This window comes from Lysinibacillus sp. CNPSo 3705, assembly GCF_028674935.1.
Classification (GTDB): Bacteria; Bacillota; Bacilli; order Bacillales_A; family Planococcaceae; genus Lysinibacillus.
In genome coordinates, this window is sequence record NZ_JAQZSD010000005.1 from 1 (window position 1) to 115,343 (window position 115,343).

The window sequence follows — 115,343 nt, forward strand, 5'->3', positions numbered from 1 at the left end:
TATTTTGAAATGCCTCTTGTTCGGCATGTGTATCTGACTTAATTGTGACAGAATATGTTTTACTTTTTGCACCTTCTTTATAACAGCCCTCTCTCATTGGACATACTTTGCATTTTTCAATGTCAAAATAATATGTCTGACTTTGACTCATACTCGTTCCTTTTTTACCCGTACGTGCTTTTGATTTGAAATCATCGGGGGCACCACCTGCACATTAGTTCTTTTATTATAAAGGAAAGCGTGACTAAAATAATAGTGTGATACATTGCGTTGTTTGGAGAAGCATCGCTCGCCCGCGGAAAGCGAGCGGAATGCTTCGGAAAACAACAGTAGAGTCACAGTGCCAAATGAAAAAAGCGAGGTATTTAACGATTTACTCGTTAAATACCTCGCGATGTGAGAAGATATAGACTTTTTCAGTGCCCTCCAAATGAGGAGGCTCTGCTTCTTTAATATGGCTATGAATTGTTTTGTATACTTGATAATTAATCGTTATAGACTTTTAAATATTCTTGTACCTTTGCACTGTCTGCCTCAAGCTTTAATCCGGTATTAACAAGTGGTGAAACAGTGGATACAGCAGGTTTTTTATTGCCTTGATAGTAATTAATAAATTCATCCTGATTAATAGAGTAAAGAATTGCTTTACGTAGGTCTACTGAATCTGATACAGCGCGACCAGATGTATTCAATTGTAGATATGATACGGCATTACTATCAGCAGTGTGTAACGTTAGTTTACTATCTGATTTGACAATGTCTAGCTTTGTCTCTGGTACTGACTGGAGAATATGAATTTCACCATTACGCAATGCTGATAAAGCACTATCGATATCAGCGATAAAACGAACATTAATTTTTGCAATCTTCGGTTCATATTCACTACCTACACGGTAAGCAGGATTTTTTACAAATTGTGCTTCATAATCATTTTTCTTCACAAGAATGTAAGGACCACTAGCATAAAGTTGGTTGTTGTATGTTGCTGTGCCTTCCGTTACTGTAGTTTGATCACCATAGGCGATATCCTTATCTGGATCATAGCTTGCTACATCATATGTGTTAATGCTTGTTACTTGTTTTTTAGAAACGATACCACCAGATTGGTGTGCTAAATAATTTAACACTTGTGGGAATGGTGTTGGTGTTGTAATTTTAACAACTTGGTATACGCCAGCTCCATTATTAACAGTTTTTTTATCTTTTGCTAATTGCGTTACGGAAGCAGGGAGGTGTTGAGATAATGCATCGAGCACAGACTGCTCAGAGCCCGCAACTTTTTTCTTTTGTAATTCTGCTAAGTCAGAAACGATTTCGACTGTTTCAATATTTTCGTGAAGACTATATGTGCGATGGTCTGGCACTGATTTGGGATTTTTTGCACGATTTAATGAGAATACAACATCTTCTGCTGAAACTAATTCACCTGTATCAACAGCGGCACCGTCTTTTACAGCAGCGAAGTTAATATCATCACGTAAAATGAAATAATATTCTTGGTTACCTTCAGCAATAGCATGATTGTAAGATAATGATCCATCAGAAACGACGTCGTCTGTATCTGTTAAGTTTACAAGTCGTACATACATATTCGTATTTAATGTATTAATAGAACCATCATTTCCTTTAATAGGATCAAGCGATGTTAACGAACTAATTGTTTGATGTAAAATCAATGGTTCAGTTGCATTTTTAGAAGCGTCATTGAATTCAATGCTTTCCCACACTTGCGCACGGGATTTTGGTAGATGTACTGTTTTTGGATTTACTAATTCAGAGTAAATTCCTTGATATTTATTTGAAATATATAACGGCGCAATATAAGCTTGATCGAATACTAAGCGCTGTTCTAATTCTTTATATTTTGCAGCAGCTTCATCACCTGTCAATGTACTCGCTTCCTCGATGAGTGCATCTAAGCTTGAATCAGATACAATACTATAGTCACCGCCCGTTTTAAATAAACCACGAACAGCATAATCAGGATTTCCTGTTACTGTTGTCCAGCTTGAAAGCGCTAAATCATAATTGCCAGCATCTTTTTGAGCTGAAAATGAACCATAATCAGGTTGAATATTTAGTTTAACGTCAAAGCCATTTTTAACTAGCTGATCACGAACAATATTCATATCTTCCTCAGAAGCGGCCATTCCTAAAACTTCAATTTCTTTTTTACCTTTGCCTTTTGAATCTTTACTACCTTCTACGTCAGTTTTTGTTTGTACGCAGCCTGCTAATGCTAATACTGTAATAAATAAGAAGACAAGTAATTTTTTCATGTAAGAACCTCCATTATTAATTTGATTTTGGATCTAAAGCATCTCGTAACCCATCTCCTAAGAAGTTAAAAGAGAGAACGAGAAGCATAATACAAAGACCTGGGAAAATAGCGACATAGGAATGTGTTTCCAGGTACGTACTACCAACCTTTAGAATATTGCCCCATTCAGGAATATGTGGCTCAATGCCAAGCCCTAAAAAACTTAAACTACTTGTTGAAATCACAGCACCGCCAATGGTTAATGTCGCTTTGACAATCATCGGGGCTAATGAGTTAGGAACAATATGCTTGAAAATGATTGCTGCATCAGATGCTCCTAACGCTCTGGCTGATTCCACGAATTCAAAATTAGAGAGCTGCATGACATTAGCGCGCATAGTACGAGCATATGTTGGAATTGCTCCAACACTTAGTGCGATAATTAAGTTAATGGTATTGGCACCAAATGCTGCGATAATAGCAATTGCTAGTAAAATTCCAGGAATGGCATATAAAATATCAAGACTTCGCATGATTATGTTGTCAGTTGCTCTTCCGTAATAACCTGAAAGTGCTCCAAGCGTACCGCCGATTAATGCAGGTATGATTGTTGAGAAAAGTCCGACAATAAGCGATATTTGTGCACCGAAAACAATACGAGAAAATAAATCACGTCCGTAATTATCGGTGCCTAGTGGATATTCTAACGAAGGTGTTTGTAACAATGCTCCGTAGTTATTTTCAATAGCGAAGTCATAGTCAAATGTCCAAGAACTTGTTACGGACAAAGAAAACATAAATACGATGAAAAATAACCCGAAGACGGCCATCGTATTGCGTGAAATCTTTCCTAAAATATTTTGCCATTTTTCAATTGTAGAAGGATTCGCCTTTCGAGCTTTTTGAATAAGGCTATACCCTAGCAATGTTGCAAATAGGTTGCCAGTCAAAGAGGCAATAAGTAGCAAAATACCAGGTAACAACATCCATTTTGGCGCAGCCTCGGAAGTCACAAATTTTGAACATAGAATTAACATCACGCTATAAAAGAGTGCAAGGAGTAAGAAAAGACCCATTGCTAGTAAAAACGTATCTGTTACGTACGGTTTAAATAAGTTCAGTGCTGAAATACTGATAATAAAAAGCTGAGTGATCAATGCATAAGCTGCAAAAGTATATTCAGCTGTCTTACTTTTTGATATAAGCAAAAAAGCAAAAGTTGTAGAAAAAATATTACCTGAAATGATTGTCAATAACAGTGGATAACCAAGTAATCGAGTGCTTTTTTGTATGCTACTATGGCTTGCTAAATCCTGTTTAATTCGTAAAGTTAGGAAACTAACATAAGCTGTGGTAATTGCATAAATGACGAAAAAGATCAAAACGATTGGTTGCCAGCTTTGACTAGAAAAATTATAGCTATAAGCTAGAAACAATAAAGAAAACAGTAAGGAAAAGACAAATGTAAAATGTGAATTGACATATTCCTGTGTAATCTTCAAAAGTAATTTGACATGTAAGCTGTTTTTCACAGGTGATCCCCCTTTAAGACTTCTTCATTTTCGAGCGAATGCGTGGATCGAAAAAGGCATACAAAATATCGATGAATAAATTAACAATCGAAATTGTAATAGCAATATAGACGACCCCACCAAGGATAGCTGGAATGTCCGGAATAAACTGCTTGTCAACAATATAGCTACCAATCCCACTAATATTGAAAACTTTTTCTGTAACAGATGCCCCACCTAACATCCCACCAAATAGAAGTCCAATCACTGTAATAATAGGAATCATGGCATTGCGAATAGCATGCTTTGAAATCACTTTAAATTCATTCAAGCCTTTAGCTCTCGCTGTAATAATGTAATCCTCATGTATCACCTCGAGCATACTAGATCTTGTCATACGGGCAATGGAAGCCGTAATGGATGTGCCTAAAACAATGACTGGCATTATTAAAGATAGCCAGTTTTGAGGATTATAAGTAGCAGGGAACCATTGTAGCTTTAATGCAAACGTTAAAATAAATAGCAGTCCTTGCCAAAAGCTTGGAATGGATAATCCAATCAAAGCAATAAACATAAATGTATAATCCACATATGAATTCGGACGAACAGCTGATATAATGCCGACCGGAATAGCAATAGCGATAGCCATAAAAAGTGATAGGATAGCTATTTCAAGTGTGACTGGAAATTTGTTGACAATACTATGTGTAATATTTTCTTTCCCTGCAAAGGAAGTACCTAAATCAAATGTGAATAGACCAGATAAAGCATTCCATAACTGAGATAAATATGGCAGATCCAAGCTATGAATATGATTAAAGTTAGTTATTTGCTCAGGCGTTGCCGTAACACCAAGTAAGTTTCTTGCTGGATCGAATGGTGACAAATACAAAATTGTAAAAACTAGTGTCGCGACCCCTACAATAACAATGAAACTTTGTAGTATTCGTTCAAAGACAAATTGCAGAAATGGATTCGCAAACAAGATAAGGACTACATAAAATAACACAGCCGGTATAAAAGTAAGAATCACAAAGTTTTTATTTTTAAGTTGCTGACTAAAAAATTGTAAATAGGATTGGTTTGTTAAACCATCTTTCAATAAATCTTGCTCTATTAACTGCTGAATTTTTTTTTGTGCTAATTTCGAAGCAGTTTCCTGTAATTGTTTTTCTGACAGACATTCATGAAAGAATTTTGCTTTGGCTAATTCTTGTTCAGCAAATTTAACTTGCCATTGTGTAAAGAAATCCTTTTCTTTGTAATACTGACTGCGTTGCACAAAAGCTTGACGGTATTGATGTGAATGTTTTCTTCTCCTATAGGATAAGTATGTAAAAGGGTGTACTAAAATACTTAAAAGAAAGAGTAGCGCATTGTAAAACTTGTGGTGTATGAGCTTTTGATAAACTGAAAAAAAGAATACATACTCCTTAGTTGAAGAATGACTTTTTGAAATATCCATGCATTTCCTCCAGACGTAAGTAAAATAATAGATTGTAAAACACATCAGCACACCATAGTTGCCAACTCATTTTTAGTAAGATTCTACTAAATGAATTGCAGGATGAGAGATTAAATATTATTATATTGTATAATTCCTATTGGTATTGTAAAGTATGGATTATACTCGTAATTAAGTCAATCACAAAAATTACAAAAGGATGGATTGAATGAGTGAAAAGCTTCTAGAAATCAGCAATCTTCGTGTATCTTTTATGACGGGAGAGACAGAATTTGAAGCCGTTAAAGGCGTTAATTTTCATGTAAATAAAGGTGAAACACTCGGAATTGTAGGTGAGTCAGGTAGTGGGAAAAGTGTAACGGCTCGTTCCATTATGCGGCTATTACCATCACCACCTTCTTATCTAAAATCAGGAAATATTTTGTTTAAAGGGCAAGAGATTACTTCATTGAGCGAAAAACAACTGGAGGCAATTCGTGGACAAGATATTAGTATGATTTTTCAAGATCCAATGACATCCACAAATCCAACTATTCGTATTGGTGAACAAGTGGCTGAAAGTTTAATAAAGCATCAGTCGATGTCCAAATCTGAGGCATATAAGCAAACAATAGAATTATTAAAGCTTGTAGGCATTCGAAATGCAGAAGAACGCTATAAACAATATCCGCATGAGTTTTCTGGAGGCATGCGCCAACGTGTTATGATTGCCATGGCACTGGCTTGCCGTCCGTCTTTACTAATCGCAGATGAACCGACTACAGCCCTTGATGTAACTATTCAAGCGCAAATTTTAAAATTAATGCGAGATATGCAAAAAAAGATGGGTACCTCCATCATATTAATTACACATGATTTAGGTGTTGTTGCTGGTATGTGCGATCGTATTATTGTTATGAAGGAAGGAGAGGTTGTTGAGCAAGGTACAACAGAGGCGATCTTTGAAAATGCTCAACATCCATATACTAAAAAACTATTGAATGCTTTACCAAAGCTCCATGAGAAGAAGCAGCCTAAAGCAATTGCAAATGTACAGCTTGGGATAGATAAAAATAAACCATTAATCGAAGTGACGCATCTTTCAAAGGAATTCGCATTAGGTCATGGGAAAAGGGTAAAGGCTGTCAATGATTTATCGTTCCATATATACCCAGGAGAAACATTAGGTTTAGTAGGCGAATCAGGCTCAGGAAAATCAACGACAGGCAGAACTATTTTACAGCTCCATCAGCCTACTAATGGAGAAGTCTTATATCAAGGTGTACCAATTACAAGACTAACGAAAAAACAGCTTAAAGCAATGCGTCGACATATGCAAATTATTTTCCAAGATCCATATTCCTCGTTAAATCCAAGAAAAAAAATAGTAGATATTATTGGGGAAGCTCTAGATATTCATAAACTAGTTAAAACGAATGAAGAACGTCAACAGCGTGTCGAGGAATTACTTGAACTTGTAGGCTTAAACAAAGAACATGCAATGCGTTATCCACATGAATTTTCAGGTGGACAACGACAACGTATTGGCATCGCAAGAGCTTTAGCAGTGGAGCCAAATTTTATTGTTTGTGATGAGCCACTTTCTGCACTTGATGTTTCTATTCAAAAGCAGATTGTAGACTTGTTAAAGGATTTACAGCAGCGTCTTGGATTGACTTACTTATTTATTGCGCATGATTTGTCTATGGTTAAACATATTAGCGATCGTGTAGCAGTTATGTATGGTGGGAAAATTGTAGAGCTTGCAGAAAGTGAGGAGCTGTACGCTAATCCTCTGCATCCATATACACAAGCTTTATTACACTCAATACCAATTCCAGATCCAGCGATAGAAAAGCAAAAATATATGGATACCGAAAATAAGGATATACAAACACACTATGAGATAGAAAATAGTCAGCTTGTTGAAGTATCTCCAAATCATTGGGTTGCTATTGCAACTACATAACTTGAATGTAGTAGCCTGTTATTTTACAATAGAAACATCGTGAAAACTTTAAGGAGTAAAGGATTCTTTTAGAAGCTTTCTTTGGGATGAATAGTTTGAGGACCTACTACATGAAAATGCAAGATATAAAAACGTTAATTACGAGTGGTACAAACATTCTTGCTTTTGATAGATACCAGCCCAAGATAAGTTATGCAATCCCGAATAGAACAAGTTGAACAAAAAACACATGTACACATTATAATTTAGTTAAATAGGGATTTTAGCCATATCTTGTTTAATTATATTTGTACGAAAGTGTACATATTAACTGATGTAGAACCAAGCGTGATTGTAAATATAGCTTAATTATATAGTTATTATGATCTTCGGTTATTGCAACTGAAGATTTTTTTATGAGTAGGGCATACTCTAATCACTATTGAAAAATTCTTCAGCAAATTTTATTTTGATAGTAGTGGACTATAATAGATTTAAATAAAGGATTAATAACTGTTAGAAAAGAGGTATAAAGATGAGTGACAAAGATATTAAGACGTTAATCACTAGCGGAACAATTATTTTGGCTGTTGTATTGTATTTAATTTTCAAATGAATTTTCTGGTCTTCAGTTTATAATTAACTGGGGATTTTTGATTTTATGAATAGGTAGGATGGGAAGGCAATGTTGAAACTTGTAAATAGCTGGAAGAAATCGGTGACAGAGGTATAAGGTTAGTTTATTACGGAAGTATTGTCTAACTTGAATTCTTAAAAAGGGGGTATAGGAAAATAAATAATATATTTTATCTTTAAGAAAGTAGGATATTGATTTGAAAAAATTCTTTTTAGCTTTGTTCTTTTCTACATTGCTTTTAAGTGCATGTACGGAAGAAACTAACACAGATATTATCAAAACTGAAGATATACAAGGAATTGTAGCTTCAACGAAGGAAACTGCTGAAAAGCATGATGTGAGTAAATTTGAAGAATACGAACTACAGGAAATAATCGATGGCGACACAATAAGAATAAAATATAAGGGTAGCTCAGAAAAAGTACGTTTTCTTCTTGTGGATACCCCTGAAACGAATCACGAAACGTTAGGGGAGCAACCTTATGGGCCAGAAGCTAAAGAATTTGTAAAGCAGCTACTAGCTGGTCAAGATAAGGTTTATTTAGAATTTGACGTTTCATATCGTGATAAATATAAAAGGTTACTAGCATATATTTATACTAAAGATGGTATTAGTGTCCAAGAGCAACTATTGAAAAATGGATTAGCTCGCGTGGCATATATTTATAATCCAAATACGAAGCATGTAGATTGGTTTAAATCTATTCAAAAAACTGCACAAAAGGCTGCTATTGGTATTTGGTCAGTTGAAGACTATGTAACGAATCGTGGATACGATAAAGATGTATATTATGCTGCAAGAAAAGAAGGAAAGCAGTCTAACATAAATGAGGAAAAATCGAATACTAATAACAACAAGGAAAGTTGTAAAATCAAAGGAAATATTAACTCCAAAGGCAACAAAATTTTTCATATGCCAGGGCAACGTGACTATGAGAATACAGTAGCAGAGGAGATGTTCTGTACGAAAGAAGAAGCAGAAGCTGCAGGGTTTATTCCTGCGAAGCAATAAATTAGTTTAATTATTTATAGTTATTTTTCAAAAATTAATTATAGAAAGTTTGTCACAAAAAAGTAGTTGTATAATTGTATATTTAAAAATAAAAAGCCTACACCTTTTTTTAAAGTGTAGACTTTTTATTTAGTTTTATACTCAATTACTCACAATTACTTTTTCCAGGGAATAATTTGTCCATCTCTTTTCCACAATTCATATTAATTATTGATAGTGTTGTTATAACTCCCCAGATATTAGATTTAACACCTAATTTAATTATTTTTTCTGCCGCTAATTTAAACTCCTTATCTGCTATTAGGTTCGCAATAGTACTAATAGCAGTTGTGAAACCATAATTATCTTTTAGACCTTTTTCAATACATTTATTTTGTGCTGCTGTATACTCCGCTTTTGGTCTCATCAAATGCCATCCACAAGCAACAGCTCTAGTTCCAATTTCCGGTTTTTCAGAGATGGCGATTTGATTTATCTTAACAAATAAACCCTCGTCCTCTAAAAATTGAATATACTCTTCATAATTATCATATTTTTTTAAGCTGTTTTCAAAAACAGCTCTGTCATAACCTAGGAAATAACCCTTTTCATTAGTAACTACACCTTTGTCAAAAATTAACTCTAAAGAATCTTCTATTAAAGCAAGTTCTTCAAGGTACTCATCATTTTCTTTTGCATTAGTGCTTTCAGTTAGTACTCCAAAGATAGGAAACAGAGCTAATACTAATACCATAAAAATTTTTAAAAACTGACTTCCAACTATTTTATTTTCCATATTATCCCTCCTTATGAATATAATACCGTTTATTTTTTTCCTTTCAAGGAATAATTTATTAAGAAGAAAAATCCAGATAAAAATAATGCAACAATAATTTTTATTAATAGACTTAAATTCGTTTGGATATTAAGAATAAGTAACAACATTAGAAAGAAAAAAATGGATGCCCAAAATACTCTATCTTTGATTATTTTGTTTATACTATTCATTTAAAATCACCTCAACATTAGTATAAAACCCATTATAACCCAATATATACCATAAATGTAATCTACATATTAATTTTGTAAAATTTTAAATAATTTCTGTTTCTTCTTGTATCAAAAAAGCCACAACTGGTTAGATGTGACCTCTCATTGCTTGTTTCCGACATACAGGCACACGCAATCTGTTTATTACTGTAAGACGTTTATTTTGCGTATTTCCGTACGCTTTTTGATATTACTATCATATTACGGATTTTCAATAGATTCAGTCCCTAGATAGTAAGGTACTATTTTAATACATTACTTAGATGATACTTTTTCAGCGTACTGCATCATACGCATAATGTTAGCGTGTTTCATTTTTATATAATTAGTATGATACAGTCACTCATTGTTCGTCTTGTCGAGTGGATTCCAACGATTAAGGATTTAATCAAACGTTTAGTCAATGATCCTTTATTTCGATTCGATTGCGGTTTTCTCGTTTCAGACGTGGTTCCGTCTGAAGCGTCCTATTCGCGTATGATCGACGTCATTAGTCAATCAGATGTACTCAATCACATGCAAGATACATTGATTCAAACGGCCTTTATAGAAGGATTCATTTGTGATGAGCATCTCGCTATAGATGCCACACATTTCGAATCACGCGATGCAGCGAAACCTTCGGAGAAAAAAGAACCTACACCACCCCAAAAACGTGGACGAAAATCAAAAGAAGAACGTGAGGATTGGCTTGCGAAACAAGCAGAAATCGAAGCCAATCAGTCGACTTATGAAAAAGAAATCAAGCATCAACTCGATACACCACTAGAACACTGTGGCAAGATGCGCCCATCGAACCGAATTGGGGTATCAAAAAACAGTGACGGCAAAAATACGTTTAGGTTTGGCTTTAAAGGGCATCTTGTAGTGACAATCAAGAGTCAATATATCGCCTCTCGCCTCAGGATATCTGTCGGATAGTAAAGCGACGATTCCTCTTTTAAAGAAAGTAGAAAACCTATTTCCAGGGCATTTTACGACCACCTATTTTGGATCCCGGGTATGATTTTGAACCCATTTACCGTCAATTACAAGAGTATCAAATGCGTGCAGTAATTCCCTATAAATCCGAGCGACGGAAGGAAGAGGCGAAGTGACGGAAAGAAGAGCCAGGGCGACGGAAAGTAGAGGCGAAGTGACGGAAAGAAATCCGAGCGATGGTAGGAAGAGTCGAAGCGACGGAAAGAAGAGCCAGAGCGATGGAATATCCGCAACGAAGGTAAGTATCTTGGATTTGATTAGTATTTCAGACCGACATGTGTACGTAAACACAGCTACTGTTACGACAGCTTCGATGAAAAGTACCGAACACTAAAATTCACAAGGCTAAAGGAATGTGCAACCTGTCCGTTACGTGATGATTCACTCTGTCAGAAGGTTTTCAAAATCAAGTGTAACAATGATTTACGGAAATTTACGTATCCAGCACGTGGCTCTGAACTATGGAAACAACTTTATAAGGAAAGTACCGCCGTAGAACGTGTGAATGCCTATTTAAAACAATATTTTCAGTTAAACAATGTCCGTCATAGAACAGGAAGAAAGGCCAAACTTCATTTCAACCTGGTGACGTTTATTTATAATGCCTGCAAATTAGCAGTGGATCGGCTAAATGCTTTATTACAATCAGAAACTCAAGCAGCATAATTTTAAAAAACGTAAGTTTTCTTAATAGGAGCAGTCTAAGCTCTTGAAAAATATGATTTATGAAATTGATTCATTTACGATTCGTTTCATAGTCTTCAACTGACCAAATACCAATAGCAGCCTTTTGCGCAGTTTTTTGCGATATTCCAGTTACTTTTTTATACTATCTACAAGGTAAAATTCACCAACCGAACATATTGAAAGTCTTGTCAACAGTTTCATCGATATTTTGGTTACATAACTGAAGTATTCTTCTGTTTAACTTTGAAGTTAAGTATTTTATACGTATTTATTGTTAATTTTACCAAATCTGTCCTGATAAGTTGTTATAATAGCTTTATTAGATTAATAAATCCGATATTTTTTTTGATAAATTATTTTATGAAATGAAGTAGAGGTGAATAGTAGTGAAGCAGGTGTTAGTCATTAAGAATGAACGGTCTTTAGCAAAGAAAATCGTAAGCGGCCTAAATCAAGAAGGCTATTTCATTTTAACACTTCACAATGAAAACAAAGGTTTAAATATAGTATATGAGCAAGATTGGGATATTATCATATTGGATTGGGATTCGTTAAGTGTACCTGGACCGGAAATTTGCAGACAAATACGGGTTGTTAAAACGACACCGATAATCATTGTGACTGGCAATGTGTCCAGCGAGGATTGCATAGCAGGATTACAAGCAGGAGCAGATGATTATATAAGAAAACCATTTGTGAAAGAAGAGTTAGTAGCGAGGATAAAAGTTATATTAAGAAGAGGGGACTGTATCCAGTCAAACGACACTGATTTCTTTCGGTTTAAAGATCTCCTCGTTGATTCATCCCGTAATATCGTGACAAAGGGTGGCGAAAATCTCCCGCTTACTAAACGCGAGTATGATTTACTTGTATTTTTAATCAAGAATAAAAATACAATATTAAGTCGTGAAATGCTTTTGAATCAGGTTTGGGGACATGACGTAGCAGTCAATCCAAATGTAGTGGATTTATATATTGGGTATTTAAGAAAAAAGATAAAGTGCGAGAAGAAAGACCGATATATTCATACAATTCATGGCCGGGGCTATTCAATCAACGAATAGTAAAAAGAAGATAATAGGTAAAGTACCGTTTGTCACAGCAATCAATATGACAAATAATTGAAAAAAAAACGAGTAAAACAGTTTCATCTAGTTTTACTCGTTTTTTTTGTGCTATAAAATCGATAATTCAACAGTTACTGGAGGATATTAAAGAGACGGAAACCATCAAAAGAATACTTCAGGTATTGCTTTTTGTATCCAATACTTAATGTGAAAAATTAACTTTATTTATTATCTTCCTTTTTTCACAAGATTTTCACAGAATTAAAGACTATACTGTTTCACAGAACGGTTAAATGAAAATGATTATCAATAGCAATTGAGAATTGGCTAGCAATTACTAGCCAATTCAATCTAGAGACTTCATCATTTTCAAAATAAATTACATCAAAAGGAGTATATGTATGAAGAAATCAATGTTTTTAAAACTTGTTGGTATTATGGCAGTTTTGACTTTGATGTTAGTAGCTTGTTCAGATTCAAGCAATAAATCTAATCAAGGGTCAAAGTCTAATGAAGATAATGGAAGTAAAGAAGTTGCTAAACCTGCAACAGTTGACATCACTGATGCCCACGGAACTGTTACTGTTCCTGTAAACCCAAAGAATGTAGTTGCTTTGGATAATAGAACTTTTGAAACTTTAGCTGATTGGAAAATTGAACTAGCAGCTGTTCCAAAGGATGTAATGCCTGCAGATTCACCATATGTAACTGATGAATCAGTTCAAAATATTGGAAATCACCGTGAACCAAATCTTGAAATTATAGCGGCTGCAAACCCTGAACTAGTAATCGTCGGTCAAAGATTTGCAGACTATTACGAAGAGATCAAAAAATTAGTGCCAAATGCAGTTGTTATTGATCTTAATGTAGATGTTTCTGAGGAAGCTGCTACACCTGGGGAAAACTTAGTAAATGGACTTAAAAATTCTACAATTGCTTTAGGGCAAATTTTCGATAAAAATGAAGAAGCTAAACAAGTGGTAGCTGATTTTGATAAAGTTATCGAAAATGCTAAATCTGCATATAATGGAAAAGATAAAGTGATGAGTGTTATCGTTGGTGGTGGGGATATTGGTTTTTCAGCTCCTCATTCTGGACGTGTATGGGGACCAATGTATGAAATTTTCGGTTGGGCACCAGCATTAGAAGTTGCCGATTCTACTTCCGATCATAAAGGTGATGAAGTTTCTGTTGAAGCTATTGCACAAAGTAATCCGGATTGGCTTTTCGTATTAGATCGTGATGCTGCAATATCTGGTGAAAAAGATGCAGTTCCTGCTCAGGATGTTATTGCTAACGCACCTGCTCTTCAAAAAACAACTGCTGTTTCTAAAAAACATATTATTTATGCACCTGCAGATACTTACACAAATGAATCAATTCAGACTTATATAGAGTTGTTTGAAAACCTTGCAAATACTTTAGCTAAGTAGTGTAAAGGAGTATAAAAAGTGCTGAAAAATGTAACTTCTAGGGTTGAGATAAATTCTCAACCCCAGTTTTATAACTACAATAAAATATGGACAAGACCTTTTATATTAGCGATGATAGTTGTTATTATTTTAGGCATTATATCACTGTTTACTGGCGTTTATGATATACGTGGACAAGAGGATGGAATGGAGATGTTTTTCATAACTCGTGTTCCGAGAACAGTTGCATTAATGCTTACTGGAGCTGCAATGGCAATGGCAGGACTCGTAATGCAACTGATCACGCAGAATCGTTTTGTTGAACCTACTACTACAGGGACTATTGAATGGTCAGGTTTAGGGCTGCTTTTTGTTTATTTATTATTTCCTGCCCCGACTTTAGTTTTAAGAATGACGGGTGCAATCATTTTTTCTTTTATAGGAACTATGATTTTCTTTTTATTTTTAAGAAGAGTAAAACTTCGTTCGTCGTTAATTGTCCCAATTATTGGATTGATGCTTGGAGCAGTCATTTCTGCAGTGTCCACTTTTTTGGGACTCTTTTTTCAAATGACACAAAGTATTGAAACTTGGTTTGTAGGTTCTTTTGCGCCTGTTCAGGTGGGAAGATATGAATATTTATGGCTAATTGTTATCGTTACTTTGTTTATTTTTCTTTATGCGAATAGATTGACTTTAGCTGGACTAGGAGAAGATGTCGCAACAAGCCTTGGCGTTAATTACAATCGGATTGTTCTTGTTGGGACTGCCCTTATTTCTCTTGCAGTTGGAATAGTTGCAGCTGTTATTGGAAACTTACCTTTCTTGGGCTTAATTGTCCCAAACATTGTTTCAATGTATAGAGGCGATGATCTTAGGAGTAATTTACCTTGGGTATGTTTGATAGGAATGGGGACTGTAACTGCCTGTGACATAATTTCTCGAACAATTATAATGCCTTTTGAAGTACCTGTTTCTTTAATACTTGGAACAGTGGGGTCAGTCGTGTTTATTACCATTTTATTGAGACAAAGAAAACCAAGGAGGCACCGATGAACACATTGGAAATCGATTCTAGCCTTCATAATAAAAATAGATCAGCTAGAGCTTTTCGTTCTAAGAAGGAAGAAAGACGTTATTGGATTTTGCTAATAACATTGATTGCTTTGGGGGTCCTTTCTTCATATGGACTTTTAGTTTATAACAATCCAGTTCCAGTCGATTCACCTTCTTTTATCCCAGTTGTTATGAGAAGGATAGTAGCTCTTATTGCAATGATCATTGCTGCAGTTTGTCAGAGCTTGTCGACGGTTGCTTTCCAAACGATTACGAATAATAGGATTATTACTCCTTCGCTTTTAGGTTTCGAAGCACTTTACTCAACAATTCATACAAGTACAATATTTTTCTTTGGTGCTAGTGCATTGATAAATTTTAGTGGGATTGGATCATTTTTATTTCAAGTTGTTGTGATGGTCTTGATGAGTTTGATTCTTTATGGATGGCTACTTTCTGGTAAATACGGGAATTTACAACTTATGCTTTTAGTTGGAATTATTATTGGCACTGGGCTAAATTCTGTGTCAACGTTCATGAGAAGATTACTTGCGCCTTCTGAATTTGATATTTTACAGGCAAGATTGTTTGGCTCTGTTAATAATGCGGATTCAGCCTATTTTCCGATTGTAATTCCAATGGTAATAATTGTAGCATTATTACTTCTTGCTTATGCTAAGAATCTAAATATATTGTCACTAGGAAAGGATGTTGCTACTTCGTTTGGAGTTAAATATCAATCTAGTGTAATTTATACGCTTGTATTAGTTGCTATTTTGATGTCCATTTCAACAGCTTTGATTGGACCGCTTACTTTCTATGGCTTTTTAGTAGCAACTTTGAGCTATCAGGCTGCTTCAACTTATGATCATAGATATATTTTTCCAATGGCTCTTGCTATAGGATTTTTGATATTAACGAGTGCATACTTTTTGATGTATCATGTATTCCATGCACAAGGTGTAGTTTCAGTTATTATCGAATTATTTGGTGGAATAATATTTTTAACTGTAGTTTTAAGGAAGAGGGCTTTATGATAAAAATTGATAATGTTAAAAAGTTCTATACTGATAAGGTAAAAATAGGACCTTTGGATATCGAAATACCAAAAGCGGGTTTTACTTCTTTAATTGGACCAAATGGTGCTGGAAAGTCTACGACACTGTTGATGATTGGAAGACTTTTGGATATGGAGGAAGGTCAAATTCAGGTGGCAAATATGGATATTTCCGGATCCAAATCAAAAGATTTAGCAAAAATTTTGACTATATTGCGGCAAGAAAATCATTTCGTAACGAGGCTTACTATTAGACAACTAGTTGGATTTGGACGTTTTCCTTATTCAAAGGGAAGATTAACTATAGAGGATGAGGTTATTATTTCTAAATATATCGATTTTTTAGACTTAACTGATTTAGAGAATAGATATTTAGATGAGCTTTCTGGTGGTCAAAGACAAAGGGCATATGTAGCGATGGTTTTGTGCCAAGAGACTGAATATGTACTTTTGGACGAGCCTCTAAATAACCTTGATGTTGCTCGTTCTGTTCAAATGATGGAGCATTTGAGACGTGCGGCTAATGAATTCGGAAGAACAATTTTGACTGTTATGCATGATATAAATTTTGCAGCCAAATATTCTGATAGAATATGTGCTATGAAAGATGGACAAATTGCCGCTTTTGGAACAGTAGAAGAGGTTATGGATTCGAAAATTTTGACAGATATTTTCGAAACAAAAATAGAAATTATCGAAGGTCCTTATGGGCCACTCGCTGTTTATTAGTTACGAAATTTTAATAAGAAGCATCTCAAAAAATGAGTATGCTAAAAAACAAATAGAAAATTAAATTATTTGCTGTAGCTTGCACAGATCATAGCAGCTACTCTAGTTGAAAGTTGCTGCCTGTATTTTACAGACAGCAACTTTTTCAAATGCCATTCTCTCGATAATGAATGGAAGTATGTCATAACGATGATCTTAATATACGCTGACGCTTTCAAGGAGTAATTTTAAAAAGGATTATAAAACTAAAATAACCTAATATTGACAATTGCTCGACCGTATAGTATCATTTTCATTCTTATTCGTTGCAAGAAAGGTGGATTGCCTGTGTTAATTGAAAGTGTAATAGACCACATATCAAGCCTTAAAGGGTATTCATCTATAAAAAAATCGAGAAAGGATACTCACCAGATAAAAAATACATAGTTACCGTTGGCCAAAATCAATACTTTATACGATTATCTGACATACAATATCACAAAAAACGAACTATCGAACTTTCATTGCTTCAAGCATTAGAAAAACACGGTGTACAAACACATAAAGCTATAGAATATACTTTATTGAGGATACCCTGCTGATGAATTCATTTCGAATCTTTCTGATGTGGAGCAATTTAATATAGGTCTTGCTGCCGGGAAAGAATTAAGAAAAATTCATCAACTACAGGCCCATGCGCCGCAAACGATACTCTGGGAAGAAGCCCAAAGAAAGAAATTCAGCTTTTATTTAAATAAATATAAAAAAGGTAGCTATCAACTGCCAAAAGAGCATAAAATACTAAACTTTATTGAAAACAATTTCCATATTCTTGAAGATCGACCTATAACCTTACTCCATGATGATTTTCATCTGGGCCATATCATCGTTTTAAATAACACATTTAATGGCGTAATTGATTTTAATGGCTATGATTTTGGTGACCCCTATCATGATTTTTATAATCTTTCTTTATTTAGCAGAAGACATAGTATCCCATTTTGTATTGGACAAATAAATGGTTATTTTACAGAATCTCCAGACGATACATTTTGGCGAATATATGCCCTTTATGCAGCGATGAATATCATCTCTACAATTGTGTGGACGAAAAGATATGATGAACAATCTTTTGATGATGCATTGCAAAGAATCCATCTCATTTTAGCAGATCATGATTATTTTAATTTGGATCAACCATTATGGTATAAGTCCATACCTATTGATAATGTTACTAGTTTATAAACGGTGATGTTTGCTATTGTGTATTATTATTTATTAAATTTAGTTCAGTTTTACTGAAGAAGGTTTTCGGATAGCTTTATAGAATTAAATTTTGGGGATGTAAAAGGGGGGAACGAAATGAGGGGGCCAATTGTTAATCTTAGTGATTATAATCTTAATTGGGAAAAAGAATTTGAATATGAGAAAAAAACAATTGTTGATGTTATAGGTGATAAAGTTGTGGGAATTGAACATATTGGAAGCACTTCTATAAAGGGATTGGAAGCGAAACCAATAATTGATATTATTTTGGGCGTGCAAGATTTAGATGAAGTATCCAACTTTGTTATTCCTCTTAGTGAAATTGAATATGAATATGTTCATAAACCTGAGTTTAAAGATAGAAGATTTTTTAGGAAGGGATTATGGGGACAGGGTACTTGTCATCTGCATATCTGTGAAATTAACAGCAGCGAGTGGATTGAAAAATTATTGTTTCGAGATTATCTTAGGTTACACCCCCATGTAGCTAAAGAGTATGCTTCATTAAAAAAAGAACTTGCTTCAAAATATAAGTACGATAGATCAATATATACAAAGAAGAAAGAACCGTTTATCAAAACTATTATAGAAATAGCTATGAAGGAACAGAAGAAAGGTTCCTGACAAACTTCTCAATATACGGGTCTATAACTGTGATACATAGAAATGTGTACGTCACCAAATTGTGAGGTTAGATGTGGGTGAGTAAGACTAGCTAATATGATATCAGAAGTGTTGATATGAGCGATAGAAAGCGAATAAAAGGAGATTGAAAAAACGATCTTTTAAAAAGTTAAATTTTGATGGGGAGGAAATTTGATGGATTACGTTTATCATATGATACCTAAAAAAATGACGGGTGAGGCTCTTATTTCCCTTAACGAGATAAAATTGATAGATCCCGAACTATATAAAACTTACTCAAAAAAGTATTCTGACCATCCAGAAAGATCAAGCTTATTCTTGAAAAGAATCCCTAAATTAAATTGTTTATGGAATGATGTGATTTTTTTATTACCACTTCACCCTTACTATGTTTACGAAGCATTACATTCTCTTGGAGTAAGTATAAAAAAAGATTTGATGTTTTATGAAATACCAACGGAAAGATTGATGAAAAATAAAAATGCTGTGTATTTCTATAATAAAGAGAATTATAGAGGTCCTGCTTCGGATATACCTGATGAAGAAATTCAAGTCATTGATATCATTTCATATCCAGAATGTTCAGCTTTACCATCAGACGCTTTAGCCTACTTCACAGAACAACATAAAAAGGGAGTAAACTTTGGGATGTTTGCACATATTCCTCATATTTTAAGTTTAGGAAACATTAATATTAAAGGTGTAAATATGATTAATTGGATTTCGGAGAAGATACTTGGGGTTATTTTAAACTTCGATATAAACGAATGGAAATGATATGGGATTCTTTTCATAACGAATGATAAGTACAATCAGCTTCTTCAACTAACAGAGTGCTTTATTTCAATAAGGAGTAGAGTCTTTTTACTTAAAAACTAATGACGAAGTTTAGTCGAATAAGAAGCATATATGGTGATATTTAAGTGAAAATATGGAGGGAATTATGAGCGATTCTATTAATTATAAAATATGGACTGTTTGTATGATTCAAAGTGAAGAGAAGGTGTTACTTCTGGATAGACAGCACGACAATTTTAAAGGATTTATCCCACCGGGTGGTAAAGTTGAGTTTCCTGAAAGTATTGTAGAGAGTGCTATCAGAGAAGTAAAAGAAGAAACTGGATTAGAAGTTAGAAACCTTACTTATAAAGGGCTTTATGAATATGTTAATCCAGTCGCTAAAGATAGATATATGATATTTAATTACATAACAAAGGATTTCGAGGGTGAACTCTTGGAAGATGCTCCAGAGGGGAAAGCTGTTTGGGTAGATATAGAAAGCGCTTATAAACTTCCCATGCAGACATCGATACGTAGAAGATTTCCTTTATTTTTTAAAGATGGAACATTTGAGATTCAAGTTGAATGGAACCACGAAGAAAATAAAGAAGGGAAAGTTACAATACGTAGCACATAAAAAAGTAAAAAATGACTTCCCACCAGATTTTATATGGACAAGTACGTTAAAAAGAGCACGCGAAACCGCCGAAACATTAGGAGCAGCTATTGGATGCCCAGTGCAATTGGAAGAAGAATTAATGGAGTTTAATAATGGTGTACAAGCTGGATTATCCTTTGAAGAAGCCAAAAAGTATCCAGAGCCAAAATTTTTTCATGACCGTTTTGAAAATGGAGAATCATTCATAGAATTTCGAATGAGGATTGAAACGATATTTTCTAAGATTGTGGCAAGAAATAAATATGAACGCATTGCGATTGTTGCTCATGGCGGGGTAATTAATAATATATTACGTTCTTTTTACCAAATGCCAATCAACATGGATTATTATTTTAAAATCGGAGATACAGGAATTAGTTTAATTGAACTTACTGATAAGGAAAAGATAATTCATTTTATAAATGATACGAATCATTTAGAGAATATATAGGATAACTTTCTTAATTGTTCAACTTTTTAAGAAAACACACTATTTAATAGAATCCCACCGTTAAATTTAAAACGGTGGGATTTTATAACGAAAATCAACGTCTACAGTATATTTTTAATCAACTTTTATTTCAACGCTATAGGAGGACATTTATTTGAGGACAGATATAGATAATTGGGAATCGATCACCGTAACAGAAATTTATAAGCTCTTTTCTAGTATTCCAATTAAATGGGGTATTGCAGGGGGATGGGCTTTAGATTTACATTTAGGCAAACAGTCAAGGGTACATGATGATATAGATGTAATAATACTTCGGGAGGAACAATTGACTGCCTATAATTATTTGTCAGGTGATTGGGTGTTATACAAAGCAGAGAATGGGAAACTTGTTCCTTGGCAAGAAGGCAAGTTTTTAAAAACGACAAATGATATCTGGGCTACTAAAAGCAGTAGTTCTCCATGGGCTTTTCAAATTATGTTAGTAGAAACAGAGCAACAATCCTGGATATACAGGAGAGAAAAATCTATTCGAAGAAGATTAGAGGAAATATTTTTAAGAACAGATGATGAGATACCTTATCTGAGACCCGAGATTCAACTCCTTTATAAAGGTGGTAGCTCAAAGATTAGAGAAAAAGATTTTAAAGATTTACAAACTATGCTGCCATATTTATTGCCTGAACAAAGGGATTGGTTAAAAACGTCTTTGAAAAGACAATTTCCAACTGGTCATTCGTGGCTTGATTATATATAAGTGTGAAATATTAAACGCTGAAATGTACAAAAATGCTTGTTTAACCAAGTACATTTTTGATTCCCTTTGTATATTACAACTATGGAGTGGTGAGCATGATAGCCTCGATCGGAAGCTAACCATTGATGTAGCATGCGAGTAGAGGCTCCGTGTCAAGTTGTAAATATTCACGAATTTGTATAGAAACGTAGTTAATCAGCGAATGTGTACATGATTATATGAGCAAAAATGTACATTGTTATTTTGACATTTACATTGAACCATACTCATTAGGGAACAAATCGCTAATTATACTCTGGCTGACCTTATAATACGCAGGGTGCTTTACTTGAAGACAGACCATTGAGCAGCTTGGACAGCTCTTTTTTTATTGTACTAACGGTGAAGATTAGTTGATATTTTAATATCCTTTTTTTAATAGTATTATGTAATGGTATAAATAAATATTTTTTAAGAGAATTAAAATTTTATTCAAAAAAAAGGATTTATCCTAAAAGGAGTGTTTTTATAAAAATATTAGGTTTATTTATAGGTATAGTACTTATCATAATAGGATTTTTTATAATTCCTATTGGCTTTATCCAATTAAAAGATGAATTAGGGGATTATAGTGATAAGCCAATTTATAAAAGAATTTTTGTTTATACTATTGAAATTTTTAGTTTCTTAAACCTTAGTAACTTCATTGGTTGGTTATTGGGTATAGGGTTTTTACTAGTTATTTCAGGTTTCTATTTTGTAATTTTATTTTTTTCTAAATTATAATACTATTTATGGAAATTAATTAGTAAAGGAAAGGAAAAGTTAAATCGTTTCCGCCCAAACATCTTAGAAGTGACGCTGGTGACATTACACTTTCAATCGCATAAATCACCACAACCGTAAACTACAATTAAAATAACAAAACCAATGACACAGATTGTAATAAAAATCATCCATACTTTCATTAGGGTAACTAAACAGCCTTTGCTATTTCTATAAATATAGAATCCTACGATATTCATCGTTAATACATATATTACAAATATTATTAATTTCACACTCAAATTTCTATCTCCTATTAATTAGAACCATACCCATGAATACCGTATATTTTATATATCTTACATGCAAAATTAATAGGATTCAATTTCTTATACTTATCGTAATGGTTCCATCCTTTAGTAACACCAGTAGCAAGGCTGGCTGGGACTTAGATCTCGAAAATAAGCGAAGTTATAATACTACTTGGGGATAATGGGGTTTACTGGTGATACGTTGTAGGAGGAGAAAAAATGAACCCAGTAGTTGTTATTGATGTAACTAAAGATAAAATAAAGTACAAGCTTTTAAGAGAATGGAAAGTCGTGTGTGGAAATTTTCTAATTATGCATAATCGTGAAGAGTTAGACAAGTTTATAGGATTTATAGGAGAGATTATGCCGAACAGGGAGTAGGCCAGTGTTGGTTTAGTTGAATATGGTTCTTTTAATTGGTGAATCTTTTTTATAAAAATTTCATACTTAGTTAGAACAATTGACACCATTTTAGTCATCGAATACTTCTTGAAGTGGGAGACTGCAACTGAATAAAAATAAATATCTATTGGATTACTGTTGACAATTCAATTGATAATGATTATCATTATCGTATAAAGAATATTCCTCGGCTACAATACAGTGTAGAGAGGATGAACTTTAGCTACTTTTCTCCAGAGGTTTGCTAGTTCATGATTACGAACCTGAAACCCCCCTTATATTTCAGGAACGTGAAAATTTCAGACGACTCACCTATGATAGGTAAGTCGTTTTTTTATGTACTTGAGCGGCTCGAAATCTAACAGATTTAAAAGACATAGATTGGTTATCAATTGAAGATTTAAGAATACTTAAAAGGGAGCAGTGGGCTCAAAGGTTTTAGCTAATGTTATTTTAATTTTTTTAAAATCTGAAAAACGTGACGCTTGTAATCAAACTACTTTTTTATCTAGATAAGTCTTCAAAAGTAATATCATAATGAGTTTGCTTCATTGCTTCATTAGAAAAAATCCATTTACTGATCCGTAAATGGATTTTTTCGTGCTTTCATAATGGACGTAATAAATGGGGCAAGCCCAAACAACTAAAACAGAAGTAGTGACCGACTAAGTGCAAGAGTGTTCGTGGTAACCTGAATCTGAAGGAAGCAGGCAGCAAATTTCAATTTCTATAATCATTGGGCTTGCAAAACATTCGCTCTTTGTATATATTGTATATAAAGTATATAAACAATATTCTAACTGGTTTGAATAACTTAATGAAAATGCACATGGGAGGAAAATGATATATGAAATGGAAACGTCTTATGCTCGCTGGATGGTCAACATTAGTTGCTAGTTTGTTCTTAGCGTCTCTTTCCGGTGAAGTTTCTGCACAGTTGTTCGACGCATCAAGATATTCTCAATATTTTATCCAAGGTCTTGTGATGAGCGGGCTAGTAGTGCCTATTATTTTGTATTTATATAAGCATGTTTATCGGATGATAGGAGTTAAACCTAAGGTGCCGGTATATTCTTGGAAAAGGCTAAATCACTTTATTACTGGGGTTCTCTTGGCAAGTGCACTGGCTTCATTGGGATTCATTATAGCCAGTCTTCAAGGGTGGATAGTCATTGAAGACTGGCATACACCTAATCAGTGGTTTGGTGCGCTACTAATCAATATTTTATTTGCTATTTTTTATGAAGCTTTGCCAGAGGAATTGGGATTGCGAGGTATGCTATATGATGTCTTACGTCATAGATTTGCCGCTTGGCTATCAGTATTATTTCAAACCTTACTCTTTGTATCTGTCTCTGTAGCGGTTACCCTGATTCAAGCGCTCGTTGGATTTACACCAGGAGTATCCATTAACATCTTTTATATCATATTAATTTTTTGCTTTGGAATTTGTTTGCAATTGCTCCGTTTGTGGACCGGAAGTCTCTGGACCTCGATTGGCTTTCACTTCACATACTTAGAAATCATGAGGTTTGCTATCTCTCCATATCAATATGGCGTACCACCAATCATAACCTACCACGAATCAGTGCCTGGAATCGGCCTCTTAATCTCTATTTGTATGATGATTATTGGGGGCATCATTGTATCACTCGTTATACTAGGTGCGAAGCGTTTTATATGGAAAAGTACATAATTTGAACCAAACGCTTCATAGATTAGTTGATTCAAATGTTTAATAATCGCAGCATAAAATAAAAAAGTCGATTCCATATTGTACTGGGAATCGACTTTTTAGTTGCATAGACTATTTTTTTTGGCTGAACGTCTAACTAAAGTGCAGAAGATATTTTGTTGTCTTTAATTCTATTCCTAAAATAGGAAACTCATTGTGTGCTTATTTTGCATCTTTTGTCCATTCTGAAACTTTATCTTCATTGTCTTTAATCCATTTTTTTGCGGCCTCTTTAGGATCAGCGCCTTTCATAATATCAAACATAACACTTTCAATATCTTCCGGAGTCCAGTGGAAGTTTTTAAGAACACTATACACGCCCGGATTATCTTCTTTCAATCCTTTACGTGCAAATGTCCCAATATATTCTTCGGCTCCGTATATACCTTTAGGATCGTCTAAATATTTTAAATCAAATGCGTTAAATTTCCAATGTGGAGACCAACCAGTAACGATGATTTCTTCTTTTTTCGCAATGGCTTGAGTAAGTGCTGCTGTCATTGCGCCTCCAGATGAGGTAACTACATTCCAGCCTTCAAGATTACTATATTCTTTATAAGCATTTTCCGTAGTTGCTGTCATATTTGCTCCTGGATCAATGCCAGTAATCGTTTTACCAGCTTCATCTGTTAAATCCTCGATAGAATTTACATCCATATAACTAGGAACAACTAAGCCAATTTTTGCACCTGAAAGGTTTTCTCCTAAATCTACTATTTTATCTTTGTACTTCTCAACTTGTGGGGCATGTGTTTGTGGTAACCAAGCTGACACCATACCGTCAACCTCTCCTTTTGCAAGAGCTTCCCACATAATTCCGTTATCTAGTGGTGTTAGTGTTACATCATATCCTAAATCCTCTAGAACTTGTCCTACTACGTTCGTAGAGGCAATTTCAGTATCCCACTCAACATAGGCTAAGTTCACTTCATTTTTTTCTTTATTTTTCGTGCCCTCACCATCTGAGCTACAAGCACTTAATACGAACATTAATGCTAAAGCCAATCCTATCTTCAAAAATTTACCGACTCTCATAAAATCTCCCTCTCTTTATTATAGGATGAGATATATTTAAATATTAACAAGTAACAACTTAAAGTTATCAGAAGGTTGTTACTTTTGTCAAATTGGCTTATTTTGTAAAATGAAAATCTTAAATGGAGATTCGAGATAGGGCAAGAAAAAAGTTCATGTTTAAGAGCCGTTGAATCTTTAATTTAAGGCTGTCGTAAGACTCACTTTAGATTTGAGAAAGGTAAATTCATTAATGTTTTAGTTGAACAGAAATTAAAAGACTTGAACGGAGATGATTTTTTCCATGAATACATCGGCTATTGTGCAAACACAAAATCTTACCAAAAAGTATGGATCTATCCATTTAGTAAATAAAGTAGATCTTTATGTTCAGGAAGGAGAGATTTATGGATTTTTGGGCCCGAATGGTGCTGGAAAAACAACAACGCTAAAAATGCTACTCGGACTCATTAAGCCTTCTGAAGCGACAATCCATATATTTGGGGAAAGTTTAAACAAACGTCGGTCATCCATTTTACAACGTACGGGATCCTTGATCGAATCTCCTATGTTAGAAATACAAAAAGCCATTGAAAATGTCAATGTCGTAATAGAGTCATCTAATCAGTCGAATGATATAGCAAAGAGCATTTCAAAAACTTTACAAGAAATACAGCATGTAGCAAAGTCATTCGTTGAAACCGTAAATAAGCACTCCGTTCAAAACATAGATGAACAAAAATTTTATTCCTTCATATCCTATGTGAGAATGGATTTTACGTTATTGAGGAGGAAAAGAATGCATTGGATAGCCATCATTCTTATTGGGATAGCTGCCAACTTAGATAATTTAGGAATTGGTCTCGCCTATGGTATTAAGCGAGTGAAAATACCCATATTATCCAATGCGGTAATTGCTCTAATTTCAATGATCGTCACATACGCTGCAGTAACAGCTGGAAGCGTAGTTATTAATTTTATCTCTCCGGATTTCGCAAATTTAATAGGGAGTCTTTTACTTTGTGCGATTGGGATATGGACTTTATTATCTAGTCGCTTTTCTAAACAAGGAATATTGGGAAATCCTGAAGTATTTGATGAGGATAAAAATTATATAATTTCAATTCGAGAAGCAATGACGCTCGGCTTTGTCTTATCAGCCAACTGTTTAGCAGGAGGAATAGCACTTGGGGCCAATGGTATTTCTGCGATATGGACAGTTATTTCTATCGGTGTCTTTTCGTTCATCACAGTAGGAGCTGGGGTTCATTTTGGAGTCTTACTGACAAAGACTTTTATTGGAAAACACTCAACCGCTATTTCAGGGTGGCTACTTATTCTTATAGCGATTATTGAAATAGTTTCTTAAATATACTAGCTGTCTAGTTGGGATGAATAAATAGAAAAGGGCATTTTAATTAAAAATATAGGAAATATCACATATTATTTACGTGATATTTCTTTTTTTGAAGGTAATTTGACATATTGAGGACGAATTTGGTTTCGTTATTGACATACACTGGCATAAACGATTATTCTTGGTAATGAGGGTATAAATGAGAATGATTTTCGTTTTCAATAAATTACTTTCAATTATTTTTCAGAGGAGGCGTACAACACATGAAGAAATTAATGATGTTCGTCATGCTTGCAACTTTCTTTGTTTGTAACTTTGCGTTACCACAAGCATCTGCTCAACTAGCTGACGGTACACATTCGATAAAATATCAGGTCAATAAACCTGAGAGCAACTCTGTATCCATTGCCAATGATTATTTTTTAAAACCAGCAAAGGTCACATTGAAAAATGGGACAGCTACTGTTCAAATTACATTAAAAAATAGTGCATGGATCACAAAATTCCAACCGCCTGGTGGAGCAACTGTAGTAAGCGAAGATAAAGCAGCAGATACTCGTACTGTACAATTTACAGTTAAAGATTTAACGAAACCTGTTATAACTTCTATGAAAATTGATATTGACGATATTAGTTATCACCATGAATACAGCGTTTCATTAGTATTTGATGCAGCAACTGGAGGAAGCACTACTACAGCATCTGATTCGAAAACTACTAATGCACCAACAAATTCTTCTGAAAGTCATGTGCCGAATCCACAAACAAGTGATGTTACACCGTATTTATTAATTGTGGCATTAGTTGGATCAGCATTTTTACTTTATAGAAAAAAAATACAAACAAAAACGGAGGGTCAATAATGGCTAAAAAACAACAATCACGTGCAACAAAAATAGTACTAGCTTCATTGCTAGCAGCATCGCTTTCAGCACCATCATTTGCATCTGCAAAGGTAGCTGAAGTAACGACTACAAATACTGAAGTAAAAGTAGGGGCAATTAAATCAGAAAATGTTGATACTGTAGTAGATTTCCACATCTTTAAGCCTGGTACAACAGAACCCCAACCTGCAATTAGCGCTCATCTTGTTACAACAGGCACAATCGTTGAGAAGGATGGAAAATTTGAGGCAAAATTAACGGTAGCAGCAAAATCTGCTCCAATGATCGCAGGTTTACAAACAAAGCAAGGTGATAAGTTAGTAGATGCTACTGAAGTTAAAAATGCAAATGGCACAATTACATACAGTTTCCCAGTTGTAGCTGGTGAAGTATTACAAGCGAAAATTCACGTTGTCGTAGCTTCAGCTAATATGGACAAGTGGTATGATTTTGATTTAAAAGTAGTAGAAAATACTACGGAAGAAAACAGTAAATCTGAAGAGATTAAAGAAGACGTTAAAGTAAATGAAGTGGCTGTCACTGTTTACAAAAACGGTACTTCTGAAGAATCTATTATGAAGCAATATATTCAACCAAAAGTAGGCGTATCAGTAGTAGATGGTAAAAACGTAGTTACTATGACATTCCCTCAAGGTCAATATGTTAAAGGATTCAAAGTGGAGGGAAAAGAAGCAACTTTAGTAAGTCAAGACGATACAACAAATACTAGTAAGTACTCATTTGAAGTGGCAGACTTAAAGAAACTTGTAAATGCTCAGCTACATATTGTTGTGAATGAGCCAGAAAAAGGCGTGAACTATGATTCAAACCATCAAGTACAATTTAGCTTTGCTGTCGAAGGCGCAGTGAAACCAGTAGTGAATCCGTTTAAAGATATTAGTAATGACGGTAATAAAGAGGCAATCTTAGCATTATACAGTAAGGGAATTGTTAAGGGGCAAGATAATTTTAAACCATATGACAATATTACACGCTCTCAATTTGCGTTAATGATTGCACGTTCATTAAACTTATCTTCTACAACAAATGCTGGCTTTAAAGATACAGCGAAACTTGATACAGAACGTGTACAAGCAATCAATGCCTTAGCTGAGGCTAGAATAGTCGTAAAGGCAGAGAACTTTAATCCAAATGGAACACTTACTCGACAACAAGCAGCAGTGATGATTTACCGTGCAGTAGCACATGTTGCAGGAAAAGAAATGAATTACGGTGATCCAAGCTTATCTTATTATGCTGATGGTGCAACTGTTACAAGTGAAGAAGCAAAAAAAGCCTTTGCGTTCCTATATGCAGGTAAAATCATGACTGGATCTGTAAATGCGAATGGCAAAACTGTTATTAATGCAAGCAGTCCATTAAAACGCACACAAATGGCAAAAATTTTAAATGGCTCATTACAATACATGAATAAATAGTACGGTTACAGCCACAGCCACTTCCTTTCTCACATATTTGAGGAAGGAAGTTACTGTGCTCTTAAAGAGTTTGGAGGAATTTACAAGTGATTAGCAATAGAAAAATAGTTCAAGTATTCGTTTTGAGTACTTTTTTACTGATGCTTTTCCCTCCGTGGCTTCAGGCAAAAGCTGAAGAATCTGTATTAGAAAATGGGAGCTACCAAGTTGAACTAAGTTTTTCATCTCTAGATGGAGGGAAAGACAATATTTTTAGCGAAATGGCGACGATTGATGTAAAGAACGGTCAATTTAGCTTAAATTTGGCTATAAAGAAGCCATTGCGTATAAGAGATTTACATATCGAACAGCAGGAAAATGAGCTTTCGTCAAACGTTCAGACTGAAAGTTTAGTTCAATTTGATGTCAAGGATTTACATCGGCCTCTTATCATTAAAGGTGAGGTAGCATTTTCATCCTCTGAGGAATATGTCCCTTTTTCCAAGGAGCTTCAATTACAGTTAACAACCCTTTCAACAATTGTGCAAAAGGATGAGGAAGTTATTCCAAAAAACGAAATTGACGACTCTATTTCACAAGAAATCTATGATAAGGAATGGTCAATGAATTACGTATTATTAGTAGATGGAAAAAACGAACAATCCATTATGAATACATATGTAAACCCTGTTGCAGAAATAAAAGAAAAAAACGGCAAATATTATGCTCACATGACAATTTTAAAATCTAATTGGATAACAGGCTTAACTGTAGATCAACAAGGAAAACAGGTAGAGCCGAAGTTTATTTCACTTGTAAACAATGCTAGAGTTGTTGAATTTGAAATTAATAATTTTGAAAAGCCAATACGAATGTGGGTTAAAGTTGATATACCTGAGATGTCTTATCATCATCAATATTTCGTAAATCTAAAATTTGATCAACAGCAAGTAGCGCAGTTTTTAAGCAAGCCCACTGTAATAGCACCCTCTACACAAGTAGCTAGTGAAGAGCAACCTGTTATTGTTAAAGAGAAAGTCAAAAAGGCACCAGTGGAAACACAACAGGAGCCTGTAAAGCCGACTCAGTTCTCACGGCCACTGCCATCATTCCAGTCAACTGTAACTGTGCCTAAGGAAGAGCGGTTAGCATTTGATCGTACACTTGACGCACCTATTGAAGATAAAGACGACGCCGAGAAAGCTGATGTTAAAGAGGAGACTATTGAAAAAGTTGCGAAGGATTCAAAAGTCGATCAGCAGCTTGCTCAGCTGAATATTGTGAAGATAGTGTTGCTAGTAGTAATTTGTATTTTATCGGGCTGGTCACTCGTTCGCCGTTTTAAAAATGCAAAAAAAGATGCGACTGAACAGAAATAAATAGGAGATGACTTTATGCAAAAGAATTGGAAATGTTGGTTGCTCATAATGGCGATGATGTCATTACTTTTGGTAGTCGTCGGCTGCAGTAATGGAAGTAAGCAAGAAAAGACAGAGACACCAACGGGAAAAGCACAGCCATCAACTGAAGCAACTGATGCGAATGAACATCGTATTATTGCAGGAACGGTTGTTATTGCAGATATTCTAGATAAGCTTGAGTTGGACGCTATAGCAGTGCCTGAAACAGAAAAAACATTAGCAAAACGTTTCGATAAACTGCCTACGATCGGTAATGCAATGGAGCCAGATATGGAGATTGTTAAATCATTAAATCCAACTGATGTGTTATCAGTTTCAACGTTAGAGTATGATTTACAAGATAAATTCGAGCAGTTAAAAATTCCGGTTAATTTTTTAAACTTTCAAAGTGTTGATGCCATGCTTTCCGAGATTAAAACACTTGGCGAACGCTATAATCGCGTAGAACAAGCCGAGAAGCTAGTGAATGGATTACAAAAAGGTATTGATGCTGTACAAACAGTTGCAAAGAACAAAGAGGGGCCTCGTGTATTAATCTTACTTGGTATTCCAGGAAGTTATTTAGTTGCAACTGAAAATTCCTATGCGGGAGACCTTGTGAAACGTGCGGGCGGTATTAATGTAATGGAAGGGCAGGACGCTGAATACTTATCTTCGAATACCGAGTACTTGCATAATAGTAACCCTGATATTATTTTACGACTATCACACGGTATGCCAGATGAAGTTGTAAAAATGTTTGATGAGGAATTTAAAACGAATGATATTTGGAAGCATTTTAACGCAGTGAAAAACGGCAAAGTATATGATTTGGAGGAAGAATTATTCGGTACTACAGCTTCTTTACAAGTGCCACAGGCTTTAGGACAGCTAATGGAAATCTTCTATCGTAAATAAAACAAGCAAAGCCTTGCTTTTCTATTATTTCTATTAAGCCTTATGCCGAGGCATAATTGGAGAAGTTGTGGATGTACATGTAACATGATGGAATTTGAAAAGAAAAAGGAAGTCCGGTATGACAAAAAAAATTGTAAGCTTTTCAATTGTAATTGTATTATTACTTGTCTCAGCAGTTTATGCCGCAACGACAGGTAGCATTAAAATGGGCTTTTTTGAATTTATAGGTGCAGTTTTTGATGAAGGAAATAGTCAAATGGAGGCAATCCGAGATTTACGGTTTCCACGAATCATTGTAGCGTTGTTTGCTGGTGCAGCACTTTCTGTTTCAGGGGTACTATTACAATCAGTTATGCGTAATCCATTAGCGGATGCCGGGGTTATTGGGATATCTTCAGGAGCGGCATTTGTCCAGCTCTTTATTATTTCCTTCTTTCCAGCATTATTTTTTATGACACCTATATTAGCATTTATGGGCGGGGCATTTGCCTGCGCACTCGTCTTTGCGTTGTCATGGAAGTCAGGCTTAAGTCCATTGAAACTTATTTTAGTCGGAATCGCTATTAATGCAATGTTCACTGGGTTAACAGAGGCTTTCATTAGTTTAGGCGGTTCATTGAATACTTCAGCTTCCAGCGTTGTAGGCTCAAACTTAACGATGCGTACGTGGAAGGACGTATCAACAATTGTTACTTATGGTACTGTCGGATTAATAGCCGCCTTTGCATTATATAGTTGGTGTAATCTCCTCGTATTACAAGACAAAACAGCAAAAAGTCTAGGCTTTCCTATAGCTCGGGCTCGTCTAGTAATAGCCGCTGTTGCGGTACTATTATCAGCTGTTTCTGTTGTTGTAGCAGGAGTTATCTCGTTCGTCGGTCTGTTAGTACCACATATTTCTCGTCGCATTGTTGGACACGATCATAAGGTGCTCATACCTTTTACAGCATTAGCTGGCGCTTTACTAATATTAGTGGCAGATACGATTGGTCGCACCATTGCTGTACCGCTTGAAATTCCAGCATCCACCATTATGGCGATTATCGGTGGACCATTTTTAATATTCCTATTACGAAAAGAGTGAGGAGACATGGAAATACAAGATATTATTGTATCGCATGATAATACCCGAAATCATTTAGACGGTGTGTCGACGATAATTCAAAAGGGCAATATCACAACGATTATCGGTCCAAATGGCTGTGGGAAATCAACATTATTAAATGTTATGTCCCGCAACAATATGCCCATATCGGGAAATGTATCGTTAGAAAGCAAGGATTTGGTGCACTACAAGCCAAAAGAATTTGCAAAAAAACTAGCAATTGTCTATCAACAAAATGATGTACCGAAGGATTTAACAGTAGAAAAGCTAGTGAGCTTTGGACGTCTACCACATCATTCAATGCTAAAAAGAAATCATGAGGAAGATGTCAAAGCTATTGAATGGGCACTTGCTTGCACAAATTTGTTGGAAAAACGAGAAAACAATTTAGAGGCTTTATCAGGTGGGGAACGTCAGCGAGTGTGGATTGCAATGGCTTTAGCACAGCAATCTGAAATTTTATGTTTGGATGAGCCGACAACCTATTTGGATATTTATTATCAAATTGAGTTATTGGAGCTTGTGAAGGCATTAAATAAGGAATATGGCTTAACAATTGTTATGGTGCATCACGATATCAATCAGGCGATTCGCTATAGCGATCAAATCATTTTGATGAAAGCTGGACAAATAATAGCCGAAGGGGCACCACGTAACGTCATTACAAGGGAAGTTATTAAAGAAGTCTATGGGGTCGAAGCCATTTTCAATGAGGATGAGCAGTTTGGATTTTACATGGTACCCCTGGCAATATAATTGGTGATACGATGAAAATATGGGCATCTAAGTTTTTAACATTTATATATTTAGCGATATTCTTATACTCAGGCTTTGCATTAGCCAAGTACTTATACACGTACTATGAGACTTCAAAATCATTGGAAGAAGTACAAACGATTTACCAATCAACATTGGCTTCTTTAGAAGATAAAGCAGATGAAATCTCATCAACACCATTTACAATCCGTCCACAATTCAATGATTTGCTAACGGTAAATAATAATATTGTTGGATGGATTTCTGCAGACGGGACAAAGCTCAATAATCCAATTTTACAAGCTGAAAATAATGATTTTTATTTAAATCATAATTATAAAGATCGAGAAAGTCGTGCAGGCAGTGTATTTATGGACTATCGTAATAATGTGCAAAATATAAACCAAAATACTATTTTATACGGCCATGCCATGAAGAATAGTACGATGTTTGGGAGTCTTAAAAATTACTTAAATCAGCAATATGCAAACGAGCATCCTATCATTTATTTAGATACACTGTATGAAGGTTATAACGTTGAAATTTTTGCAGCATATGAAACTACCATTGATTTTTATTATATTGAAACAGAGTTTAAGCGCAATGATATTTACTTAAAATTTTTAGACGACATTCAAGCACGCTCTTCAATCGAAATGAATGTAGAGCTTGGACCGGAAGACAAAATTCTTACACTATCCACTTGTAAGGATTCTGTCATGAGTGACGACTATCGTTTTGTCGTCCAAGGTAAATTAGTGAAACGCTGATAGATAAGGAATTTCCCCATTTCATTGGGAAGCTTCTTTTTTATTTAAAGAAAGTAGTTGGAGTAATTTTCTAAACGGAGAAATCGCTCAGGTAGTTTCTGAAAATGCCTCGGTCAAAAATTTTTAAAAATAACTTGACGTAAGTAAATTATTAATATATAGTAAGTTACAGAAAGTAATCAACTACTTTTCGTAACTACTGTTAACTAGTATGCAACAGAAGTAACTACAAATGTTTAATCGTAAACATAATTTAAGTAGTTACTTCATATTTTATAATATATCTCGAATTCGAGATAAAAACAACCCAATTGGAGGAATTTATAATGGCAAAATGGAACATTGATTTAGGACACTCAGCAATTAACTTTCAAGTAAAACACATGATGGTATCAAAAGTAAAAGGTGTATTCGATACTTATTCAGCGGATATTGAAGCGGCAGATCTTGCAGATTTAACAACAGCAAACATTAGCTTTACAATTGATCCAGCTAGCATCAATACACGTAGTGAAGATCGTGATAATCACTTAAAAGCAGCAGACTTCTTTGATACTGGAAAATATCCGACAATTACATTTAAATCTACAAACATTGCAAAAAAATCAAATGATGAATATGCGGTTACAGGTGATTTAACAATTAAAGACGTAACGAAATCAGTAACATTTGATACTGAATTTAATGGTAAAGGTACAAATCCATGGGGCCAAGAAGTTTATGGCTTTGAATCTACAACATCCATCAATCGTGAAGATTTTGGCTTAACTTGGAATGCAGCCTTGGAAACTGGCGGTGTTCTAGTTGGGAAAGACATCAAAATTACAGTTGAACTGGAAGTAAACCCAGCTTAATTTTGTAAAATGTGCTCGATTTCATATCGGGCACGTTTTTTTTATAATAAAACATTGCCAGAAAATAACATAACAAATAAGTTGCTTGCATAATTTTAGTAATTACTGCATATAAAACATCATATTGTTTTTGGGGGCGATGGGATGAATGTATTAGTGACAGGTGGTTATGGTTTTATTGGTAGTGCAGTGGCTAGGCGTTTTTTTCAAGAGGGTGCAAATGTTTATATTATTGATAATTTAAGTACCGGTCATTTACGCAATATCGACTTTGATCATAAATCTTATCTTTTGAATGTGGAAGATGAGGTTTGTGAGCATCTTTTTAAAGAAACATCATTTGATGTGGTCATTCATTGCGCAGCACAAACGAGTGTTCAAAAATCGGTGCAAGAGCCAGTGAAGGATGTTTTAACGAATATTGTAGGTCTTAGTCAGATGCTCTTCTTATCGTCAAAATATAAAGTAAAGCATTTCGTTTTTGCCTCGTCAGCAGCTGTTTATGGTGATAGTCACTATCCACCATTAGAAGAAACAGATGTTAGTGAGCCGATTTCGATGTATGGATTAAACAAAAGTATCGGTGAGACATACTGTGAAAAATGGCAAAGAGATTATCGTTTACCAACATTAATTTATAGATTTGCTAATGTATTCGGTCCAAGGCAATGTATGCGGGGGGAAATGGCGGTTATTCCTAGCATGTTAAAAAGCAGTATAGAAGGAAAACCCTTTACGATTTATGGGGATGGAGAACAAACACGAGATTTCATATATGTAGATGACATTGCGGATGCTATTTATGCTGGTGTACAGGCTAGATTACAAGGCATTTATAATGTATCAACGAATGAGGCATGGTCGATTCATCAAGTCATTTTATTATTACAGCATTTAAATCATCCTTTAGAAATTCAATATGCACCTGCGAGAGAGGGAGATATTGAGCATTCATTTTTAAATAACGCTAAGTTGGCAAAGGCGATAGGGTGGAGACCAAAAACTACTTTTGCGGAAGGCATAGAGCGTACATTGCAAGCTTTACAAAATGAAAAGATAGTGGAAATTTAATTAAATTATAAATAAGGTGATTTGAGTGGGGACTGGGTGACTCCATGGAGACCAGCAAAGCGGAAATCAACCCCACGTAGTGAATGAATTCATTATACCTGAAGATTTATCGGTACAACTTCAGTTTTTATTAATTATGGGTGACTTCCATTGGGGATGAGCTCAAAATATGTAGGTGATGATCAGTGTATTTTTTGACGATTTACCCTAAAAGGGAAATCGTCTTTTTATATTTTTAAGGAGACGGAAAGTAAGCGTTCATCAGTACATCGTATTATTGGTATTCGCGGAGTAATAGGTGATTTTTTACGCCTATAGTATAATTAAAGGAGTGCTATGGAATGGAACGGGGGCCTACAAATGCTAGTAGATTTTAGAGTGAAAAATTGTTTAAGTTATAAGGATGAAACCCTATTTTCAATGGTGGCGGGAAGCCGTATTCGAAAATTAAAGGAGACACATACGATGAAATGTGACTCATTTCACCTTGTAAAAAGTGCCTTTATTTTCGGACCAAATGGAAGTGGAAAATCAAACTTATTCACTGCAATTAAAATTTTACGATCTTTATTATTTAACTTTGAAAATCTTAATAATGTTAAACAACTTCGCTTGCCCTACCAGCCGTTTAAATTAGGAAGTCAGCAAGAACAACCGACAGAATTTATGATTTCGTTATTACTAGATGGGGTATTGTACGATTATGAGGTACAGTATAATGCATCACAGGTTCTTTATGAAGGTCTAACTAAAACAACAAAGTCTCTAAAAATGGAGCTTTTTAATAGACGATGGGATGGTACAGAATATTTGTATGAAGCTGTCAATGGTACTACGCTAGAATTGACAAAATATACGCGTGATAATACAGCTTTCTTATCGGTATTAAATGTCTTTAATGACCGAGATGCTACGAAAATATTTGATTGGTTTTTACATAAAGTACTATTTTTAGATGAAACAAATCGGTTATCAAGTCATCCACTTATTCGTAAACTTGAAGAGGAGCCCTTTAAGAAAGAGGTTATAAAGATACTAAAGATTGCCGACTTTTCTATTCAAGATGTGACGGCAAGACGGGTTGAGCGAAGAGAGAAAAATACTATTGGCTATGATTTTGACACTACAGAAGTTATACAAGAAGTGGATATCGATTTGCACTATTTATCGTTCGATGAAGTAGGCGCGCCGATCGGGACAGAAACGATCAATTGGACGATGGATTCAAAGGGGACGGTCCGTATGCTGCATTTAGCATGTGTCATGGTCGATGCATACAATAAAGGGAAGACAATCTTTATAGATGAATTTGACACAGCATTTCATGTGTCCATCTGCGAATTTTTAATGGCCATTATGAACAGCAAGCGTAATGTTACGAATCAATTTGTTGTCACAAGTCATGAAATTGATTTATTAGATCAGCCACTACGTTCCGACCAAATATGGTTTGTAAATAAAAGCTTTAAAAATGAATCCGAGTTATACTCCTTATTTGATTTTGCAGATTTACAGAAGAAACATGGGGATATTTCTTATGCTAAGCGTTACTTAAAAGGAGAATTTGGGGCTACACCGGTTATTAATGAATATTTATCAAATCAATATTTAACTTCTTTGGAGGGCTTATCCAAACAGCCGCCGAAATAGAGGAACTCAGTCTAAGAACGCCATCGTCCTGTGGCATTTATCTGCAATTATGCCAGGGTATAATTAATAGGAAGTGGAGGTATTTGAGCAGTGAGAGTGCGTCAACAAGGGAATCGAACACTGCGTAAAACAGTTTTAATTTATTGTGAAGGTGAAACCGAACGTATTTATTTTGAGCAAATGCGTATTTTAAAGCGCTCAAAAATGGTAAGTGTCAAAATAAAAAACGTCAAGCGTTCGGCTATTAAGCTAGCCCAGCATGCCTATCGAGATTCAAGCTACCAATATTTTGATGAGGTTTGGATTGTTTTTGATAAAGATGATCTAACTGACAAGCAATTAGAGGAAGTTAATGACTTTTGTGAAGAGAATAGTATTCATATTGCCTATTCAAATGAAGCATTTGAATTATGGCTATTGTTGCATTTTGAAGAAGTCGATCTATCTGAAAAGTATCCTCGTGCCGTATTAAATGACAAAATGGAGCAGCATCTTGGGGTAACACGTTATTTTCGTCATAAAGCAGATGAGTCAGTCATTGCACCGATCGCACTCCGACATGAGGTCGCTATTAAAAATTGCACGGATATGATGTCACTTCGTAAGACGGAAAGCCGTGACAATCCTTATTGCAATATACATGAAATGATAAAATACATATTTTAACTTCTTTCAGCAAAAAAAGTCGTTCTTTGTGCAAGCACAGACCGTAGCGAAAGCAAAGCGACAGCTACAATTATTTAAATAGTAGGTTTTCTATTACTAGTTAATGGAGAGCCTGCTTTTTTTATTTCTCGAAAGGGAGGGATAACAATTATTAAAAGTACGACATATATTAAGTTGATTGAAGGGGAACTTTTTTATGTTCCACGCAAACATGTAAATAAATTTTTTATATTTGGGAATAATATCAGAGGCCATGACAATTGAACTGTACATATGACGCGATTTTAAACCTATAAATGATTGAAAAGTGTATGTTGTATTCGTAATATTTCCAGACGATCTACCTTGCCTTTTCTTTCTAAAAAGACTACAATGAAATTAAGTTAATATACTAGGTTTGAGCGATTGAGAGACCATTAAAAACATATGTACATTTGTACATGTGCTTTTAATGGTCTCTTTTTTTCGCTTTAAATAAGGAGGAATTTCATTATGAGCACAGCTTCAGCAATACAACGTCAACAAACGATTGAAGAATTACAAAGTAAAGAATACGATTTATTGGTGATCGGTGGTGGAATTACAGGTTGTGGTATCGCACTTGATGCAATTGCTCGTGGTCTATCTGTAGCGTTAGTTGAAATGCAGGACTTCGCCGCTGGTACTTCTAGTCGTTCAACAAAATTAGTGCATGGTGGACTTCGTTATTTAAAACAATTTGAAATAAAAGAGGTTGCAGATTTAGGAAAAGAGCGTGCAATTGTTTATGAAAATGGACCGCATGTAACAACGCCTGTTTGGATGCTACTACCATTCCATAAAGGTGGCACATTCGGTAAATTCTCAACGAATATTGGCTTACGCGTCTATGATTTTTTAGCAGGGGTTAAACGTTCTGAGCGTCGATATATGTTAAATGCTGCAAAAACAATGGAAAAAGAACCTTTGGTCAAAGGTGAGGACTTACGCGGTGGTGGTGTATATGTAGAATATCGTACAGATGATGCACGTCTGACAGTCGAAGTTGCCAAAGCTGCCATTGAAAAAGGTGCTACACTCATTAACTATACAAAGGCAGAAAACTTTTTATACAATGACCAAAAGAAAATTGATGGTATTGTAGCACAAGATTTGATTGCCCATAACACGTTTAATATTCGCGCAAAAAAAGTTGTCAATGCTGCTGGTCCATGGGTAGATGAGGTTCGTAATATCGAAGGACAACAAAATGGTAAGCACTTAATTTTATCAAAAGGTGTGCACATCGTTTTTGATGAATCTAAATTCCCATTACGTCAAGCTGTCTATTTTGATACACCTGATGGTCGTATGGTGTTTGCGATTCCTCGAAATGGGAAAACGTATGTTGGAACGACAGATACATTTTACGAAGGTGATGCCCGTGAAATGAATATCCATCAAGAAGACCGTGATTATATTATGAAAGCAATTCATTATATGTTCCCAAAAGTTAACGTCACTGATTCAGATATCGAATCAAGCTGGGCAGGTGTTCGCCCATTAATTCATGAAGAAGGTAAAAATCCATCTGAAATTTCTCGTAAGGACGAAGTATGGGAATCTCAGTCAGGTCTTGTGACAATCGCTGGCGGTAAATTAACAGGTTATCGTAAAATGGCTGAAACAGTTTTAAATAAGATTGCACAAGATTTAGAACAACGATTTGGCATTGCATCAAAACCATGTTATACAAAGCAGATTCATATTTCCGGTGGAGATGTCGGAGGCTCTCAAAACTTACATGCCTTCGTGGCGAAACGCACAAAAATGGGTGTTGATATCGGATTATCAGAAGAGGAAGCAAAACATTTAGCGCATCATTACGGTTCTAATGTGGACACTGTTTTTGAATATGCTAAAGAACAGCATCCTGTTTTACCTCAAGGGTTATATGCTCAACTAATGTATGGTATCCATCATGAAATGGTTGTTCATCCAAACGACTTTATGATTCGTCGCACAGCCTATATGTTCTTTAATATCGCACTTGTTATACAATATAAAGATGCAGTATTAGATGAAATGGCAAAACAATTACATTGGTCTACTGAACAACGTACACAATATGAAAAAGATTTAAATTTAGAAATAACAAGAGCTACAACTGCATTATAATAAAAAGGAAGGTCGTCTTTATGGCGACCTGACTTTTTTAACTTCTTTAAGTGCTTGTCCAACACCCGCTTAAAAAAGTTAGCCTCTGGCGGATGTCGCAGAATCGGCTTTGTACAAGCAAAAACCGATTCCAAACGCAATTATGAGGCATAATTGATATAAAGGGGAAATCAAATGAATTTCAATAATCAACAAATTATTCCAGCTGCACGTACAGTTAAGCAATTTGATGAAATATTAAATAGTCGATTCGAATACATTGTGCTATTAGAAGTTCATATTAGTTTGCTTATGTCAATAAAGCGAGAGGCAGATCGTAACGGTAAAAAATTAATTATTCATGCAGACTTAATTCATGGCTTAAAAACGGATAACTTTGCAGCAGATTTTTTATGTAATGATATTCGTCCAGCAGGAATAATTTCCACTCGATCTAATATGTTAATAAAAGCAAAATCTCGTGGGATTATTGCCATTCAGCGCGTCTTTTTAATTGATACGATTGCACTAGAAAAAAGCTTTTCAATGATTGAATCAGCGAAGCCTGATTATATTGAATTATTACCAGGCATCATTCCTTCAATGATTTCAGAGGTACACCAGCGAACGAAAATTCCTGTTATTACAGGTGGACTAGTTCGCACTGTTGAAAGCATAGAGGAAGCGTTGTCAGCTGGAGCAGTAGCTATTACAACATCAAATAAGAACTTGTGGGAAAATTTCCAAAAATATTGTTGACTATGTATATTATTTTCTCTACAATGTACATAAGTTAAAAAGCGCGTGGTTAGGAAAAGGAACCCACATTTAATCATCTGCATTATAACGTGCAGTTTGTTTAAGTGTGGGTTTGTTTTTTTACTAAGTGCACTATTACAAAGGGGGCTTCTGTATGTCAACATTTACAGCTGAACTTGTCGGCACGATGATTCTTATTTTATTCGGTGGTGGCGTTGTTGCAGGTGTATCACTGCACAAATCGAAAGGCTTTGGCGGTGGATGGGTAGTGATTACCTTTGCTTGGGGTCTAGGTGTGGCTATGGCTGCATATGCTGTTGGTGGTATTAGCGGGGCTCATTTAAATCCTGCTTTAACAATCGCACTTGCTACAATTGGTAATTTCCCGTGGGAAGACGTACCTTCTTACATTGCTGCACAATTGATTGGTGCATTTTTCGGGGGGATACTCGTTTATTTTATGTATCTACCACATTGGAAAGGTACGAAAGATCCGGAAGCGAAACTGGCTGTATTCTCTACAATGCCTGCTATTAAACATCCATTATCCAATTTAATCTCTGAAATGATTGGTACGTTTATACTTGTTTTAGGCATTCTAGCATTGGGGACAAATTCAATTACGGATGGTTTAAATCCATTTCTAGTTGGTATGCTAATTGTAGTCATCGGGATGGCATTAGGCGGTCCTACTGGTTATGCAATTAATCCTGCACGTGACCTAGGCCCACGTATAGCTCACTTTTTCTTACCAATCCCAGGTAAACGTGACTCTGGATGGTCATATGCATGGATTCCAGTTGTAGGTCCAATTATCGGTGGTACTTTTGGTGCTCTATTCTTCCAACAAATTTTTGAGGGGAAAAATAGTATCACATTTTGGGTATTTGCTATTATTGTAGTTATTATTTTTATCAGTGCTCAAATGACAGTGAAAAATGTTAAAAGTGAAGAGTAAATTATTTATGCCTCGGCATAAATTTGTAGCTGTCGCTTCGCTTTCGCTACAGAAAAACATTTGCTGAAAGAAATTAAAAAATTATTGGAGGTATGTCCGATGTCAGAAAAAAAATATATTTTAGCTTTGGACCAAGGTACAACAAGCTCACGTGCTATTTTGTTTGATGAAAAAGGGAGCATTCTCCACGTTGCACAACAAGAATTCCCGCAATATTTCCCACAATCCGGATGGGTTGAACATCATGCAGAAGAAATTTGGTCTTCTATTCTTTCTTGTATCGCTACAGTGCTCTCTGCAAAAAATATTGAATCAAATCAAATTGCTGGGATCGGTATTACAAACCAACGCGAAACAACTGTTGTTTGGGATAAACATTCAGGGAAACCAATTTATAATGCGATTGTCTGGCAATCACGCCAAACGAACGCTATTTGTGAGGAATTGAAAGAAAACGGTTACAATGATTTATTCCGTGATAAAACTGGTTTATTAGTCGATGCATACTTCTCAGGTACAAAAGTAAAATGGATTTTAGACAATGTTGAAGGTGCTCGTGAAAAAGCAGAAGCAGGCGATTTATTATTCGGTACAATTGATACGTGGTTAATATGGAAGTTAACAGGTGGTAAAGTCCATGTTACAGATTATTCAAATGCTTCTCGTACGTTAATGTACAATATTTATGATTTAAAATGGGATGAAGAAATTTTAGACATATTAGGTGTTCCAGCTTCTATGCTTCCTGAGGTTCGTCCTTCTTCTGAGGTGTATGGATATACGGAGGAAGCGCTGTTCTTTGGTTCTGCTGTTCCAATTGCAGGGGCTGCGGGCGATCAACAAGCGGCTCTATTCGGTCAGGCCTGTTTTGAAGAAGGTATGGTTAAAAACACTTACGGTACGGGCTGCTTTATGTTGATGAATACTGGTGAAAAGGCAGTAAAATCAGAGAATGGCTTATTAACTACGCTTGCATGGGGCTTAAATGGTAAGGTTACTTACGCTTTAGAAGGAAGTATTTTCGTAGCTGGCTCTGCTATTCAATGGTTACGTGACGGCTTACGAATGTTCCGTTCTGCTTCAGAATCTGAACAATATGCTGCACGTGTAGAGTCGACTGACGGCGTTTATGTAGTTCCTGCATTCGTTGGTCTAGGTACACCTTATTGGGACTCAGATGTACGGGGTGCAGTTTTCGGTTTAACGCGCGGTACTTCTAAAGAACATTTTGTACGTGCAACATTAGAATCGTTAGCGTATCAAACTAAAGACGTACTTGGTGCAATGGAAGCGGATGCCAATATCCCACTAACGAAATTACGTGTAGATGGTGGTGCAGTCGCAAACAATTTCTTAATGCAATTCCAATCGGATTTATTAAACGTTCCTGTCGATCGTCCAGTTATTAATGAAACAACAGCTTTAGGTGCTGCGTATTTAGCAGGTTTAGCAGTTGGCTTCTGGAAATCACCAGATGAAATTAGTGAGTATTGGAATTTAGATCGTCAATTCACACCTAATATGGATGACTCACATCGTGAAGAAATCTATGCAGGCTGGAAAAAAGCTGTTGCAGCTGCTCAAGCATTTAAATAAACATATAGCTGAATAGTGATAAAAGAACCTTGATAGGCATTGAAGCGAAACCAGTTGTTAGACAAAAATCTAACTAGGGTCACTTTGCTTGCCAATCAAGGTTTTTAGGTCTGCACTTATATTTGCACTTACATATTTTGAAGATAGAACGAAGGTGAGATAAAAATAACAACAAATACATTACCGCAATTGCAATAGTATGTTTTGTCGTAAAGTAAGAAAAATTGAGTGTAGATTTGAAATAAAGCTAACGACGTATATAAAAAGCTTGTCTGAAAATCCTGAGTTGATATGCAGGATTTTTTCTTTTTCACAAGCGTGCCAGATTTTAAGAAGAGTATCAAAAAAATGTGTGGCTATCCGACTAGTGTTTACTGCGAAGTAAAGTTCAGAGTAAAGTGTTTTAACTAGTTATTGTGTGGTTCATTATGATTGTAATTTTAACAGTTCTTGACCCCTTTTGGTTCATCAATAAAAGTTGTGGATGACTTTTGGTAAAACGTCAACAACAAATGTTTTCTGTGCGAAAGCGAAGCGACAGCAACAAATGTTTTCTGTGCGAAAGCGAAGCGACAGCAACAAATGTTTTCTGTGCGAAAGCGAAGCGACAGCAACAAATGTTTTCTGCGCGAAAGCGAAGCGGCAGCAACAAATGTTTTCTGTGCGAAAGCGAAGCGACAGCAACAAAGCATCCATCGGAACGGAAATCAACTACACGTTTTGTGATGGTCCCTCCTTTTGTATGTATTTCATATATCTCCTAGTAATTAAATTGTAAAGTAAACTTGACACTTCAAGGTATGTAAAGTAAACTTTACTTATCAACAAATGTACAGTTCACTTTACATTTTTAAAGGAGGCTTTATGAAAAACAGAATTCGTGAATTACGAAAATCGAAGAAGATTACGCAGGAGGAATTGTCGAAACAAGTTGGAGTCTCACGACAATCGATCATTGCAATTGAATCAGGAAAATTCAATCCATCTATTGAGCTTGCCTATAACATATCAAAAGCTTTCAATTGCACGATTGAAGAAGTGTTTATTTTCGAAGAGGGGAGAATGTAATTATGGAAGTTTCTATCGGGGGTATTATTGGATTGTATGGAGGAATGATTTGTGGAATCCTTGGCTGGTGGTTTGGACGGAAAAAAGCTAGAGAAAACAGAGGTTTAGATGAGCTATACTATCATATATGGCAAAATGCAAAATCCTATTCATGGTATGTGACATTAGGAGCAATTTATGTTCTCTTTTCTTTAATCATGTTTGGGATTGAATTAAGCAACGCAATGGTTTTAGTTATCCTTCTTTTAACACACCTAGGGAGTTGGGGAATAATTGGGATTGTTTTGTCCATCAGTATGTCCAGTACAGTCACGTTGCAGCACTCCCGTGTGAAGCTTGGCATAATCGTCATTGTTACGTCTATTATTGTTTTTACGATTATCGCGATCATGACGATTAATTGGAAGTTTTTATTATTTAGTATACCACCTAATTTAATTGGACTTTTTACTGCACTTAAACCAATGGGAGAAGATTCCGAGTTAACTCCTTAGATGTGAAATAAAGTCGTACCTTTATACCCCTTTAGATATGGTTATCTAAAGGGGTATTTTTATAGTGCAAAGGAAAAGAACATCACAATTGAAAGATCGATTAGGAATTGTTGAGTGACAATAAAGTTGTTCTATGATTTTGGTGAAAAAATGAGTCATCTAGAAGCATTCGAATTTGGTCGTAAATTAAGAAAAAATTGAGAAAGTTTTCCTATAGCTAAGTCTTGAAGCATGTTTATTTCATAAAAACATATAGTGTATATTGAGAATTATCTAGTATTGGAATGAAAGGGGATTGCGTGGATAAATCTAAGTCGAATCAGCGCAAAAATTTGGAGGAGAATGCAAAGGATCAGCAGTTAGAGCAGTTTCGTGTCGATAATGAAGGGCAAAAGATGACGACGAATCAGGGACTAAAAGTTTCGAATGATGAAAATTCATTAAAGGCTGGAGTTCGTGGGCCAACAATTATGGAGGATTTTCATTTTCGAGAGAAAATAACGCATTTTGATCATGAACGTATTCCAGAGCGTGTTGTGCATGCGAGAGGCTTTGCGGCACATGGAGAGTTTGAGCTGTATGAATCGATGGGGGAATACACTAAAGCAAGCTTTTTACAGGACCCTAATAAGAAAACACCTGTATTTGTCAGATTTTCAACGGTAGTAGGAAGCTTAGGTTCGATGGATACTGCACGTGATGTTCGTGGTTTTGCGACGAAATTTTACACGGATGAGGGCAATTATGATCTAGTTGGTAATAATATACCGGTCTTTTTTATCCAGGATGCCATTAAGTTCCCTGATTTAATTCACGCGGTAAAGCCTGAACCTCACAATGAAATGCCACAAGCAGCTTCAGCTCACGATACGTTTTGGGATTTTGTAGCGAACAATCAAGAAATTGCGCATATGATTATGTGGCATATGTCTGATCGTGCAATACCTAGAAGTTTTCGAATGATGGAGGGCTTCGGTGTTCATGCTTTTCGTTTCGTCAATGATAAGGGAAAATCAAGGTTTGTAAAATTTCATTGGAAACCTGTGTTAGGTGTTCATTCACTCATTTGGGATGAAGCGCAAATCATTGCTGGTAAGGATCCGGATTTTCAACGACGTGATTTATGGGAATCCATTGAGATAGGTGATTATCCTGAATATGAGTTAGGTGTACAAATGCTTGAGCCAGAGGACGAATTTAAATTTGATTTTGACATTTTGGATGCAACAAAGCTGTGGCCTGAGGAAATGGTGCCAGTTAAAAAGATTGGAAAGATGACATTGAATCGTAATGTGGATAATGTTTTCGCTGAAACAGAGCAAGTCGCCTTCCACCCTGGGAATGTTGTGCCAGGCATAGATTTTACAAATGATCCACTTTTACAGGGGCGGCTATTTTCTTATTTAGATACACAGCTAATACGTCTAGGAGGGCCAAACTTTGCAGAAATCCCGATTAACAGACCCATTTGTCCATTTCATAACAATCAGCGCAATGGCTTTAGTCGTCAAACTATTAATTTAGGAAAAGTGAGCTACCATAAAAATTCCTTGGCCAATAATACACCATCAACTTCAACGGCAAAGGAAGGTGGCTTTGTCCATTATGAAGAAAAGGTTGAAGGACGCATCACACGAGCACGTAGTAAATCGTTTGATGATCATTTTTCACAGGCAAGGCTGTTTTGGAATAGTATGTCTCCCCCTGAAAAACAGCATATCATTGATGCCTTTAGTTTTGAGGTCGGGAAGGTGAAAAGTAAGTCCGTCCGCCAACAAGTAGTCGACATGTTTGTCCGTGTTGATAAAGCAATGGCAACGACTGTGGCCGATAATGTTGGTGTTAATCGTCCAAAAGGCGAGCAAATAAATGTCACGTTAGCATCACCTGCACTTAGTCAAGCTAATACTATAAAAATGCCCCAAACACTTAAGGTAGGCGTGCTAATAGGTGATGGATTTGATGCAAATGAAGTTGGCGAAATACTAAAATATTTAACTAGACAGGGCGTTCGATACAGTATTATTTCTGACAGATTAGGGGTTGTTACTAGTAGTGATGGTGTGCAATTAACAGCAAGTGATACATTTATTACTACGGATGCGGTCCTATTTGATTCGTTATATGTTGTAGGCGTAAGAGCAAAAAATCAAGCAAAGTTTAATTCTCATATTGTAAATTATATTAATGAAGCGTATAGACATTACAAACCGATTGGTATAGCTACATCAGGAACGACATTTTTTAATATGTCTAATGCCAATGTAGGGCCAGGAATTGTGTTAGCAACTGGCGACAAAGATTTCGCTAAAAAATTTGTCAAAGCAATAGCTCAACAACGCTTTTGGGAACGGAATATTTATTAACTTTACGTTGTTTCCGCGAAAAGGAAAATATTTGTGAAGCGGAGCAAATACCTGTAGGAAAAGAAGCAATACTTTCTCGCGTCAATGGCATTAGATTTTCTATGAAATATTTCATCTATCATGGTAAAAATGCTGATAATTAAAGTCTCTCATTGTTCTTAAAGAATAGTGAGAGATTTTTTAGTAATGGGTAGTTCAAATGTTACCTTTATTGGCTCCTTCTCCATATAGCTTGGTCATGAGATCGAGAGTTTTAAAGAAAGTAGGTAGACAAAATGTTTCTTTATTTACTATAAATTACATGGCGTTGCATTCGAATTTTGTAAATGCTATGGTGGTTAATGAGGTGAATTTTGTGGAAAAATTTGATATTGCAATTATTGGTGCAGGACCTGGGGGCTATATAGCAGCCATTCATGCAGCAAAAAGTGGCAAGAAGGTCGCTTTAGTAGAGCGCGATAAAGTAGGAGGAGCCTGCTATAATGTCGGCTGTATTCCTTCGAAAATATTGTTGGAGCATAGTAAGCTCATTCAAGAAATAAAACGTGGTTATGATTGGGGTATTGAAACATCTGTAGTAAATGTGAATTTTCCAAGATTGATGAAACGTAAGGATGCTATTATTGACGAGCTTTTAACGAATATTGAGAGCTATATTTTGAGCAATCAAATTACCTTTTATCGAGGAGAAGCGGCAGTATCTAATGATTTAATGGTAACAGTTGGTAATGAGATCTTTACTGCAACGGATATCATTTTAGCAACGGGAAGTAAACCATTTGTACCACCTTTTAAAGGTATAGAGGCTTCTTCCTACTATACAACGGATACCTTTTTCGATATGACAGAGCTACCAAAGCAGTTAACAATTATAGGCGGAGGCGTTATTGCAGTAGAAATGGCATTTAGTTTAGCACCGCTAGGAACAAAGGTGACGGTGCTGAATCATAGTGAAGATATTTTACAGACAGAAGAGCCAGATGCACGACCACTAATTCGTGAAAAGATGAAAAAGCTTAATATTGAGCTTGTGACAGATTTTCAATTTGAGCATTTTAATGGCAATGAAATTCATACATCTAAAGGCATTTATACATATGAAAATCTTTTGTTTGCAACGGGTCGACGCCCGAATACAAAAATAGCCCAGCAGCTAGGTTTAGCCTTCGAAGGTCGATTGATTGCTGTCAATGAGCATCTTGAAACAAGTCAGCCACATATTTATGCTATAGGTGACTTAGTTGGTGGTTTCCAGCTAGCTCATTCAGCGAGTGCAGAGGGAATTTATGTTGTCGACCATATTCTGGGGAATAAACCGGCACGAATTGATCAAGCTTTGATTCCTCGCTGTGTTTATACACATCCTGAAATTGCAACTTTTGGATTACTGGAAGAACAGGTTAACGAACCTTATAAGGTGACGAAAATGCCTTTACATACAAACTCTAAGGCATTAATGGAGGGAAATACAGTGGGCTTTATAAAGCTCATTGCGACGGAAAAAGAAGGACGCATTTTAGGAGCTTGTGTTGTTGCTGATGGGGCAACAGAAATGTTAAATGCTATTTTAGCTACTAAAAATGCTGGTGGTACGGCCCATACTCTTGCAAATATGATTTTCCCACATCCTACAGTGTCAGAGCATATAGGGGATGCTGCAAAGGCTATTTTTGATAAAGCCATTCACCAATAATGGTCTCAGAACTACCTTTTATTGAGCGACCAGAACCCATAACAATACTGTTTAGCCTTCTATTTATTATACAAATTATAATAAGCGTGATACAGGCTAATCATTATGTTTAATTTTGTTATAAATACCATTAAATAAAAAAACATATTGACTTTGTATATTATTATGTTAAATTAACTTTATAAGAATACTTGGTTTTAAAAAATGAGTTGACTGGACATCTAGAGGCTTCTATTTTACGAAACGGATTTTCTCCGAGCGTAAACATAGAAGCCTTTTTTTATCTTTATGTTGTGAATTTCTAACTTGGAGAGGATGGAATAGGAAATTAGGATTTGGCTTTCGTTTTTTGGAGAATGGTTACACTGTAAGAAACAGGTTACTTAGGCGCTACATTACGCCTATATGTAAAGACATTGCATTTTGTATAAGGACATTTAACTTTGTTAATAAGGAGTGGTTAATATGACAAAAGCAGTTATTATTAATGGCACTAATTCGAGAAATTCACGCGTAACGGCGATTCACGAAAAGGTAGAAAATCACTTGAAAGCACAGGGAATAGCGGTACACACAAATTATGTACATGAATTGCCTGCTGAGGATTTAATTAAGGCTAATTTTGCAAGTGAAGCCATCGTTTCAGAAAATAAACAAGTTGAAGAGGCAGATATTATCATACTTTTGACGCCAATTTATAAAGCTTCATATACAGGAATATTAAAAACATATTTAGATTTGCTACCGCAAAAAGCATTGCTTGGAAAGATTATTTTACCAATTGCTGTAGGTGGCTCTATTGGACATTTACTCGCTTTAGAATATGCATTAAAACCAGTTTTAGCTGTATTAGGAGCTACAACAATCGCACATTCTGTTTATATTGTTGATAAACAAATTATTCGATTAGAAGATGGGAGCTTTGCTATCGAGGAAGAAGCGATTAACCGTCTTGATGTACAATTAACACAATTTCAGCAAATTGTATCCATTTAAGTATGAAGTAGCTCAGTAACATAACATGAGGCACTTTCTTAGGGGCTCCGATGAGTTTTAATAAATGTCATCCCAAAATTTTAGGATTGAGCATGAAGTTCAAAAAATAGCGCATTATAGGAAATAACCTCCTATAACGCGCTATTTTTAATTAACTTCAGGTTCTTCATTTTTCTCACTCGGTGCTGTAGAGAGATATAAGAATGCCTCATCTTGCAATAGCAATAATTTTTCTTCACAAATACCGTGTGCTAATGGTCCAGAAAAAATAGACTCCCACCAAGTTCCTGTTGTTGTTGTCATTGTCTTAGCCCCCATTTCAATTTTTCGATATGTAGTTGTAAGTTTCCCAAAATTACAAAACCGTCTACACATTCCGTCCATTCAAGAAAGAGGAATTTTGATTGTCAATGTTGTATCGTATAGACAAAGATAGTTTGTTTCGAAATGAAAAAACTATGTACGCCATTTTAAAAAAAGAGGTGCTTTTATTATGAATTTTACGATACAAGATGTAGAAAATATGATTACAGAACAGCGTCAATTTTATTTTTCACGAGCAACGAAAAGTACAAAATTTCGAAAAGAGCAATTAATAAATCTGAAGAAAACGATTTTAAAATATGAAAAAGAAATTTTGAATGCTCTATATTTAGATTTACGTAAGAGTGAGTTTGAAGCATATGCAACAGAAATTGGCATTGTTTTAGATAGTATTTCTTATATGGTCAAGCATGTTGAAGAATGGATGAAACCTCAAGCTGTAAAAACACCGATACAATACCAGATGGGAAAAAGCTTTATTGTAAGAGAGCCATATGGAGTAACATTAATCATTGGTCCATTCAATTACCCATTCCAGCTTGTAATGGAGCCATTAATTGGAGCAATTGTTGGTGGTAATACGGCTATTGTAAAACCATCAGAAACATCTGTGCATACAGCAGCAATCGTTAAAAAAATAATTGAAGAAACGTTTAGTCCTTCCTATGTTCGGGTTGTAGAGGGAGAAAAAGAGGAAGTGACTGCACTTATTCATGCATCCTTTGACTATATATTTTTTACAGGGAGTGTGGCAGTCGGAAAAGTTGTTGCAAAGGCAGCGGCGGAACGCTTAACACCAATTGCCCTAGAGCTTGGTGGGAAAAGTCCCGCAATTGTAGATCAAACAGCCAATTTAGAAGTAGCGACGAAAAGAATCGCTTGGGGGAAATTTACAAATACTGGTCAAACCTGTGTGGCACCAGATTATGTTCTTGTCCATAAAGATGTCTATGACAAATTTATGAAAATATTGAAAGCAACGATTCGTTCCTTCTATGGTAAAAATGCATTAAAAAGCCCTGACTACGGTCGTATTGTAAATTTAAGACAATTTGATCGCTTGCAGCAAATTATCGTGGAAGAACGTGATGCAATTACATTTGGTGGTAGAACAGATCGTGATGATTTGTATATTGAGCCTACAATTATTGGTTATGTGAAATGGTCAAGTCCTTCGATGCAGGATGAACTATTTGGTCCGATTTTACCTGTGATGATGTATGATGATTTACCGCTGGCTATTCACCAGATTCGTCAGCTACCAAAGCCTTTAGCAGCTTATTTTTTCTCAGAGCATGAAAAAGCTACCCAGTACTTTTTAGAGGAATTACCATTTGGTGGAGGGTGTATTAATGATACGATTACACATGTAGGAAATTTACATTTGCCATTTGGCGGTGTCGGACCATCAGGGGTCAAAGCATATCACGGGAAGGCAAGCTTTGAAAACTTTACCCATCCAAAATCTATTTTAAAAAAATCATCGAAGGTAGAGACGAATGTTCTCTTTCCCCCATATAAACAAAAGGTTAAGCTTGTGCGAACTATCATGAAATAGTAAAAGGAGGTGTCGGACACTGACACCTCACTTTTTTGGACGCCCGAGAAATAGAGGAACTCAGTTTTAGAACCCTACGTCCTAGGGCAATTTATCTGTGCGAAAGCGAAGCGACAGCAACAAATGTTTTCTGTGCGAAAGCGAAGCGACAGCAACAAATTTTGTCGAGGCATAATTGATCAGCTCTCCAACGTATATTTCCCATTTCAGTTGTCGATAAATGCCGTTTTTTGATATGTTAGGTAAACTAAGGTGAAATATTAAAAATATATTAAAATGATAGCGTTTTCATTTTAAAAACGTTCTTACAGGCATTTTATTTATCGGTGAATAAGTAGTAAAATAAGTTCATTAGAATGTGGGGGTATTCATCTTGTCATTTTTTGTCGAATAAACAATAAATGATGAAATGAATGTAGAGATTGATTGGAGGACTATGAAATGTATGCAGAGGAATTGTTGAATGCATTACCTTTGAAAAAAATAATTGGAGTGCTACCTGACCAAGTAAGTGATATTGTCATTGATTCACGAAGTGTACAACCAAATAGTATGTTTGTTTGTATAAAAGGTTATACAGTAGATGGTCATGACTATGCACAGAAAGCTGTTGAAGGTGGCGCAACAATTGTTGTAACAGAACGAAAATTACCATTAGCAGAAAATATTGCACAAGTCATTGTAAAAGATACGGATCGTGCAGTTGGCTTGTTAGCTGCAAAGTTTTTTGACTATCCGTCGAAAGATATGACAATGATTGGCGTAACTGGGACAAACGGAAAAACATCAGTAACGGGTATTATTCAAAATATAATGCATGGTATGGGTGAGAAATCGGCATTATCAGGAACAATCGGCTTTAATTTAAATGGTATTTTATATGAATCTGCAAATACTACGAGCGATGCATTATCGACTCAACAAATGATATTCCGTGCAAAAATGGAAGGCTGCAGATTAATGACGATGGAGGTATCTTCACACGGTTTAGCACTTGGACGTCTAGCTGGGGTAGAATATGATATAGCTATTTTTACAAATCTTACACATGATCATCTTGATTTCCATGGTACGATGGAGGAATATGGCCATGCGAAGGGCTTAATGTTCTCTCAACTTGGACAAGACTTAGAAAAGAATAAATTTGTAGTGTTAAATGCCGATGATGCTTGGTCAGAGCGCTATGCAGCGATGACACCATTTCCTGTATGGACATATGGTTTGAAAAATGAAACAGCTGATTTCCGAGCTATTAACTGTGAGTATCATGATTTCATGACATCTTTTGATGTTGAAATGCCAGAGGGAATATACCATGTAAAAATGCATTTGCTCGGGGAATTTAATATCTACAATGTGCTTGCCGCTATGGTAGCTTTTTATGGCCGTGGTTATTCAATGGAAACAATCATTGAGCAAATCGAGCAATTGCCACCAGTGAAGGGCCGCATGGAGAAAGTTTGTTCAGATTTACCAGTGCAGATTTTTGTTGATTATGCACATACACCTGATGCCATTGAAAAGGCAATTTCTTCAGCTGAACCATATAAAAAAGGGAAGCTTATTTTCCTAGTTGGTACGGGTGGCAATCGTGATAAATCAAAACGTCCAGCAATGGCAGAAAAAGCATCAGCCGCTGATTACGTTATTTTAACGACAGATGACCCACGCTATGAGGACTATGATAGTATTACAGGTGATCTTGCTAAAGGGATGCTTCATGAAAATTATGCATGTATCGGAGACCGTGCTGAAGCGGTGCGTCATGCGATTGAGGTTGCTGAACCAGGAGATATGATTATTTTTGCTGGTAAAGGCCATGAAGATTATCAAATTATTGAGAATACGAAATATCCGCATAGTGATGCAGATATTGCAATAGAAGCTGGCCACTTAAAATTTGTATAATATATGATCTCCAATGAGGATGTTAGAGTGTACTTGATAGGGTGAACGAGAAAGCATGCAAAGATGCGGGAAGTTCACCATACTTAGAGAACCCTTTTAGTTCGTACTAAAGGGTTTTCTTTTTGGGTACTTTTGGTGAATGTCATAATGTAAGTAGATGAAAGAAAGGGTAGTATCGAAAATGTTTGAGGAAACTATACATTGTCCCTCGCCAAAATAAAAACCTCTTTTTTGGGGAAATCATGTAAAAAGGTTGTAAGTAAGGCAAGTCTTCTTTTATTATTATTAAGTATGAAAAAAGGAGAATAACGAGATGAATTCAAATTTAGAAAAAGATATATTATCGCGTCGAACTTTTGCCATTATTAGTCACCCTGATGCTGGGAAAACGACGATTACAGAAAAGCTTTTACTATTTGGTGGTGCGATTCGTGATGCCGGTACAGTAAAAGGAAAGAAAACAGGTAAGTTTGCAACATCTGACTGGATGGAAATTGAAAAACAACGTGGGATTTCTGTAACTTCTTCAGTAATGCAATTCGATTATAACGGCTCACGTGTTAATATTTTAGATACTCCGGGTCACCAAGATTTCTCGGAGGATACGTATCGTACTTTAATGGCAGTGGATAGTGCTGTCATGGTCGTAGATGCTGCCAAAGGTATTGAAGCACAAACTTTAAAGCTATTCAAAGTTTGTAAAATGCGAGGTATTCCAATTTTTACTTTTATCAATAAACTAGACCGTCAAGGGAAAGAGCCACTTGAGCTGATTGAAGAGCTTGAGGAGGTACTTGGCATTAATGCTTACCCAATGAACTGGCCAATCGGTATGGGTAAAGAGTTTTTAGGTATTTATGATCGTTATAATAAACGTATCGAGCAATTCCGTACTGAGGAAGAAGAACGTTTCTTACCAATTGATGATAATGGGGAACTTGCAGTTGAGCATCCTATGAAGGTGACTTCTTATTATTCACAAGCAATGGATGACATCATGTTGCTTGATGAAGCGGGGAATGAGTATTCTGAAGAAAAAATTCGTCGTGGTGAATTGACACCTGTTTTCTTTGGTTCTGCTTTAACAAATTTTGGTGTGCAAACATTCCTTGAAACATATTTACAATTTGCGCCAACACCACAGCCTCGAATTACTGAGGATGAACAATTTATTGATCCGGTTGATCATGAGGAGTTTTCGGGCTTCATTTTCAAAATTCAAGCAAACATGAATCCTGCACACCGTGACCGTATTGCCTTTGTGCGTATCGTATCAGGTAAATTTGAACGTGGTATGAACATGACTTTATCTCGTACAGGTAAATCATTCAAAGTGACACAATCTACACAATTCCTTGCTGACGACCGCGAAACAGTTGATGAAGCAGTTGCTGGTGATATTATCGGTTTATATGACACAGGCACTTATCAGATTGGTGACACAGTTGTAGGTGGTAAAAAGACATTCCAATTTGAAAAACTGCCACAGTTCACGCCAGAGCTATTTGTTCGTGTCACTGCGAAAAATGTTATGAAATCTAAGCAATTCCATAAAGGGATTTTACAATTAGTGCAAGAAGGCGCTATTCAATATTATAAAACGTTGCATACGGAAGAAGTTATTCTTGGAGCAGTTGGTCAATTACAATTTGAAGTTTTTGAGCATCGTATGAAAAACGAATATAATGTTGAAGTGAAGATGGAGCCAATTGGTTCGAAAATTGCAAGATGGATTGAAAACGAAGAGGATGTTAAAGAATCGATGTCTTCAGGTCGTTCAATGCTTGTAAAAGACCGTTTTGATAATCTTGTTTTCCTATTTGAAAATGAGTTTGCTATGCGTTGGTTCGCTGATAAAAACGAAGACATTAAACTGTATAGCCTTTTATAATGAAAAACACGAATCGACATGTTTTTATTAAAAGTCAAGTTATAAGCTGAAACTATTTTAAATAGTGAATTCTTATTTAATGTCACACATTATATGTATAGAAATTAAAAGGATAGAAAGAGCTGAAATAAATTCGCTCTATCTATCCTCTTTTTTACCACAAATGACTCTATTTACTACAACAACTAATTTGTTCGGTAATCAATCTAATGTTGCGGTAATTCAAAAGGAGCTTATATCAATTATTAAATGTAAATTAAAGGCTATTTTTTAAACCTCTAAGTAATAAAAGATATAGGTTATTTTCTAAAGGCTGTTTTCGAAAAGATTGTTGCTATTCAACTAACGGAGCAGTTTAGTTGAACAAGACAGCTCTTTACTGTAGATGTAAAATTAATGAAAAGTCAAAGGGGGATAACAAATGAATATGCAATTTTTAAGTTTTTCCGAAAGACCAATTAAAGGCACTGAACTTATGATGCTCTATAAAAATGCAGGTTGGTGGGCAGAAAGAAAAGAGAATGATATTGAAAATATGTTAAAAAAGGATATTTCAATTGGTGCGTGGATTGACGGTAACCTTATAGGATTCGCAAGAGCTGTTTCAGACGGTAAATTCAGGGCGTACATTGAAGATGTAGTTATACATAATGAATTTCAAAAAGCAGGATTAGGAACGACACTTGTATCAAAATTGTTGGACGAACTTTCTCATATTGATGTGATTAGCTTATTTTGTGGAGAAGAATTAATTCCGTTTTACGAGAAAAATAACTTTAAATTCAGTAAGTCTCAATATGTATTGCATAGAAAATGAAACACATCTTATTCAACTCCCATGAAAATAAAATCTCTGGCACTAAAAAAATCCATGCTAAAACAAACGCGACCTTTATATTCAAAAAAATGGTAGCGCCTAAAATAAAGATCTGGTTTAGTTTGTATTAGGAAGCATCCGTTTCAGTGATGGTCACATTGTAACCCAAACTTTCAAGTTTTCGAACAGAATATCGAATAATAGATTGTTCTTTTTGTTTATCAAAGTAGTCTTCGCCCAAGTCTACATACATTTCTTTCCGCGTTAAAAGGTAATAAGCAATACGTAAGATGGCATGAGCAACGGATATTCCAGCTCGTTTTTTACCCTTTCGAGTTGCAGTCCGTCTATATAATGCGCCTAGATAGGTTTTAGATCCTCTGACCGAATGAGCTGCTTCGATTAGAGCCGATTTCAAGTATTTATTGCCTTTTTTCATAGTAGAGGATTTCCTTTTTCCTGCACTTTCATTGTGTCCAGGTACTAGTCCTGCCCAAGAACAGAGATGTGCTGCACTTGGAAATTGCTTTTTTACATCAGTTCCGATTTCAGCTAGGATTTGTTCTGCCAATCAAGTGGCGATTCCAGGAATAGAATCCAATCTTTCGATATCTTCTTGGTGTGTAGAAAGTCGGCAAGCTGCTACTTCTTGATTTAACAATTCAATTTGTGCAGTCAGAAAATCAATATGAGTAAGAATGGTTTTAATCATTAGTCGTTGATGTGGTTGGATATAGCCACGAAGTGCGAGTTCAAGTTCTGCTTTTTTCTTTTTCATTGAACGTCTAGCGAAACCAGCCAGCTTTTCTGGATCATTTTCACCTTCGGCAATGGCACGAAGCATATCAAGAGAGGAAACTCCCATCACATCTGATACAACAGAACCAAGTTTAATATTCGCACCTTCGAGTACCTTTTGAATGCGGTTATGTTGTCTCGCACGTTCTTCAATCATACTCCGACGATATCGAACTAATTCTCGTAATTCACGTTGGGTGCGATCTGGAATGAAACTAGCTTTTAGTAATCCATGACGAAGTAACTTGGCAATCCATTCCGCATCTTTAACATCAGTCTTACGACCGGGAACCGCTTTGATATGTTGGGCATTCACAACTAAAAATTCGATATTCTCAGCCTCGAGTATGTTTACAATAGGCTTCCAAAATACACCTGTACTTTCCATAGCTACGTGCGTACAACCGTGTTCTTTAATCCAATCGATTAATTGCAATAAAAAAACCGTTTTAGTAGAAAAACTTTGAATCACTTTGCCTTCTGGTGTCATAATACATGCGGTAATCGAATCCTTATGAATATCCATACCACATGCACGTTCAATGATGACTTCCATTAGAAACATCCTTTCTACGGCCAATCAAATTAGAGGCTGGTGCAGCAACCTGAGTAGGATGAATCTCCCATGAGTGCTTCCCGTGAGGGAGCGACAGTCAGTGATACACCGTGGTCGTTGGAGTCAGACTAACGGAAGGGCTCAAGGCACCATAGTTTATCGACCTTCCTCTCCCAGCCGTAGTATACAATACCCGTTCTGAGTACATTTTCATCTTCTGTGGTGTAGCGCTGGTTTTTGCGCAACATGGATGGCTAACGGAGCAGAATAATTCAACAAAAATATGGTTTAATTTGGTAAAATATATATTTGGAGGGGAGGAATTTTATGAGTGTTGCAGCTATATATGATATTCATGGAAATCATTATGCTTTGGAAGCTGTTCTGAAAGAAATCGGTCAGACTAATATACAAAAGGTTGTAATTGGTGGTGATTTAGTTTGGGGTCCGCAACCAAGAGAAGTTATGGATACTTTAATGAAATATAAAGACAAATTCTTTTTTATAATGGGAAATGCGGACAGAGAAGTTGCGTTTCGTAATGGAGAAAAAAATGAATTACAGGATTTTGTAACAGAACTAAATAAATGGTGTGCAGAGCAATTAACAGATGAACAAATTGAATTTCTAAAAGACCTACCTAAAAGTCACAATTTGTATATAGATGGTTTAGGAGAAATATTATTTGTTCATGGCTCCCCTCGGAGTGACACAGAAGCGATTAGAATTGATACACCTGATGAAGAAGTGTTAGAAATGCTTCAAGATGTTAAAGAAAACATTATTGTTTGTGGACATACCCATATACAATTTAACCGTATAATTGGTAGCAAAAAAATAATTAATGCTGGTAGTGTTGGGCTACAAAGTCGAGCAAAAGGAGCTTGCTGGTTATTACTTGATAATGAAGTACATCTAAAAGTGACTAAATACAACTTTGAGAAAGCTGCTGAGGGAATTCTTCAAGGAGAATGTCCTTATAAAGAAGATTTTGCTGAACATATTTTAAATCCTCCCAATGTGGGACCTTAATATAAATTATTTATGTAACTTTTGTTCAGCTAACAGGTGCTTTTCTTGAAGATCATTGAGTTGCATATGCAGCTCTTTTTTCTTTATTCCATGAAAGAACTTAATCATCTTTCATTTTCTGTGGTGTAGCGCTGGTTTTTGCGCTACATGGATGGCTAACGGTGCAGTTTAGTTGAATAACGCTCATTTAATTAATCAAACTTTTTTATAAAAATCTCATACTTAGTTAGAAAGATTAACTCCATTTTGATCAATCTTTTTTCAAAATGGAGTTACTGATAAATAAAGGCTGAAGGTAATATTCATTGTAAAAAGTAAAAGAAAAATCAAGTCAGAAATAGAACTCTGACTTGATTGCAAATTTAAAAGTATAACCCCTTGCCTACGGGCTGAACAGTTTCTAGTACAGTGTCAGCCATTCTTTTATTAATTAGGGTTCTTATAATCCAAGCTGATAGATCTTGCGCAGCAAAGCAACCCGCAGCAGTCGAGATATTGCCTTCGTTTACGAAACTTTGTTCAATTACATCTACATTAAATTCTTTGAGCTGCTCCACTACGGATGGATATGTAGTAGCTTTTTTGCCAGTTAACAATTTTTTTGCTCCTAGTATTAGTGCACCGGAACACATAGAACCTATTAATTGTTTATTTGGATCTAGATGAATTTTATCAAGATATTGTTGATTTTTATATAAATCTTGGACACCCTTACCGCTAGAAACTATTACTGTGTCAGCAGAGGGGATTTCAGATATGTTTCCTGTCATTGGTATACGTAAGCCAGACATAGATACATGAGTTTTTTCTGTTCCTAATAGTTGGACTTCCCAATTCGAAATACCACCAACTAGTCGTACACGATTTAATAAGTCCCATGGTAAAAAAACATCTATATCAGTAAAGTTATCGAAACAGACTATTGCAATTTTCATTCCTTAACCCTCCGTTATTATAATATTAAAAACACCTATATTATAATCATTTCAGGGATACTTAGGAAGTTTAGGCCGTTTAAAAATTCAAAATTATTATATTTAACTGGTGTTTCACAGTACGGAGAAATATGCAGTAGCTTCTTCAAGAATCGTGCGCGATTGTTTAATAAGCGTAGCTGTTCTTCTTCAACTAACGGTGCAGTTTAGCAAAATAAAGATAGAAGGGGAATAAGTCTATTAAAACGAATTTTAATTATATAAGGGAGTGATGATATTGAAAAAAATTATTCTAATTTTGTCCTTAACCCTTTTATCAAATGGTTTATTAGGGTGTCAACAAAGCAGTGGAACGGAAAATAACAATGATAATATCTCAAAACAAAATGAAACTACCGAGAATGAGATAACGAATGAAAATTATGATATTGAAGGAATTGTTACCGAAGTTAGTAGTGAGAATAAAGGAGTATTATTAGACTTAACAGAGAAAGGAAACGAAAGAGCAGAACAAATGTGGTTTTTTTTGAATGAGAACACTAAAATTTCTAACAAAAATGAAGAAACTGTTCGTTTTGAGAACTTAAAGCCAAAAATTAAATTAAGAGCTAATCTTAGCAAATGCATTCAACCAGCAATACCACAATGCTCTGCAAAAGAAATTGTAATTTTAAATTAAACTCCCATGAAAGAACGAAATAATCTTTCATTTTCTGTGGTGTAGTGTTGATTGTACGCGACATGGATGGCTAACGGGGTGCTTTACTTAAAGATGGGATTCCACAGAGATCCCATCTTTTTCTTATTCAACAAACGGGGCAGGATAGTTGAAGTAAAATAACATTGAAAGCAGTAAAAATTTCATAAAGGTGGTCAATTGAATGGGCAAGATTATCTTGATACAGCATTGTCAGTCGGAGCATCATATTAATAATATGTCAGGTGGATGGACTGATACTCCTTTAACTGAATTTGGTAGAAAACAAGCAAAAACATTAGGCGGAAAATTAAAAGAATTGGTAGATAGTAATGATGATTATGTTCTGTATTCTTCTGACTTACTCAGAGCGTTACAAACAGCAGAAATAGTAGGTAGAGAATTAGGTTTAGATGTTATTAAAGATAAAAGTCTGCGTGAAATAAATACTGGTGTTGCGGCAGGAGAGACAAAGGATTGGGCAAGAGAAAATAGAAATCCAAGAACAAGAAATGGATTTGATTTAGATTATCAGGAATTTCAAGATGGTGAAAGCTGGCGAGAATTTTATAGTCGAGTTTGTAGTTGTATGGATAGGATATATGAATCTGAAAAGACCAAAAATCTAATGATTGTCACTCACGGAGGAACTTTAGGTTATATACTTGCTTGGTGGATGAAATTTGAGCCAGAAATGATTGTTAACGCTTATTTTTCTTCATCAGTAGGCGGGGTTACAATTCTAAGTCAAAATAGTTTTCAGCAAACGGAGCAGTTTAGTTGAGAGGGAAAAATTACATATATAAAATAAGGCAATACATTGTTAAGATTTGATAGGTAAAGTATTCTATGGAAAGAAATTAGAGCGGGGTCGTTTCTCCAACAAATGGAGACGTTTTGTTACTAACCAAAGAAGAAGTATAGAGTAATAAAAAGAGGTGGTTGATTTGAACGCTAAAACCTTACTTGAATGGGAACGAAAACACGATGCAAAAAATCGAACAATTAAGGGATTTTGGGAAAGTTTTAAGAAATGGCGTGAAGAAGATAAATATGACTATTTAGACACGTTTAACGGAAAGTTGTACGAAGAATTTATTAGTGTTGAAGAAAAATTCATTGAATTAAAATATAGCTTCTCAAGGGTTGAAGCATTTGTGTTCTTAACTGTGAATTTTTTTTACTTTGGTACAGAAATTGGAACATACTCCATTGAATTCAACTTGGATGGGGAAGTATCAGATGATTATTTAGTTGTTGACCATTTTTGTATAAATAATATTATATCTGAAATAAAACAAAACATAACAACTGTACGAAAAGCATTAAAAGAGGGAATTGAATTTAAATCAATATCTAATATTACTGGAATTGATGAAACTTCAATAGAAATAATAAAGAAAAAATAATAAAGAAAAAATACTGTTGAACTAAAGGGTGCAAGCGTTAAACAAGATGTTGCAGCGGGGAAGTCATACTATACATTTAAGGTGGTTAAAATGAATAAAGTTTTTGTTGTAGATGGGAATAACTTTTCAAACTTTAATGAATTTTGTAAGGAGTTTTCAAGAGCTGTTCTTTCTGGAAAGTTTGAGTGGAACGGAATCCTAGATGCATTTAATGATATTTTGCGTGGTGGTTTTGGTGAAATTGAATATAGGGAAGAATATACAATTATTTGGAGAAATTCCGATAAATCTAAAAGCGATTTAGGATATGAAGAAACAATAATGAAGCTCAATGAAACTTTGGAAAGATGCCATCCAAGTAATGTGAAATATGTACTACAAGAAATAAAGGATGCGAAAATGAACAAGGGTCCAACTATATTTGACACAATAAAAGAAATAATCCTTGATAACGAAAATGTAACATTGATATTGGAATAATTCTTATTAAAGTAACGGGTGCTTTACTTCAATAAGGAGTAGAGCTTTTTTCTGCTTAAACTCCGGGGCAGGATATTTGAAAATCTAAAATAAAATGATACTTAAACTAAGTCTTAAACTAAGAGAGGGATAATTATGAACGATAATAAGAAACTGAACCAATTTACGTTGGTAGATATTATTGAAAGGAAGATACATTTTACAAATACAAATACCATTTATGATAAAACTGAGTTTCAATATACCAATGAGGGTGAACTCTTAGCTTATAATGAAATGCTGGTGGATGTTAAACATATGGATGAGAACGGATTTATAAGTAAATACCTAAAAATAATAAACCAAATTAAAGTACAGTTCGAAAACGAAGAATATAAAGACGAAAAAGAAATTGAGAAAATGTCCGGATACAATAACGCAATAGTATCCATTTTGGAGTGTATAAACCCAATTTATTTATATGATTTAGATGATTAAAACAACCTTAATTGAATAAGATTGTTAAGTATTACACTTAAACTAAACCAGCTAATAGATTGTCAATAAAAATCTTTTAAATTAAAAAACACTTCATGCTATACTAAAAAGCGCAAACCAAATAACCCTCCGAATTCGATTTGGAAGGTTTTTGTTGTATTTGAAAATTCTGGCACTACATGGTTTCTTGGAATGGTGTTTTCGTTTTTAAAATCGCATAAATCCAATGTAAAAGCTTATTTCGTGCGATAGTTTCAGGTGTTGTTTTCTTTTTCCGACTATCCCGAATAGAACAACGAACAGCTGTATAAAGCATGTGGCGAAGCCTAGCCGAGCCACGTTTAGTAATGTGTTTTTTTGTGCCTTTAAAGCGACCTGATTCAAACACACTGGGATCTAGTCCCACGGGTGCTTCCGTTCGACCCCGGCTACTATCAATCTATAAATTGAATGAAAAATAGTCAACCAGATTACTCTGGCTGACCTTATAATACGACGGGGTGCTTTACTTGAAGATTATTGAGTTGCATAGCAGCTCTTTTTTTATTGAACTGACGAAGCAGGTTTGTTTAAGACAGGTAAGCTAAGGGTTAAATGTACGGATATCATAGACGGGCACACTTCATTCAACATTTATATTTGATGATTAGAAATGGGAAGACAATACGGGAGAAAATCTGTCGGCAACAAATCGAAAACGACCTTTACAAAAAAACACTCCCGAAGGAGTGCTCACCGCTTTAGTTCAAAAAGGTAAAATCCATAGTCTGTGGAAACACCGGAATAACCCATTTGTCGGAGCATTGCGGTAATATTACCACGGTGATATGTACCGTGATTAACCACGTGCCTAACGAGATCTTTGTAATTAGCCCGCAACTCACCGAATTTAAGCGGATACTCAGATATTTCCTCTAAATCATCTTGGTGGTTCAAGATAAACTCTTCATATCGAGCCGCAATTTTAGCATAATAAGCCTCAAAAGAGTTAAGCGTGGCATCTTTTACCTCTTCAAGTGAACTTGTCATCGCAGCATAGATGTCCTCAGGACTTTCATGGGACATTATGCTGAGCCAAGTATTATCCACAGAATAGATATGTGCTAATGCGTCGCCAATCGTAGGAAATACACTATTTAGTGGTTTACGGTACAGATCATCAGGAAGTTTCCTTAAATGTTCAAAAACTCTTTTATTAGCCCAAACATGGTAACGAAATAGTTCAAGCGTATCTTTCATTATATACCTCCTGGATCCTGATGTTTTTTCCAATAGTATGTATGGTGTTCCATACATCGAAACGAATCCTTTAACTATTATGCACGATAAATTATGTATATGTATGCACGAACGTTTTTACGGATTTATAATACATTCACTTGTCTTTAACTTTACAGAGTTGCGATTCGTGTTTTTTTACAAGGAAAATGAGAGCTTTATGTAGAATATATACAGTATTAGGAAATATAAAGTTCTGTATCATAACGTGTGGTTGATTTCCATTCCGACTGAACGCTTGGTAGGTGCCGTTACGCTTTTGGAGTCTTCAATCAACTTAAATAGGGTATACGTTATAACAAATTACATCTCCTAATTTCGCGTTGTGCTATATATTAAACCTATAATACATGGAGAGGTTACCAAATTTATAAAATATTCTCCTGTTCGGGTATTATAGAAAGGAAGAGATTAAAAGGAGCTTGTAATAATGAACATTAGTAATTTTTCTATTAAAAGGCCTGTTTTTACAATAGTTACGATGTTGTTAGTCATTATATTAGGTGGCGTTTCATTATTGAAAATACCTATTACGCTTATTCCAGAATTACGTCCACCTATAGGCATCGTTGTTACCAATTATCCTGGTGCAAGTCCAACAGAGGTTAATGAGAAAATAACGAAGCCCTTAGAAACAACACTCGCCACCTTACCAGGGATAAAAAAACTACAGTCTACCTCGCAAGAAGGGTCCAATTTAATTATACTCGAGTTTGATTGGTCAACTAATATTGATGATGCTCAGCTCGATATTTTACAACGCATCGATATGACCCCTTTACCGAATGATGCAGAGAAACCTAACTTTTTAAAGTTTGATCCATCACAATTTCCTATAATACAACTTTCACTACGTGCGGAAAATGACAATATAGATGTACGTTTATTGGCGGAAGCGTTAGAAAAAGAACTCCGTCGAACAGCAGGTGTCGCAAGCGTCAATATTTCTGGTAAGCTGGTGGAAGAAGTTCAAATAACTTTAGATGAATCGAAGCTAGTTGAAAAAGGATTAACGCAAGCAGATATTATTCAAATTATTCAATCGAACAATGTTTCTCTTCCTGGTGAGCCGGTGTTAACGGCAGACGGAAAGATGTTAACGACACGTATTTTAAGCACTATAAATTCGCCTGAAAGCATTGCGGATTTAATCATTTCAGTAAATCCACTAGATGGTAAAGCATTAACAGTAGGAGAAGTAGCGACTGTTGATCGCGTGGAACAAAAATCCATAACTACTACACGAGCAAATGAGCATGCTGCGGTATTAATGTCTGTATTACAGGAATCAGGTGCTAATACAGCAGAGGTTTCAAAAGCTTTTAAAGAAGCTTTAAATGAATTATTAACAAAGAAGCAATATCAAGGAATCGTTGCAGACGTACTAGTGGACCAAGGGAACTACGTGGATTTAGCCATTAGTAATATCGGATCTTCTTTACTTCTAGGTGGATTATTTGCAATGTTCATATTATTTGTCTTTTTACGTAGTGTGAAAAGCCCTATTATCATTGGCATTGCGATACCATATTCAGTGATTGTTACATTTGTTTTAATGTTTTTTGCAAATTTTTCGCTCAATATTATGACGTTAGGGGCGTTAGCACTTGGCATCGGTATGTTGGTTGACAATGCTATCGTTGTTATTGAAAACATTGAACGACATTTAGGACTTGGCAAGGATCCGAAAACAGCAGCGAAGGAAGGTACAAAGGAAGTGGCACTTGCGATTACTGCTTCCACTCTCACAACGATTGCAGTATTCATTCCTGTAATGTTTATTGAAGGTTTAATAGGACAAATTTTCACAGAATTTGCATTAACTATTTCCTTTAGCTTAATTGCTTCTTTAGTTGTTGCGTTAACAGTTGTCCCAATGCTTGCAAGTCGTCTTTTAAAAATGAAATCTACGAATATTTACGAAAAACGTAATGAGTCATTTTTTTACAAACGCTACAAAGCATCAATTATTTGGGTATTGCGTCACCGTATGCTTGTACTAATATCAGCAGTTGTCTGTTTTGGACTTGCGTTGTTTGGGCTTATGAAAATTGGTACTGAGTTTTTACCTCCAACGGATGAAGGGTTTGCCTCCATTAGTGTAAATCTAGAAAAAGGGGTAGCAGTATCAGAAACAGAAAAAGTTGTAGCGAAAATTGAAGAACGCCTAAAACGGGAGCAAGATGTTGACGTATATGTTAGCCTAATCGGTGGTACGCAACAGGCACAGGCACGGGGACAAACAAGTGCAAACCAAGCAGAACTATATGTAAAGCTTGTTCCTCTAGCAGATAGGAATCGTTCAATTTTTCAATTTGTAGAAGAGGTTGAGCGAGATTTGCATAAAGAGCTAGGTGAACAAGTTGAAATCAACTTTAATGTCTCAACGACAACAGGATCGTCACCAAATACATTAACGTTTAGGTTAACAGACTCTGATGAGCAAAGACTTCAAAGCTCTGTTGATAAATTACAGCAGGAGCTTTTAAAAGTAAAAGCCATCACAAAAGTATCTACGGATTTAGATATTACTGTAAAAGAAATTCAAGTAGAAGTAGACCGAGAAAAGGCGAAGGACTACGGATTTGTACCCGCACAAATTGCTCAAACGGTCAATCAAATGACGAAGGGGCAGCTAACTACGCAAATAATGGCAGAGGATGGTGCTGTATTGCCTGTTTATACAGGCTTTGGACAAGTGTTTAATGATAGTATCGAGTCATTAAAATCGATGCAGCTTCGTTCACCTGCAGGTTTATTTGTAAAGCTAGAGGACATTGCTACAGTTTCTGTCCAAGAAGGACCAGTATCGATAAGACGTTCTGATCAGGCGGCAGCGGTTGCATTTTTTGTCGAGTATGAAACGAAGGAATCGCTCGGAGGTATCTCAGCCAAAGTGGACAAAGTATTAGAAAAAGCGAAATTACCAACTGAAACTCAAGTTGTCTTTAGTGGAGATCGTGAGCTTTACGATAGTGCGATTAATGATATGCTTTTAGCCGTGGCATTAGCAATAGTCCTTGTATATATCGTAATGGCTGCTCAATTTGAATCATTCAAATATCCATTCGTTATCATGTTCACAGTACCATTAATGATTATTGGCGTTGCCATTGCAATGTTTGCTACGAACACGTTAGTTGGTGTGACATCTGTTATAGGCATCTTAGTACTAGTTGGAATTGTTGTGAATAACGGGATTGTACTTGTCGATTATATTAATCAACAAAAAGCTAGGGGAATGGAGACGTATGATGCGATTTTACTGGCAACACAAGATCGACTTCGACCAATTTTAATGACTGCACTAACAACAATCTTAGGATTGCTACCACTTGCTCTTGGTATTGGTGAAGGAACAGAGATGAATCAGCCAATGGGAGTTGTAGTAATCGGAGGACTTGTGACATCAACTTTGTTGACATTATATATTGTACCGATTATTTATAGCTTAATGGATAAAGAAACGAGGAAGATGCGGTAAGTTCAGGGGGGATGAAAATGGGGGTTCATTTTTTTACAGGTTTTCCAGGTTTTATTTCAAGTCAATTAATACGTGCGTTATTTCGAAAAAAACAATCACAGGAAGTCATCGCTATTGTTTTAGCCGGTGAATTTGTTAAAGCAAATTTAGAAAGAGAAAAAATAGTAGCGGAGTTTCCAAACTGTTCTATTCGCATTGTAGAGGGAGATATTACATTACCGAATCTCGGTCTTGAAGATCAAGCCGTACAGGACATTGTCCCTCAAATTGAGGTGCTCTGGCATCTAGCTGCTATTTATGATTTAGCAGTACCACGCGATCTAGCGTGGAAGGTAAATGTGCATGGTACGACGATGGTCAATGATTTTGTTCGAACACTACCGAACTTAAGACGCTATATGTATTTTAGTACAGCATATGTAGCTGGAACCCGCGAAGGTGTTTTGCGTGAAAATGAACTAATTCGCCCGCCCGCATTTAAGAATTATTATGAAGAAACAAAATATGAAGCTGAGCATCGAGTAGAAGATTTGAAATCAGAAATACCACTGACAATTATTCGACCTGGCATAGTACGTGGACATTCTGAAACAGGAGAAACGATTAAATTCGATGGGCCTTATTTCTTTTTAAATATGGTAGATAAGTTAAAGTACCTTCCTTTTATCCCGTATATTGGGCGATCAACTTCAACAATAAATGTGGTACCAGTGGATTATATTATAAATGCCTCGACTTATCTCGTTGATGAAAAATGTGCTGAAGGGAAAACTTTGCATCTAACGGACCCAAATCCTCATCCTGTGCAGGAAGTGTATCGTACGATGGTAAAATTATTAACGAATCATTATCCTAAAGGGCGATTACCGTTAATACTAGCAAGAACATCTTTACAAATACCATTTATTCGAAAATATCTAGGCGTTGAGCAAGAAACTCTAGACTACTTAGCTTGGAATGCTAAGTTCGATACATCTGAAGCAGTTACTATTTTGAAAAAGGGTAGTATTGTATGTCCCGATTTTATACTGACTATGCCTAGAATGATTGATTTTTATTTAGCGCATAAAGACGATAAAAGCTATCGAATTCAAATAAAATGAAGCGTCAATTAGAGGACGGTGATAGAAATCGATGTTTACATTCTCTTCAGCTGGTGTCCAAACACCCGCTGAAAAAAGTTAAAGCCTCCGGCGGATGTCACAAAATCATCGCATCCATGCGAAAACCGCTAATTGACCTGCAGCAGTTTGCTGACGCTGCGCTTTCGCACAAAAAACATCTACAGGGCTAGAACTAAGCCTTTTTCGGATGCAATTAATGCCGAGCTATTATTGATCTTGCGATAAACATAGAGTTATTGTAGATTAAAAATGGGGTAGATAATTTTGCCACTCATATATGATAGTGCTATAATAAGTTTTCAGAAGAAATAAACCTTCGACGTTTTGTCAAAGGGGAGTAGCTAACAGGTACGAGCGAAGTATCTGGATTCACATTCGTCATGACGTGGTTTTTTACCATCGGGTGTGATAAGCGAATAATTCTAAACTAGCAGTATTCAACGACTAGTATTTATTTGCTTAGCGAGACCTTTGCCTTTTATAGGGGCAGAGGTCTTTTCTTTTGTACTCGTATAGTAATGATAATTTGGGTATACAGAGCTTTAGAGGAGGCACATGAATGGAATCAATTTTATTACAATACGGCTGGGTACTTATTGTACTTGTAGTATTAGAAGGGTTATTAGCAGCAGATAATGCAGTTGTAATGGCTGTGATGGTGAAGCACTTACCACGAGAACAACAAAAAAAGGCATTATTTTATGGATTATTTGGCGCATTAATTTTTCGATTTTCAGCACTTTTTGTCATTACAGTATTAGTGAATTATTGGCAAATTCAAGCGTTGGGAGCAGCTTATTTACTATTCATGTCTGCCAAAAATATATATGATTTGCGTCATAAAGGGGATTCAAACGAAGAATCTAACGATGAAGTAGGGAAAAAGGGCGCTGGTTTTTGGATGACCGTGCTTAAGGTTGAGGCAGCGGATATTGCATTTGCTATTGATTCTATGCTTGCTGCAGTTGCCATTGCTGTAACTTTACCGCATGTAGGGAACTTTGATATAGGTGGCATCAATGGTGGACAATTCATGGTCATGTTACTTGGAGGGTTTATCGGAGTTATAATGATGCGATTTGCGGCACAATGGTTTGTGAAAATATTAAATGACTACCCCTCACTTGAGACCGCTGCGTTTTTAATTGTAGGTTGGGTAGGCGTGAAGCTTGTTGTGTTGACTTTGTCACATGAGAAGGTGGGCATATTACCTGCAGAGTTCCCGCATTCTACAGTGTGGGAGTTAACTTTCTGGATTGTATTAGTGGCCATCGCATTAGTAGGTTATATAGTAGGAGTTCGTCATAAAAAACAAGTTTAATGATCTTTAAGAGGAATAGTCGTATCTATTCCTCTTTCTTTTTTGATGTATTTTTTCTATACTAATATCTATCGAGTTTGGCATCATATAAGGAAGGGGTTGTCAAAGTGCCCTGGAAAAGATCAAAGAATAGGCTTGTTACACCTTTTCAGGTACTTGTCTCTTATTATTTTATAGCTATAGCTATTTCCTTCCTGTTACTACTGCTACCAGGCGTTCATCAAGAAGGTGTTAAAGTTTCATTATTAGACAGCTTGTTTACTGCAGTAAGTGCAGTTAGTGTAACAGGTTTAACAACATTCAATATATCTGAAAGCTATACCACATTCGGGCTCGTGATGGTTCTTGTTATTTTACAGCTTGGTGCAATTGGCATTATGTCACTTGGTACCTTTGTGTGGTTACTTGTTGGGAAAAAAATCGGTATGCGTGAGCGTCAATTGATTATGATCGATCATAATCAATACAATTTGTCAGGGGTAGTTCAATTAATTCGGGAAATATTGAAAATCTTAATCGGCATTGAAGTGATGGGTGCGTTCATTTTAACTTTGCACTTTACTAACTACTTTGACACTTTCGAAGAAGCCTTGATTCATGGTGTCTTTGCCTCCATTTCAGCTACTACAAATGGTGGCTTTGATATTACGGGTATGAGCTTACTTCCGTTTCATAACGATTACTTTGTTCAATTGATAACAATGGTGTTAATTGTGCTTGGTGCGATAGGCTTCCCAGTATTGATTGAAGTGAAAACTTTTTTATTAAATCGCCACGCAAATTTCCGCTTTAGTTTATTTACAAAAATAACTACCTCTACATATGCAATTTTATTTGTCGTAGGGGCTGTCGTTATTTTATTGCTTGAATCATTCCATTCCTTTAAGGGAATGTCTTGGCATGAGGCTTTGTTTTCTGCAATGTTTCATTCTGTTTCAACACGTTCAGCTGGACTTACGACGTATGATGTCACAACCTTTAGTGAAGCGACAGATATTTTTATGAGCTTTTTAATGTTTATTGGTTCTTCGCCAAGTTCAGTTGGTGGAGGAATACGTACAACAACTTTTGCCATGGCTATATTATTCCTAATTACCTTTTCGCGAGGAAGAGAGGATATTCAAGTATTCGGACGTGAAATACATTTAATTGATGTATTCCGCTCGTTTGTTGTTATTTTATTGGCATTCTTTATGGTATTAGTTGCGACAATTATTTTACTCATTACTGAGCCACACGCATCACTCATTCAAATAATCTTTGAAATTACATCAGCGTTCGGAACGTGTGGGATGTCTTTAGGAATCACTTCCGACCTATCGGTAGTTGGCAAAATTATCATTATGATTTTAATGTTTGTTGGTCGTGTCGGTTTAATTTCCTTCCTTTACACATTAGGTGGCGGAGGTAGAGGAAAAAAATCTACTTATCACTATCCTAAAGAGCGGGTAATTATTGGGTAAATTACTAGGAGAATAAAAAAGAGCTAATTCCGCTCTTTTTATTCTTTCCGATTAAAAAACTGAGAAATTTAGAGATTACGTCAGTAGGAAATCTACGCATAAAAGGTGTCAAAGATTGTTTAATTGACGAAAAAACGGACGTTGCCACAAAATTGTCGAAAAATTTTAAATTGTTTTTTCCTGGTTATTACGATTAATTAATAGGTAATTTTTACAATATTAGGGTGTTGACGGGTTGAGAATTTCGTACTAAACTTTTTTAGGATAATTGTACTGCGCATAGAATATTTGTTGATTGTCTTAAGGTTATGGTAATTACTTACAACGACACAAATGAATTGGTCATTTTAGGTTACTGGAAAATTTGAAAATGCTCGCTTAAATAGATGAAAAAAACGCTAGTCCTAAACTTTATTAAAGGACTAGCGTTTCTTATTATATAGAGTGGATTGTTGCAAAGTATGGTGCTTGACCGTGACGGAAGTAGGTTAATAAATAGCCATTTTTTTGTACAATTTTGCCATTCGAGAAATTTTGGTAATCTACATGGTGCGGAATAATAAGGGTATGTTTAAACAACTCTTTTTCAGATAGATTGAAGCTGGCGAATTCCTCACCTGCAATTGCAGGGTTTTCACGTAAGGCCGTATAAAGTGCTTTCTGTTGTTCCTCTGTAGGGCGCTCCTTCCACCATAATTTACGTGGCTGGAACTGCTGTGCCATTAAATAATCTAGTTGCATTAGACTTTGAATGATCGTTAAATTAGCACCCTCTACAGTTTCTAAAAACATTAATAAACGACGGAATAAATCCTCAAGCTGATGACCGATACGAGACCAACCTTTTGTTTCCCAATAAGTACCGAAGTTTTGGAAGAAATCAAATGGTGTTTCAAATACTTCAGTTACTAAGTATTCAATTGTATGATCCATACGATGATCGTTCCAATATTTCTCAAGTACATCCTCTGCATGTTTAATGCGTACTATATCATCAAACGTTAAGACATTGTTGGAGAAAATCTCGTAAGGAGATTGGTCCACATACGTATAGCCGAATTTTTCAGCCTCTAGACGAAGGCCAGTACCGCGCAGCAGTTTAAGGAATCCAAGCTGTAATTCTTCTGGTCGCATTGCGAAAACATCATTAAAGGTTTGACGGAAGCTTGCATAATCCTCCTCCGGTAAACCAGCGATTAAATCTAAATGCTGATCAATCTTTCCACCTTCTTTGACCATCGTCACTGTCCGTGTTAGCTTTTCAAAGTTTTGACGGCGCTTTACAAGAGTATTTGTTAAATCATTCGTTGATTGAACACCAATTTCAAAACGGAAAAGACCTTTAGGGGCGTTATCATTTAAAAACTGGATAACTTCAGGACGCATAATATCTGCCGTAATTTCAAATTGGAATACAACTCCTGGCTTATGTTCATCGATTAAAAATTGGAACATTTCCATGGCATAGCTGCGGCTTATATTAAATGTACGGTCGACAAATTTAATAGTACGTGCACCATTGTCCATCAAGAATCGGATATCTTCTTTTATTTTTTCTCGGTTGAAATACCGAACACCTACTTCAATAGAAGATAAACAAAATTGACAGCTAAATGGACAGCCTCGACTTGTTTCAATATATTGAATTCGTTTGCTTAGATGAGGGAGGTCCTCTTCAAAACGAAATGGACTTGGTAACTCACGTAAATCTATTTTGGGTGCTTGTGCGTGAATGCGTACTTTACCATCCTCTAAGTAGCAAATCCCTGGAACATCGTCTAATGCAATTTCTCCATGCAAATAGCGTAGTAACTGTTTAAAGGAGGTTTCTCCTTCACCCATAACAATGAAATCAACCTCTTCAATTCTACGTAACCAATGGTGGGCATCATAAGAAACCTCAGGACCACCGAGCAAAATTTTAACATTTGGACAGACAGTTTTTAACATTTTGATGACGTGAATAGTTTCTTCAATATTCCAAATATAGCAACTAAATCCTACAATATCAGGTTTTTTTTGGAATAAATCTGATACAATATTAAAAGCAGGATCTTTAATTGTATATTCTGCAATAATTGGATTAAATTCTGGTAAAGCTGCACCTTTTAAATAACGCAATGCTAAATTTGTGTGAATATACTTTGCGTTTAAAGTAGTTAAAATAGTATTCATGCAATAATCTTCCTTTCAATTTCTAATTGTAACAGTCAAGTAGCTGTCATACAATATAATCCTTTTTACCTATTTATTTTGTGAACAGTTCGTGAAATAATTTTTATACTTAAATTTACTAAATTTTGTAATAATAGATTCGTGCAGTCATAAAGTATAGTAAAGGCTCAAAATTCGATTAAGAGGTTTTTACTCTTTTGAAAGGTTCGGTGAGAAAGTTGAAGCAAAATGATATTAATCAATGTTTTGGAAATCTTATGACAAGTACTTCGTCACCAACACTTATTCTTAATAAAGCAGGGAAAATTTTAAACGTGAATGAGACGGCTATTAAACTTTTTAATCTCAATTCAACGTATATTGGCTATTTAACTATGGACGAGCCATCTAATTTAAAATGGGCGAAATTCGTTAAACAATTAGAAAATGATTTAAGATCAGAAGAAATCTTCAATATTCAAACAAATGGTAATGAGTATGAAATGATGTCCTTCAAATGTTTTTATGATCCAAACACAGAGGAAATTGTTGCGCAAATTTCAACGTTAAATAATGACATAGCTCATGAATTATATGTTAGTCAAGAGCAGGAGAGATCACAATCTCTCAATGCTTATGATCACTTACCGTATGCTGTTATTATAAGTGACGCTAGCGGGATAATTCTTGGGCTAAATAAGTATGCTGAAATGTTTTTAAGAACCGAAAAATCGCTGCTACTTCATAAGGCACATCAGCACATATTCGATGCATTTACATTGAAGAAGGGTCAAATTACAACATACCTTTCTAAACTGATGGGCGAAAAGCATGCAAGTATTCATGTAGTTGATGAAACTATAGTTACTAGCCCTTGCTATTATGAAATTTCGAGTATCTTTGATGAATATAACAATATTATTGTCACAGTCATTAATGATGAAACAGAAAAGAAACAACTTCAACATAAAGTTGAACATCAACAAGCTTTAAATGTTGTCGGTCAAATGGCTGCAAGTATCGCCCATGAAATTCGTAATCCATTAACTTCTTTGAAGGGCTTTACCGAATTGCTAAAACTAAATGCAGATGAAGAGTCACGCATGTATTTATCTGTCATCGATAGTGAGCTTCAACGGATGGAACAAATTTTATCCGAGCTTTTAGTATTGTCCAAGCCAACATGTATGAAAGTAGAATTATTAGAGCTAGATCACATTGTAAAGCAAGTGATTGAGTTTATGCTTCCAGATGCGCTTATGAAAAATGTTATGATTCAATACATTTCTCCTTCTACACAAGTATACATTGGTGGCAATGAGAATCGTTTAAAGCAAGTATTCATGAATCTTATTAAAAATGCGATGGAATCCATGAATAATGGTGGAACGATTACAGTAGAAATGAATGTTAGTGACTGTGCGATTGTAGAGTTACTGATTAAAGACGAAGGTGTCGGTATGGACAGTGCTACCCTTCAAAACTTATTCCAACCTTTTTACACGACAAAATCAACAGGGACGGGACTAGGTCTTGCATTCGTGAAAAAGGTGATTGAGGAGCATGAAGGTGTAATAGGTGTGAATAGTGAATTACAGAAGGGTACATGCTTCCACCTGCAATTCCCGATATACACATTTAATCAGATGGATACAATGGATGTTTCCACGAAAGATTCTGCTTATTTAGTAACATAAAAAGCGTCTGAGTGGTAAATTAAACTACTGTGAAAAACTTAAAATCAAATATTGCTTTTGACAATGCTTTTCTAATGTCGCTATAATGGCATGTATAAAACGCGAATTGAGAGGAAAAGGATATGACGTCAGAAGATATAAAGCAATCTTTAAAATTATATATAGTATTATCACGTGCACATAAAGCGATTAATGAGATGACCCATCAATTTTTTCAAGACAATGGATTAAATCCTACTGAATTTGCTGTATTAGAGCTTCTTTATCATAAAGGAAGACAGCCATTACAGCAAATTGGCAATAAAATTTTGCTAGCTAGTGGGTCTATTACGTATGTCATTGACAAACTTGAAAAAAGAGGGTATTTGTTGCGTGTCTCATGTCCATCAGATCGCCGTGTTACCTATGCAGAAATAACAGACAAAGGTGAAGCATTTATGGGAGAACTATTTCCAAAGCATGAACAGCATTTACATGAATTGATGAGTGCATTATCTGTTGAAGAAAAAGACCAAGCTATCACCTTATTAAAAAAATTAGGCCTGTCTATTAAAGACTTATCTTATTAAAAAGAGTTGTCTCAATGAGTTTGAGGCAACTTTTTTTGTTGTTTTGGAAGAAGTTAAATTGTACGCCAACAAATCCCTCTTACATCATTTGCGTCATAGATAAGGCGGGAGCGAGCACAGGCGAAGGACTAAGTATCCTGAGTGCTTTAAAGCCCACGTGATCGTTCCTAACGCCTGCAGGAACGAAAATCAGCCCTACAATAAAATAAAGGCTCTGTTAAAGTAGAACGTTAATAGTTGGAACCTGTTGAGCTTCTTGCTATAATTTCTAAACGAAACATAGCAGCATTAGTCGACAACAAGTTTTTGAAAAAATAACACAACCAACATAAAAAAGACTATAGAGCAAACAAGTTTGTCTATAGTCTTTTTTGAATTATTATTTTTTAGCAATAGTTGCTGCCATTTTAAGCATAGCATCTGTTAAATCTAATTCGTCGTTATCGTGAATTGTTAGTTTTGTAATTAAACCGTCTTTTTCAAAAACAACGCCGATTACTTTTTCTTTATCTTCTTTAAAATGTACAACATAACCCTCAATGTTTTTAACATCTTTAAATGCAGCTAGATCCTCAGAAGATAAAGATGATGGTTCACCAACAGCATTCATATAATCTTGCATAGATGTTTTTGCATCTTCATATTTTGTTTGTGACGCATCAATAGATTCGATACGCATAAATACATTAGGATTGTCTTTAAAAACTAACATGTCTTTACCTGGTTCTTCTGGGGTAAGTGTAAATCCAGGTAGTTGGTGCACTTTATAGTCTTGATCAGCACTTTTAGATTCCGTTGCTTTTTCAGTCTTGTCTACACCTTTTTGTACATATTTAACTTCTTGTTCTTTTTTAGTTGTATTGTCTTTATTGTCTTTATTATCCTTATTTGTTTCATTTGATGTCGGCGTTTCTTGTGATTCATCTACAGTTGTATCCTTAGATGATGGTTGTTGCTGTTCAGTCGGTGTATTTGATGGCTCATTTTTTTGAGCATCAGAATCCTTTGTTTCAGAAGTATTACATCCTACAACTAAAACAGCTGTTAGTAATAATGCCGGTACAGAAAATAATTTTTTTTGCATGAAAAGCCCTCCCTTTCTTAATTAAACGCTAGTAAAGATAAAATGTTTCCAAATTTTAATGTTATCATGTTAAAGGTAACACTAAAAATAATAGTAGTACAAAAACTACATGGGTTACAATAACAAGTGGCATACTTTTACGCCATTCATATAAAAAGCCCCAAATAAGGCCTGTTACAAGTGCAGCGATCATACCAAGCATAAAGCCGCTTAATGCAATAGAGATTGCACATAATATCGCAGTTACAATAACAGCAAAAGTAGGACGCATAAAACGTTTCAGCTGTTGTTGAACATAGCCACGCCAAAAGATCTCTTCACCAATTGCAACAATGAATACGAGTAAAATATAGTGCCAAATATTTTGTGGTCCATAGTTTGTTAAAAATTTTTGTACTGACTGTACTAATGAATCATTAATGTATGGTGCAAGCCAATAGCCAAAGCGTATAATACCGTATGTTATTGTACCGTACCCAATACCGAAAAGTAAAAATTTCCAGGTAGGTAACTGATCTTCAATTTTACCTGCCAAAATGGCAATGGCGATACATACAAGTAAAGTAAATGCATATAGGTACCAAAATACAGCTTGGTTAGCAAAGGTATATGCAAGCATGCCATAAACGAATAATAAAGAAAGGAGCAATATTATTGTTTGTTTCGAATTTGTAAGCATTATTCGACCTCCATGCTTTTAATATTATCAAAAAAAAAGCCCCTTATCATCTATAAAGACAAATAGGGACTATTCAGACTATTAAGCCTCGTTTGTATATAAAATTTTGTAACGTTTATGGTTGACGACCGTTTTTTCTTCAATTTCAAGAGAATCGAAATTCGCCATGTATGTTAAATCAACGATCACCGAATTTTCATTTACTTTTTCTACTATACCTTGTAAGCCATCTTTAAACTCGATAATATTTCCAACTTCAGCTATTTTCACAGACAGTCAGCTCCTTCATCGACTAATAATATACAGTTTGCATGAAAAAATGGAAAACGTAAAGCTTTTTTTGAATAATTCATAATTTATTACACAAAATATTGAGAAGTGAGGAAAAGAAAAAATGGAAAAATACGAAAATATGCTTAAACAATTACAAAATGGGGAATTACATAGTATAGAAATAGAAAAGGAACAATTTTATGAGTTTCGAGAAGTACTTGTAAAACATCCTTTATTTAAACATTTTAGAGGTGAAGCCAAACAAAATGGACGCGTAATCTATACTTATCAAGAAGTTGCAAGAAGCTAATTTGTCGAACATTGTCGTAAGTTAATGCTGTAAGAAATGAAATATAAATGTATAATAATGGTATGATTATTTGTGTGTGGAGGGTTGTATGAATGGTCAATCTACTCTTGAAACAAATGGAGCAAACTCGTGAGATGATGATTCGCTCAGGTGTAGAGAACGGATTACAAAATGCAAAAACCATTCAACTGAGTCGCAGATTAGATCAGTTAATGAATACTTATTATAGACAGACAGCATTTGAAGAAGAAGAAGATCAAGAAGATTGAAAGAATGTTCCCGTATTTAGAATATAAACTTTTTAAATAATATGTTTAAAAAGTATTTTTTTGGAGAAAACTTATTTTGAACACAGCAACATTCTCATTTCCCCCTTTAGAGCAGTGATACCCCATCACTTGCTCTCTTTTTTTATCGTTATTTTATGCGAAATGGATTTAACTTCTTTCGGCGGTTGTCCAGCAAAAGGCATTTAGTACAAGATAGTGAAAGGAGTTTGAATTATCGCACTTATTAGACTACACTTAAATGATGAAAATAAGTGCTAATGATTGGTTACGTAGAATCGATAGCTTGGATAACAAAGGAGTATGTACATATGGGAAAAAAGAGTATTGCATTTATCGGCACTGGTGTTATGGGTGCTAGTATTGTAAAGCATTTATTAAAAGATGGTCATGAGGTGACAGTTTACACACGCACAAAGGAGAAAACGGAGCCGCTTTTAGCGCTAGGTGCAAAATGGGCAAGTACTCCAGCAGAGGCATTTAAAAATAAGGAAATTGCCTTTACAATGGTTGGATACCCTGCAGATGTAGAGGAAGTTTATTTTGGAGAAAACGGTTTATTTCAAACAGCTGAATCCGGCAATATTGTTATTGATATGACCACTTCCGAGCCAACATTGGCAAAGAAAATTTTTGAGCATGCCCAGAAGCTTGGAGTGGAAGCGCTAGATGCACCTGTTTCTGGAGGAGATATTGGAGCTCAAAATGGGACATTATCAATTATGGTTGGAGGTAGCCAGGCTACATTTAATAAAGTTTTATCAGTTATGAAACATTTTGGTGATAATATTGTTTATCAAGGTGAAGCTGGTGCAGGACAGCATGCTAAAATGTGTAATCAAATAGTTATTGCTTCAGGAATGATAGGTGTGTGTGAGTCACTTGCTTACGGTTTAAAGGCTGGGCTTGATTTACCAACAGTATTGCAATCCATTTCATCTGGTGCAGCAGGCTCTTGGTCATTAAGTAATTTAGCACCTCGTATGATCAAAGAAGATTATGCACCAGGTTTTTATATAAAGCATTTTGTAAAGGATATGAAAATTGCTTTAGACGAATCTAAAAAAATGGGGATTACATTACCAGGTCTAGCACTTGCTTATGATATGTATGAAAAGCTAGTGGAAGCAGGCTATGGTGAAAGCGGTACACAGGCTCTTTTAAAGGCGTATCAATAAAATACTGACTATAAAGAACGAAGAATTTTAAATTTTAGAAAACCCGAAGTATCATCTTATGAAAGGATGGATCTTCGGGTTTTTCATTTGATAAAGAGGCAGCTCACTAACACACAGAAAATAGTAAACTACGAAACATTACTCTTTATGAAAAAGTTTTGCGTCTAAAGAAAAACTAGATGCTCCTGCAAGTGCGAAGTATAAAGCAATTGCAGCTAAAGCTAAATCAAATTCATATCCAGCTAAGCCGTTTTCACCGATGAAGCCAACACTAAGCTTCGCCGTAAAAATGGCAACAATCATAGTCACTGTCAATAAAGCGCCAAAAAGTCTTGTACCTAAACCTAGAATAATTGCAACGCCACCGACTAATTCTATAATGGCAACAATATAAGCCATAAAGCCTGGAATACCAATGGCATCAAAATAATCAGCTGTAAAGCCGATACCACCTTGAAATTTTTGATATCCGTGAGCGGCAAAAATAAAGCCAAGCACCACACGTAAAATAGTTGAACCAATATTTTGCATAGTTTAAATAACTCCTTTTGTGTTTTTTTGCTTACGTTTCGTAACTTAGTTTATTTTTAAAAACAACTTTTGTCAAGTAACTTAATTTTATTTTTAAAACTGATTTTCGGAAAAATGATATACTCTTATATATGAACGAAGTACTTAGGAGGCAGGTAAAATTGGATCAAAAAAAAATTTGCCCACGATTTGAAAGGGCGCTAAAAATATTAAATCATAGCTGGAATACCCTGCTTATTTATCAGTTATTAGAAGGTTCTCAACGGTATTCAACCATTAAAAAACAAATGGGTATTAGCAGCCGCGTGTTAACGGAAAGATTAAAAGAATTAGAGATAGAGAACATTGTGAAACGCACTGTTATTCCATCGACACCAGTGGTGATTGAATACGAGCTAACAGAAAAAGGACATGCACTTGCGCCGGTCCTAAAAGCAATTGAAAAATGGTCGTCTACGTGGGTAGATATAGAAAAATAGTAAAAAGGATATCCAAGCGAGGGGGCTTGGATATTTTTTTATTTTGAAGATGTAATCTTTTGTATTCCACAGAGAAGGCTAAGATTCGTTTACTTTAGAGTGTTAGGTAATTAAAAATAATTGTATATTGTAAATAGTGTAAATTTTCTTTAAACAAAAGGTATTTTTTATTACATAAGGGAATTTATTTAATATTATAGAGAATGGGGAGGGGGTTTTTATGAAGCGGAATTCAGTAGTAAATGCACAGCATCGGAGCCAGTTAGCTCTTTATTTATCACTGCCAATTTTATCGTGGGCATTTTATGATTTTGCGAATACAATATTTTCTTCAAATATTAATACTATATTTTTTCCTTTTTATATGGATGAAATTTTAGGGACCAATGAGGTAATGCAGCAGGTGGCAAGCACGTTTATTTCTTATGCGAATGCCATTGCTAGCTTTTTTCTCGTCGTTTTTTCACCACTTTTTGGTGTATGGATAGATAATACGGGGTATAAAAAGAGATTTATCGTGTGGTTTGCGTCTATCTCAATCTTTGCCACCTTTATGATGGGGGTTTTTGCGAATCTACAGACGTCAACAAATTATTCAGGTGTGCCACTTAGTTTATTTTTAGTTGTAGTTAGCTTTATCATTGCAAAATTTTTCTTTAATTCAAGTCTAGTGTTCTATGATGCAATGATGAGTGATTTAGGGACAAAAGAAGAAATGCCCCTTATTTCTGGCTATGGGGTAGCGATTGGATATCTTGGTACAATTCTTGGGTTACTTGTTTATTTGTATGTAGGAAATAGTGGATTCCATCGAGCATTTATTCCAACTGCAATTTTATATTTGTTATTTTCTTTGCCATTATTTTTTATTAATAAGGATACACCAATTTCAAGGTCTCAGCGCAAGCCTATTAAATTTTTAGATGGCTATAAGGAAATTGTTCAAACCTTTAAAGACATGAAGCAATATAAAACTATTTTCACCTTTATGATTGCTTATTTCTTTTTAAATGATGCCATTGCAACAACCATTGCAATGATGGCTGTATATGCAACAACGATTGTTGGCTTTACATCGGGTCAATTTATCGTGCTTTACTTAGTGTCTACGGTTTCAACTATTATAGGCTCTTTTACATTTGGTTATATAACAAAAGCGATAGGAGCCAAACGTGCGATTACTATGGTAGCGCTATTAATGATTGTCGCTTTAACATTTGCTGTCTTTGCGACAGAGCAATGGATGTTCTGGCTTGCAGGTAGTATGTTTGGCGTATCGCTAGGATCCATGTGGGTAACATCTAGAACATATATTATTGAATTGTCTCCAGAAGACAAAAGGGGTCAGTTTTTTGGCTTATTTGCATTTTCGGGTAAAGTATCGTCCATTATTGGGCCGGCAGTTTATGGAACGGTCACATTATGGATGAAAGATTACGGAACGCTAGCAAGTCGTGTTGCATTATCGACATTAATTGTGATGACGCTAATTGGCCTATTGGTACATCTGAAAGTTAATGGCCCAAAAGTTGGGGATGGTATTTGAAAAAACGTATGCACGCCTAGTTAAGCGCCCTGTTAGAATGGAAATCAACCCAATGTTATGAAAGCAACCCATGTTCAAAATAAAATTGGAAAAAGCAAGTAGGAGAAATGTATTGCCTATGATACAATTGAATTATAAATTAAATTAAATTGTAGTTGAGGAGAAAGGAGCGGGGTTGCTTTGGAACATAAAGGTATATTGTTAGAAAGTGGCACTAATGAGCTAGAAATTGTTGAATTTGAAGTAGCGAACAATAAATTTGGTATTAACGTTATTAAAGTAAAGGAAATCATTCAACCGATTCCAGTAACATTTATTCCACACGCGCACCCGCATGTAGAAGGGATAATTCAATTACGAGGTGAGGTTTTACCAGTAGTTGATATGCTCCGAGTATTAGGGATTCAAAAGGCAGAGCGTAGTCCTCAGCAAAAATATATTGTAGCTGAGTTTAATAAACAGCGCGTAGTATTCCATGTAGATAATGTAACGCAGATCCACCGTATTTCATGGGATCAAATCGAGAAACCTTCTGATATGTATCAAGGAGGAACATCACAAGTAATTGGTGTTATTAAGCAAAATGAACAGATGATTTTATTACTAGATTTCGAAAGAATTATGGTGGATATAAATCCGGATTCTGGTATTAGTGTAGAATCCGTTAAAAAGCTCGGTAAACGTGAGCGTTCTGAAAAACGAATTTTAATTGCTGAAGATTCACCGTTACTACGTAAGCTCTTATTCGATACTATGAATGAGGCAGGTTATGCGAATGTTGAATTCTTTGAAAATGGACGTGATGCTTATGAATATCTCGAAACTATCGTCAAAGGTGGTAACGAAGTAGCCGAGCATATTCAATTAGTTGTGACAGACATTGAAATGCCACAAATGGATGGGCATCATTTAACACGTAAAATAAAAGAGCATCCTGACCTTCAAAAGCTTCCAGTTATTATTTTCTCAAGCTTAATTACGGATGATCTTCGTCATAAAGGTGACCAAGTAGGTGCAGAGGATCAAATTAGTAAGCCTGAAATTGCGGAGCTTATTTTACGTATAGATCAACTTATCTTATAAAAATAAGTTTTTCTCAGGGTTTAACAATAAAGATTAAGGTACTTCACAATAATAATAATGGGTATCCTGAAAGTATATTCATAATTTTAAGAAGTCGGATGCCTTTTAGGCTCCGGCTTTTTTGTATAGATAAATGATGCTTGGAACAAAATAATAAGGGTCAACTTGTCTATAAAACTTTGACGTGAGTATCATGACACTGGCAAGCTAAGAGCCCACAGCTTTGTATCTACAGACCGAAGAGGCTAAAAATGAATGTACGCGTTAAGGAAGTGATTATTTGAATGATTTAAAAACGGCTATCATCGATATTGGCTCTAACACTATCCGATTAGTATTGTATCAATACGATAAAGAAGAGGGACTTCGTGAGATTGGAAATATTAAAACAGTTGCACGGTTACGTACATATTTACAGCCCTCTGGTGAAATGTCTGAAGAAGGTATACAAGTATTAACAGAAACATTATTGACTTATAAAGCAATGCTCGATGATTTTGAGGTGATTGATGTTAAAGCTGCTGCAACAGCTGCAATCCGTCAGGCAACAAATAGAGCAAAAATTATTACCGTCATGAAAGAACGAACAGGCATTCAAATAGAGCTATTATCTGAAGAAGAAGAGGCCTATTATGGCTTTGTTGCTGTAGCGCATTCAATAGGCACGAAGTCTGCTGTAACGATTGATATTGGTGGTGGTAGTACAGAAATAACGCTTTTTGAAAATAAAGAACTACAGAAATCTTATAGTTTTCCTTTTGGTACAGTTTCTTTAAAGCAACGTTTTGTAAAGGGCGACATTATGAATGGTAGTGAAAAAAAGGAACTCATTGCATTTGTGAAAGAACAGTTCAAATCACTTCCATGGATTCAGGATATCGGTTTACCGATTATCGCCATTGGTGGAAGCGCTCGAAATGTTGCTCAAATTCATCAGCAAAAACATGCATATCCAATAGCAAGTGTACATGGCTACGAAATGACTAAGGAAAATTTAGTTGAGCTCAGTATGTTTTTAGGTAGTTTAAGTTTTAGTGAATTGAAGCAGTTAGATGGGCTTTCGGCAGATCGTGCGGACATCATCGCTCCTGCACTAGAGGTTTTCAATGTGTTAATGGAGGTCGTCGGCAGTAAGCTGTTCCAAATAACAAAGAAAGGTTTGCGAGAAGGACTCATTATACAGCGTATTTTGCAAACAGATAAAAGGGCGTTTGATAAATACAATGTGTTTGAGGGAAACGCTAAAAGATTGGCTCGTCAGTATGGTCGAACTGAAACAGAAGTGGACTATTTGACGCGATTAACGGATCAATTGTACCGTGAATGCTGTCGCTTCGGTTATTTACAACATAATCCAAAAGATTTGCAATTATTGGCGAAAGCGGCAAAGGTTTTTAATATAGGGGAGTATATTGAGTTAAGTTCGGCGAGTCAGCATACCTTTTATTTAATTGCGAACCAATCAATCGATGGGCTAAATCATAAAGAGCGTGTGAAATTAGCACTTTTAGCCTCGTATAAAAATAAAGATTATTTTCAGCTATTCGCTGCTCCTTTTACAGAATGGATGAGTCGTGAGGAGTATCGTAAAATACGAGACTTTGGCGCACTTTTAAAATTTGTCTATGCGTTAAATGTATCTAAAAGAAAGATAGTACGTTCCATTAAGATGCAAACAAAAGAGGATTATGTTCAGCTTAACATCTATGTGAAACATAATGCGGCTGCTGAAAAATATCAAGCAAATCGACATAAAAAACATCTAGAACGCGCACTAAAAATACCTATAAAAATAAACTTTATTGAAGAAGGGTTGAACAATTATGACAACTGAAGTTACGAATAATGAGTTAGGTGAAGGAAATTTAACAGAAGCACAAGGTCGTTTACTAGAGGAAATCGCTAAGCCGCAATACTATAATAATCGTGAATTAAGCTGGTTAGCCTTCAACGAACGAGTTTTAGAGGAAGCAGAGGATAGCAACAATCCTCTGTTAGAACGGTTGAAATTTTTGGCGATATTTAGCTCGAATCTAGATGAATTTTTTATGGTGCGTGTTGCGGGTCTACAGGATCAGGTACGTGCAGGTTTCCATAAGCCTGAAAATAAGTCAGGCTTAACACCAAAAGAACAATTAGCAAAAATTGCAGAACGAACTCAGGCATTAGTGCGCCGACAAACTGAAGTATATAGACATTTAATATATGATTTATTACCACAACATAATGTACATATTGCAGACATGAAAGACTTAAATAGCACACAGAAAGCATTCGTCAATGAAATGTTTGCAGAAACAATCTTCCCTGTTTTAACACCCGTAGCTGTAGATGCTTATCGTCCCTTCCCGACCTTACTTGGTAAAACTTTAAACTTACTTGTATTATTAGAGCAAAATGAAGCCGACTCAGAAAATCGTGAAAAGATAGCGATCGTACAAGTTCCATCCGTCTTAGATCGTTATATTAAAGTACCATCAGCAGATGGAGAGACAGTTATTGTCTTATTAGAAGACGTGATTGTAGCGCATATCGAGAAGCTCTTTTATGGTTACAGTGTCAAATCTGCACAGGCTTTCCGTTTGACACGTAATGCTGATTTAACGATTCATGAGGAAGGAGCAAGAGATTTACTTGTAGAAATTGAAAAAGAGTTGAAAAAACGTAAATGGGGTGTAGGGAGCCGTCTAGAAGTTCGTGAGGGCGAGATGAGCGAGGAAGTTCTTACATACTTACTAGAAGAATTTGAAATTGAAGAAACGGATGTTTTTCATATCAATGGACCGCTAGATTTAACATTTATGTTCTCGTTTGTAAAAGGCATATCGGTTGGTCGGGAACATTTAGAATATGAAAGCTTTATTCCACAGCCACCATTAGATTTGCAATCGGATGAAAATATTTTTGAAAAAGCTCTGCAACAAGATATATTTTTCCATCACCCATATGAGTCATTTGCGCCAATTGTAGATTTTATCTCAGAAGCGGCCGTTAATCCGAACGTCTTAGCGATTAAACAAACATTGTATCGTGTTAGTGGGAACTCACCTATTATACAAGCATTAAAGTTCGCTGCGGAAAATGGTAAACAGGTAACAGTGTTAGTTGAATTGAAGGCACGTTTTGATGAAGAAAATAATGTGCATTGGGCAAAGCAACTTGAGCAAGCGGGCTGCCTAGTCATTTACGGTATGAATAACTTAAAAACTCACTCGAAAATAACGCTTGTTGTAAGTCGTCGAAATGGAAAAATTGAACGTTTTGTACATCTTGGGACAGGAAATTATAATGATGCAACTGCAAAAATTTATACAGATATGGGTATAATAACAACAGATAAGGAATTTGGCATTGATGCTACTAACTTCTTTAATTATTTAAGCGGTTATACAGAAAAGCCAACTTTTAATCATTTAGTCGTGGCGCCATTTGATATTCGAGATGAATTTATTCGATTAATGGATGAAGAAATTGCTTGTCATAAAAAGCATGGGAATGGTTTTATTCGAGCTAAAATGAATTCACTAACGGACAAAGACTTAATGATGAAGCTGTATGAGGCGTCGATTGCAGGTGTGAAAGTAGAGCTTATCATTCGTGGGATTTGTTGCATTCGACCAGGCATCCCTGGAATTAGTGAAAACATAACAGTAACGAGTATTGTTGGTCGTTTCCTTGAGCATTCTCGTATTTATTGGTTCCATCATAATGGGGAAAATAAAGTATACTTATCTTCTGCGGATATGATGACTCGTAATATGATTAAACGCGTGGAAATTTTATTCCCTGTATATGCAAGCGAAGCAAAAGCTCGTATTATTAACATCATGAATACACAACTTAAGGATACAGCAAAAGCTCGGATTCAAGACTCCAATGGGAAATATCATTATAAAGAGTTTGACCGTGGTGCAGATCCAATTAATAGTCAGGAAATTTTCCTAAAGGATGCACTAAAACCTACGCTAGACGAAGAATAAAGCAAACACGCTACTTAGTGAGGGATATAATGAAAAAATATAAAGAGAGTGTAGCGCAATTTGCAGACTATCATCAATGCATACAGCTCAACCCATTTGATGCAATCGTATGTTTAAAAAAAGTTGATACAAAAGCGTTTGAAGTCGTAAATTTTAACGAAAAGCTACCGTCATTTATTAAGCTACAAGATGTGAAAGCCACCAACGCAGAACAATTTTTTACGGAGCAATGTTGGCTACAATTATCAAAAATAATACAACAAGAATTTAATAAAGACCAAAGTCTAAAGGAACGTACGGAGCACACAGTAAAAACATTTATTGTTCGTATACAGCCCTTAGAAAAATCAGTGATAGCCGTTATTCTACGGGAGAAACAGAATGAGGTAGAACCGTATTTGCAATTTGTGGAACAGCATGTAAGTCCGGTATTAACAACTGATTTACAAGGTCGCATTATTCACCAAAACGTTGTTGCCACTTCTCTATTGTCTAAAGAACATCAAAGCTTGATAGGGCAAAATATTTTTTCATTATTAGAGAGTAAGTATATCAACGAATTTAAATTATTATTTGCAAAAACTATTGAGGGCTCAGCATTTGGTATGCCCCAATGTATGTTTAAAGGTCAATTGCTTAGTAAAGAACCATTTTATTTAAGAACGCATCCAACGTACTTTAATGGTGAAATTTTAGGTGTGCACTTATTTGTGAAAGAGGCCACTTCATTTATGAATGATCATGAGGCCTTTTATTACCTAGCATTAATGGATGAATTAACGGGTATTTGGAACCGCAAGGCTTTTAAGGAACATTGGCTTCAGCATTTAAATGGTAAAAAGCATAATAAGCAAGCGGCTATTATTTTAGTGGATATTGATCGCTTTAAAAAGTTTAATGAATCCCTTGGTGAAAGTAAGGGTGATGAACTTATGCGAATGTTTAGCCATAGACTTCGTGAGCTCTGTTATTCCAAATGCTCGCTTTATCGTTATAATAGCGATGAATTTATTTTTGTGTTAAAAGATGCAACCGTCAACAAAATTGAACTTACGGCAAATGCTATTTTAGACACATTAAAGCAACCATTTATGATTGATGGGCAGGAATACTTTATTAGCGTGTCAATTGGTATTTCACTCAGTCCAGCAGATGGCAAGGATTTAGAAACACTTGTACGTAAAGCAGATAAAGCATTGTTTTCTGTAAAAGAGCATGGACGTTCACATTACCGTTACTATCGTGAAGATATGACAACTATTTTTCCAAATGAAGCGCTAATGGAGGCCCATTTACGCCGTGCTATCGAATTTAATGAGCTAAGTATCCATTTACAGCCACAAATGGATTTAATGAATAACAGCATCAATAGTTTTGAGGCATTATTACGATGGAATAATCGAAAATTTGGCTTTGTGTCTCCTGCACAGTTTATCCCTATTGCGGAGGCATCCGGCTTAATAATTGAAATCGGTGATTGGATTATTGACGAGGTATGTCGCTATCAAAAAGAGTGGCAGATGAAGGGCTATCGACCAGTGCGAATTGCCATCAATATTTCACCAAAGCAATTTAGGAAAGAGAACTTTGCTCGGAAAATTAAAACGGCCTTGAAAAAGTATAATGTGCCACCTGAATTATTAGAGGTGGAAATTACCGAAAGCTCCATGACAAATGTTCATGAAACATTTTCAATTTTAACCGAATTGAAGCAATTAGGTGTTTATGTTTCGGTTGATGATTTTGGGACAGGCTATTCATCTTTAAGCTATTTAAAGCGTTATCCGATAGATATCATAAAAATTGATCAATCATTTATAGCTGATATTACGAAAGATGATAAAAATGAGGCAATTATTAAGGCCATTATTTCAATGTCTCATAACTTGGGATTAGAGGTCATTGCTGAAGGGATCGAGGAGCCATCACAGGTTGATTTCCTAAAACGTCATTGTTGCCAAAAAGGCCAAGGCTTTTTATATAACAAGCCATTACCTGTAGAAACGATTGTTAATAAATATTTTGTCAGCTAATGTCAACAAGTCAAGTAGCACTTCATCGTGAATTGGATGAAGTGCTACTTTTTTAGCGTTTGACCAGATCACTCCACCACCGTTCAACCCGAGCAAAAAAGGGTCATCCCTAAACAAATCTCCTAGCTATCCGATCGAATAGTGGCTTTACCCGCAGTTTTTCGGGCAACTTGAATGAACGGAGCTACAGTCGGATTAGAAAATGACTTCACCCGAGTGCAATAAGCATCCGCATTAGCAAACACTATTAGCTATTTATATGCTACTTTCAATCCATCTAACACAATAGCTGTAAATTGCACCATTTCTGCTGATAAATCGAAGTCTTCATTATGGATTAACCAATCATAAACATTGGCACGCATACAACGCTGAATAATTGCTTGAATTTGACTCACTTCTAAATCTTGCCGAAACTCGCCAAGTTGAATACCTTCTTCGATATACGTGTTCATAATTTGGAAAATCATTCTTTGTGGATTAATTAAATAATGATCTTGTTCCACTTGATTCGTCATCGCAGCAGTATACACTGTTCGTAATAAATCTTTGCCAACAACATTAGTTAAATACTTCATTTGTTCTTTATACAGCAATAAAATTTTTTCACTTGGCGGCAATGTACGATCAATATTTTTTTCCACAGAGCCATAAAAACTATCTAGCTCTTTAAACTTTTCTAAAATAACATCGTACTTGGATGGAAAATGTGTGTAAAATGTTCCTTTTGATACATTACATGCTTTAGTAATTTGCTCAACAGATACATGCTCGAATCCATGTTTATTAAATAAATCTAATGAGACTTTGAGTAATTTTTCACGTGTTTCTAATGCCTTTAATTGTCGACTAGTTAATGAATTCATCTTTTGATTTTACCTCCATTTTTAAGGCTCATCACCAAATGTTGTGGATGACAGTTGTTAAAGACTGGCAACTCCTTAACATATTTTCAATGAAAAATATTCTGAAAATATAAATTTTTTAATTGACGAGATGGATTTATTTTGATTATGATTTAATTGACCGCGGTCAATGACTGCGGTCAATCAATAAATCTCGTTATTAATGTTACGATAAAAGTGTAGAGTTTGGCTAGTGTTCATTGAATTTTCAAGTTAGGGGGAGGTCAACAATGACGGAGAAATTAGGTTTTATCGGTTTAGGCAATATGGGGTTACCGATGTCAGTCAATTTATTAAAGGCTGGCTATAAGGTATATGGCTTTGATACGAATTCACAAGCAGTGGAGCAATTTAAAAAAGAAGGTGGAGTTGGGCTTCCAACAGCAAAGGAGGTTGCTGAGCAAAGTGATATTATTATGACGAGCTTGCCGACACCACAAGTAGTGGAACAAGTATATAAAGCTGAACAGGGTATAATGCACCATGCTAAGAAAGGAAGTTTATTAATAGACTTTAGTACGGTAAATCCCGAATTGAATGATTCCTTATATAAGGAAGCACAATCATTAGGATTACGTTATCTTGGGGCACCTGTTAGTGGGGGTGTTATAGGGGCTATTCATGCAACACTTACGATAATGGTTGGTGGTGAAGAAGAAAATTATCAAGCTGGCTCTGAAATATTCCGAATAGTAGGAAAAAACATTTTCCATTTAGGTACATCCCCAAGTGTAGGTACACGTATTAAATTACTCAATAATTTAATGATTGGATTCTATACAGAAGCAGTCGCTGAAACAATCGTGCTTGGTGAAAAGATGGGTATTCATGCAGATACGCTGTATGAAGTATTAAGTAATAGTTATGGTCAAAGCCGTATTTATGAGCGTAATTATTTAGAATACATGAAAAATGACAACTATCAGCCAGGCTTTTCTACAAATCTATTATTAAAAGATTTGAAGCTAGCGCAAGATATGGCAGAAGAAGCAGGGGTACCACTTCGAATTGGGGAAAAATTAGTGGATCTTTATCGTGATATTACTCAGCAGGGCTATGGAGAACATGATATGTCTGCAGCTTATTTAAGTTTAAAAGAACAATGTAAAATTGAACAAATATAAAGGGGGACTAGAAGTATGACGACAGCACAAGAGGTTAAAACTTTAACGCACTTTATTGGTGGAGAACTAGTAGAAGGGAAAAGCGGACGCTTCGGTTCAGTATTTAATCCAACGACGGGTGAGGTCATTGCCAAGGTGCCACTTGCTACTGTAGAGGAAACTCGAGAGGCAATCGATAAAGCACAGGCAGCATTTCCACAATGGAGAGATACGTCAGTAGCTAAACGTGCCGACATTGTATTAAAGTTCCGTAATCTTATAACTGACAATATGGAGGAGCTTTTACAAATTATTTGTACAGAAAGCGGTAAAACAATCGAGGATGCGAAAGGTGAAATTACACGCGGAATAGAGTCTGTTGACTTAGCTATCAATGCACCTCATTTCATGAAGGGAGAGTACTCCGTTAATGTTGGTGGTGACATTAATGCCTACTCTGCAAAATATCCATTAGGGGTTGTAGCAGCTATTTCGCCATTTAACTTCCCAATCATGGTGCCTTTAGCGCAAACAAGTATGGCAATTGCTGTCGGGAATGCAGTTATTTTAAAAGCTTCCGAACGTGTTCCTATGACTGCTTTATTTGTTAGCGAGCTTTGGAAAAAGGCTGGGTTACCAGATGGTATTTGGACGGTAGTAAATGGAGATAAAGATGCAGTAAATGAACTATTAAAAAACCCGAGTGTGGAAGCAATTTCATTTGTAGGGTCGACACCAGTTGCCAAATATATTTATGAAACGGGCTCGAAATACGGTAAACGTGTCACAGCACTTGGTGGAGGAAAAAACCATATGGTTGTTATGCCTGATGCAGATCTGGATCAGGTAGCAAATGCGTTTATTGGAGCAGCATATGGAGCAGCCTCTCAACGTTGTATGGCTATTTCTACGATTATGCCTGTTGGAAAGGAAACTGCAGATCGTCTTGTTGCAATATTAAAGGAGAAAATCGCTAATTTGAAGGTAGGCTCTTATACAAATCCTGAAACAGACTTTGGCCCTGTCATTTCACAGCAATCGAAGGAAGCGATTATTGCTGCGATCAATCGGGGAGAGTCTGAAGGGGCAACAGTTGTCTGTGATGGTCGTGAACTTGATATTGTCAAAGATTCAAAAGGATTCTTTGTAGGGCCAACATTGTTAGATAACGTAAAACCAGGTATGGAAATTTATGAACAAGAAATATTTGGTCCAGCGCGAAATGTTGTACGTGTTGATTCGCTGGACGAAGCAATCCAACTTATTAATAAGCATGAGCTTGGAAATGGGGTAACCATTTTTACGAATGACGGTTTAGCAGCTCGTAAATTTACAACAGAAATCGATGTTGGAATGGTGGGTGTGAATGTACCAATTCCAATCCCGGTAGGCTACCATAACTTTGCTGGATTTAAAGGCTCCCGTTTTGGAGAGGGGCATATGTTTGGTCCAGATCAAGCACGCTTCTTCACAAAAACAAAAACAATATCAGAGCGTTGGATGACAGGGCATGCTTCGACAGCATCGACGTTTGCATTTCCTAGTAATAACGACTAATACCAAATGAAGAGCTGTATTCACGTGCAGCTCTTTTTTTCTAAAAGAATAAGAGGGGGATGGGATGTTAGAATACATTGGGCTTTTTGGTAGTTTAGCGTTACTTGTGTATTTAACGATGAGAGGCGTAAATTTACTGATTTCAGCACCATTGACTGCATTGCTAGCGGCCATAACGAATGGTCTAGCATTTTTTCCACAAACAGCAGATGAGAATCAAGCTAACTTCTTAACAAGTTATATGGATGGGTTCACTGGATTCGTCGGCTCATGGTATTTAATGTTTATGGCAGGAGCCATTTTCGGAAAGGTAATGGAAGATACGGGAGCAGCGGATAGTGTTTCTAAATGGATTGTAGAAAAAATTGGAGTGAAATATGCAGCCTATGCAGTAGTACTTGCCGCAGCTGTACTAACGTATGGCGGTGTCTCGGTGTTTATCGTAGCCTTTTCCGTATATCCAATGGCTATTAGTTTATTCAAGGAAGCTAATTTTCCTCGGCGCTTTATTCCTGCTGCATTAGGGTTAGGCTCTGTAACGTTTACGATGACCTCAGCAGGTTCACCGGAAATTCAAAACTGGATTCCTATTCCATACCTTTATACAACGCCATATGCTGGATGGGAAGTAAGTATAGTTGTTGCAATTTTTATGGCAATTGGTGGATCAGCGTGGCTAAATTGGATGATTAAACGTGCAGTAAAAAGCGGAGAAGTATTTATTGAACGATCTAATGATCCAGTAGTTGATGAATCTCGTAAGCTTCCGAGTCCAATTCTAAGTCTTGTGCCTCTATTAGTAGTTTTAGGTATTTCCTTTGTGTTCCATGATTCTCTTGGAACTTCAGCTTTAATTGTAGCATTAACGGGTGGATGTATAACGGCTTATTTAGTGAGCTCTAAATATTCAAAACCTGTCGGAGCAACACTAGCAGCTGGCGCTATGGGTGCCGTTGTAGCAATTGCTAATACAGCAGCAGTGGTTGGTTTTGGTGGTGTAGTAAAAGCTACTCCTTCATTTGTGGCAACAGTTGACGTCATGACAAATATTCCTGGAAGTCCATTAATTGGTGGTGCATTAGCCATTGCTGTAATAGCAGGATTAACAGGCTCGGCTTCGGGCGGACAAACAATTGCCATGCCTTTACTTGCTCCGCACTATATTGATATGGGAGTAGATACGGAGGCATTACATCGTACAATTGCTATTGCATCGGGATCCCTCGATTCATTACCTCATGGTGGTTATGTAGTGACAACTATCAATTCTGTATGTAATGAAAAGCATAAAGATGCTTATATGCCATTTGGTGCCTTAACCGTCATTATACCTATAATAGGTACAATTCTGGCTATTATATTATTCTCACTAGGAATGTAGGGGGGCTAAGCGTGAAAGGAAAAACAGTTTTTATTACAGGTGCAGCCCGTGGTATCGGGTTATCCATGGCACTAGCGTTTGCTGAGCAGGGAGCGAATGTCGTGATAACAGATATTCATGAACAGCTTTTAGCGGAGGCAATTAAACACTATCCGCAATTAACAGCATACACATGTGATGTTACGAATGAACAAGCAATTTGTGATGCGATTGACTTTACTGTTAAAAAGTTTAAGACAATCGATATTTTAATTAACAACGCTGGGTTTCAGCATGTTGCTCTTATAGAGGACTTCGCGACAGAAATCTTCGAATCCATGCAAAAAGTGATGCTTGTTGCACCTTTTATAGCAATGAAATATGTCTTACCACATATGAAGAAAAATAAGTTTGGACGCATTATTAATATGGCATCCATTAATGGCGTTATTGGGTTTGCAGGTAAAGCAGGCTACAATGCTGCCAAACATGGGCTAGTTGGTTTAACGAAAGTGGCGGCACTAGAGGTTGCAACTGAAGGGATAACCGTGAATGCGATTTGTCCAGGGTATGTCGATACAGAATTAGTACGTAATCAGTTTACGGATTTGGCAAAAACAAGGGGAATTCACGTAGAAGAAGTGCTTGAGCAAGTGCTTTATCCACTCGTTCCTCAAAACGTTTACTAGATGTATCGGAAGTTACGGGGCTAGCACTTTATTTGGCAAGTGATATCGCGAAGGGTATAACAGGTCAAGCAATACTTTTGGATGGCGGTTATACAGCACAATAGCTTAGGGGGATTAGATATGATTCAAACAAAAACAATCTATACGGTTCATTCGCCAGGAACGATCGTTTATGGACGCGATTCTTTTGAAGAAGTAGGCGATTATGCAAAAAAATTGGGGACTAAGGCTCTTATCATTAGTGATCCAATAATGGATAGTTTAGGCTTTGTTCATCAATGTAGTGCTTTGTTAAGAGCTAGTGGTTTAGAAGCGATTTCATATTTAGGCGTAACAACGGAACCAGTAGATACGTATGTAGCGGAGGGGCTTCATAAATTACAATCCGAGGGCTGCGATATTATTATTTCCGTCGGTGGTGGAAGCTGTATCGATACAGGAAAAGCAATCGCAGTAGTTGCAACGAATGGTGGCTACATTGGTGATTATATGAAAATGGCAAAAATAGCTGAGCAAGCACCAATCCCACATATTGCGATACCAACAACGGCTGGCACTGGTTCGGAAGCCACGGATGCAACAGTTATTACGAATACTAAAAATGATGTGAAGATGATGATAAAGCAACCTGTATTTATGCCAACCATCGCCATTGTAGATCCGATTTTAACGGTTACCTCTCCACCCGCTATCACAGCAGCGACTGGTATCGATGCATTAAGTCATGCTATTGAAAGTTATTTATCTCGTTTAGCACATCCTTATTCAAATGTACTGGCACTATCAGCCATGGAGTTAATCGTTAATAATATTTTAAAAGTTTATGAGCAAGGTAACGATATTGAAGCGAGGGAAGCGATGTCGCTAGGCTCAATGCAAGCAGGTCTTTCGTTTTCAAATGCCTCTGTTGCTTTAGTACATGGCATGTCTCGTCCAATTGGAGCGTTATTCCATGTGCCCCACGGTATTTCAAATGCCATGCTTTTACCAGCAGTATTAGAATTTTCAAAGGATGCTTGTGTCGATCGACTAGCGGATTTAGGTAAATTTTTTAATAGAGATAATGAGCATTTATCTCAAGAGGAGCTTGCCGATTTAGCCATTGTTTCGATAAAGGGAATGTGCAAGAAGATGGATATAGGGAATTTAAAACAGTGGGGAATTGAAGAACAAGCCTTTTACGCTGCTATTCCAAAAATGACAGCTGATGCAATTGCTAGCGGTAGCCCTGGAAATAATCCTAAGGTTCCGACACAGGAAGAGCTAATGGAGCTTTATAAAATAGCCTTTCATTATGAGTTTTAAAATTTCGAACAGAACTGTCTAAAAAAGGGTTACAAATCATATTTAATGTGTAACTCTTTTTTTATTGATTATGTTAAAAGATTTGAACAGAGTGAGGGGGAATAGGCTAGAAAATCGCCTTTTTCTAACCACAGATGGCTTACTAGAATGTCCCCCATGAACCATATTCAAACCTTATTAACATTTATAATTCTTTCTTCAACACTGAGGATCAAGAGAGCATTTGGTCAATGTTAAAGAATATCAAAAAAATGGTGTCAGAGATAGCACCACTATCGTTTTTTGGAAAGTTACTATTGCAAAGGAAGCCACTAGAGCGAGTAATCAAGAAGCGAAAACAGCGCGTCAGTAAAATACGCTCACAACTTAAGAATCTCTGCTAATAGGACTGCCCCAATTGTTTTGAAGAAATAATATGACATATACGAGAAAATATAGTAATATTTATATGAATCACTATTCATTTTTTAAGGGGGAAATCGTATGTTGCAGGGGCAAACAATTATTATAACGGGTGGATCAAATGGTATGGGGCTTTATATGGCAAAGAAATTTGTTGCTGAAGGGGCAAATGTTGTCATTACAGGTCGTAACGAGGAGCGATTAGCAGAGGCGAAAGCCTTTATATTAGAGGCTGGAAAAACGATTGAAACGTTCCGAATGGATGTTCGAGTACCTGAGCATGCAGAGGCAATGCTAGCATTTGCTGTTGAAAAGTTTGGACAAGTTGATGGGCTTGTGAATAATGCAGCTGGAAATTTTATAGTGCATGCAGAGGATTTATCACCAAATGGTTGGAAGACTGTTATTGATATTGTTTTAAATGGAACATTCTTTTGTTCTTCGGCAGTCGGTAAGTACTGGATTCAAAATAATATAAAGGGATCTATTCTTAATATGGTTGCAACATACGCATGGAACGCAGGTGCTGGTGTTATTCATTCGGCAGCAGCTAAAGCAGGTGTATTGTCATTAACTCGAACGTTAGCTGTTGAATGGGGGAAACAATATGGCATTCGGGTAAATGCAATTGCTCCTGGTCCAATTGAGCGTACAGGTGGTGCGGAAAGGCTATGGGAATCAGAGGCTGCAGCTGCTCGTACGTTAGACTCTGTTCCATTAGGCCGGATAGGTACTCCTGAAGAAATTGCAGATTTAGCTACATTTATAATGTCTAATAAAGCAAGCTATATGAACGGTGAATGTGTGACACTTGATGGCGGGCAATGGCTTAATCAGTATCCATTCTAACTTGTTTAGCATTTTTTTCTGTAGCGGAAGCGAAGTGACAGCTGTTATTTTGTAGAGGCTAATTGATAACAAAAACTTTGCATAATGGAGAGCCGGGTTGACGCATACTAAGGGTAAAGAAAGGAGTTTTGCCGAATGGGTATGTGGTTAATACCGGCTCTTATTGCCATTACGATTATTTCTGCCATTTCACTTGTGTCGACGCTGAAAATTGCTAAAATGACGTCTAAACGGAAATCAGAAAACGATACACCGATTTCTGAAACCGTTGAAGAGTATGCGACGATGCTCAACCCAGTTGTTTGGGTATACATCATTTTTTTACTCTTTTTAGGAATAATGATTTTTTATTACTGGAGTAAGGCTGGATATTAAGTAAATAATATCTTCATTCAGTTTATATTCATAAATAAGGCTGAATGAAGATATATCTCCATCGCCCTCAAATACCCTCGTATATATGCACTTTCGATACTTAGTTTTGTTCAAAATGCTAAAATAATTCGTTGCTTTATCAAAACTCTTCTCGACCTTGTCGTGGTCATAAAAGGAATAGTTATGATATGATAAAAGGGAAGCATCCTGTTCTGCAAAGCGAGGACAGAAAAGGAGAAGAAGTTCATGATTTCAACTAACAGCAAAGACTTATTAGCAATGCCAATTAGTGATTTTATTATTTCATCTGAAAAGGTTGCGCATGTACAAAGTGGAAATAGTGCGGAACATGCACTCTTAGTACTTACACGTACAGGGTATTCATCGATACCTGTTTTAGATTTGAAATATCGACTTCAAGGTTTACTAAGTATGAAAATGATTACTGAATCCATTCTTGGACTAGAACATATTGAATATGAAAAGCTACCCGATATTAAAGTGGATACAATAATGGAGAAGGATATTGCTGTATTAAAGTTGACGGATACTTTTCAGCGAGCGCTCGACTTAGTTATTAATCACGCCTTTTTATGTGTTGTGGACGAAGAAGGAACATTTGCGGGAATTTTAACGAGACGTGTTATATTAAAGCAATTGAAAAAATATATTTATCAAAAAGAGTAGTAGTTTAAGAGGGGACTCAGATGAAAATCATGAGGCCCTCTTTGCTTGTATCGGAGGTTTACTGATTGATGGCAACGGAGGCTGAAATTTTAAAAGTACTAGCAGAGGAGCGTAATATGCGTAAAGCAGCAGAACGGTTATTTTTATCTCAACCAGCACTTTCACAACGGTTGCAGACTATTGAAAAGGATTGGGGTGCGCAGTTATTTATTCGTTCGCAAAAAGGACTTACGGCGACACCTGCTGGAGAGCTTATTATTGCCTATGCAACTGAAATGCTCAGCAAAAAAGAAGAGATATTTGAAACAATCCAATCGCTAACGACGAAAGTAAACGGGACATTGAAAATCGCCTGTGCATCGATTGTCGGCCAAAACTGGCTTCCGATAATATTAAAGGATTTTGTATCGAAATATCCTGATGCAAAAATCTCTCTTATGACTGGCTGGAGCTCTGAAATAGTAAAAGCGCTTTATGAAGGTGAGGCTCATATAGGGATTGTGCGTGGGCAGGTTGATTGGAAGGGGGAAAAAATCCACCTATTTCGTGACACCCTTTATTTAGTAGATCAAGAGCTAAAAACTATAGAAGATGTCTTGACGACAGACCGACCTTTTATACAATATAAAAGTGATTCCAATTACTATCAGGAAATTCAACAATGGTGGCAACAGCATTTCGCTTCAAATCCACGAAAGCAAATTTTAGTTGATCAAATTGAAATTTGTAAGCAAATGGCATTGAACGGCATTGGTTATGCTATTTTACCTTCCATTACTTTAAATGATCATGATGGTATTAATAAAATAGCGTTAACGAATAACGAAAAAGAATTCGGTATAACGCGTGATACTTGGCTCATTGGCTATGAATCTTCATTTGAATTACGGCAAGTAGAGGCTTTTGTAGAAGTAGTGCAAGACCATGCGCGATGTTTGTTTGATTATACGAAAAAAAAATAATATATCAAGGCAGTCTCAAGCGATTCACTTGGGGCTGCTTTTTTTACAATGTCGATAAGATGGGCCACTTCACTCACGCGGCTCACGCCAATTTACTATCGTATCACCTAACTTTTAAATTTTATCGACATCCACCTTCAAAGGGAAAAAAGGATTCATACACAAATCAGTGTGTGAAACCTTTTTCTTAGACGTCACTTTACTTACATGCGTAAATTTTGTAATCAGTTAATTCTTAAGAGTTTATGAATATTCATGAAGATGTCGTAAGAATTGGAACAAAATGCAATTTAAATCGTATAATTATGTAGCCAACAATTTACATAAAAAGGGGTTGAGTTTTTGAAAAAAACGAATATTACGGTATTTATACTGTTATTCATGCTTATTATTAGTTTTATTCTACCTGTGGAGCAGGCTAGTGCAGCGGCTACATTGGACGTAGAGGCTAAGGCAGGGATTGCAGGTAAAGCAAAATACCAATCAGTTGTGCCACTTCAAATAACAGTAAAAAATAATGGTACAGATTTTTCTGGAGACATGGTCATCAATACGGCCAATTCCTATCAAGTTGCGTCTGCTAAAGTGCTTCCAATAGATATAGCTGCGGGAGAAGAAAAAACATTTGAAATATATCTAGAAGGTATCGATTCCTGGGATGCAGATGTGTTTGCATTTTATGAAGGAGGCATTGAAAAAGGAAAAAAGGTTGCATATAAAGGAACAAAACAGCTACAAGGTAACTTTTTAGATCCTTCATCAGTTTTTATTTATACATTAACGGATAAAAGCGATCGTTTATCAGCATTTTTGAGGTTATCCCAATTAGCTTCTCAAAATAATGTGGAAGTTTTCAATGTAAAGCAAATCAAGGACTATACACTGCCAGAGGATCCACAAGGATTTGCGATGGCGAATGTTGTGGTTATCGATGAAATTGCTATTGCTGATTTATCGCAAAAGCAACAAGAGTCTTTATTAAATTGGGTACAGAATGGTGGAACATTAATAATAGGAGCTGCTGATCAGCTAACTGCAACAGCAGGTATTTTCAAAGATTATTTACCACTGGCATTATCCGAGCAAATGACATCTGTTTCTGCAAATAGCCTATCAAAATTATCAGGTGGAGGAACTTTTACACAGCCTATTTCTATATATGGGGCAACTGAAAATAAAGGAAGTATTCCTGTATTAACAGATAGCAATAAGATTTTAGCGTCTAAGAAAAAAGTTGGCAGTGGAGAAATTATTCAAACAACTTTTTCTTTAGGAGATCAACCACTTGCATCTATGGATGGCTACCCAGCATTAGTGGGAAAATTGATAAATATTCAAAAGATATCACAACAAGCTTCGATAGCAAATGGACAGTCACCACTGGATGAAATTTCATATGATCTGCGTAACATCAATGAATTATTCCCTTCGTTTGAAGTATCTGTTAGCTATATGCTAATAGTTATTATTTTATATATCTTAATAATTGGCCCTATTTTATATTTCATTTTAAAGAAAATAGACAAACGTGAGCATGCATGGTGGATCATTCCTGCGATATCAATTGTGTTTTCTATTGGTCTATTTATTTTTGGTGCAAAAGATCGAATTGGGCAACCGCAAATTCAACAATCTGCATTTTATAAAATAAATGAAGATAGTAGTGTAAATGGTTATTATGTAGAGTCCATTTTAACAAATCGTAGTGGTGATTTTGTTGTGAATGCAGATAAGAATACAAGTGCTGTCGCGCTACGAAATTCTATTAATTTCGTAGGGGGAAGAGAGGATTTACATGAATTATCCTATATTAAGGACAATGCCAATGGTTCAACGTTAACACTACGTGATTTAAGCTATTGGTCTGTGCAATCGTTTGCAGGGAAGTCAACGGCACATAATCTTGGGAAGATGGATATCGATATTACGTTAAATAATGAAAAGCTAACTGGGACAATTAAGAACAATTTCCCGTTTGCCTTAAAGGATGTTACGTTAATTTCTGGCATTAAAGAAATTAAACTTGGCGACATTGAAGCGAACGGTACACTTAAAGTCGACACAGAGCTAAAAGCAACGGTTCTACAAAAACCATCTAATTTTACTAATTACAATTTCAATAATTATCCAACGAAGAAGGAAGACGTGAATCCTTCACGTATTGAGGGTATGAAATCTATGGCATTACCGCTTGTAGAAGATGATAAAAAACCTGTCATTACAGCATGGGCAGACCAAGCAATTGCTGGGGTTGAGCTAGAAACAAGTGCCAATATGTCTCCGATTTCCTATTTTGTTCAGCCTTTTGAAGGAAAAGTTGAGTTATCAGGTCCATTTACGATGAAACGTAACAACTTTACGTATTCAGTAAACCAACTATCTCCTAATTCGTATGCTGAAAAAGTAGATGAACAGTTAAATACTTGGCACTTATCTGATGGTTCCTATGAAGTATCCATCGCGATGCCAGATAAGTTTATGAATTCAGTTCAAACATTAAACGAACTGACAGTTTCAAATAAGGATATTGATCGCATACAGCTATCAATTTGGAATAACGAAACGAAAAATTATGAGCCATTCGTAGATGCGAAGCAGGTGTTTACAGGTAACATTAAAAAATACTTCAATGAAAATGATGAATTGCTGATTGAAATTAAATTCGGACCAGATCAAATAGGTGAGGAAACAAAATTACCAGATGTAGAGCTGAAGGGAGTGGCGAAATAATGATTGAAATTCGTGATTTAACGAAAAGGTACGGCTCCTTTACAGCACTAGATCATTTGAATCTATCTTTGGAGGAAGGGGTTGTCTTTGGTTTTGTAGGTGCCAATGGGGCAGGTAAATCGACTACATTCTCTATTTTAGCAACGTTGCTATCTCCAACTTCAGGTGATGCCATTATTAATGGTAAAAGCGTTATTAAGGAACCAAAGGAAGTTCGAAAACAAATTGGTTATATGCCGGATTTCTTTGGCGTCTATGATCAACTAAAAGTAGACGAATACTTAGATTTTTACGGTGCCAGCTACGGCATTGGGGCAGCTGAACGAAAAGTACTTATTCCACAGCTACTAGAGCTCGTGAATTTAACGAATAAACGTCATGAATATGTTGATTTACTGTCACGTGGAATGAAGCAGCGTCTTTGTTTAGCGCGTGCCCTTATCCATGATCCAAAAGTATTAATTTTAGATGAACCTGCTTCAGGCTTGGATCCACGTGCTCGAGTAGAAATGCGAGATATTTTACGGAATTTAAAAGCTATGGGAAAAACGATTTTAATCTCCTCACATATTTTGCCTGAACTTGCAGAAATGTGTGATGAAATCGGTGTAATTGATAATGGTAAGCTTATCGCTCATGGCAATGTAGCTTCCATTCAAGCACAGCTACAGGGGGAGAAGCGTATCGTAGTAAAAGTAACGGAGCGTTTAAACGAGGTACGTGCGTTTTTGGAGGAGGATCCACTGATCTCCTCTATAGATGTAATGGATAATCGCTTAGAGATAGCCTTTAATTACCGAGGAACAGATGACGATCAGGTAGCACTATTGAAAAAGGCAATACTTGCGAATTTACCTATTTATGCATTAAGCGAAGAGGAAAAAGATTTAGAGGATGTCTTTATGGCGATTACGAAGGGAGCGGACAATCAATGATGGAACGATTTTATAACCCGGTATTCGTAAAAGAATTGAAGTTACGCTTCCGTTCTTTTAAAAGCTTTTCAGGTTTAATGTTTTATTTAGCGGTTATTTGTATTTTTATCGTAGGATTTTTGCTTATAACGACTGGGTTTACAGGCAAGGGATTCTTCAGACCAGACACAAGCTTTATGATGTTCGCAGTGTTAACAATATTACAGATGGCTCTTGTTCTTTTCATTACACCGAGCTTAACTGCTGGTGCAATTAGTAGCGAAAGGGAAAAGCAAACTTTAAATATTTTACTAACAACGACACAAAGCTCTACTCAAATCATCATTGGAAAATTACTATCCTCGGTAGCATTTTTAGTATTAATGCTTATCGCAGGGTTACCATTGTATAGTTTAGTATTTTTATTTGGAGGCGTATCACCGTCTCAATTAATCTCGATATTTTTATTTTATTTATTAACAGTTGTAGCCATTGGTAGTATTGGTGTTATGTTTTCAACCATTACAAAGCGGACAATTGTTGCGATGATTTCTACGTACGGTTCGATCATTTTTTTAGGAGGTATTACAGCGTTTTTCTTCTTCTTATCGATGGCCTTCCACCAAATGGGGAATACCACAGGTACTGGTACTTCTTATATGGCTTACTTCTGGGCTGCTATTAACCCAGGTGCATTAATGCTTACACTTACTTCATCATCCATGGGCGATGCTTTAGTGCAAGTTTCGGGCGTGAAATTACCTGTATGGATTAGTTATTTAATAGCTTATTCGTTGATCATTGTTGTTTGTTTAACAATTGCGATTAGAAAATTACGTGCCAATATGAAAAGTAATCGATAAGGAGGAAACCTTATGGAGCGTCGTAAGCAATTACGAAAATATATTCAACGTGCAAAGACGAGTTTAACAGTAGAAAGAAGCATTCCAATTGCACAGTACGGCTTGTTTTTGGCATTGCTTTCGAGTGCTGCCCTATTCCTTGTTTCACGGCTCTTTGTTTGGCCGTATTATCGCCAAACAGCTCTTGCTATCTTTATCGTTGTCATACTAGCAACAGTGCTGTTTATGTGGTGGAAGCGTATAAAAGAAAAGGAAGCATTGCATACACTGGATGATTATTTTTCTCACAATGAGCTTGTGACAGCCTTATCGTTCGAGGACGATAAGGACCCACTCGTTCAATCTCTACTAACGAAAGCAATCGAGAACGTTGAAAAAGCGTTTGCTGATTTTAAAGCTCGAAAGAAAAATTTGATTCGTCCAAAAGCATTGATTGGTTTATTTGGAACCGCTGTCGTACTGGCCATTCTTTATATGTTCCCGGCAGCTACACAAATTGAAGCAATTGAGGTGGAAAAAGAAAAAGCTGTCATTGAAGACGTAAAGAAGGAAGTTGCTAAATTAGAGAAAAAAGCAGAAACAAAAGAAGTGAAAGAGCAATTAAAAGAATTGCAAAATACGTTAAAAAAGACAGAAACAGCGGAAGAGGCATTACGGGAAGTCGTGAAAAAGCAAAAGGAGCTTGCTTTAAAGGAGCAACAATTAAAGGATAAGCAAGCAGCTAGTAAGGAGGGTGCTTCTGACGACAAAGGTTTATCAAAGGAAGAAGTGGAGCAATTGCAGGAGCTCGCCCAAATGCAGCAGGAGCTAACGCAAAATGCAAATGCTACTCAGACAGCTATGAGCAAGCTTGGGAAACCTGCAGGCATTACGCTACAAAATGCTATAGCAGGTGCCAATAGTGCTAACAACAATCAGCACAACAATAATAATCCAAATCAAAATTCATCAGGGAATTCACAGCCGAACAATCAGCAAGGTAAAACAGGACAACAAGGCCAAACTAATTCTCAAAATGGATCCCAACAGACTAATAGTAAAGGTCAGAAGCAAGGATCGAATCAAAGCAATCAACAAGGTCAGGGACAAGGTCAGGGTCAGGGACAAGGTCAAGGTCAAGGACAAGGTCGGGGCAATAGTTCAGGTCAAGGTGCAGGCACAGGACAGGGCGGCCGCGATTTATTAACGACACCAAGAATTGGTGGCTCTAGTCAGACTTCAGTTGATGGTGGGGCATTAGGAGAGGGATCACATGTTTCAGAACAACAAGGAAATGGCCCGATTACTAAAGGGTCTATCCGTCCGTATGAGGAAGTTATAGGTTCCTATAAAGATAGCTATTTAGAAAGCTCAGAGCGTTTACAATTACCGAAGGATTTACAAAATGTCGTGCAATCTTATTTCACGTCAATTGAGTCTAAGTAGGAGGAAAAGGTATGGCATTTACAGAGCAACAATATGTTGAAATGAGCACGAAATTACAACAAGTGAAGGAAGAAATTCATCGCTTTATCGTTGGCCAAGAGGAAGCCATTGATTATACATTATACGCAGTCCTTGCTGACGGACATGCATTATTAGAGGGCCTTCCGGGTTTAGGGAAAACGATGTTAATTCGTACAATTTCTGAAGTACTAGATTTATCATTTTCACGAATTCAATTTACACCAGATTTAATGCCAGCGGATATTACAGGGACAAGCATGATTGAGCGCACAGTCGATGGCAAGCAGCAGTTTACGTTCCAGCCTGGTCCGATTTTTAGCCAAATGGTATTAGCGGATGAGATTAACCGAGCAACACCAAAAACACAAAGTGCACTGCTTGAAGCAATGGGCGAAAAAACTGTAACAATTTTAGGAGATACAAAGAAGATGGCAAGACCATTCTTCGTTTTAGCAACACAAAACCCGATTGAGATGGAGGGAACATACCCGTTACCAGAAGCACAAATGGACCGTTTCCTATGTAAAATTCTTGTGTCGTATCCTGAGAAAAGTGAGCTAATGGAAATTATGAAGCGTACAACAGGCGCTAATGAAATTGGTTTACAAAAGATCATGGATACAGAAGCACTGGTTGAAGCGCAGCAAATGGTTAAGGAAGTACTCGTTGCTGATGAAATGCTCGAATTTGCGACGGACCTTGTTGTGGCTACACATCCTGAGAGAGTGGATGCCATTGATGAGGTCAAGCAATATGCCATGTATGGTAGCGGTCCTCGAGGTTTACAAAGTTTAATTAAATTAGCAAAGGCAAGAGCGCTTATGAATGGGCGTTTCCACGTGTCTGTGGCGGATATTAAATCTGTAGCTAAGCCAGTGCTACGCCATCGAATGCTATTGAATTATGAAGGGGAGGCTTCAGGTAAAACAGCAGACGATGTGATTGATGTCATTTTAGAAAAAGTACAGCAAGGTGTTAGCAGGTGACACAAAAATTATTATTGCCCGAAGATTGGTTAGCGAAAATCAGTCGCTTCCAAGTGGCAACGGCCTCCAAATTACGTGGGCAGCACAAGGGCTCGCACCGTTCGCAACGCTTTGGGGCATCGCTCGATTTTTCAGATTTTCGTGAATACCATCTAGGTGATGATGTACGCCAGGTGGATTGGAACGTCTTTGCGAGAACTGATAAATACTTCATTAAACGGTTTTTAGATGAACAAGAAATGCGCGTACACATTTTGCTAGATACAACTAAATCTATGGGCGATCAAGCAAAATGGACTTTTGCCCGGCAAATTGTTGCCTCACTTGGTCTAATGGTGCTCGGTCGCGATGATCGCTTATCTTTTTCTTTTCTGCAGGATGAGGTGAGGCCACCGTTTCGTCGTAAAGGTGCCATGTATCGTCGCGCCTTTTTACAGGTGATCACAGAGATTGAGCAAGCAACCTATACAAATAGCTTCGCACAGGGAGCTTTCAAAGCATTGCCTAAAGATAGTACCGTACTATTTATTGTGACAGACGGACTTGAGCCAATCGATGAATGGGAGCAACTTTTAAAAAGGCTACCGCGTTTTGCAGGGGATGTCCGTATTTTGCAAATAGTTACGCAAGAAGAAATAGCACCGGAGTATACGGGCGACGTACGCTTACTAGATCGTGAAACGGGTAGAGATGTAAATGTTACGATGTCTTCTAAAGTTCTGGACACATATAGGGCAAGACGTTTATTACATGAAGAGGAATTTGAAGCAATTTGTCGACGCTTCGGTGTTCGACAATTACAGCTTAAAGTAGAGGATGGATTGCAGCATGCCATCTTCCAACAATTATTAAAAGCACATTGGATTAGGTGAGGTGAGCCGTATTGGGCTTTAGTCAAATACTTTTTAGCTGGACGGCCATCATCCCGGTCATTGTCCTTCTATATTATTTCTTTCGAAAAAAATATACCGATCAAACCGTATCCTCCACACTTTTCTGGTCGGAAATTATGCAAGAAACCCGTGTGTCACCATACTTAAAACACTTACAAAAAAACGCACTGCTTTATTTGCAACTACTTGCGCTTCTTTTACTCGTACTAGCATTAATGAATCCATATGTTAAAAAGTCAACAATTGTTGGTGCGCAGACGATTTTCATAGTAGACACGTCTGCAACGATGTTAGCTGGGAAAGAGCAGTCAATATTTGATACACATAAAAAAGAAATGCTGTCATTAGTTAATGAACTTGACGGAAGACCTGTGACACTCATTACAACAGGCAATACGCCAAAAGCTATATTACAGCAGGAAACAAAGAGTAAAGATATTGAAAAAGCTATTCAAGAGTTACAAGTAACATATGAGGCAGCACAAATGAATAAAGCTTTAGATGTGGCACAGGCTTTTGTCGGTAACACACCAACATCTATTTATGTCTTTACAGATGCGCTCAATAAAAAGCAATTACCGATGGAAAAAGATACGGTGAAATGGATCGTAAAAGGATCCGCAAAAGATTTAACAAATATCGCAATGACACGTTTTGCTGCTACTACAGATGGACAATCTGCTATGGCACTTGTACAGTTACAAAATGATACGGACCAAGAGCAAAACGTAACACTTTCGATAGAAAATATTAAAGGTAAGGAAATAGTAGCGGAGAGTGTTGTATTACCTCCAAATGAAGCTATAACAAAAACATTCAAAGACCTTCCATTAGAAGATACTATGACTGCCAAGATAGATGCTAAGGACGATTATGCTGTTGATAATTCACAGCCTGTATTGCTACAAACAGCAACTTCAAAAGTAGTTGTCGATCAAAGTATGCATCAGCTCATTCAAAAAGGTTTGCAAACGATTAATAGTAGCGTGAAAATTGTTCCATCTTCACAAGTGGCTGACAATTTGGATGCCACTGTTGTGACAAATCAGACGGCGCTACTCGAAAAGATGGACAAGCCAATTGTATTATTTGGACGGGATGATGTTGAGAAGGTTGAAGCTACTGGGGAAATCAGTACAACAAGTGATGCACTGTTTGCGTTTAGTGAGCTAAAAGATATTTACGTCAGTACTGTATATCCTGGATTCGACAACTATAAAACGATTGCATCAGTTGGAGACCAGCCATTTATTCAGCGTTCACCTAAAGGAGATATTGTTGTATTAGCTGATATTGCAGATACAGATTGGCCGTTGCATCCTTCATTCCCATTATTTTTATGGAGTGCTGAACAGGAGCTTTCAGCATCGATTGGTTCACTTGGTATTTTCACACCAAATGAGCAACGTGCAGTTGCTTTAACACAAGGTGATTGGAGTGTCTATTCGCAGGAAGATGAGTTTTTATCGTCCATTACGAATGGTCTATTAACAGCACCAATGAAGCCAGGAATTTATACAGCTCGCTCAAAGGATGAAGAAAAGCGCTTCATCGTACAGCTTCAAGCACAAGAGCGTGTGATTGAAAAGGGGACAAGCTATACACTTGGAGAGCTTCCGGACAATGGTAAGGAAGAAATATCGAAAACATCGCTCGTACCTTGGCTTATCCTTATCATCTTAGTATTATTTGTTTTAGAGTGGGAGGTGCAACGACGTCGTGGATTTACGAATTGATATGCCATTAGCATTGTTGCTTTTACTTCCGTTGCTTATGTATTTTGGATGGACCTATTGGCGTGAACGTCAGCGACTAAAAAAAAGCCATATCGTCGTACTAGGTATTCGTATTGTGGCTATATGCTGTTTGGTTTTTGCACTTGCAGGGCCCTATATTTTATTGCCCGTAAAGGAAGAACAAGTATTATTTTTAGCTGACCGTTCTGCTTCAATGAATGGTACAGATGATAAGATGTCCAATTTTATAGCGGAAAGTTTACAGTCGAAAAAAGATGAACAGCTTGCAGGGATTTATTCTTTTTCATCGACGTTACAAACGGAAGCCATTTTATCGAAGTTTTTGAAGGAAGTGCCGAAGTTTACAGCTATAAAAGCAACAGATCAAACAAATATTGAACAGAGTCTACAGCTTGCTTCAGGTATTGTAGATCCGAAAAAAGCGACACGACTTGTGCTCTTAACGGATGGCAATGAAACAAAAGGGGATGCCTTAGAATTTGCATCGAAGGTTAAAGGGTCAAATATTAGCATTGATGTAATGCCGTTTAACCAACCTGTTGCGAAGGATGTATCCATGAAAAGCTTTGTTACACCACAAGTTGCTTATGTAGGTGAGCAGCAGCAGTTAGTCGCTGAAATAAATGCAACGGTAGCAGAACAAGGTGAGCTATTACTATACGAAAACGATAAGCTTATTCACCGTGAAGCAGTGGAACTTACAGAAGGTTCAAATGTCTTTACGTTTAAACATTCAGCAACAGCTGAAGGGCTTGTCAAATATGAGGCACTCGTACAGGTAGAGCAGGATGCAATTTTTGAAAATAATAAATTAACAAGCGTCACGATGGTGCAAAGTGAGCCACATTTACTAATTGTTAATGGCTATGATACGGCATCACCAATTGCAGCGGCATTAGGTAAACAATCAATTGCCTACGATGTTGTAAATGCTAAAAGTCTACCAAATGAACTTTCTAGTTATTTACAATACAATGCCATCATTTTTGATAATGTGCCAGGGCATTTAGTAGGCGAGGCAAAAATGAATGTCATTGAGCAAGCCGTGAAAAATTTCGGTGTCGGTTTTACAATGGTCGGTGGTGAAAATAGCTTTGGTTTAGGCGGTTATTTTAAAACACCAATCGAAACTTTACTACCTGTTGAAATGGAGATTAAAGGTAAGGAGCAATTGCCATCATTAGGGCTAGTTATCGTCCTTGACCGCTCGGGAAGTATGTCTGGTGCAAAGCTAGAGCTTGCAAAAGAAGCGGCCGCTCGTTCAGTTGAAATGCTACGAGATGAGGATACGCTCGGGTTTATAGCCTTCGATGATCGACCTTGGGAAATTATTGAGACAGGACCACTTGGCGATAAGGAAGAAGCGGTGGATACGATTTTATCTGTAACGCCAGGGGGAGGTACCGAAATATATGGATCACTTGCTAAAGCTTATGAAAATCTAGCTGATTTAAAGCTACAGCGTAAGCATATTATTCTATTAACTGATGGTCAGTCTCAGCCAGGAAACTATGAGGACTTAATTGCACAAGGAAAAGACAATGGCATAACCTTATCAACGGTTGCAATTGGTCAGGATGCTGATGCCAATTTACTTGAAGCACTCAGTGAGATGGGCAGTGGGCGTTTCTACGATGTTATTGATGAGCAGACGATCCCCTCCATTTTATCTCGTGAAACTGCCATGATATCACGCACATATATTGAGGATAACCCATTCTATCCAACTATATTTAATGCGGCTGGCTGGAATACGTTATTTGCAAATGGTGTACCTAAAATGAATGCTTATATTGGTACAACAGCAAAGCAGGGAGCTACTGTTATTGCAGAAAGTGAGAAAGAGGATCCAGTACTAGCAGAGTGGCAATATGGCCTTGGCAAAACATTTGCCTTTACTGCTGATTCGACAGGAAAATGGACAGGGGACTGGGCAAGATGGCAAAATTGGGGCACTTTTTGGCAAACGCTTATTTCAAAAATGCTACCAAGCTATAATGATGTTGCCTATGATGTACGTCTAGAATCAGACGGCTCATTTGTCATCACTGATCCAACAAATGAAGCGGCGTTCTTAGATATTGTTGCTGTCAATGAAGCAGGTGAAGAACTTGATACACAACTTGAAACTATTTCAGCATCACAAGTTCGAGCAGTCGTACAAGCAGAACCAGGACTCATCTTCTTCCGCATTGCCGATGAAGAACAGACCATTTACCAGGCAGGCTTAAGTGTACCTTATAGTGCAGAGTATGAATTACGCTCAGTGAATGATAAGTTAATCGAAGCACTAACCAAGCAAACAGGCGGCTCTGTTTTAAAAGAACCGAGCGATGTATTCCGTGAATTTACTAAAAAAGGTGCGGAACGTCAAAATATTGCGACATGGCTTTTATTAGCAGGAATGTTGCTATTCTTTATTGATATTACCATCCGCCGCTTCGGTTGGCGCTTCTTAACTAAGCCGAAGAAAAAAGAGCAGCCTGTAGAGAGAACACAGATACAGGAAGATGACACAAATGTTGCCCAGCTATTAAAGGGCATGAAAAAACGACCTTAGTCATTTAAAACGATGGTTCATTGCTTTATAGCAATGAGCCATCGTTTTTTATCATTCTATTTTTGGGTTATTATCAAAAGCTCGGCGTTACAGTTTTTAAAGCATATACCATGAATAATTAGTTGATTGAAGTGAAGACTGGGCGACTACTTGGGGCCAGATCACAGCGTCACAGATGTGGCCCTACCTGCGAAGCGAAGTGGCTCAACGGACGTCGTCAGGAAGCTTTGCTCTGTGCGAAAGTGAAGCGACGGTACAAAGCGCTAGTAGGAACGGAAATTAACCATTATGACGATGAGTCAATTGAAAGCAAACAGATCTTTTTTATGATAAGTAAAATTTTCCTTGTAAATAATATACACAAATGTAATAATGGATGATAGTAATAAAATATTACTATCATTTTTTGGTACTAATAATGTGGAGGATCTGAAATGACTAATATAATGAATTCCTTTGGTTTCCTAAGTTTTAAATTAGGTGAGGCTTTAGAGGAAAATCTCGAGAAGTATATTAGTGAAAAATATCAAATGAAATCTAGAGAAGTCGGGATCATGATTGCTGTAAAAGAAAAAAAACTTAGTCAAATTCAAATAGGGCAGATTTTAAAGTTAGATAAAAATAGTGTCCGCTTTTTTATCGATGGTTTAGAAGAAAGAAATTATGTTTATAGGGAGAAAAATCCAGAAAATAGAAGAGAGAATTTAATATGTCTTACGGAACAGGGGAGGGATTTGGCAGAAGAGTTATCGAAGACCCTTTCGATTTCAGAGAATGAAGTGTTAAACGTACTTTCGTTAGAAGAAAAAGAACTGTTGAAAAGCATATTGAAAAAAGTATATGAAAATCGTGGATAGGATTTAACTCTTTTCAGCAATCTGCTAAAAGAAGTTAAACTTCCGGCGGATGTCACGGATTCGGAAAAGAGTTCTTAAAGGATGTTAGCCTAAAATCATCGCATCCATGCGATAAAGGCTAACTGACCTGCATCACGCAGGCCTAACCATATCTATAAAAAGAAAGAGGGATGACATATAAAAGCGGTAGAGGTTATGAAGGAGTATTTGAAAAGAGCGCAAATAGAGGGTCAGGATTTATCTGACATGTATGCGGATCATGGTGAATTAAAAAATTTTAAAGGTGAAATTTTTAAAGGAAAAAAAGAAATACAAAACTTTTACACGTCGCCTATGCCGAAAGGCTTTAAATTAACTATCCACAATATTGAAGGTGATGATACAGAGTGTATTGCTACAGTTTCAACTACTTGGGATGGTTTGCCAAAGCCAGTGATTTTAGAGGAAAGGTTAATTCTAGAAAACGAAAAAATAAAATCGTTAGCAATGATTCCAAAATAAAGGGGGATAGAAGAAGCGATGTCATTATATGCTAATAAAAATCCTCTTCCTATGCCTGAAAGGGACACGAAATATTGGATTGGCGTGGTATCTCTTAATCATGTGCAAAAAGGGATTGAGGGAGGATTCGGTCAGTTATGTCATGGTAAAGAAAGACCTTTGAAACGAATGGCAAAAGGAGATTGGATTATTTATTATTCTCCTAAACAAAGTCTAGATAGTAATGAGCCTGTGAGAGCGTTTACCGCAATAGGAAGAATAAAGGACGAGCGAATATACGAGTTCCAAATGTCAGAAAATTTTATTCCTTTTAGAAGAGATATAGACTTTTATAAAGATGCAAAAGCTGTGCCAATAAAAAGGATTTTAGATTACTTAGAATTTGTAGAAGACAAATCGAAATATGGCTATAAATTTAGATTTGGTCATTTTGAAATAAGCAAAAAGGACTTTTTATTAATTGCTCATGAAATGGGATTACCATTGAAGTATGGGTGAATTTGGTTGACCAAAAAACGTTACTTTCTTCATTGCCATGAAGAAAGTAACGTTTTTAACTATTATTTAAGCAGAGTGTTTAGGTTAGTTACAAATACTGTCTTACGCAAATACCTAGCAACGACAATACCTAAGACAGCACCAATAGTACTTGAGGTTAAAAAGGCTGGCATGAAAAATAAAGCAGCAACGGATGTCCCCATTAATAAATGTGCGTAAGGTACTGCGATAAGTGAGGCAATGATACCTGTCCCAAACATTTCACCGACACCTGCAAGCCATTGCTTGCCGCTGTATTTATAGGCAAGAGCTGCACATAGAGCGCCAATAACACTGCCAGGTATAGCTAGTAATGAGCCTGTGCCTGTTAAAATACGAATAATAGCTGTGACAAAGGCGACCATAACAGTAGGCACTGGTCCAAGAAAGATAGCACCGATAACATTAATGGCATGCTGGACAGGGTAGGCACGAGCAATTCCTGTTGGTATTGAAACGAAGGTAGAACCAGCTACGGCAATTGCTACTAGTATGGCCATGATTGTTAATTTTCGAATTGACATAATTTCCACTCCTTTGAAATGTTAAATGTTAATACCACCGCAAAAAGAGCTGAAGCAGCGGAATTTCGTGTTTTAGCGGCGTTTCTTGCTTGGTTAGCAGCGAAATTTCGTGTTTTAGCAGCGTTCTTTCTTTGGTTGGCGGCGCAATTCACACTTTTAGCGGCGAATTCCAACATAAGCTGGACAATTTGACAAAACTAAAGCCAGAGTTGAAGAACATTGTATAGAATTTTACACAATATTAAGGACTTGACTCTCTTATCAGCGATGTTTGATGCTTTATCAGCGATTCTGGCTCTTTTATCAGCGATTCTGACTCTTTCAAGTTTTAGTGGCGCAACTTGCTTGGTTAGCGGCGGAATTTCGTGTTTTAGCGGCGCAACTCACACTTTTAGCAGCAAATTCCAACCTAAGCTGGACAATTTGACTAAAAAAGTCAGAGTTGAAGAACAATACAATATTAAGGTCTTGACTCAAAAACAGAGAGAATCGCCGCGAAACAAGAAAGTACTGCCGCAAAAGCAGAGAAAATCGCCGCGGAAAGTACCGCCGCTAAAGCGTCAAAAGGCCGCTTCCTAAAAACAACAGGAAGCGGCCTTGCATCTACAAATAAAAAAGCAAGTGTCGACACTTCCCTCCGCTAGTGTGAACTAGATCAGGTTCAAAGGGTCCGTATATGA

At 36.3% G+C, this 115,343-nt stretch carries 95 protein-coding genes, 6 pseudogenes and 1 riboswitch (1 of these 102 running past the window's edge); of the genes and pseudogenes, 84 read left to right on the forward strand and 17 right to left on the reverse strand.

Annotation, left to right across the window (positions count from 1 at the left end; translation table 11 throughout):
- Positions 1-485: 485 nt before the first annotated feature.
- From PVA17_RS02955 to PVA17_RS02965, 3 genes are read right to left on the reverse strand one after another with little or no spacing between them, the layout of a single operon-like run.
- The gene (locus PVA17_RS02955) at positions 486-2,279 is read right to left on the reverse strand and encodes an ABC transporter substrate-binding protein (protein ID WP_274066836.1); all 1,794 of its coding nucleotides are present in this window, start codon (positions 2,277-2,279) and stop codon (positions 486-488) included.
- A gap of 16 nt (positions 2,280-2,295) precedes the next feature.
- Positions 2,296-3,792: an ABC transporter permease gene (locus tag PVA17_RS02960; RefSeq protein ID WP_274066837.1), complete on the reverse strand. Its 1,497-nt coding sequence runs from the start codon at positions 3,790-3,792 to the stop codon at positions 2,296-2,298.
- 13 nt (positions 3,793-3,805) lie between these two features.
- Positions 3,806-5,236, reverse strand: a complete 1,431-nt coding sequence (locus PVA17_RS02965) for an ABC transporter permease (protein ID WP_274066838.1) — start codon at positions 5,234-5,236, stop codon at positions 3,806-3,808.
- Between the two features lie 208 nt (positions 5,237-5,444).
- Here PVA17_RS02965 and PVA17_RS02970 point away from each other — a divergent pair, with 208 nt between their 5' ends.
- Both PVA17_RS02970 and PVA17_RS02975 read left to right on the forward strand, forming a co-directional pair.
- Entirely contained in the window at positions 5,445-7,184 is a 1,740-nt protein-coding gene (locus PVA17_RS02970) for an ABC transporter ATP-binding protein (protein ID WP_274066839.1), read from the forward strand.
- A gap of 812 nt (positions 7,185-7,996) precedes the next feature.
- Complete coding sequence (locus PVA17_RS02975; protein WP_274066840.1) at positions 7,997-8,812, forward strand: thermonuclease family protein; 816 nt, start codon at positions 7,997-7,999, stop codon at positions 8,810-8,812.
- 145 nt (positions 8,813-8,957) lie between these two features.
- On the opposite strand, the gene PVA17_RS02980 is transcribed toward PVA17_RS02975, so the two are convergent.
- A complete protein-coding gene (locus PVA17_RS02980; protein ID WP_274066841.1) occupies positions 8,958-9,587 on the reverse strand; it encodes a hypothetical protein in 630 nt (209 codons plus the stop codon).
- 731 nt (positions 9,588-10,318) lie between these two features.
- Between PVA17_RS02980 and PVA17_RS02985 the strand changes: the two genes are divergently transcribed.
- From PVA17_RS02985 to PVA17_RS03055, 15 genes and pseudogenes are all read left to right on the forward strand, one after another.
- Entirely contained in the window at positions 10,319-10,762 is a 444-nt protein-coding gene (locus PVA17_RS02985) for a hypothetical protein (protein ID WP_274066842.1), read from the forward strand.
- 282 nt (positions 10,763-11,044) lie between these two features.
- Positions 11,045-11,488, forward strand: a pseudogene (locus PVA17_RS02990) (transposase); the annotation flags it as partial.
- Positions 11,489-11,895: 407 nt separating this feature from the next.
- The gene (locus tag PVA17_RS02995; RefSeq protein WP_132363883.1) at positions 11,896-12,573 is read left to right on the forward strand and encodes a response regulator transcription factor; all 678 of its coding nucleotides are present in this window, start codon (positions 11,896-11,898) and stop codon (positions 12,571-12,573) included.
- A gap of 404 nt (positions 12,574-12,977) precedes the next feature.
- Positions 12,978-14,009: a siderophore ABC transporter substrate-binding protein gene (locus tag PVA17_RS03000; RefSeq protein WP_132363881.1), complete on the forward strand. Its 1,032-nt coding sequence runs from the start codon at positions 12,978-12,980 to the stop codon at positions 14,007-14,009.
- An 18-nt stretch (positions 14,010-14,027) separates the two neighbouring features.
- Entirely contained in the window at positions 14,028-15,044 is a 1,017-nt protein-coding gene (locus tag PVA17_RS03005; RefSeq protein WP_132363879.1) for an ABC transporter permease, read from the forward strand.
- Positions 15,041-16,081 carry an iron chelate uptake ABC transporter family permease subunit gene (locus PVA17_RS03010; RefSeq protein ID WP_132363877.1) on the forward strand — a complete coding sequence of 347 codons (1,041 nt, stop codon included), beginning with the start codon at positions 15,041-15,043 and terminating at the stop codon, positions 16,079-16,081. Before PVA17_RS03005 ends, PVA17_RS03010 begins: the two co-directional genes overlap by 4 nt.
- Positions 16,078-16,830: an iron ABC transporter ATP-binding protein gene (locus PVA17_RS03015; RefSeq protein ID WP_132363875.1), complete on the forward strand. Its 753-nt coding sequence runs from the start codon at positions 16,078-16,080 to the stop codon at positions 16,828-16,830. The genes PVA17_RS03010 and PVA17_RS03015 overlap by 4 nt, the downstream gene beginning before the upstream one ends.
- A 606-nt stretch (positions 16,831-17,436) precedes the next feature.
- A complete protein-coding gene (locus PVA17_RS03020; protein WP_274066843.1) occupies positions 17,437-18,054 on the forward strand; it encodes an aminoglycoside phosphotransferase family protein in 618 nt (205 codons plus the stop codon).
- 117 nt (positions 18,055-18,171) lie between these two features.
- Entirely contained in the window at positions 18,172-18,699 is a 528-nt protein-coding gene (locus PVA17_RS03025; RefSeq protein WP_132363873.1) for a GrpB family protein, read from the forward strand.
- A gap of 195 nt (positions 18,700-18,894) precedes the next feature.
- Complete coding sequence (locus PVA17_RS03030; protein ID WP_274066844.1) at positions 18,895-19,497, forward strand: group-specific protein; 603 nt, start codon at positions 18,895-18,897, stop codon at positions 19,495-19,497.
- Between the two features lie 166 nt (positions 19,498-19,663).
- Positions 19,664-20,137 (forward strand): 8-oxo-dGTP diphosphatase, encoded by a 474-nt coding sequence (locus PVA17_RS03035; RefSeq protein WP_132363869.1) that lies wholly within the window; start codon positions 19,664-19,666, stop codon positions 20,135-20,137.
- A pseudogene (locus tag PVA17_RS03040) lies at positions 20,136-20,609 on the forward strand (histidine phosphatase family protein); the annotation flags it as partial. The gene PVA17_RS03035 and the pseudogene PVA17_RS03040, both read left to right, overlap by 2 nt.
- A gap of 154 nt (positions 20,610-20,763) precedes the next feature.
- Entirely contained in the window at positions 20,764-21,366 is a 603-nt protein-coding gene (locus PVA17_RS03045; RefSeq protein WP_274066845.1) for a nucleotidyltransferase domain-containing protein, read from the forward strand.
- Positions 21,367-22,640: 1,274 nt separating this feature from the next.
- Positions 22,641-22,802, forward strand: a complete 162-nt coding sequence (locus PVA17_RS03050; RefSeq protein ID WP_274066846.1) for a hypothetical protein — start codon at positions 22,641-22,643, stop codon at positions 22,800-22,802.
- Between the two features lie 868 nt (positions 22,803-23,670).
- Entirely contained in the window at positions 23,671-24,519 is an 849-nt protein-coding gene (locus PVA17_RS03055; RefSeq protein ID WP_274066847.1) for a CPBP family intramembrane glutamic endopeptidase, read from the forward strand.
- A gap of 201 nt (positions 24,520-24,720) precedes the next feature.
- Here PVA17_RS03055 and PVA17_RS03060 read toward each other — a convergent pair whose 3' ends face one another.
- On the reverse strand, positions 24,721-25,593 hold the full coding sequence (locus PVA17_RS03060; protein WP_274066848.1) for a glycine betaine ABC transporter substrate-binding protein: 873 nt from the start codon (positions 25,591-25,593) through the stop codon (positions 24,721-24,723).
- A gap of 283 nt (positions 25,594-25,876) precedes the next feature.
- On the opposite strand from PVA17_RS03060, the gene PVA17_RS03065 reads away from it, so the two are divergent.
- The 21 genes and pseudogenes from PVA17_RS03065 (at position 25,877) to ssuE (ending at position 50,466) form a co-directional block, all read left to right on the forward strand.
- Positions 25,877-26,941, forward strand: a complete 1,065-nt coding sequence (locus tag PVA17_RS03065) for an ATP-binding cassette domain-containing protein (protein ID WP_274066849.1) — start codon at positions 25,877-25,879, stop codon at positions 26,939-26,941.
- A 251-nt stretch (positions 26,942-27,192) separates the two neighbouring features.
- A complete protein-coding gene (isdC, locus tag PVA17_RS03070; protein WP_274066850.1) occupies positions 27,193-27,792 on the forward strand; it encodes a heme uptake protein IsdC in 600 nt (199 codons plus the stop codon).
- Positions 27,792-29,252, forward strand: a complete 1,461-nt coding sequence (locus PVA17_RS03075; protein WP_274066851.1) for an NEAT domain-containing protein — start codon at positions 27,792-27,794, stop codon at positions 29,250-29,252. The genes isdC and PVA17_RS03075 overlap by 1 nt, the downstream gene beginning before the upstream one ends.
- An 86-nt stretch (positions 29,253-29,338) precedes the next feature.
- A complete protein-coding gene (locus PVA17_RS03080) occupies positions 29,339-30,610 on the forward strand; it encodes an NEAT domain-containing protein (protein ID WP_274066852.1) in 1,272 nt (423 codons plus the stop codon).
- 15 nt (positions 30,611-30,625) lie between these two features.
- Complete coding sequence (gene isdE / locus PVA17_RS03085; protein WP_274066853.1) at positions 30,626-31,549, forward strand: heme ABC transporter substrate-binding protein IsdE; 924 nt, start codon at positions 30,626-30,628, stop codon at positions 31,547-31,549.
- Between the two features lie 118 nt (positions 31,550-31,667).
- Positions 31,668-32,671 (forward strand): annotated as a pseudogene (locus PVA17_RS03090) (FecCD family ABC transporter permease).
- Positions 32,640-33,410, forward strand: a complete 771-nt coding sequence (locus PVA17_RS03095) for an ABC transporter ATP-binding protein (RefSeq protein ID WP_274066855.1) — start codon at positions 32,640-32,642, stop codon at positions 33,408-33,410. Before PVA17_RS03090 ends, PVA17_RS03095 begins: the two are co-directional and overlap by 32 nt.
- Before the next feature lie 11 nt (positions 33,411-33,421).
- Positions 33,422-34,180: a class B sortase gene (gene srtB / locus PVA17_RS03100; RefSeq protein WP_274066856.1), complete on the forward strand. Its 759-nt coding sequence runs from the start codon at positions 33,422-33,424 to the stop codon at positions 34,178-34,180.
- Positions 34,181-34,506: 326 nt separating this feature from the next.
- Complete coding sequence (locus PVA17_RS03105) at positions 34,507-35,034, forward strand: YceI family protein (RefSeq protein ID WP_274066857.1); 528 nt, start codon at positions 34,507-34,509, stop codon at positions 35,032-35,034.
- A gap of 144 nt (positions 35,035-35,178) precedes the next feature.
- Positions 35,179-36,105 carry an NAD-dependent epimerase/dehydratase family protein gene (locus tag PVA17_RS03110; RefSeq protein ID WP_132357858.1) on the forward strand — a complete coding sequence of 309 codons (927 nt, stop codon included), beginning with the start codon at positions 35,179-35,181 and terminating at the stop codon, positions 36,103-36,105.
- Between the two features lie 360 nt (positions 36,106-36,465).
- Positions 36,466-37,755 (forward strand): AAA family ATPase, encoded by a 1,290-nt coding sequence (locus PVA17_RS03115; protein ID WP_274066858.1) that lies wholly within the window; start codon positions 36,466-36,468, stop codon positions 37,753-37,755.
- Positions 37,756-37,845: 90 nt separating this feature from the next.
- Positions 37,846-38,421: an RloB family protein gene (locus tag PVA17_RS03120; RefSeq protein WP_274066859.1), complete on the forward strand. Its 576-nt coding sequence runs from the start codon at positions 37,846-37,848 to the stop codon at positions 38,419-38,421.
- 492 nt (positions 38,422-38,913) lie between these two features.
- Complete coding sequence (locus PVA17_RS03125) at positions 38,914-40,557, forward strand: glycerol-3-phosphate dehydrogenase/oxidase (RefSeq protein ID WP_274066860.1); 1,644 nt, start codon at positions 38,914-38,916, stop codon at positions 40,555-40,557.
- Positions 40,558-40,731: 174 nt separating this feature from the next.
- Positions 40,732-41,295, forward strand: coding sequence for a glycerol-3-phosphate responsive antiterminator (locus PVA17_RS03130; RefSeq protein ID WP_142510799.1), 564 nt, complete (start codon positions 40,732-40,734; stop codon positions 41,293-41,295).
- Between the two features lie 154 nt (positions 41,296-41,449).
- Positions 41,450-42,253 (forward strand): MIP/aquaporin family protein, encoded by an 804-nt coding sequence (locus tag PVA17_RS03135; protein WP_274066861.1) that lies wholly within the window; start codon positions 41,450-41,452, stop codon positions 42,251-42,253.
- A gap of 99 nt (positions 42,254-42,352) precedes the next feature.
- Positions 42,353-43,849 carry a glycerol kinase GlpK gene (glpK, locus tag PVA17_RS03140; RefSeq protein ID WP_132357845.1) on the forward strand — a complete coding sequence of 499 codons (1,497 nt, stop codon included), beginning with the start codon at positions 42,353-42,355 and terminating at the stop codon, positions 43,847-43,849.
- Positions 43,850-44,713: 864 nt separating this feature from the next.
- On the forward strand, positions 44,714-44,917 hold the full coding sequence (locus PVA17_RS03145; RefSeq protein WP_132357843.1) for a helix-turn-helix transcriptional regulator: 204 nt from the start codon (positions 44,714-44,716) through the stop codon (positions 44,915-44,917).
- Between the two features lie 2 nt (positions 44,918-44,919).
- Positions 44,920-45,411, forward strand: a complete 492-nt coding sequence (locus tag PVA17_RS03150; protein ID WP_274066862.1) for a hypothetical protein — start codon at positions 44,920-44,922, stop codon at positions 45,409-45,411.
- Positions 45,412-45,695: 284 nt separating this feature from the next.
- Positions 45,696-47,777, forward strand: coding sequence for a catalase (locus tag PVA17_RS03155; RefSeq protein ID WP_248717996.1), 2,082 nt, complete (start codon positions 45,696-45,698; stop codon positions 47,775-47,777).
- 355 nt (positions 47,778-48,132) lie between these two features.
- Positions 48,133-49,470 (forward strand): dihydrolipoyl dehydrogenase, encoded by a 1,338-nt coding sequence (gene lpdA, locus PVA17_RS03160; protein WP_274066863.1) that lies wholly within the window; start codon positions 48,133-48,135, stop codon positions 49,468-49,470.
- A 465-nt stretch (positions 49,471-49,935) separates the two neighbouring features.
- The gene (gene ssuE, locus PVA17_RS03165; RefSeq protein WP_248717998.1) at positions 49,936-50,466 is read left to right on the forward strand and encodes an NADPH-dependent FMN reductase; all 531 of its coding nucleotides are present in this window, start codon (positions 49,936-49,938) and stop codon (positions 50,464-50,466) included.
- Between the two features lie 147 nt (positions 50,467-50,613).
- On the opposite strand, the gene PVA17_RS03170 is transcribed toward ssuE, so the two are convergent.
- Positions 50,614-50,769 (reverse strand): hypothetical protein, encoded by a 156-nt coding sequence (locus PVA17_RS03170; protein ID WP_274066864.1) that lies wholly within the window; start codon positions 50,767-50,769, stop codon positions 50,614-50,616.
- A gap of 190 nt (positions 50,770-50,959) precedes the next feature.
- Between PVA17_RS03170 and PVA17_RS03175 the strand changes: the two genes are divergently transcribed.
- The 4 genes from PVA17_RS03175 to PVA17_RS03190 all read left to right on the forward strand — a co-directional run bounded on the left by PVA17_RS03175 (position 50,960) and on the right by PVA17_RS03190 (position 56,964).
- Complete coding sequence (locus PVA17_RS03175) at positions 50,960-52,348, forward strand: aldehyde dehydrogenase (RefSeq protein ID WP_274066865.1); 1,389 nt, start codon at positions 50,960-50,962, stop codon at positions 52,346-52,348.
- A 441-nt stretch (positions 52,349-52,789) separates the two neighbouring features.
- Positions 52,790-54,256 (forward strand): UDP-N-acetylmuramoyl-L-alanyl-D-glutamate--2,6-diaminopimelate ligase, encoded by a 1,467-nt coding sequence (locus PVA17_RS03180; RefSeq protein WP_132357831.1) that lies wholly within the window; start codon positions 52,790-52,792, stop codon positions 54,254-54,256.
- Between the two features lie 313 nt (positions 54,257-54,569).
- Positions 54,570-56,147: a peptide chain release factor 3 gene (locus tag PVA17_RS03185; RefSeq protein ID WP_132357829.1), complete on the forward strand. Its 1,578-nt coding sequence runs from the start codon at positions 54,570-54,572 to the stop codon at positions 56,145-56,147.
- Positions 56,148-56,574: 427 nt separating this feature from the next.
- A complete protein-coding gene (locus tag PVA17_RS03190; protein ID WP_419150404.1) occupies positions 56,575-56,964 on the forward strand; it encodes a GNAT family N-acetyltransferase in 390 nt (129 codons plus the stop codon).
- Between the two features lie 127 nt (positions 56,965-57,091).
- On the opposite strand, the pseudogene PVA17_RS03195 reads toward PVA17_RS03190, so the two are convergent.
- Positions 57,092-58,318, reverse strand: a pseudogene (locus PVA17_RS03195) (IS110 family RNA-guided transposase).
- Positions 58,319-58,645: 327 nt separating this feature from the next.
- On the opposite strand from PVA17_RS03195, the gene PVA17_RS03200 reads away from it, so the two are divergent.
- The gene (locus tag PVA17_RS03200) at positions 58,646-59,350 is read left to right on the forward strand and encodes a metallophosphoesterase family protein (RefSeq protein WP_132357825.1); all 705 of its coding nucleotides are present in this window, start codon (positions 58,646-58,648) and stop codon (positions 59,348-59,350) included.
- Between the two features lie 362 nt (positions 59,351-59,712).
- Here the strand turns inward: PVA17_RS03200 and PVA17_RS03205 are convergent, their stop codons facing one another.
- Positions 59,713-60,285 carry a DJ-1/PfpI family protein gene (locus PVA17_RS03205; protein ID WP_274066866.1) on the reverse strand — a complete coding sequence of 191 codons (573 nt, stop codon included), beginning with the start codon at positions 60,283-60,285 and terminating at the stop codon, positions 59,713-59,715.
- Positions 60,286-60,562: 277 nt separating this feature from the next.
- On the opposite strand from PVA17_RS03205, the gene PVA17_RS03210 reads away from it, so the two are divergent.
- The 5 genes from PVA17_RS03210 (at position 60,563) to PVA17_RS03230 (ending at position 63,348) form a co-directional block, all read left to right on the forward strand.
- Positions 60,563-60,964 carry a hypothetical protein gene (locus PVA17_RS03210; protein WP_274066867.1) on the forward strand — a complete coding sequence of 134 codons (402 nt, stop codon included), beginning with the start codon at positions 60,563-60,565 and terminating at the stop codon, positions 60,962-60,964.
- A 202-nt stretch (positions 60,965-61,166) separates the two neighbouring features.
- A complete protein-coding gene (locus PVA17_RS03215; RefSeq protein WP_274066868.1) occupies positions 61,167-61,766 on the forward strand; it encodes a histidine phosphatase family protein in 600 nt (199 codons plus the stop codon).
- 163 nt (positions 61,767-61,929) lie between these two features.
- Entirely contained in the window at positions 61,930-62,391 is a 462-nt protein-coding gene (locus PVA17_RS03220; RefSeq protein ID WP_274066869.1) for a hypothetical protein, read from the forward strand.
- A gap of 90 nt (positions 62,392-62,481) precedes the next feature.
- Positions 62,482-62,871, forward strand: a complete 390-nt coding sequence (locus PVA17_RS03225; RefSeq protein ID WP_274066870.1) for a barstar family protein — start codon at positions 62,482-62,484, stop codon at positions 62,869-62,871.
- A gap of 135 nt (positions 62,872-63,006) precedes the next feature.
- Complete coding sequence (locus tag PVA17_RS03230) at positions 63,007-63,348, forward strand: hypothetical protein (RefSeq protein ID WP_274066871.1); 342 nt, start codon at positions 63,007-63,009, stop codon at positions 63,346-63,348.
- Between the two features lie 175 nt (positions 63,349-63,523).
- On the opposite strand, the pseudogene PVA17_RS03235 reads toward PVA17_RS03230, so the two are convergent.
- Positions 63,524-63,751, reverse strand: a pseudogene (locus PVA17_RS03235) (transposase); the annotation flags it as partial.
- 329 nt (positions 63,752-64,080) lie between these two features.
- A complete protein-coding gene (locus tag PVA17_RS03240; RefSeq protein WP_274066872.1) occupies positions 64,081-64,587 on the reverse strand; it encodes a DinB family protein in 507 nt (168 codons plus the stop codon).
- A gap of 469 nt (positions 64,588-65,056) precedes the next feature.
- Here PVA17_RS03240 and PVA17_RS03245 point away from each other — a divergent pair, with 469 nt between their 5' ends.
- From PVA17_RS03245 to PVA17_RS03260, 4 genes are all read left to right on the forward strand, one after another.
- Positions 65,057-68,110 (forward strand): efflux RND transporter permease subunit, encoded by a 3,054-nt coding sequence (locus PVA17_RS03245; RefSeq protein ID WP_274066873.1) that lies wholly within the window; start codon positions 65,057-65,059, stop codon positions 68,108-68,110.
- A 17-nt stretch (positions 68,111-68,127) separates the two neighbouring features.
- Positions 68,128-69,213, forward strand: a complete 1,086-nt coding sequence (locus PVA17_RS03250; RefSeq protein WP_274066874.1) for an SDR family oxidoreductase — start codon at positions 68,128-68,130, stop codon at positions 69,211-69,213.
- A 580-nt stretch (positions 69,214-69,793) separates the two neighbouring features.
- Complete coding sequence (locus PVA17_RS03255; protein ID WP_274066875.1) at positions 69,794-70,555, forward strand: TerC family protein; 762 nt, start codon at positions 69,794-69,796, stop codon at positions 70,553-70,555.
- Positions 70,556-70,662: 107 nt separating this feature from the next.
- Positions 70,663-72,018: a TrkH family potassium uptake protein gene (locus PVA17_RS03260; RefSeq protein WP_132357813.1), complete on the forward strand. Its 1,356-nt coding sequence runs from the start codon at positions 70,663-70,665 to the stop codon at positions 72,016-72,018.
- A gap of 435 nt (positions 72,019-72,453) precedes the next feature.
- Here PVA17_RS03260 and PVA17_RS03265 read toward each other — a convergent pair whose 3' ends face one another.
- Entirely contained in the window at positions 72,454-74,193 is a 1,740-nt protein-coding gene (locus PVA17_RS03265) for a B12-binding domain-containing radical SAM protein (RefSeq protein WP_132357811.1), read from the reverse strand.
- A gap of 197 nt (positions 74,194-74,390) precedes the next feature.
- Between PVA17_RS03265 and PVA17_RS03270 the strand changes: the two genes are divergently transcribed.
- Positions 74,391-75,869: a PAS domain-containing sensor histidine kinase gene (locus PVA17_RS03270; RefSeq protein ID WP_274066876.1), complete on the forward strand. Its 1,479-nt coding sequence runs from the start codon at positions 74,391-74,393 to the stop codon at positions 75,867-75,869.
- Between the two features lie 122 nt (positions 75,870-75,991).
- Positions 75,992-76,438: a MarR family winged helix-turn-helix transcriptional regulator gene (locus tag PVA17_RS03275; RefSeq protein WP_132357807.1), complete on the forward strand. Its 447-nt coding sequence runs from the start codon at positions 75,992-75,994 to the stop codon at positions 76,436-76,438.
- Between the two features lie 379 nt (positions 76,439-76,817).
- Here PVA17_RS03275 and PVA17_RS03280 read toward each other — a convergent pair whose 3' ends face one another.
- The 3 genes from PVA17_RS03280 to PVA17_RS03290 all read right to left on the reverse strand — a co-directional run bounded on the left by PVA17_RS03280 (position 76,818) and on the right by PVA17_RS03290 (position 78,471).
- The gene (locus PVA17_RS03280) at positions 76,818-77,522 is read right to left on the reverse strand and encodes a hypothetical protein (RefSeq protein WP_132357805.1); all 705 of its coding nucleotides are present in this window, start codon (positions 77,520-77,522) and stop codon (positions 76,818-76,820) included.
- Positions 77,523-77,586: 64 nt separating this feature from the next.
- Positions 77,587-78,201 carry a CPBP family intramembrane glutamic endopeptidase gene (locus tag PVA17_RS03285; RefSeq protein WP_132357803.1) on the reverse strand — a complete coding sequence of 205 codons (615 nt, stop codon included), beginning with the start codon at positions 78,199-78,201 and terminating at the stop codon, positions 77,587-77,589.
- Between the two features lie 81 nt (positions 78,202-78,282).
- Positions 78,283-78,471: a YkvS family protein gene (locus tag PVA17_RS03290; protein WP_132357801.1), complete on the reverse strand. Its 189-nt coding sequence runs from the start codon at positions 78,469-78,471 to the stop codon at positions 78,283-78,285.
- Positions 78,472-78,595: 124 nt separating this feature from the next.
- On the opposite strand from PVA17_RS03290, the gene PVA17_RS03295 reads away from it, so the two are divergent.
- From PVA17_RS03295 to PVA17_RS03305, 3 genes are all read left to right on the forward strand, one after another.
- Entirely contained in the window at positions 78,596-78,784 is a 189-nt protein-coding gene (locus PVA17_RS03295; RefSeq protein ID WP_274066877.1) for a hypothetical protein, read from the forward strand.
- Positions 78,785-78,876: 92 nt separating this feature from the next.
- Positions 78,877-79,053 (forward strand): aspartyl-phosphate phosphatase Spo0E family protein, encoded by a 177-nt coding sequence (locus tag PVA17_RS03300; protein WP_132357797.1) that lies wholly within the window; start codon positions 78,877-78,879, stop codon positions 79,051-79,053.
- A gap of 329 nt (positions 79,054-79,382) precedes the next feature.
- Positions 79,383-80,249, forward strand: coding sequence for an NAD(P)-dependent oxidoreductase (locus PVA17_RS03305; RefSeq protein ID WP_274066878.1), 867 nt, complete (start codon positions 79,383-79,385; stop codon positions 80,247-80,249).
- A 138-nt stretch (positions 80,250-80,387) separates the two neighbouring features.
- Here the strand turns inward: PVA17_RS03305 and PVA17_RS03310 are convergent, their stop codons facing one another.
- On the reverse strand, positions 80,388-80,780 hold the full coding sequence (locus PVA17_RS03310) for a DoxX family protein (protein ID WP_132357793.1): 393 nt from the start codon (positions 80,778-80,780) through the stop codon (positions 80,388-80,390).
- A gap of 161 nt (positions 80,781-80,941) precedes the next feature.
- Here PVA17_RS03310 and PVA17_RS03315 point away from each other — a divergent pair, with 161 nt between their 5' ends.
- From PVA17_RS03315 to PVA17_RS03340, 6 genes are all read left to right on the forward strand, one after another.
- Positions 80,942-81,259: a winged helix-turn-helix transcriptional regulator gene (locus tag PVA17_RS03315; protein ID WP_132357791.1), complete on the forward strand. Its 318-nt coding sequence runs from the start codon at positions 80,942-80,944 to the stop codon at positions 81,257-81,259.
- Between the two features lie 220 nt (positions 81,260-81,479).
- Positions 81,480-82,805: an MFS transporter gene (locus PVA17_RS03320; protein ID WP_274066879.1), complete on the forward strand. Its 1,326-nt coding sequence runs from the start codon at positions 81,480-81,482 to the stop codon at positions 82,803-82,805.
- 180 nt (positions 82,806-82,985) lie between these two features.
- A complete protein-coding gene (locus PVA17_RS03325; RefSeq protein ID WP_132357787.1) occupies positions 82,986-83,888 on the forward strand; it encodes a chemotaxis protein in 903 nt (300 codons plus the stop codon).
- A 280-nt stretch (positions 83,889-84,168) separates the two neighbouring features.
- Complete coding sequence (locus PVA17_RS03330; RefSeq protein ID WP_274066880.1) at positions 84,169-85,722, forward strand: Ppx/GppA family phosphatase; 1,554 nt, start codon at positions 84,169-84,171, stop codon at positions 85,720-85,722.
- On the forward strand, positions 85,712-87,868 hold the full coding sequence (locus PVA17_RS03335) for an RNA degradosome polyphosphate kinase (RefSeq protein WP_274066881.1): 2,157 nt from the start codon (positions 85,712-85,714) through the stop codon (positions 87,866-87,868). The genes PVA17_RS03330 and PVA17_RS03335 overlap by 11 nt, the downstream gene beginning before the upstream one ends.
- A 29-nt stretch (positions 87,869-87,897) precedes the next feature.
- Positions 87,898-89,901, forward strand: coding sequence for a putative bifunctional diguanylate cyclase/phosphodiesterase (locus PVA17_RS03340; RefSeq protein WP_132357781.1), 2,004 nt, complete (start codon positions 87,898-87,900; stop codon positions 89,899-89,901).
- 251 nt (positions 89,902-90,152) lie between these two features.
- Here PVA17_RS03340 and PVA17_RS03345 read toward each other — a convergent pair whose 3' ends face one another.
- Positions 90,153-90,767, reverse strand: coding sequence for a TetR/AcrR family transcriptional regulator (locus PVA17_RS03345; RefSeq protein ID WP_274066882.1), 615 nt, complete (start codon positions 90,765-90,767; stop codon positions 90,153-90,155).
- A gap of 239 nt (positions 90,768-91,006) precedes the next feature.
- Between PVA17_RS03345 and PVA17_RS03350 the strand changes: the two genes are divergently transcribed.
- The 20 genes and pseudogenes from PVA17_RS03350 to PVA17_RS03445 all read left to right on the forward strand — a co-directional run bounded on the left by PVA17_RS03350 (position 91,007) and on the right by PVA17_RS03445 (position 114,100).
- Complete coding sequence (locus tag PVA17_RS03350) at positions 91,007-91,930, forward strand: NAD(P)-dependent oxidoreductase (protein ID WP_274066883.1); 924 nt, start codon at positions 91,007-91,009, stop codon at positions 91,928-91,930.
- Positions 91,931-91,945: 15 nt separating this feature from the next.
- Complete coding sequence (locus tag PVA17_RS03355) at positions 91,946-93,466, forward strand: CoA-acylating methylmalonate-semialdehyde dehydrogenase (protein ID WP_274066884.1); 1,521 nt, start codon at positions 91,946-91,948, stop codon at positions 93,464-93,466.
- A 64-nt stretch (positions 93,467-93,530) separates the two neighbouring features.
- Complete coding sequence (locus PVA17_RS03360; RefSeq protein WP_274066885.1) at positions 93,531-94,847, forward strand: GntP family permease; 1,317 nt, start codon at positions 93,531-93,533, stop codon at positions 94,845-94,847.
- 11 nt (positions 94,848-94,858) lie between these two features.
- Positions 94,859-95,619, forward strand: a pseudogene (locus tag PVA17_RS03365) (3-hydroxybutyrate dehydrogenase).
- A gap of 16 nt (positions 95,620-95,635) precedes the next feature.
- Complete coding sequence (locus PVA17_RS03370) at positions 95,636-96,820, forward strand: iron-containing alcohol dehydrogenase (protein WP_274066886.1); 1,185 nt, start codon at positions 95,636-95,638, stop codon at positions 96,818-96,820.
- A gap of 483 nt (positions 96,821-97,303) precedes the next feature.
- On the forward strand, positions 97,304-98,071 hold the full coding sequence (gene fadH, locus PVA17_RS03375; RefSeq protein WP_274066887.1) for a 2,4-dienoyl-CoA reductase: 768 nt from the start codon (positions 97,304-97,306) through the stop codon (positions 98,069-98,071).
- A 135-nt stretch (positions 98,072-98,206) separates the two neighbouring features.
- Complete coding sequence (locus tag PVA17_RS03380; protein ID WP_132357765.1) at positions 98,207-98,446, forward strand: short-chain dehydrogenase; 240 nt, start codon at positions 98,207-98,209, stop codon at positions 98,444-98,446.
- 246 nt (positions 98,447-98,692) lie between these two features.
- Complete coding sequence (gene cbpB / locus PVA17_RS03385; RefSeq protein WP_100543286.1) at positions 98,693-99,133, forward strand: cyclic-di-AMP-binding protein CbpB; 441 nt, start codon at positions 98,693-98,695, stop codon at positions 99,131-99,133.
- Positions 99,134-99,201: 68 nt separating this feature from the next.
- Entirely contained in the window at positions 99,202-100,095 is an 894-nt protein-coding gene (locus PVA17_RS03390) for a transcriptional regulator CcpC (protein WP_132357897.1), read from the forward strand.
- Between the two features lie 342 nt (positions 100,096-100,437).
- A complete protein-coding gene (locus PVA17_RS03395) occupies positions 100,438-102,825 on the forward strand; it encodes a DUF7408 domain-containing protein (RefSeq protein WP_274066888.1) in 2,388 nt (795 codons plus the stop codon).
- Entirely contained in the window at positions 102,825-103,760 is a 936-nt protein-coding gene (locus PVA17_RS03400; protein ID WP_132357761.1) for an ABC transporter ATP-binding protein, read from the forward strand. The genes PVA17_RS03395 and PVA17_RS03400 overlap by 1 nt, the downstream gene beginning before the upstream one ends.
- The gene (locus PVA17_RS03405; protein WP_132357759.1) at positions 103,757-104,602 is read left to right on the forward strand and encodes an ABC transporter permease; all 846 of its coding nucleotides are present in this window, start codon (positions 103,757-103,759) and stop codon (positions 104,600-104,602) included. The genes PVA17_RS03400 and PVA17_RS03405 overlap by 4 nt, the downstream gene beginning before the upstream one ends.
- A 12-nt stretch (positions 104,603-104,614) precedes the next feature.
- Positions 104,615-106,027 (forward strand): hypothetical protein, encoded by a 1,413-nt coding sequence (locus PVA17_RS03410; RefSeq protein WP_274066889.1) that lies wholly within the window; start codon positions 104,615-104,617, stop codon positions 106,025-106,027.
- Positions 106,028-106,038: 11 nt separating this feature from the next.
- Complete coding sequence (locus PVA17_RS03415) at positions 106,039-107,034, forward strand: AAA family ATPase (RefSeq protein ID WP_132357755.1); 996 nt, start codon at positions 106,039-106,041, stop codon at positions 107,032-107,034.
- Positions 107,031-107,906, forward strand: coding sequence for a DUF58 domain-containing protein (locus PVA17_RS03420; RefSeq protein ID WP_132357753.1), 876 nt, complete (start codon positions 107,031-107,033; stop codon positions 107,904-107,906). The genes PVA17_RS03415 and PVA17_RS03420 overlap by 4 nt, the downstream gene beginning before the upstream one ends.
- Before the next feature lie 11 nt (positions 107,907-107,917).
- A complete protein-coding gene (locus tag PVA17_RS03425; RefSeq protein ID WP_274066890.1) occupies positions 107,918-109,663 on the forward strand; it encodes a vWA domain-containing protein in 1,746 nt (581 codons plus the stop codon).
- Positions 109,647-112,244 (forward strand): VWA domain-containing protein, encoded by a 2,598-nt coding sequence (locus PVA17_RS03430; RefSeq protein WP_132357749.1) that lies wholly within the window; start codon positions 109,647-109,649, stop codon positions 112,242-112,244. The genes PVA17_RS03425 and PVA17_RS03430 overlap by 17 nt, the downstream gene beginning before the upstream one ends.
- A gap of 434 nt (positions 112,245-112,678) precedes the next feature.
- A complete protein-coding gene (locus PVA17_RS03435; protein ID WP_132357747.1) occupies positions 112,679-113,101 on the forward strand; it encodes a MarR family winged helix-turn-helix transcriptional regulator in 423 nt (140 codons plus the stop codon).
- 195 nt (positions 113,102-113,296) lie between these two features.
- Complete coding sequence (locus PVA17_RS03440; RefSeq protein ID WP_274066891.1) at positions 113,297-113,602, forward strand: hypothetical protein; 306 nt, start codon at positions 113,297-113,299, stop codon at positions 113,600-113,602.
- An 18-nt stretch (positions 113,603-113,620) separates the two neighbouring features.
- Positions 113,621-114,100 carry an EVE domain-containing protein gene (locus PVA17_RS03445; protein WP_248718035.1) on the forward strand — a complete coding sequence of 160 codons (480 nt, stop codon included), beginning with the start codon at positions 113,621-113,623 and terminating at the stop codon, positions 114,098-114,100.
- 62 nt (positions 114,101-114,162) lie between these two features.
- Here the strand turns inward: PVA17_RS03445 and thiW are convergent, their stop codons facing one another.
- Entirely contained in the window at positions 114,163-114,663 is a 501-nt protein-coding gene (thiW, locus tag PVA17_RS03450; protein WP_274066892.1) for an energy coupling factor transporter S component ThiW, read from the reverse strand.
- A gap of 219 nt (positions 114,664-114,882) precedes the next feature.
- On the opposite strand from thiW, the gene PVA17_RS03455 reads away from it, so the two are divergent.
- On the forward strand, positions 114,883-115,242 hold the full coding sequence (locus tag PVA17_RS03455) for a hypothetical protein (RefSeq protein WP_274066893.1): 360 nt from the start codon (positions 114,883-114,885) through the stop codon (positions 115,240-115,242).
- 36 nt (positions 115,243-115,278) lie between these two features.
- Positions 115,279-115,343, reverse strand: a riboswitch (TPP riboswitch); it runs 43 nt beyond the window's last position.

What these genes read in the sequence shown, in the direction of transcription:
- PVA17_RS03180 (WP_132357831.1), top strand. Translation starts at nt 52,790, where the DNA reads ATGTATGCAGAGGAATTGTTGAATGCATTACCTTTGAAAAAAATAATT.
- PVA17_RS03320 (WP_274066879.1), top strand. Translation starts at nt 81,480, where the DNA reads ATGAAGCGGAATTCAGTAGTAAATGCACAGCATCGGAGCCAGTTAGCT.
- PVA17_RS03275 (WP_132357807.1), top strand. Translation starts at nt 75,992, where the DNA reads ATGACGTCAGAAGATATAAAGCAATCTTTAAAATTATATATAGTATTA.
- thiW (WP_274066892.1), bottom strand. Translation starts at nt 114,663, where the DNA reads ATGTCAATTCGAAAATTAACAATCATGGCCATACTAGTAGCAATTGCC.
- PVA17_RS03060 (WP_274066848.1), bottom strand. Translation starts at nt 25,593, where the DNA reads ATGAGAGTCGGTAAATTTTTGAAGATAGGATTGGCTTTAGCATTAATG.
- PVA17_RS03205 (WP_274066866.1), bottom strand. Translation starts at nt 60,285, where the DNA reads ATGAAAATTGCAATAGTCTGTTTCGATAACTTTACTGATATAGATGTT.
- PVA17_RS03105 (WP_274066857.1), top strand. Translation starts at nt 34,507, where the DNA reads ATGGCAAAATGGAACATTGATTTAGGACACTCAGCAATTAACTTTCAA.
- PVA17_RS03360 (WP_274066885.1), top strand. Translation starts at nt 93,531, where the DNA reads ATGTTAGAATACATTGGGCTTTTTGGTAGTTTAGCGTTACTTGTGTAT.
- PVA17_RS03035 (WP_132363869.1), top strand. Translation starts at nt 19,664, where the DNA reads ATGAGCGATTCTATTAATTATAAAATATGGACTGTTTGTATGATTCAA.
- PVA17_RS02970 (WP_274066839.1), top strand. Translation starts at nt 5,445, where the DNA reads ATGAGTGAAAAGCTTCTAGAAATCAGCAATCTTCGTGTATCTTTTATG.
- PVA17_RS03370 (WP_274066886.1), top strand. Translation starts at nt 95,636, where the DNA reads ATGATTCAAACAAAAACAATCTATACGGTTCATTCGCCAGGAACGATC.
- PVA17_RS02955 (WP_274066836.1), bottom strand. Translation starts at nt 2,279, where the DNA reads ATGAAAAAATTACTTGTCTTCTTATTTATTACAGTATTAGCATTAGCA.
- PVA17_RS03280 (WP_132357805.1), bottom strand. Translation starts at nt 77,522, where the DNA reads ATGCAAAAAAAATTATTTTCTGTACCGGCATTATTACTAACAGCTGTT.
- PVA17_RS03115 (WP_274066858.1), top strand. Translation starts at nt 36,466, where the DNA reads ATGCTAGTAGATTTTAGAGTGAAAAATTGTTTAAGTTATAAGGATGAA.
- PVA17_RS03065 (WP_274066849.1), top strand. Translation starts at nt 25,877, where the DNA reads ATGAATACATCGGCTATTGTGCAAACACAAAATCTTACCAAAAAGTAT.
- PVA17_RS03435 (WP_132357747.1), top strand. Translation starts at nt 112,679, where the DNA reads ATGACTAATATAATGAATTCCTTTGGTTTCCTAAGTTTTAAATTAGGT.
- PVA17_RS03130 (WP_142510799.1), top strand. Translation starts at nt 40,732, where the DNA reads ATGAATTTCAATAATCAACAAATTATTCCAGCTGCACGTACAGTTAAG.
- PVA17_RS03095 (WP_274066855.1), top strand. Translation starts at nt 32,640, where the DNA reads ATGGAAATACAAGATATTATTGTATCGCATGATAATACCCGAAATCAT.
- PVA17_RS03185 (WP_132357829.1), top strand. Translation starts at nt 54,570, where the DNA reads ATGAATTCAAATTTAGAAAAAGATATATTATCGCGTCGAACTTTTGCC.
- PVA17_RS03175 (WP_274066865.1), top strand. Translation starts at nt 50,960, where the DNA reads ATGAATTTTACGATACAAGATGTAGAAAATATGATTACAGAACAGCGT.
- PVA17_RS03415 (WP_132357755.1), top strand. Translation starts at nt 106,039, where the DNA reads ATGGCATTTACAGAGCAACAATATGTTGAAATGAGCACGAAATTACAA.
- PVA17_RS03145 (WP_132357843.1), top strand. Translation starts at nt 44,714, where the DNA reads ATGAAAAACAGAATTCGTGAATTACGAAAATCGAAGAAGATTACGCAG.
- PVA17_RS03170 (WP_274066864.1), bottom strand. Translation starts at nt 50,769, where the DNA reads ATGACAACAACAACAGGAACTTGGTGGGAGTCTATTTTTTCTGGACCA.
- PVA17_RS03010 (WP_132363877.1), top strand. Translation starts at nt 15,041, where the DNA reads ATGAACACATTGGAAATCGATTCTAGCCTTCATAATAAAAATAGATCA.
- PVA17_RS03225 (WP_274066870.1), top strand. Translation starts at nt 62,482, where the DNA reads ATGAATAAAGTTTTTGTTGTAGATGGGAATAACTTTTCAAACTTTAAT.
- PVA17_RS02965 (WP_274066838.1), bottom strand. Translation starts at nt 5,236, where the DNA reads ATGGATATTTCAAAAAGTCATTCTTCAACTAAGGAGTATGTATTCTTT.
- PVA17_RS03190 (WP_419150404.1), top strand. Translation starts at nt 56,575, where the DNA reads ATGCAATTTTTAAGTTTTTCCGAAAGACCAATTAAAGGCACTGAACTT.
- PVA17_RS03445 (WP_248718035.1), top strand. Translation starts at nt 113,621, where the DNA reads ATGTCATTATATGCTAATAAAAATCCTCTTCCTATGCCTGAAAGGGAC.
- PVA17_RS03135 (WP_274066861.1), top strand. Translation starts at nt 41,450, where the DNA reads ATGTCAACATTTACAGCTGAACTTGTCGGCACGATGATTCTTATTTTA.
- PVA17_RS03405 (WP_132357759.1), top strand. Translation starts at nt 103,757, where the DNA reads ATGATGGAACGATTTTATAACCCGGTATTCGTAAAAGAATTGAAGTTA.
- PVA17_RS02985 (WP_274066842.1), top strand. Translation starts at nt 10,319, where the DNA reads ATGATCGACGTCATTAGTCAATCAGATGTACTCAATCACATGCAAGAT.
- PVA17_RS03255 (WP_274066875.1), top strand. Translation starts at nt 69,794, where the DNA reads ATGGAATCAATTTTATTACAATACGGCTGGGTACTTATTGTACTTGTA.
- srtB (WP_274066856.1), top strand. Translation starts at nt 33,422, where the DNA reads ATGAAAATATGGGCATCTAAGTTTTTAACATTTATATATTTAGCGATA.
- ssuE (WP_248717998.1), top strand. Translation starts at nt 49,936, where the DNA reads ATGACAAAAGCAGTTATTATTAATGGCACTAATTCGAGAAATTCACGC.
- PVA17_RS03380 (WP_132357765.1), top strand. Translation starts at nt 98,207, where the DNA reads ATGGGTATGTGGTTAATACCGGCTCTTATTGCCATTACGATTATTTCT.
- PVA17_RS02980 (WP_274066841.1), bottom strand. Translation starts at nt 9,587, where the DNA reads ATGGAAAATAAAATAGTTGGAAGTCAGTTTTTAAAAATTTTTATGGTA.
- PVA17_RS03410 (WP_274066889.1), top strand. Translation starts at nt 104,615, where the DNA reads ATGGAGCGTCGTAAGCAATTACGAAAATATATTCAACGTGCAAAGACG.
- PVA17_RS03200 (WP_132357825.1), top strand. Translation starts at nt 58,646, where the DNA reads ATGAGTGTTGCAGCTATATATGATATTCATGGAAATCATTATGCTTTG.
- PVA17_RS03025 (WP_132363873.1), top strand. Translation starts at nt 18,172, where the DNA reads ATGAGGGGGCCAATTGTTAATCTTAGTGATTATAATCTTAATTGGGAA.
- PVA17_RS03110 (WP_132357858.1), top strand. Translation starts at nt 35,179, where the DNA reads ATGAATGTATTAGTGACAGGTGGTTATGGTTTTATTGGTAGTGCAGTG.
- PVA17_RS03355 (WP_274066884.1), top strand. Translation starts at nt 91,946, where the DNA reads ATGACGACAGCACAAGAGGTTAAAACTTTAACGCACTTTATTGGTGGA.
- PVA17_RS03245 (WP_274066873.1), top strand. Translation starts at nt 65,057, where the DNA reads ATGAACATTAGTAATTTTTCTATTAAAAGGCCTGTTTTTACAATAGTT.
- PVA17_RS03000 (WP_132363881.1), top strand. Translation starts at nt 12,978, where the DNA reads ATGAAGAAATCAATGTTTTTAAAACTTGTTGGTATTATGGCAGTTTTG.
- PVA17_RS03285 (WP_132357803.1), bottom strand. Translation starts at nt 78,201, where the DNA reads ATGCTTACAAATTCGAAACAAACAATAATATTGCTCCTTTCTTTATTA.
- PVA17_RS03300 (WP_132357797.1), top strand. Translation starts at nt 78,877, where the DNA reads ATGGTCAATCTACTCTTGAAACAAATGGAGCAAACTCGTGAGATGATG.
- PVA17_RS03305 (WP_274066878.1), top strand. Translation starts at nt 79,383, where the DNA reads ATGGGAAAAAAGAGTATTGCATTTATCGGCACTGGTGTTATGGGTGCT.
- PVA17_RS03030 (WP_274066844.1), top strand. Translation starts at nt 18,895, where the DNA reads ATGGATTACGTTTATCATATGATACCTAAAAAAATGACGGGTGAGGCT.
- cbpB (WP_100543286.1), top strand. Translation starts at nt 98,693, where the DNA reads ATGATTTCAACTAACAGCAAAGACTTATTAGCAATGCCAATTAGTGAT.
- PVA17_RS03400 (WP_132357761.1), top strand. Translation starts at nt 102,825, where the DNA reads ATGATTGAAATTCGTGATTTAACGAAAAGGTACGGCTCCTTTACAGCA.
- fadH (WP_274066887.1), top strand. Translation starts at nt 97,304, where the DNA reads ATGTTGCAGGGGCAAACAATTATTATAACGGGTGGATCAAATGGTATG.
- PVA17_RS03230 (WP_274066871.1), top strand. Translation starts at nt 63,007, where the DNA reads ATGAACGATAATAAGAAACTGAACCAATTTACGTTGGTAGATATTATT.
- PVA17_RS03390 (WP_132357897.1), top strand. Translation starts at nt 99,202, where the DNA reads ATGGCAACGGAGGCTGAAATTTTAAAAGTACTAGCAGAGGAGCGTAAT.
- PVA17_RS03215 (WP_274066868.1), top strand. Translation starts at nt 61,167, where the DNA reads ATGGGCAAGATTATCTTGATACAGCATTGTCAGTCGGAGCATCATATT.
- PVA17_RS03335 (WP_274066881.1), top strand. Translation starts at nt 85,712, where the DNA reads ATGACAACTGAAGTTACGAATAATGAGTTAGGTGAAGGAAATTTAACA.
- PVA17_RS03440 (WP_274066891.1), top strand. Translation starts at nt 113,297, where the DNA reads ATGAAGGAGTATTTGAAAAGAGCGCAAATAGAGGGTCAGGATTTATCT.
- isdE (WP_274066853.1), top strand. Translation starts at nt 30,626, where the DNA reads ATGCAAAAGAATTGGAAATGTTGGTTGCTCATAATGGCGATGATGTCA.
- PVA17_RS03055 (WP_274066847.1), top strand. Translation starts at nt 23,671, where the DNA reads ATGAAATGGAAACGTCTTATGCTCGCTGGATGGTCAACATTAGTTGCT.
- PVA17_RS03050 (WP_274066846.1), top strand. Translation starts at nt 22,641, where the DNA reads ATGAACCCAGTAGTTGTTATTGATGTAACTAAAGATAAAATAAAGTAC.
- glpK (WP_132357845.1), top strand. Translation starts at nt 42,353, where the DNA reads ATGTCAGAAAAAAAATATATTTTAGCTTTGGACCAAGGTACAACAAGC.
- PVA17_RS03345 (WP_274066882.1), bottom strand. Translation starts at nt 90,767, where the DNA reads ATGAATTCATTAACTAGTCGACAATTAAAGGCATTAGAAACACGTGAA.
- isdC (WP_274066850.1), top strand. Translation starts at nt 27,193, where the DNA reads ATGAAGAAATTAATGATGTTCGTCATGCTTGCAACTTTCTTTGTTTGT.
- PVA17_RS03250 (WP_274066874.1), top strand. Translation starts at nt 68,128, where the DNA reads ATGGGGGTTCATTTTTTTACAGGTTTTCCAGGTTTTATTTCAAGTCAA.
- PVA17_RS03075 (WP_274066851.1), top strand. Translation starts at nt 27,792, where the DNA reads ATGGCTAAAAAACAACAATCACGTGCAACAAAAATAGTACTAGCTTCA.
- PVA17_RS03240 (WP_274066872.1), bottom strand. Translation starts at nt 64,587, where the DNA reads ATGAAAGATACGCTTGAACTATTTCGTTACCATGTTTGGGCTAATAAA.
- PVA17_RS03295 (WP_274066877.1), top strand. Translation starts at nt 78,596, where the DNA reads ATGGAAAAATACGAAAATATGCTTAAACAATTACAAAATGGGGAATTA.
- PVA17_RS03150 (WP_274066862.1), top strand. Translation starts at nt 44,920, where the DNA reads ATGGAAGTTTCTATCGGGGGTATTATTGGATTGTATGGAGGAATGATT.
- PVA17_RS03265 (WP_132357811.1), bottom strand. Translation starts at nt 74,193, where the DNA reads ATGAATACTATTTTAACTACTTTAAACGCAAAGTATATTCACACAAAT.
- PVA17_RS03155 (WP_248717996.1), top strand. Translation starts at nt 45,696, where the DNA reads ATGAAAGGGGATTGCGTGGATAAATCTAAGTCGAATCAGCGCAAAAAT.
- PVA17_RS03015 (WP_132363875.1), top strand. Translation starts at nt 16,078, where the DNA reads ATGATAAAAATTGATAATGTTAAAAAGTTCTATACTGATAAGGTAAAA.
- PVA17_RS03310 (WP_132357793.1), bottom strand. Translation starts at nt 80,780, where the DNA reads ATGCAAAATATTGGTTCAACTATTTTACGTGTGGTGCTTGGCTTTATT.
- PVA17_RS03340 (WP_132357781.1), top strand. Translation starts at nt 87,898, where the DNA reads ATGAAAAAATATAAAGAGAGTGTAGCGCAATTTGCAGACTATCATCAA.
- PVA17_RS03125 (WP_274066860.1), top strand. Translation starts at nt 38,914, where the DNA reads ATGAGCACAGCTTCAGCAATACAACGTCAACAAACGATTGAAGAATTA.